Source organism: Arthrobacter sp. MYb213 (assembly GCF_002979915.1).
Classification (GTDB): domain Bacteria; phylum Actinomycetota; class Actinomycetes; order Actinomycetales; family Micrococcaceae; genus Glutamicibacter.
The window spans coordinates 1-115,343 of the sequence record NZ_PCQA01000001.1; the positions used below are offsets into that span (position 1 = coordinate 1).

100 protein-coding genes, 6 tRNA genes and 1 riboswitch (1 of these 107 running past the window's edge) are annotated in these 115,343 nt (G+C 55.8%); of the genes, 65 read left to right on the forward strand and 41 right to left on the reverse strand.

Annotated elements, in window-relative coordinates; genetic code table 11:
• Positions 1 to 276 precede the first annotated feature (276 nt).
• From mraZ to nrdR, 22 genes are all read left to right on the forward strand, one after another.
• Complete coding sequence (mraZ, locus tag CQ011_RS00005; RefSeq protein WP_105673483.1) at positions 277 to 690, forward strand: division/cell wall cluster transcriptional repressor MraZ; 414 nt, start codon at positions 277 to 279, stop codon at positions 688 to 690.
• Between the two features lie 179 nt (positions 691 to 869).
• Complete coding sequence (rsmH, locus tag CQ011_RS00010; RefSeq protein WP_105673485.1) at positions 870 to 1,862, forward strand: 16S rRNA (cytosine(1402)-N(4))-methyltransferase RsmH; 993 nt, start codon at positions 870 to 872, stop codon at positions 1,860 to 1,862.
• A 3-nt stretch (positions 1,863 to 1,865) separates the two neighbouring features.
• Positions 1,866 to 2,648 carry a cell division protein FtsL gene (gene ftsL / locus CQ011_RS00015; RefSeq protein ID WP_105673487.1) on the forward strand — a complete coding sequence of 261 codons (783 nt, stop codon included), beginning with the start codon at positions 1,866 to 1,868 and terminating at the stop codon, positions 2,646 to 2,648.
• Positions 2,649 to 2,724: 76 nt separating this feature from the next.
• The gene (locus tag CQ011_RS00020; protein WP_286161025.1) at positions 2,725 to 4,539 is read left to right on the forward strand and encodes a peptidoglycan D,D-transpeptidase FtsI family protein; all 1,815 of its coding nucleotides are present in this window, start codon (positions 2,725 to 2,727) and stop codon (positions 4,537 to 4,539) included.
• The gene (locus tag CQ011_RS00025; protein WP_105673489.1) at positions 4,533 to 6,116 is read left to right on the forward strand and encodes a UDP-N-acetylmuramoyl-L-alanyl-D-glutamate--2,6-diaminopimelate ligase; all 1,584 of its coding nucleotides are present in this window, start codon (positions 4,533 to 4,535) and stop codon (positions 6,114 to 6,116) included. Before CQ011_RS00020 ends, CQ011_RS00025 begins: the two co-directional genes overlap by 7 nt.
• A gap of 50 nt (positions 6,117 to 6,166) precedes the next feature.
• On the forward strand, positions 6,167 to 7,624 hold the full coding sequence (locus tag CQ011_RS00030) for a UDP-N-acetylmuramoyl-tripeptide--D-alanyl-D-alanine ligase (RefSeq protein WP_105673491.1): 1,458 nt from the start codon (positions 6,167 to 6,169) through the stop codon (positions 7,622 to 7,624).
• Positions 7,621 to 8,724 (forward strand): phospho-N-acetylmuramoyl-pentapeptide-transferase, encoded by a 1,104-nt coding sequence (gene mraY / locus CQ011_RS00035; RefSeq protein WP_105673493.1) that lies wholly within the window; start codon positions 7,621 to 7,623, stop codon positions 8,722 to 8,724. The genes CQ011_RS00030 and mraY overlap by 4 nt, the downstream gene beginning before the upstream one ends.
• The gene (gene murD, locus CQ011_RS00040) at positions 8,706 to 10,241 is read left to right on the forward strand and encodes a UDP-N-acetylmuramoyl-L-alanine--D-glutamate ligase (RefSeq protein ID WP_105673495.1); all 1,536 of its coding nucleotides are present in this window, start codon (positions 8,706 to 8,708) and stop codon (positions 10,239 to 10,241) included. The genes mraY and murD overlap by 19 nt, the downstream gene beginning before the upstream one ends.
• 26 nt (positions 10,242 to 10,267) lie before the next feature.
• Positions 10,268 to 11,509 (forward strand): FtsW/RodA/SpoVE family cell cycle protein, encoded by a 1,242-nt coding sequence (locus CQ011_RS00045; protein ID WP_286161026.1) that lies wholly within the window; start codon positions 10,268 to 10,270, stop codon positions 11,507 to 11,509.
• 55 nt (positions 11,510 to 11,564) lie between these two features.
• Positions 11,565 to 12,689, forward strand: a complete 1,125-nt coding sequence (murG, locus tag CQ011_RS00050) for an undecaprenyldiphospho-muramoylpentapeptide beta-N-acetylglucosaminyltransferase (RefSeq protein WP_105673499.1) — start codon at positions 11,565 to 11,567, stop codon at positions 12,687 to 12,689.
• Positions 12,690 to 12,692: 3 nt separating this feature from the next.
• Complete coding sequence (gene murC / locus CQ011_RS00055; protein WP_105673501.1) at positions 12,693 to 14,096, forward strand: UDP-N-acetylmuramate--L-alanine ligase; 1,404 nt, start codon at positions 12,693 to 12,695, stop codon at positions 14,094 to 14,096.
• A 17-nt stretch (positions 14,097 to 14,113) separates the two neighbouring features.
• The gene (locus tag CQ011_RS00060) at positions 14,114 to 14,845 is read left to right on the forward strand and encodes a cell division protein FtsQ/DivIB (protein WP_105673503.1); all 732 of its coding nucleotides are present in this window, start codon (positions 14,114 to 14,116) and stop codon (positions 14,843 to 14,845) included.
• Between the two features lie 218 nt (positions 14,846 to 15,063).
• A complete protein-coding gene (gene ftsZ, locus CQ011_RS00065) occupies positions 15,064 to 16,236 on the forward strand; it encodes a cell division protein FtsZ (protein ID WP_105673505.1) in 1,173 nt (390 codons plus the stop codon).
• A 19-nt stretch (positions 16,237 to 16,255) separates the two neighbouring features.
• Entirely contained in the window at positions 16,256 to 16,978 is a 723-nt protein-coding gene (locus CQ011_RS00070; protein WP_105673507.1) for a purine nucleoside phosphorylase YfiH/LACC1 family protein, read from the forward strand.
• A 125-nt stretch (positions 16,979 to 17,103) separates the two neighbouring features.
• Positions 17,104 to 17,655 carry a cell division protein SepF gene (locus tag CQ011_RS00075; protein WP_105673509.1) on the forward strand — a complete coding sequence of 184 codons (552 nt, stop codon included), beginning with the start codon at positions 17,104 to 17,106 and terminating at the stop codon, positions 17,653 to 17,655.
• Between the two features lie 24 nt (positions 17,656 to 17,679).
• Positions 17,680 to 17,976, forward strand: coding sequence for a YggT family protein (locus CQ011_RS00080; RefSeq protein ID WP_105673511.1), 297 nt, complete (start codon positions 17,680 to 17,682; stop codon positions 17,974 to 17,976).
• 225 nt (positions 17,977 to 18,201) lie between these two features.
• Positions 18,202 to 18,939, forward strand: coding sequence for a DivIVA domain-containing protein (locus CQ011_RS00085; RefSeq protein ID WP_096257123.1), 738 nt, complete (start codon positions 18,202 to 18,204; stop codon positions 18,937 to 18,939).
• A gap of 107 nt (positions 18,940 to 19,046) precedes the next feature.
• Entirely contained in the window at positions 19,047 to 19,619 is a 573-nt protein-coding gene (lspA, locus tag CQ011_RS00090; RefSeq protein WP_286161027.1) for a signal peptidase II, read from the forward strand.
• The gene (locus CQ011_RS00095; RefSeq protein WP_105673515.1) at positions 19,616 to 20,563 is read left to right on the forward strand and encodes an RluA family pseudouridine synthase; all 948 of its coding nucleotides are present in this window, start codon (positions 19,616 to 19,618) and stop codon (positions 20,561 to 20,563) included. The genes lspA and CQ011_RS00095 overlap by 4 nt, the downstream gene beginning before the upstream one ends.
• Before the next feature lie 83 nt (positions 20,564 to 20,646).
• The gene (dnaE, locus tag CQ011_RS00100; RefSeq protein WP_105673517.1) at positions 20,647 to 24,210 is read left to right on the forward strand and encodes a DNA polymerase III subunit alpha; all 3,564 of its coding nucleotides are present in this window, start codon (positions 20,647 to 20,649) and stop codon (positions 24,208 to 24,210) included.
• 73 nt (positions 24,211 to 24,283) lie between these two features.
• The gene (gene hisD, locus CQ011_RS00105; protein WP_286161028.1) at positions 24,284 to 25,636 is read left to right on the forward strand and encodes a histidinol dehydrogenase; all 1,353 of its coding nucleotides are present in this window, start codon (positions 24,284 to 24,286) and stop codon (positions 25,634 to 25,636) included.
• An 85-nt stretch (positions 25,637 to 25,721) separates the two neighbouring features.
• On the forward strand, positions 25,722 to 26,210 hold the full coding sequence (gene nrdR / locus CQ011_RS00110) for a transcriptional regulator NrdR (protein WP_105673519.1): 489 nt from the start codon (positions 25,722 to 25,724) through the stop codon (positions 26,208 to 26,210).
• A 104-nt stretch (positions 26,211 to 26,314) separates the two neighbouring features.
• Here nrdR and map read toward each other — a convergent pair whose 3' ends face one another.
• Positions 26,315 to 27,190, reverse strand: a complete 876-nt coding sequence (gene map, locus CQ011_RS00115; RefSeq protein ID WP_105673521.1) for a type I methionyl aminopeptidase — start codon at positions 27,188 to 27,190, stop codon at positions 26,315 to 26,317.
• Positions 27,191 to 27,302: 112 nt separating this feature from the next.
• Here map and CQ011_RS00120 point away from each other — a divergent pair, with 112 nt between their 5' ends.
• The gene (locus CQ011_RS00120) at positions 27,303 to 27,497 is read left to right on the forward strand and encodes an SPOR domain-containing protein (protein WP_286161029.1); all 195 of its coding nucleotides are present in this window, start codon (positions 27,303 to 27,305) and stop codon (positions 27,495 to 27,497) included.
• 64 nt (positions 27,498 to 27,561) lie between these two features.
• On the opposite strand, the gene panB is transcribed toward CQ011_RS00120, so the two are convergent.
• On the reverse strand, positions 27,562 to 28,398 hold the full coding sequence (panB, locus tag CQ011_RS00125; protein WP_105673523.1) for a 3-methyl-2-oxobutanoate hydroxymethyltransferase: 837 nt from the start codon (positions 28,396 to 28,398) through the stop codon (positions 27,562 to 27,564).
• A gap of 136 nt (positions 28,399 to 28,534) precedes the next feature.
• Here panB and glnA (CQ011_RS00130) point away from each other — a divergent pair, with 136 nt between their 5' ends.
• The 4 genes from glnA (CQ011_RS00130) (at position 28,535) to CQ011_RS00145 (ending at position 34,057) form a co-directional block, all read left to right on the forward strand.
• Entirely contained in the window at positions 28,535 to 29,875 is a 1,341-nt protein-coding gene (gene glnA / locus CQ011_RS00130) for a type I glutamate--ammonia ligase (protein ID WP_105673525.1), read from the forward strand.
• A gap of 51 nt (positions 29,876 to 29,926) precedes the next feature.
• Entirely contained in the window at positions 29,927 to 32,953 is a 3,027-nt protein-coding gene (locus tag CQ011_RS00135) for a bifunctional [glutamine synthetase] adenylyltransferase/[glutamine synthetase]-adenylyl-L-tyrosine phosphorylase (protein ID WP_105673527.1), read from the forward strand.
• An 8-nt stretch (positions 32,954 to 32,961) separates the two neighbouring features.
• Entirely contained in the window at positions 32,962 to 33,468 is a 507-nt protein-coding gene (locus CQ011_RS00140) for a DUF1990 domain-containing protein (protein WP_105673529.1), read from the forward strand.
• 121 nt (positions 33,469 to 33,589) lie between these two features.
• The gene (locus tag CQ011_RS00145; RefSeq protein WP_105673531.1) at positions 33,590 to 34,057 is read left to right on the forward strand and encodes a nucleoside deaminase; all 468 of its coding nucleotides are present in this window, start codon (positions 33,590 to 33,592) and stop codon (positions 34,055 to 34,057) included.
• Here the strand turns inward: CQ011_RS00145 and CQ011_RS00150 are convergent.
• A complete protein-coding gene (locus CQ011_RS00150; protein ID WP_105673533.1) occupies positions 34,054 to 34,422 on the reverse strand; it encodes a hypothetical protein in 369 nt (122 codons plus the stop codon). The genes CQ011_RS00145 and CQ011_RS00150 overlap by 4 nt on opposite strands.
• A 128-nt stretch (positions 34,423 to 34,550) precedes the next feature.
• Positions 34,551 to 35,975: a type I glutamate--ammonia ligase gene (glnA, locus tag CQ011_RS00155; protein ID WP_105673535.1), complete on the reverse strand. Its 1,425-nt coding sequence runs from the start codon at positions 35,973 to 35,975 to the stop codon at positions 34,551 to 34,553.
• 240 nt (positions 35,976 to 36,215) lie between these two features.
• Between glnA (CQ011_RS00155) and CQ011_RS00160 the strand changes: the two genes are divergently transcribed.
• Positions 36,216 to 36,653, forward strand: coding sequence for an RDD family protein (locus CQ011_RS00160; RefSeq protein WP_105673537.1), 438 nt, complete (start codon positions 36,216 to 36,218; stop codon positions 36,651 to 36,653).
• 71 nt (positions 36,654 to 36,724) lie between these two features.
• On the opposite strand, the gene CQ011_RS00165 is transcribed toward CQ011_RS00160, so the two are convergent.
• The 3 genes from CQ011_RS00165 to lipB all read right to left on the reverse strand — a co-directional run bounded on the left by CQ011_RS00165 (position 36,725) and on the right by lipB (position 39,347).
• On the reverse strand, positions 36,725 to 37,468 hold the full coding sequence (locus CQ011_RS00165; RefSeq protein ID WP_105673538.1) for a DUF4191 domain-containing protein: 744 nt from the start codon (positions 37,466 to 37,468) through the stop codon (positions 36,725 to 36,727).
• Between the two features lie 158 nt (positions 37,469 to 37,626).
• Positions 37,627 to 38,628 (reverse strand): lipoyl synthase, encoded by a 1,002-nt coding sequence (lipA, locus tag CQ011_RS00170; protein ID WP_105673540.1) that lies wholly within the window; start codon positions 38,626 to 38,628, stop codon positions 37,627 to 37,629.
• Positions 38,629 to 38,660: 32 nt separating this feature from the next.
• Complete coding sequence (gene lipB, locus CQ011_RS00175; RefSeq protein WP_286161085.1) at positions 38,661 to 39,347, reverse strand: lipoyl(octanoyl) transferase LipB; 687 nt, start codon at positions 39,345 to 39,347, stop codon at positions 38,661 to 38,663.
• Between the two features lie 162 nt (positions 39,348 to 39,509).
• Here lipB and CQ011_RS00180 point away from each other — a divergent pair, with 162 nt between their 5' ends.
• Entirely contained in the window at positions 39,510 to 40,925 is a 1,416-nt protein-coding gene (locus tag CQ011_RS00180; protein WP_181147941.1) for a serine/threonine protein kinase, read from the forward strand.
• A gap of 67 nt (positions 40,926 to 40,992) precedes the next feature.
• Here CQ011_RS00180 and CQ011_RS00185 read toward each other — a convergent pair whose 3' ends face one another.
• From CQ011_RS00185 to CQ011_RS00200, 4 genes are all read right to left on the reverse strand, one after another.
• Entirely contained in the window at positions 40,993 to 41,343 is a 351-nt protein-coding gene (locus tag CQ011_RS00185; RefSeq protein ID WP_105673546.1) for a hypothetical protein, read from the reverse strand.
• A gap of 109 nt (positions 41,344 to 41,452) precedes the next feature.
• The gene (gene sucB, locus CQ011_RS00190) at positions 41,453 to 43,207 is read right to left on the reverse strand and encodes a 2-oxoglutarate dehydrogenase, E2 component, dihydrolipoamide succinyltransferase (protein WP_105673548.1); all 1,755 of its coding nucleotides are present in this window, start codon (positions 43,205 to 43,207) and stop codon (positions 41,453 to 41,455) included.
• A 158-nt stretch (positions 43,208 to 43,365) separates the two neighbouring features.
• Positions 43,366 to 44,745: a dihydrolipoyl dehydrogenase gene (gene lpdA, locus CQ011_RS00195; protein WP_105673550.1), complete on the reverse strand. Its 1,380-nt coding sequence runs from the start codon at positions 44,743 to 44,745 to the stop codon at positions 43,366 to 43,368.
• A 252-nt stretch (positions 44,746 to 44,997) separates the two neighbouring features.
• Complete coding sequence (locus CQ011_RS00200; protein WP_105673553.1) at positions 44,998 to 46,512, reverse strand: leucyl aminopeptidase; 1,515 nt, start codon at positions 46,510 to 46,512, stop codon at positions 44,998 to 45,000.
• 230 nt (positions 46,513 to 46,742) lie between these two features.
• Between CQ011_RS00200 and CQ011_RS00205 the strand changes: the two genes are divergently transcribed.
• The 4 genes from CQ011_RS00205 to CQ011_RS00220 all read left to right on the forward strand — a co-directional run bounded on the left by CQ011_RS00205 (position 46,743) and on the right by CQ011_RS00220 (position 51,626).
• Positions 46,743 to 47,717 carry a proteasome assembly chaperone family protein gene (locus tag CQ011_RS00205; RefSeq protein WP_105673555.1) on the forward strand — a complete coding sequence of 325 codons (975 nt, stop codon included), beginning with the start codon at positions 46,743 to 46,745 and terminating at the stop codon, positions 47,715 to 47,717.
• A gap of 62 nt (positions 47,718 to 47,779) precedes the next feature.
• Positions 47,780 to 48,985 carry an MFS transporter gene (locus CQ011_RS00210; RefSeq protein ID WP_286161030.1) on the forward strand — a complete coding sequence of 402 codons (1,206 nt, stop codon included), beginning with the start codon at positions 47,780 to 47,782 and terminating at the stop codon, positions 48,983 to 48,985.
• Positions 48,986 to 49,049: 64 nt separating this feature from the next.
• Entirely contained in the window at positions 49,050 to 50,153 is a 1,104-nt protein-coding gene (locus tag CQ011_RS00215) for a DUF4192 domain-containing protein (protein ID WP_105673559.1), read from the forward strand.
• 282 nt (positions 50,154 to 50,435) lie between these two features.
• Complete coding sequence (locus tag CQ011_RS00220; protein ID WP_105673561.1) at positions 50,436 to 51,626, forward strand: RNA polymerase sigma factor; 1,191 nt, start codon at positions 50,436 to 50,438, stop codon at positions 51,624 to 51,626.
• A 156-nt stretch (positions 51,627 to 51,782) separates the two neighbouring features.
• Here CQ011_RS00220 and CQ011_RS00225 read toward each other — a convergent pair whose 3' ends face one another.
• On the reverse strand, positions 51,783 to 52,007 hold the full coding sequence (locus CQ011_RS00225) for a DUF7455 domain-containing protein (protein ID WP_105673563.1): 225 nt from the start codon (positions 52,005 to 52,007) through the stop codon (positions 51,783 to 51,785).
• A gap of 175 nt (positions 52,008 to 52,182) precedes the next feature.
• Between CQ011_RS00225 and CQ011_RS00230 the strand changes: the two genes are divergently transcribed.
• Positions 52,183 to 54,339 (forward strand): DNA gyrase/topoisomerase IV subunit B, encoded by a 2,157-nt coding sequence (locus tag CQ011_RS00230; RefSeq protein WP_502692866.1) that lies wholly within the window; start codon positions 52,183 to 52,185, stop codon positions 54,337 to 54,339.
• A 110-nt stretch (positions 54,340 to 54,449) separates the two neighbouring features.
• Here CQ011_RS00230 and CQ011_RS00235 read toward each other — a convergent pair whose 3' ends face one another.
• Complete coding sequence (locus CQ011_RS00235; RefSeq protein ID WP_105673568.1) at positions 54,450 to 55,415, reverse strand: M56 family metallopeptidase; 966 nt, start codon at positions 55,413 to 55,415, stop codon at positions 54,450 to 54,452.
• Positions 55,416 to 55,438: 23 nt separating this feature from the next.
• On the reverse strand, positions 55,439 to 55,810 hold the full coding sequence (locus CQ011_RS00240; RefSeq protein WP_105673571.1) for a BlaI/MecI/CopY family transcriptional regulator: 372 nt from the start codon (positions 55,808 to 55,810) through the stop codon (positions 55,439 to 55,441).
• A 393-nt stretch (positions 55,811 to 56,203) separates the two neighbouring features.
• On the opposite strand from CQ011_RS00240, the gene CQ011_RS00245 reads away from it, so the two are divergent.
• The 3 genes from CQ011_RS00245 to cydC are packed head-to-tail and all read left to right on the forward strand — an operon-like array spanning position 56,204 to position 62,196.
• The gene (locus tag CQ011_RS00245) at positions 56,204 to 57,793 is read left to right on the forward strand and encodes a cytochrome ubiquinol oxidase subunit I (protein WP_105673573.1); all 1,590 of its coding nucleotides are present in this window, start codon (positions 56,204 to 56,206) and stop codon (positions 57,791 to 57,793) included.
• 14 nt (positions 57,794 to 57,807) lie between these two features.
• Positions 57,808 to 58,833, forward strand: coding sequence for a cytochrome d ubiquinol oxidase subunit II (cydB, locus tag CQ011_RS00250; RefSeq protein WP_105673575.1), 1,026 nt, complete (start codon positions 57,808 to 57,810; stop codon positions 58,831 to 58,833).
• A gap of 27 nt (positions 58,834 to 58,860) precedes the next feature.
• Entirely contained in the window at positions 58,861 to 62,196 is a 3,336-nt protein-coding gene (gene cydC, locus CQ011_RS00255; protein WP_105673577.1) for a thiol reductant ABC exporter subunit CydC, read from the forward strand.
• Here cydC and CQ011_RS00260 read toward each other — a convergent pair.
• Complete coding sequence (locus tag CQ011_RS00260) at positions 62,193 to 64,823, reverse strand: DNA gyrase/topoisomerase IV subunit A (RefSeq protein WP_105673578.1); 2,631 nt, start codon at positions 64,821 to 64,823, stop codon at positions 62,193 to 62,195. The two genes, cydC and CQ011_RS00260, sit on opposite strands and share 4 nt — an antisense overlap.
• A 100-nt stretch (positions 64,824 to 64,923) precedes the next feature.
• Between CQ011_RS00260 and CQ011_RS00265 the strand changes: the two genes are divergently transcribed.
• The 3 genes from CQ011_RS00265 to CQ011_RS00275 are packed head-to-tail and all read left to right on the forward strand — an operon-like array spanning position 64,924 to position 69,412.
• Positions 64,924 to 67,584 (forward strand): bifunctional acetate--CoA ligase family protein/GNAT family N-acetyltransferase, encoded by a 2,661-nt coding sequence (locus CQ011_RS00265; RefSeq protein WP_105673579.1) that lies wholly within the window; start codon positions 64,924 to 64,926, stop codon positions 67,582 to 67,584.
• Between the two features lie 52 nt (positions 67,585 to 67,636).
• Positions 67,637 to 68,221, forward strand: coding sequence for a DUF5998 family protein (locus CQ011_RS00270; protein ID WP_096254273.1), 585 nt, complete (start codon positions 67,637 to 67,639; stop codon positions 68,219 to 68,221).
• 6 nt (positions 68,222 to 68,227) lie between these two features.
• A complete protein-coding gene (locus CQ011_RS00275; protein WP_105673581.1) occupies positions 68,228 to 69,412 on the forward strand; it encodes an alkaline phosphatase family protein in 1,185 nt (394 codons plus the stop codon).
• Between the two features lie 93 nt (positions 69,413 to 69,505).
• On the opposite strand, the gene sepH is transcribed toward CQ011_RS00275, so the two are convergent.
• The gene (gene sepH / locus CQ011_RS00280) at positions 69,506 to 70,558 is read right to left on the reverse strand and encodes a septation protein SepH (protein ID WP_105673582.1); all 1,053 of its coding nucleotides are present in this window, start codon (positions 70,556 to 70,558) and stop codon (positions 69,506 to 69,508) included.
• Positions 70,559 to 70,798: 240 nt separating this feature from the next.
• Here sepH and CQ011_RS00285 point away from each other — a divergent pair, with 240 nt between their 5' ends.
• On the forward strand, positions 70,799 to 71,101 hold the full coding sequence (locus CQ011_RS00285) for a DUF4193 family protein (RefSeq protein WP_105673584.1): 303 nt from the start codon (positions 70,799 to 70,801) through the stop codon (positions 71,099 to 71,101).
• 56 nt (positions 71,102 to 71,157) lie between these two features.
• Here the strand turns inward: CQ011_RS00285 and CQ011_RS00290 are convergent, their stop codons facing one another.
• Positions 71,158 to 71,688, reverse strand: a complete 531-nt coding sequence (locus tag CQ011_RS00290; RefSeq protein WP_105673588.1) for a DUF3093 domain-containing protein — start codon at positions 71,686 to 71,688, stop codon at positions 71,158 to 71,160.
• 132 nt (positions 71,689 to 71,820) lie between these two features.
• On the opposite strand from CQ011_RS00290, the gene dut reads away from it, so the two are divergent.
• From dut to CQ011_RS00310, 4 genes are all read left to right on the forward strand, one after another.
• Positions 71,821 to 72,279 (forward strand): dUTP diphosphatase, encoded by a 459-nt coding sequence (dut, locus tag CQ011_RS00295; RefSeq protein WP_105673590.1) that lies wholly within the window; start codon positions 71,821 to 71,823, stop codon positions 72,277 to 72,279.
• Positions 72,280 to 72,317: 38 nt separating this feature from the next.
• Positions 72,318 to 73,001 (forward strand): DUF3710 domain-containing protein, encoded by a 684-nt coding sequence (locus CQ011_RS00300; protein ID WP_105673592.1) that lies wholly within the window; start codon positions 72,318 to 72,320, stop codon positions 72,999 to 73,001.
• Between the two features lie 4 nt (positions 73,002 to 73,005).
• Positions 73,006 to 73,380, forward strand: coding sequence for a hypothetical protein (locus tag CQ011_RS00305; protein WP_105673594.1), 375 nt, complete (start codon positions 73,006 to 73,008; stop codon positions 73,378 to 73,380).
• 63 nt (positions 73,381 to 73,443) lie between these two features.
• Positions 73,444 to 74,133 carry a DUF3159 domain-containing protein gene (locus CQ011_RS00310; protein WP_105673596.1) on the forward strand — a complete coding sequence of 230 codons (690 nt, stop codon included), beginning with the start codon at positions 73,444 to 73,446 and terminating at the stop codon, positions 74,131 to 74,133.
• Here the strand turns inward: CQ011_RS00310 and CQ011_RS00315 are convergent.
• Together CQ011_RS00315 and CQ011_RS00320 are read right to left on the reverse strand one after the other, a co-directional pair.
• Positions 74,130 to 74,795, reverse strand: a complete 666-nt coding sequence (locus CQ011_RS00315) for a potassium channel family protein (RefSeq protein WP_105673598.1) — start codon at positions 74,793 to 74,795, stop codon at positions 74,130 to 74,132. The genes CQ011_RS00310 and CQ011_RS00315 overlap by 4 nt on opposite strands.
• 19 nt (positions 74,796 to 74,814) lie before the next feature.
• Complete coding sequence (locus tag CQ011_RS00320; protein WP_105673600.1) at positions 74,815 to 75,489, reverse strand: potassium channel family protein; 675 nt, start codon at positions 75,487 to 75,489, stop codon at positions 74,815 to 74,817.
• A gap of 145 nt (positions 75,490 to 75,634) precedes the next feature.
• On the opposite strand from CQ011_RS00320, the gene CQ011_RS00325 reads away from it, so the two are divergent.
• The 8 genes from CQ011_RS00325 to CQ011_RS00360 all read left to right on the forward strand — a co-directional run bounded on the left by CQ011_RS00325 (position 75,635) and on the right by CQ011_RS00360 (position 86,726).
• A complete protein-coding gene (locus tag CQ011_RS00325) occupies positions 75,635 to 77,650 on the forward strand; it encodes an APC family permease (protein WP_181147942.1) in 2,016 nt (671 codons plus the stop codon).
• Positions 77,651 to 77,655: 5 nt separating this feature from the next.
• The gene (locus CQ011_RS00330; protein WP_105673602.1) at positions 77,656 to 78,978 is read left to right on the forward strand and encodes a class I SAM-dependent RNA methyltransferase; all 1,323 of its coding nucleotides are present in this window, start codon (positions 77,656 to 77,658) and stop codon (positions 78,976 to 78,978) included.
• A gap of 190 nt (positions 78,979 to 79,168) precedes the next feature.
• A complete protein-coding gene (acnA, locus tag CQ011_RS00335; RefSeq protein ID WP_096254285.1) occupies positions 79,169 to 81,877 on the forward strand; it encodes an aconitate hydratase AcnA in 2,709 nt (902 codons plus the stop codon).
• 261 nt (positions 81,878 to 82,138) lie between these two features.
• A complete protein-coding gene (locus tag CQ011_RS00340; protein ID WP_105673604.1) occupies positions 82,139 to 82,993 on the forward strand; it encodes a phosphotransferase in 855 nt (284 codons plus the stop codon).
• 179 nt (positions 82,994 to 83,172) lie between these two features.
• Positions 83,173 to 85,140 carry a 1-deoxy-D-xylulose-5-phosphate synthase gene (gene dxs, locus CQ011_RS00345; protein WP_105674930.1) on the forward strand — a complete coding sequence of 656 codons (1,968 nt, stop codon included), beginning with the start codon at positions 83,173 to 83,175 and terminating at the stop codon, positions 85,138 to 85,140.
• Positions 85,137 to 85,724: a DUF402 domain-containing protein gene (locus CQ011_RS00350; RefSeq protein ID WP_286161031.1), complete on the forward strand. Its 588-nt coding sequence runs from the start codon at positions 85,137 to 85,139 to the stop codon at positions 85,722 to 85,724. Before dxs ends, CQ011_RS00350 begins: the two co-directional genes overlap by 4 nt.
• Positions 85,725 to 85,758: 34 nt before the next feature.
• The gene (locus CQ011_RS00355; RefSeq protein ID WP_105673606.1) at positions 85,759 to 86,328 is read left to right on the forward strand and encodes a hypothetical protein; all 570 of its coding nucleotides are present in this window, start codon (positions 85,759 to 85,761) and stop codon (positions 86,326 to 86,328) included.
• 62 nt (positions 86,329 to 86,390) lie between these two features.
• The gene (locus CQ011_RS00360) at positions 86,391 to 86,726 is read left to right on the forward strand and encodes a hypothetical protein (protein WP_105673608.1); all 336 of its coding nucleotides are present in this window, start codon (positions 86,391 to 86,393) and stop codon (positions 86,724 to 86,726) included.
• Between the two features lie 96 nt (positions 86,727 to 86,822).
• On the opposite strand, the gene argG is transcribed toward CQ011_RS00360, so the two are convergent.
• Complete coding sequence (gene argG / locus CQ011_RS00365) at positions 86,823 to 88,250, reverse strand: argininosuccinate synthase (protein WP_105673610.1); 1,428 nt, start codon at positions 88,248 to 88,250, stop codon at positions 86,823 to 86,825.
• A gap of 137 nt (positions 88,251 to 88,387) precedes the next feature.
• On the opposite strand from argG, the gene CQ011_RS00370 reads away from it, so the two are divergent.
• A complete protein-coding gene (locus CQ011_RS00370; RefSeq protein ID WP_105673612.1) occupies positions 88,388 to 89,362 on the forward strand; it encodes an aldo/keto reductase in 975 nt (324 codons plus the stop codon).
• An 84-nt stretch (positions 89,363 to 89,446) separates the two neighbouring features.
• On the opposite strand, the gene CQ011_RS00375 is transcribed toward CQ011_RS00370, so the two are convergent.
• From CQ011_RS00375 to msrB, 10 genes are all read right to left on the reverse strand, one after another.
• The gene (locus tag CQ011_RS00375; protein WP_105673614.1) at positions 89,447 to 89,923 is read right to left on the reverse strand and encodes a Rieske (2Fe-2S) protein; all 477 of its coding nucleotides are present in this window, start codon (positions 89,921 to 89,923) and stop codon (positions 89,447 to 89,449) included.
• Positions 89,924 to 89,995: 72 nt separating this feature from the next.
• Positions 89,996 to 90,463, reverse strand: coding sequence for a QcrA and Rieske domain-containing protein (locus CQ011_RS00380; RefSeq protein ID WP_105673616.1), 468 nt, complete (start codon positions 90,461 to 90,463; stop codon positions 89,996 to 89,998).
• Positions 90,464 to 90,617: 154 nt separating this feature from the next.
• On the reverse strand, positions 90,618 to 92,732 hold the full coding sequence (locus tag CQ011_RS00385; RefSeq protein ID WP_105673618.1) for a 3-hydroxyacyl-CoA dehydrogenase NAD-binding domain-containing protein: 2,115 nt from the start codon (positions 92,730 to 92,732) through the stop codon (positions 90,618 to 90,620).
• Positions 92,733 to 92,742: 10 nt separating this feature from the next.
• Positions 92,743 to 93,993 (reverse strand): thiolase family protein, encoded by a 1,251-nt coding sequence (locus CQ011_RS00390; protein ID WP_286161032.1) that lies wholly within the window; start codon positions 93,991 to 93,993, stop codon positions 92,743 to 92,745.
• Positions 93,994 to 94,143: 150 nt separating this feature from the next.
• The gene (locus tag CQ011_RS00395; RefSeq protein WP_105673620.1) at positions 94,144 to 95,361 is read right to left on the reverse strand and encodes a ribonuclease D; all 1,218 of its coding nucleotides are present in this window, start codon (positions 95,359 to 95,361) and stop codon (positions 94,144 to 94,146) included.
• 34 nt (positions 95,362 to 95,395) lie between these two features.
• Positions 95,396 to 96,037, reverse strand: coding sequence for a DUF3000 domain-containing protein (locus tag CQ011_RS00400; protein ID WP_105673622.1), 642 nt, complete (start codon positions 96,035 to 96,037; stop codon positions 95,396 to 95,398).
• A gap of 55 nt (positions 96,038 to 96,092) precedes the next feature.
• Complete coding sequence (locus tag CQ011_RS00405) at positions 96,093 to 97,154, reverse strand: threonine aldolase family protein (RefSeq protein WP_105673624.1); 1,062 nt, start codon at positions 97,152 to 97,154, stop codon at positions 96,093 to 96,095.
• An 82-nt stretch (positions 97,155 to 97,236) separates the two neighbouring features.
• On the reverse strand, positions 97,237 to 97,926 hold the full coding sequence (locus CQ011_RS00410; protein ID WP_105673626.1) for an SDR family NAD(P)-dependent oxidoreductase: 690 nt from the start codon (positions 97,924 to 97,926) through the stop codon (positions 97,237 to 97,239).
• Between the two features lie 10 nt (positions 97,927 to 97,936).
• A complete protein-coding gene (locus CQ011_RS00415) occupies positions 97,937 to 99,310 on the reverse strand; it encodes a DUF6421 family protein (protein WP_105673627.1) in 1,374 nt (457 codons plus the stop codon).
• A 146-nt stretch (positions 99,311 to 99,456) separates the two neighbouring features.
• On the reverse strand, positions 99,457 to 99,864 hold the full coding sequence (gene msrB / locus CQ011_RS00420) for a peptide-methionine (R)-S-oxide reductase MsrB (protein ID WP_105674936.1): 408 nt from the start codon (positions 99,862 to 99,864) through the stop codon (positions 99,457 to 99,459).
• A gap of 62 nt (positions 99,865 to 99,926) precedes the next feature.
• Between msrB and CQ011_RS00425 the strand changes: the two genes are divergently transcribed.
• Entirely contained in the window at positions 99,927 to 101,144 is a 1,218-nt protein-coding gene (locus tag CQ011_RS00425) for an alpha/beta hydrolase (protein ID WP_105673629.1), read from the forward strand.
• Here CQ011_RS00425 and ybaK read toward each other — a convergent pair.
• Genes ybaK through CQ011_RS00440 form a run of 3 tightly spaced genes read right to left on the reverse strand, consistent with a single transcriptional unit; the run spans position 101,135 to position 103,022 of the window.
• Positions 101,135 to 101,641: a Cys-tRNA(Pro) deacylase gene (ybaK, locus tag CQ011_RS00430; RefSeq protein ID WP_105673631.1), complete on the reverse strand. Its 507-nt coding sequence runs from the start codon at positions 101,639 to 101,641 to the stop codon at positions 101,135 to 101,137. The genes CQ011_RS00425 and ybaK overlap by 10 nt on opposite strands.
• Before the next feature lie 32 nt (positions 101,642 to 101,673).
• Entirely contained in the window at positions 101,674 to 102,111 is a 438-nt protein-coding gene (locus tag CQ011_RS00435; RefSeq protein ID WP_105673633.1) for a SufE family protein, read from the reverse strand.
• Positions 102,108 to 103,022: a sulfurtransferase gene (locus tag CQ011_RS00440; RefSeq protein WP_105673635.1), complete on the reverse strand. Its 915-nt coding sequence runs from the start codon at positions 103,020 to 103,022 to the stop codon at positions 102,108 to 102,110. The genes CQ011_RS00435 and CQ011_RS00440 overlap by 4 nt, the downstream gene beginning before the upstream one ends.
• A gap of 218 nt (positions 103,023 to 103,240) precedes the next feature.
• Here CQ011_RS00440 and zapE point away from each other — a divergent pair, with 218 nt between their 5' ends.
• Positions 103,241 to 104,281: a cell division protein ZapE gene (zapE, locus tag CQ011_RS00445; RefSeq protein ID WP_105673637.1), complete on the forward strand. Its 1,041-nt coding sequence runs from the start codon at positions 103,241 to 103,243 to the stop codon at positions 104,279 to 104,281.
• Between the two features lie 30 nt (positions 104,282 to 104,311).
• Here zapE and CQ011_RS00450 read toward each other — a convergent pair whose 3' ends face one another.
• The 8 genes from CQ011_RS00450 to CQ011_RS00485 form a co-directional block, all read right to left on the reverse strand.
• Positions 104,312 to 105,499, reverse strand: a complete 1,188-nt coding sequence (locus tag CQ011_RS00450; protein WP_105673639.1) for a benzoate/H(+) symporter BenE family transporter — start codon at positions 105,497 to 105,499, stop codon at positions 104,312 to 104,314.
• Positions 105,500 to 105,623: 124 nt separating this feature from the next.
• Positions 105,624 to 105,845, reverse strand: coding sequence for an antitoxin (locus CQ011_RS00455; protein ID WP_105673641.1), 222 nt, complete (start codon positions 105,843 to 105,845; stop codon positions 105,624 to 105,626).
• A 164-nt stretch (positions 105,846 to 106,009) separates the two neighbouring features.
• A tRNA-Gly gene (locus CQ011_RS00460) sits at positions 106,010 to 106,085 on the reverse strand.
• Between the two features lie 28 nt (positions 106,086 to 106,113).
• Positions 106,114 to 106,185, reverse strand: a tRNA-Val gene (locus tag CQ011_RS00465).
• Between the two features lie 53 nt (positions 106,186 to 106,238).
• Positions 106,239 to 106,311, reverse strand: a tRNA-Gly gene (locus CQ011_RS00470).
• A gap of 34 nt (positions 106,312 to 106,345) precedes the next feature.
• Positions 106,346 to 106,417, reverse strand: a tRNA-Val gene (locus CQ011_RS00475).
• Positions 106,418 to 106,442: 25 nt separating this feature from the next.
• Positions 106,443 to 106,513, reverse strand: a tRNA-Cys gene (locus tag CQ011_RS00480).
• Between the two features lie 55 nt (positions 106,514 to 106,568).
• Positions 106,569 to 106,641 (reverse strand) — tRNA-Gly (locus CQ011_RS00485).
• A gap of 194 nt (positions 106,642 to 106,835) precedes the next feature.
• Here CQ011_RS00485 and CQ011_RS00490 point away from each other — a divergent pair.
• The 9 genes from CQ011_RS00490 to ribB all read left to right on the forward strand — a co-directional run.
• Positions 106,836 to 107,699 carry a cytochrome gene (locus CQ011_RS00490; RefSeq protein ID WP_146112534.1) on the forward strand — a complete coding sequence of 288 codons (864 nt, stop codon included), beginning with the start codon at positions 106,836 to 106,838 and terminating at the stop codon, positions 107,697 to 107,699.
• Positions 107,700 to 107,771: 72 nt separating this feature from the next.
• A complete protein-coding gene (gene def, locus CQ011_RS00495; RefSeq protein WP_105673644.1) occupies positions 107,772 to 108,335 on the forward strand; it encodes a peptide deformylase in 564 nt (187 codons plus the stop codon).
• A gap of 2 nt (positions 108,336 to 108,337) precedes the next feature.
• A complete protein-coding gene (gene fmt / locus CQ011_RS00500) occupies positions 108,338 to 109,270 on the forward strand; it encodes a methionyl-tRNA formyltransferase (RefSeq protein WP_105673646.1) in 933 nt (310 codons plus the stop codon).
• On the forward strand, positions 109,267 to 110,781 hold the full coding sequence (locus tag CQ011_RS00505) for an RsmB/NOP family class I SAM-dependent RNA methyltransferase (RefSeq protein WP_105673648.1): 1,515 nt from the start codon (positions 109,267 to 109,269) through the stop codon (positions 110,779 to 110,781). Before fmt ends, CQ011_RS00505 begins: the two co-directional genes overlap by 4 nt.
• Before the next feature lie 40 nt (positions 110,782 to 110,821).
• Complete coding sequence (gene rpe, locus CQ011_RS00510; protein ID WP_105673650.1) at positions 110,822 to 111,484, forward strand: ribulose-phosphate 3-epimerase; 663 nt, start codon at positions 110,822 to 110,824, stop codon at positions 111,482 to 111,484.
• Positions 111,485 to 111,516: 32 nt separating this feature from the next.
• Positions 111,517 to 111,655: riboswitch (FMN riboswitch) on the forward strand.
• A gap of 112 nt (positions 111,656 to 111,767) precedes the next feature.
• A complete protein-coding gene (gene pnuC, locus CQ011_RS00515; protein WP_105674938.1) occupies positions 111,768 to 112,478 on the forward strand; it encodes a nicotinamide riboside transporter PnuC in 711 nt (236 codons plus the stop codon).
• Positions 112,475 to 113,533, forward strand: a complete 1,059-nt coding sequence (gene ribD, locus CQ011_RS00520; RefSeq protein ID WP_105673652.1) for a bifunctional diaminohydroxyphosphoribosylaminopyrimidine deaminase/5-amino-6-(5-phosphoribosylamino)uracil reductase RibD — start codon at positions 112,475 to 112,477, stop codon at positions 113,531 to 113,533. Before pnuC ends, ribD begins: the two co-directional genes overlap by 4 nt.
• Positions 113,534 to 113,547: 14 nt before the next feature.
• Complete coding sequence (locus tag CQ011_RS00525) at positions 113,548 to 114,171, forward strand: riboflavin synthase (RefSeq protein WP_105673654.1); 624 nt, start codon at positions 113,548 to 113,550, stop codon at positions 114,169 to 114,171.
• On the forward strand, positions 114,171 to 115,343 hold the 5' portion of the coding sequence (gene ribB / locus CQ011_RS00530; protein WP_105673656.1) for a 3,4-dihydroxy-2-butanone-4-phosphate synthase. The gene runs 51 nt beyond the window's last position; the window shows 1,173 of its 1,224 coding nt (coding positions 1–1,173); it begins with the start codon at positions 114,171 to 114,173; its stop codon lies off the right edge, out of view. The genes CQ011_RS00525 and ribB overlap by 1 nt, the downstream gene beginning before the upstream one ends.

The window sequence follows — 115,343 nt, forward strand, 5'->3', positions numbered from 1 at the left end:
CCCCGCCCCCCTCCATAGTGCTCCCCAAAATTAGATTCTGCCCATAAACAGCGGTTTCTCGGCCTTTTTGCGCCAGAACTCCTTAACTGTCGGTCCATTCTTCCTTAGACCCTCCACAACAGAAGCTGGGAAAAACCCGCGAAATCAAGGCCTTTTTTAATTCCAACTCCTCGCGAAAACGCGTTGTTTGCGTTGACAGTGGAGGGTTGTGGAGTAAAGTGGAGTGCAGTAGAGGGAATTGGGTAATTGGACCACTTTGCGGGAGAGGCGGTGTGCATGTTCCTTGGAACGTACACGCCCCGACTCGATGAAAAAGGTCGACTAATTCTGCCTGCTAAATATCGTGACGAGCTCTCATTTGGCCTAGTGCTTACCCGAGGGCAGGAACGTTGCATATATGTCTTTAGCCAGCGCGAGTTTGAGAAGCAACATGAGCAACTAGCTCAGGCATCGCTGACTTCGCGTAAAGCACGAGATTATGCGCGTGTGTTCTTGTCAGGTGCTTCTGACGAATTGCCAGACAAACAAGGACGAGTCACGATTCCGCAGGTATTGCGTAGCTACGGAGGCTTGGACCGTGAAGTGACGGTCATCGGTGCGGGAAACCGAATCGAAATTTGGGACTCCACTGCCTGGCAGCAGTACTTGCAAGAACAGGAAGAAGTATTTTCCGAAACGGACGAAGACTAGAACCCATTGCGGGTTCCGGTGTTTTCCACAGAAACAAGAACGCTGGGATGAGATCTCCAGCCACCTTGACGGTGACTTGCTCTGGCTCCACTTCCCCGGATCCAGATCAAAATTCATCGACACGAGGTTGGATGGGGATCTGATTCCAGCGGAGACAACAACAGCGAAAAGGGGGCGCAGTGCCGAATCAAGATTCTCAACGACCAGCTTCGGAGCGACATGTTCCGGTATTACTGGATCGATGCGTCAATCTTTTGGCACCGGGCATCGAGCGCGCCAATGCCGACGGACGTAGAGCCGTTGTTGTGGACTGCACCCTAGGAATGGGTGGACACTCCGAGGCGATCCTGCAACGCTTCGACAATCTCCACCTGATCGGTCTTGACCGTGACGAGCAGGCTCACCAGCTTGCCGGAGCTCGTCTAAAGCCTTTCGAAGATCGAGTAGACCTTGTGCATGCGGTCTACGACGAAATCTCGGACGTGGTGGAAGACCTGGGTTTCCCGGGAATCGACGGCGTACTTTTTGATCTTGGTGTTTCCTCATTGCAACTCGATGAGCGCGAACGAGGTTTTGCATATTCCTACAATGCGCCTCTAGATATGCGTATGGACACCTCGGTGGGTCCAACTGCCGAAGACTTGGTCAACGACCTGGACCGTGAGCGACTGCTCCGGATTATTCGTCAGTGGGGCGAAGAGAAATTTGCGGGTCGAATTTCTACAGCCATCGTGGAGGCGCGAGCCACAGAACGAATCACGACGACAGCTCAGCTGGTCGAGGTTATTCGCTCGGTAGTTCCTGCTGCTGCAGCACGCACCTCAGGGCACCCTGCAAAGCGAACTTTCCAAGCATTGCGTATTGCGGTGAATGAAGAGCTTGACGTTCTGGAACGAGCTATACCTGCGTCGATGTCCTCACTACATGTTGGCGGCCGGGTGGTCGTCATGAGTTACCACTCGCTCGAAGACAAAATCACCAAACGTCACTTCGTCAAGGGTTCTACCTCGTCGGCTCCTCCGGGTTTTCCAGTTGAGCTGGAAGAGCATAAGCCCGAATTCAAGGTACTCACCAAGGGCACCGAGAAGCCGACAGAAGCAGAAATCGCAGAAAATCCACGTGCTGCATCGGCCCGCTTGCGTGCGGTCGAAAGAGTTCTGAAAAGGAGCTAGCCCATGACCCAACGAGCCCAACGTCGAGTCACCAAGACCGCCGCAATGACCGCACAGACGGTTGTCGACGGTAGTGCTGCTCGCGCCGTTCGTCCGGAACCAGTGGCAGCAAGTGAACTTCCAGAGCTTGATTCGCGCCAGCGCGTTACGCTCTCACTCGTACCGCGTATTAACGAGACCAACAAGCGTTCGATGTTGGTCATGGTGATTGCTCTGGTCGTCGTGGCATTTTCAGTGATAGTTACGCTCGTGCTGATGAACACGTCGGTAGCCCAAAGACAATATGACATTGTGTCTTTGCGAAACCAAGAACGCGTGCTCTCGCAAGAAAACCAGGCGCTACTCAAGGAAGCTCAATCGCTGTCAGCTCCGCAGGCGCTGGCCAAAAAAGCGAAAGCGCTTGGCTTAGTAGCACCGGGGGCTCCTGGACTGGTGGATCTCAACGACAACTCCATCACGAAGTCTGCAGACAAGGCCGTGGAGGCGGAAGGTAATTCCGCCAACTACGCAACGTTGCCACTACCGGGGCAGAGCATCCGCGAGAAGGCAAAGGCCGACACGAAGAAGAGTGAGTCCAAGGCACCAGTGCCTACTGTGGGCAATGCCTCTAAAGATGATGCGAAGCCGGCTACCGATTCGGCGGACTCGAAGAATTCCACGAAGTCTGTAGTGAAAGACGAATCGGCAACTCGCAAGATTGCCGATGACGGACGACCGGTCTTCAAAGATAGCGAACTCAACGGCGGCACGATCCCAGCACCAATGATCAAATCCCCGACGAACTAGCTTTCGCTTTCTAAGCTAGAACCACGACGGTAATTCTCGCTGTCAAGAAACCACGTTGAGGGGACTGAGTATCACCGTGAGCTCGACCGCACTGGACACAGCAAAAAAGCGCATGCGTTTTTTGCTCATCTTATCTTTGGCAGCACTCCTAGCAATCGCGGGCCGATTGTTTTGGGTACAGGGAATTAACGCTTCGACCGTCGCCGATGCCGCGCAGGCAGACCGCCAGCGCGAAGAAGTCATCGCGCCGACCCGTGGTTCTATCGTTGATCGCAACGGTACGTTGTTGGCGGTCAGCGTTGACCGTTACGACCTGGTTATTGACCAGCGAGACCAGCGAGATCAATTCCGCCGCGCCAAGCGCGATGGCACCAACGGTAGCGAGTTCATCGGTTGGGATCAGGCGGTCAAGGAACTAGCCCAGATTCTTGACCAGGATCCAGCAGAGCTTGCCACTTCCGTTCAGCCGCAGGACGGTGCCAAACCCAAAGGCTACGTGGTCCTGGCCAAGGGAGTCACTCCAGAAGTTAAAAACGAAGTGATGGAAGTCGGCATCCCACGCCTTTCCCCATTGCTACGTAGCGAACGACAGTACCCACAAGGCGTGATCGCCGGACCGCTCCTAGGTTTTGTGCGAAACTCTGAGGATCAAACATCCGTGGTGGGTGCTGAAGGCTTAGAACTGAGCCAAGAGAAGCATCTTAAAGGAACCGAAGGCAGTCGCAAGATTGAGGTCAGTGCCGACGGCGTCCGCATTCCGGTCACCGAGGTTGAAGAGACCCCAGCGGTTAACGGCCAAGACGTCATGCTGACCATCGACTCCGATGTGAACTATGTGGCACAGCGTGAGGCCGAGAAGAAGCAGAAGCAGTTTAATGCCCAATGGGTATCGGTAGTCGTTCAGGAAGTAAAGACCGGCAAGATCCTTGCCATTGGTGACTCTGCTCAATTAGATCCCAATGACCCAGGTGCTACCGATCCAGAATTTCGTCGCTCCGTGTCCATTACCCGGGCTTTTGAGCCTGGATCCACCGGCAAAGCTGCAATTTTTGCTGCGGCAATTGATCAGGGAGCGGTGACGCCTAAGACCGAGTTCCGTGTTCCGAACAAGTACACAGTCACCAAGGAGACTATTAACGACTCCTTGCCACACGACACTTTCGATATGACTGCGGCTGGAATTTTTGCTCGTTCCTACAACACCGGTACCGTGATGGTCGGAAACAAGCTGACCAAAAAACAACGCTATGACTACATGCGAAAGTTTGGGCTAGGAAGCCCGATTTACCTTGGACTAAACGGTGCAAGCGCTGGACAGCTGGCGAAACCAGAAAATTGGGATCGCCGCCAGCAGTACACCACGATGTTTGGCCAAGGTTATTCGCAAACTGTCCTTCACACCGCCTCGATTTTCCAGACTCTAGCCAACGGCGGAGAGCGCATCGCACCGAGCCTCATTGAAGGCTATAAAAACGATGATGGAAGCGTAACCGAACCGGATCAGTCAAAAACGAGCCGCGTTGTGAAGAAAGAGACAGCAAAAGAGATGCTGAAGCTCATGGAAGGCGTCGTGGAATCGGGCACCGGTACTAAAATGAAGATACCGGGATACCGCGTAGGCGGTAAAACAGGTACCGGACAGGCCGCAAGTGATAAGGGCTATGACGGGTACAGCTATTCCTTCGCAGGCGTAGCACCACTGGATGACCCACAGTACGTTGTGGTGGCAACCATGTACCGTCCGCAAGGTAGCTGGAAAAACTTTTCGGTCGCCGACACGTTTACCGAAGTAATGAGTCACGTACTCAACACCTACAACGTGCCACCAAGCTCCACAAAATCAGAAGCGTATGACGTCTTCGTTGGTAAGGAACAAAAGAAACCTTGGTAGTTCAGGAATCAGGCACGCCACGCGAGCTGGAACATCATTTGCGACCTAGCACGGTCAAAGGCATCGACTTTGATCAGTTGCTAGAACCTCTCGCTGCAACCGCTCATGGAGCCGCTAATAAGCGACCTATTACCGGAGTGAGCCTGAACCCACAGATAGTTCAGCCCGGGGACGTATTCCTGGCCATCTCGGGCGCAAAACGTCACGGCGCAGAATTCCTAGACACCGCCATAGCCAATGGAGCCGTCGCGCTGATCACCGATGAGGCGGGCCTCAATCTGTTGGCGGAACCGGCATCGATTCCGGTGGCAGTAGTCAGTGACGTGCGTAAAATTGCAGCTCGTGCCGCCAGCATGGTCTACGGTACTGCCCGGAACTGCCCGGAACTGCTAGCGGTGACCGGTACCAATGGTAAAACCACCACCACCTTTATGATCCGGGCAATTACCGAGGCCCTTGGCTCACACGCAGGTCTTGTTGGCACCATTGAAATGTCTGCTCGCGGTCAAATTATCCCTAGCGTGCTCACCACCCCCGAGGCCACCCAGTTACATGGTGTCCTTGCACGGATGCATGAACAAGATATTTCCACGGTGGCAATGGAAGTTTCTAGCCATTCGCTGAGTTACGGTCGAGTCGACGGATTGCAGTTTGCCGTATCCGGATATACCAACCTCACCCAGGACCATCTCGATCTACATGGCTCCATGGAAGACTACTTCCAGACCAAGGCGCAACTGTTTACCTCGGAGCACAGCCAGCGTGCAGTGGTGATGGTCGATGACTCCTATGGACAGCGACTGGCACAGAATGCGTCAATTCCCACCGAGTCACTGAGCCTTGACTCAAAGACCGATGCCGACTGGCACGTAGCGAACATTGCGCCCAGCGTATTAGGACATGAGTTCTCCATCGTGCACCGCGATGGACGTGAAATTCATGCCCGCACCGGTTTGCCGGGACTGTTTAATGTCGCCAATGCGGCGCTGGCAACCGTGATGGTGCTGGCCAGCGGTGTCGCACTAGAACGGCTCCAGGAAGCACTGAAGCAAGCTGACCCACTGTCAGTATCGGTTCCAGGTCGTATGCAAGTCATTGGCGAGTCACCGGTGGCCGTGGTGGACTTCGCGCATAACTCCGATGCCATTGCCAAAGCCTTGGAATCGATGCGCGTCACCGAGCAAGGACGTCGAATTATCGTTTTCGGTGCCACCGGTGAACGTGACAAGACCAAGCGCCCAGATATGGGTGCCGTGGCGGCGCGTCATGCAGACATCGTTATTGTCACCGATGACGATCCACATGGGGAAGACCCGGAACCAATCCGCGAACAGGTTGCCGCCGGCGCGCAAGCGGTCATCGACGCTGAACGTACATCGGTTCAGCTATTTAACATCGCGCCACGCGCTAAAGCCGTAGAGTTCGCTGTGAGTTTGGCTGGAGTGCAAGACGCGATACTCGTTGCCGGTCGCGGACACGAAGTTAGCCAAGACGTAGCCGGTATTGACGTTGAGTTAGATGACCGCGTCGAACTGGCCAATGCGCTAAAGCTTCATGGATTTGTGACCATTTACTAGCTCACAGAAGTCCTCCTCAACCGCCGCTCAAGTGTAAAGTCCTAATTGCCATGATTGATTTGTCTCTCTCCGACCTGCTCGCGATCACCGGGGGTCGCGCGACAGCTACTGTCGCCCCATCCACCGTCATCTCATCGGTTACTACCGATTCGCGTGACGTGCTTCCCGGAGCCCTTTTTGTTGCTAAACCCGGCGAATTTTCTGACGGACACGCCTTTATTGACAAAGCCCTGTCCAGCGGAGCCACGTTGGCCCTCGCCGAACGTGTCACCCTCGACGAGCAAAGAGCCGAACATCCGGCAATTATTGTCGATGACGCGGTCGAAGCGATGGGCCAGATCGCTGCGCACATCGTTGAGTATCTGAAGAAGAAAAACGACGCCGTGGTCATCGGTATCACCGGCTCGGCCGGCAAAACAACCACCAAAGACCTCTTAGCAACCATTCTGTCCAAGGTTGCGCCTACGGTGTCGCCGATTGGCTCCTATAACGGAGAAGTCGGAGTACCCCTGACCGTCTTTAGTGCCACCGAAGACACCAAGTACTTGGTGATCGAGATGGGCGCTACCGGTATTGGCCACCTGACCTACCTCACCGATATGGTCCACCCTAAGATCGGGGTGGTGTTGTGTGTAGGCACCGCACATGCCGGTGAATTTGGCGGAGTGGAAAATATTGAAAAGGCCAAGGGCGAACTTGTTGAAGCCTTAGACGCTTCCGGGACCGCACTACTAAATTTTGATGACTCGCGAGTCGCACGGATGGCGCAGCGCTCCGGGGGAGCGGTACGTTACTTCGGTACCGTCAGCAACAAACCCGAGAACGCGAGCGTCTGGGCGCAAGATGTCGTGGTCAACTCCGATGGACAGCCTGAACTGACTCTAGAATTTTCCAATGGTTACAGCCAGCGCATCACCTCAGGACTGCTTGGACGCCATCATGTCTCGAATATCTTGGCCGCTGCAGGTGCAGCCGCTGAACTAGGTATCGACTCGGCCCTAATTGCGCAGACCCTTGACGGGCTGACTGCTGGCAGTCGCTGGCGCATGGAACGCATTGAGCGCGCCGATGGAGTGACCATCATTAACGATGCGTACAACGCGAATCCAGAGTCCATGCGTGCAGCACTTCGCACGCTGGCCGAACTAGGACTTCCTAACGAGCAAGGTGTTGCCCGGCGTACCTGGGCGGTATTAGGCGAAATGCTGGAGCTCGGCGACGAATCCCGACACGAGCATGATGTTTTGGGCCGCATCGCGGTACGAATGAACATCAAAAAGTTGTTGGTGATTGGCTGGGGCGCAAAGCTGGCATATAACTCGGCGGTGCTCGAAGGCAGTTGGGGTGACGAAGCCTACTTCGTGGAAACCATCGAAGAGGCACGTAGCCAGCTTGCCGAGCAGCTTTTGCCCGGCGATATAGTTTTGTTCAAATCTTCAAATGGCGCCGGGTTACGACACCTAGGTGATGACATTGCAGCACTGGTGAAAGAAGGCGAAGACGCATGATCGCATTGATTCTAGGCGCAGGCATTGCCTTAGTGCTGACCATGGTGGCCATGCCGCTGTATATCCGACTGCTGACCAAAAAGCAGTACGGACAAGTAGTGCGTGACGACGGACCGAACTCACATGCGGTGAAGTCCGGTACCCCCACCATGGGTGGTGTGGTCTTTATCCTTGCGGTCTTTGTTGCTTACTTCCTCACTCACGGCATCCTAGGGCTGATGGGGCGTACTTCCTCCGGGATTACCGCCAGCGGCTTGCTGGTATTGCTCTTGTTCGGCGGAATGGGACTTGTCGGCTTCCTCGATGACTTCATCAAGATCGCCAAGAAGCGTTCCTTGGGACTGCGCGCCTACCAGAAGATCGTCTTACAGGCGATTGTGGGCATCAGCTTCGCAGTTCTTGCCTTGCAGTTCCCTAACGCTCAAGGGCTGACGCCCGGGTCGACGGCGATTTCATTTTTGCGAGATCTGAAGATTGACCTAGCCTTCGCCGGACCATTGGTGGGTCTGATTCTCTTTGTGCTTTGGGCCAATCTGATCTCCACTGCGACCACCAACGGTGTGAACTTGGCTGACGGTCTTGACGGTCTTGCCACTGGTGCTTCGATTATGGTGTTCGGCGCTTACACGCTCATTGGTATCTGGCAACAAAACCAGGCCTGTGGCCGCGATAATGCGATGGAAGTTTGCTACACCGTGCGCGACCCGCAGGATCTAGCGCTGCTCGGTGCAACGATTTCCGGCGCCTTGATCGCCTTCCTCTGGTGGAACGCTAAGCCAGCGAAGATCTTCATGGGGGATACCGGCTCGCTAGCTATTGGTGGCGCCCTCGCAGCGATGGCGATCCTCTCACGTACCCAGCTGTTGCTGGTTGTCATTGCCGGCCTGTTCGTCATCATCGCCTTGTCGGTGATCATCCAGGTTGGTTACTTCAAACTTTCCGGTGGTAAGCGCGTCTTCAAGATGGCGCCTTTGCAACACCACTTTGAGCTCTCGGGCTGGCCCGAAGAGAATGTTGTTATTCGTTTCTGGATTCTGGCCGGTCTCTTTGTCGCAGCCGGGCTGGGTCTGTTCTACTCCGAATGGGTTGTCGCACTGTGAGTGAAAAACTGGCCAATCTGACCAGCTGGGATGCAAATTGGAAAGATCTGCGCGTTGTTGTTGCAGGTCTGGGGCTCTCCGGATTTTCGGCCGCCGACACACTGATTGAGCTTGGCGCCATAGTTACCGTCATTGACGGACGCGATGATGAGATCAACTCGCAGCGTGCCGAGACCCTGAAAATTGTCGGAGCACATCAGGTGTTGCTCGGTGCAGAACATATCGATTCGTTGCCGCAGGTTGACGGGGCCGCGCCGGATCTGGTCGTGGTTTCGCCAGGCTGGAATCCACGCCACCCAGTCTTGGCTGCTGCAGCCGAAGCCGGGATAGAAATCTGGGGCGATATTGAACTTGCCTGGCGAGTGCAGAACCGTGCAGGTCGCACCGCGCCGCAGTGGCTAGCGATCACCGGTACCAACGGTAAAACCACGACCGTAGGCATGACCGAAGCAATCTTGCAGGCCGCCGGCTTACGTGCGATCGCCGTGGGCAACGTGGGCACCCCCATCTTGGATGCGGTTCGTGAACCGGTGGACTACGACGTATTTGTTGTTGAACTCTCCAGCTTCCAGCTGCACTACACCCACAGCATCTCTCCATTGGCCTCCGTCGTCTTGAATATTGCCGAAGATCATGTGGACTGGCATGGTGGCTTTGAGGCCTACCAGGCCGATAAAGCCAAGATCTATGAGCGAACCCAAATCGCCGCGATCTTTAACGTCGCAGACGCCAAGACACTTCAAATGGTTGAGAACGCGGATGTCGTTGAAGGATGCCGCGCCATCGGCTTCTCTACCGACAGCCCAACGGTTTCCACCGTAGGGATAGTTGAAGGACTATTGGTGGACCGCGCATTTATCGAAGAGCGCCGAAGCAACGCCTTAGAACTGGTGGCGCTGAGCGACATCGGTGAAATCGTTCCGAAGCATACCGCAGCCAATGCCGCCGCGGCCGCTACTTTAGCCCGAGCATACGGGGTAGAAGCAGAGGCAATCGCTATGGGTTTGAGCAGTTTTGATTCTGGTGCTCACCGTATTCAAGCAGTGGCGCGACGCGATGACATCTTGTGGATCAATGATTCAAAGGCCACTAACCCGCACGCAGCTAATGCCTCGCTGGCAGCCTTTAGCTCGGTGGTGTGGATTGCCGGCGGACTGTCTAAAGGTGTGGACTACACCGAGCTGATCAAAACTCATGCTCAGCGTTTACGCGCCGTACTGCTCATTGGTACCGATAACGACTCACTGCGTGCGGCACTGGCCGAACATGCTAGTGACGTTCAGTTGGTAGATATCACCGCGCTAGGACAAGCTGCCACGGCAGTGCCTCCGACAGGCTCGCAGGTGATGACCCAAGCCGTGCGCAAGGCAGCAGAACTTGCTCAAGCGGGGGATACCGTATTGATGGCCCCGGCAGCTGCCTCGATGGACCAATTCAGTTCCTACGCCCAGCGTGGCAACGCATTTATCAGCGCTGTCAGTGATGTCATGGATGAGGGAACCGCAGGAACTAAGTAAGCAACTGGACCGGACGGGAGGCAATGATGGCAACAGCACGTGGCAAAAACACCAAGAATAGAAAGCCTAAGTTCTCCCCGGTAGGTCGGCTCATCGGCAACATCGAATCTGGCAGTGCACGCACCGCTTCGATCGATTACATGCTGGTGTTTGTCACCTCAATTGCCTTGGCAATATTTGGTGTGCTGATGGTGCAGTCCTCGGCGTCCGTTGAGGCAATTGCTCGCGGCAATGATGGTTTCACCGTGGCGTTATCCCAAGCGATGTTTGCCGGGTTAGGCATTGTTGCGATGATAGTGATGCAGTTTTTCAAACCTGCAACGCTGAAAAGACTGGCCTGGCCAGCCGCACTCGTGGCGGTACTACTGTTGTTCCTAGTGGCGTTCACTCCACTAGGCCATGAGGTCCTGGGTAACCGAAACTGGATTCGTATTACCAGCACCATCGGCCTGCAGCCCAGTGAGTTTGCGAAGTTAGCCTTGGCAGTTTTTGCTGCATTCATGCTTGAAAAAAAGCAAAACATGCTCCACGACTACAAGCACTTATTTGTACCTATCGTTCTTCCCATCGGCGGCGCCATTCTTTTACTGGTGTTGGCCGGTAAAGACGTAGGCACCGCGCTGGTATTGATCTTGATCATTGCCACGGCACTGTTTCTTGGCGGACTGAAGATGAAGTGGCTAGCGCTGGCGAGCATTGTAGGTTTTGCAATGCTCGCGGTGCTGGTATTCGCTTCTTCTAACCGTCGTGCACGTGTGTTGGCTTGGTTGAAAATTGACTGCGGTGTCGATGACAGAATCTGTTACCAGTCCAGCATGGGACTGCACGCATTCGCCTCCGGCGGTTGGTTCGGCGTCGGAGCAGGGCAATCACGACTCAAGTGGTCCTACGTTCCCGAAGCGCAAAACGACTTCATCTTCTCAATTCTTGGCGAAGAATTCGGATTTGTTGGTGTTCTCTTCGTCCTATGCATGTTTGCACTGCTGGCCTTGGCCATGTTCCGTATCGCGATGCGCGCCAGTGATTTGTACACCAAGGTATTGATGGGTTGCATTTCCACCTGGATCATCGGACAAACATTCATCAATCTTGGTACGGTCAGTGGATTGCTACCGGTCATTGGTGTGCCGCTACCTTTCATTTCTTCCGGTGGTTCGGCGATGCTTGCGGTAATGCTAGCTATGGGCTTCGTGCTTTGTTCGGCACGCGCTCAGAAACTTGCTGCCCTAGCGAACTTTGCTACGGACACCAAAAAGTCGCCAAAGTAAGTTTTACGTTGATTGTGCCTAATCGCTGGTCTTGGACCCGAGGAGTATAAAAGCCATGAGTGATCCGATCCGTCTGGTCGTTGCCGGAGGCGGAACCGCCGGCCATATTTCGCCAATGCTAGCCATCGCAGATGCAGTGCGTGAGCAAGATTCGCAGGCAAGCGTCGTTGCCCTGGGTTCTCCCGGTGGGCTTGAAACGAAGCTGGTTCCCGAAGCCGGTTATCGGTTAGCGCTGATCCCTAAGGCGCCGATGCCCAGAAGCATCAACCTCGATCTGCTCAAGTTTCCGTTTCGGTTCCTCAGCGCAATCAATGAAGCAAAGAAGATACTGCGAGAAACCAAAGCCGAAGCATTGCTCGGCGTCGGCGGATACGTCTGCACCCCGGCTTACCTAGCGGCTAAAAAGCTTGGCATCCCAACTTTTGTTCACGAAGCAAATTCGGTTGCAGGCATGGCCAATAAGCTGGGTGCAAAACACGCGGTCGGTGTCGGAACTACATTCGCTAACACCGGACTACCAAACGCACGTCAGGTTGGCATGCCGATGCGATCTAACGTCGCGCTGATGGATCGGTCCGCGATTCGTGACGAGGCTCGTGCGTACTTTGGCCTCACCGATCAGTCGCCGGTGCTGGTGGTCACCGGTGGGTCTTCCGGTGCGCAGAGCATTAACGAGACTATTGTTGCTTCGCTTGACCAGCTGCACGCTGCAGGAGTGCACGTAGTGCATATCACCGGTCGAGGGAAGCAAATTACCGATGCCCAAGGTAACCATCTGGAACACGCCGGTTATACGCAACGCGAGTACGTGGACCGAATGGAGTTCGCTTACGCCGCGGCAGACCTGATGATCTGCCGTTCCGGCGCGGGCACCGTGTGCGAGCTGGCGGTGGCTGGAACCGCTTCAGTTCTCGTTCCATTGCCAATTGGCAACGGTGAACAGAAACTAAATGCGAGCGAGCTGGTTGCAGCCGGAGGCGCATTATTGGTTTCGAACTCGGACTTTACTCCCGGCTATGTCACCGACACGGTCCTGAACTTGATCACCGATCAGCATAAACTTGAACAGATGTCGCAAGCTGCTGCTTCGCTGGGACAACGAGACGCTGCCGAACAGATGGCAGCAATGATTATCGACGAAGTTTCATCCCGGCGTTCCGCGTCGGGTCAGGAAGGCTAAATTATGGCACAGCAGCCAGGCAACCACATCGCCGAATTAGGCAAGGTACATCTGATGGGCGTTGGCGGCGTCGGCGTCTCAGCCGTAGCCCGACTGCTCCTGGACTACGGGGTAGCGGTCTCTGGTTCAGACGCCAAGGATTTGCCGGTCCTTGAAGGCCTTCGTGAACGTGGCGCTCGGATCCATATCGGCTACGACCCACAAAACTTGGGTGATGCGGACACCGTGGTGATCTCCTCGATCATCAAACCAGGCAACGCGGAATACGATGAAGCATTGCGCCGTGGACTGAAGATCATGCACCGTTCCGAGGGTCTCGAAGCGACTATGCGTGGACATCAGCAGGTGGTGACTATCGCCGGTACCCACGGAAAAACTACGACTACCTCGTTGACCGCCCACATGCTCAAAACCGCATCGGCTGCGCCATCCTTCGCCGTGGGAGCAAACATTCCAAGTCTTGGTACGAATGCGGAATTGGGCCGTGGAGAGATCTTCGTGGCGGAAGCAGACGAGTCTGATGCTTCGTTCTTAAACTACCGACCAAATGTCATCGTCGTCACCAATATTGAGGCGGATCATCTGGATCACTACGGCACCGCCGAAGCGGTCCACCAAGCTTTCGTAGAATTCGCTCGCTTGTTACCCGAAGACGGTCTGCTCATCTGTTGTGCCGATGACCAAGGTGCTAATGATCTTGCGCGGAAGATGCGTGCGGAACGACCCGAGTTGCGGATCCAGACCTACGGTTTTGCCGATCACGCGGATCGCCGACTTAGTAACGCCCGGGCCTTGGAAGATGGCCGATTTGAGGCCACCATCGAGTGGGGTAGCGGTCAGAGTCATATTCTGAATCTCGCGGTGCCCGGGGAGCACAATTTGCTCAACGCCGCAGCGGCGCTAGCCGTAGGCATGGACGCGGGACTGGAGATTGAAGAAGCGTTGGTGGCGCTGGGAAGTTTTGCTGGTGCCGCTCGTCGCTTTGAATTTAAAGGCTCGGGCAATGGCGTTCGAGTCTATGACGATTACGCTCACCACCCCACCGAGGTTGATGCCGCGTTGAAGGCCGGCCGAGCGGTGGCAGGCAACGGAAAGTTGCACGTCATCTTCCAGCCACACCTCTTTAGCCGGACCCAGGAATTCTACCGTCAGTTTGCCCAGGCCTTGTCTTTGGCAGATAGCGTGCGGGTGTTAGAAATTTACCCTGCCCGCGAAGAGCCGATCCTTGGGGTTACCAGCGAGCTCATTGCCCAGCGCATTGAAGTACCTAGCGAGGTTCTCACTCCGCTGGCTGCAGTAGCCCATGCGGTGGAGTACGCCGAGCCTGGTGACGTGGTGATGACCATCGGCGCCGGTGATGTAACCGAACTGGGCGAGCAAATTGTTGCTGCATTGTCCTTCGACTAAATCTGGAGGTTAATGTGATGGAAAATTCCAAGGTAGTCGAGCTTCCGGCAAGTCCGGAGAAAAAGCGTCGCAAGCTGCTACTCATTATTGCCGCGAGCATTGTGGCTTTGAGCGTTACCGCCGTGCTGGTGCTGAGTTTTTCTCCGTTGCTTGCGGCGAAAAAAATCGAAGTGACCGGCAGTAAATTGGTCAGCGAGAAAAAGCTACTTGAGGTGTTGGCCCCGTTGCAGGGGGTTCCACTGCCACGCATCTCAGAGTCGCGCGTAGCGGAACTCATCGGTGATGAACCGGCCGTGGATGAAATCGTTGTCCGAGCAAAGATGCCAGATACTCTCGTAGTTGAGGTCGTTGAAGCTGAACCTGTAGCGATCTTAGTGGACGGCAAGAACTCATTTATTGTTTCCTCCACCGGCGAGAAGCTGAAGAAGATTGGTGAGAAAGATAAAACCAAGCTTCCTCGCGTCAAAGCGTCAGATGAAACGAAAGATCCCGAGAAATTTCAACTGTTGACGGGAATTTTGAGTACCGTGGAGCCAAAGGTGCTTAAACAGGTGTCAACGGCGACCCTCACCCAGGCTGGCTTCATGGAGCTAGCCTTGCCGAACAAGCGAACTCTGATCTGGGGAGACGGAGATAAAGCCGCACTTAAAAACGAAGTGGCTAATATTTTCCTGAAACAGCTCAAAGAAAATAAGGCCAAGGCTAAAGTCATCGACGTAACCAATCCAGAAAACCCGGTGACGTATTAAGTCGTTCGCCACGGGCGAGGGATGAACATTCTCAAGGGAAATTCTGGAAAGATAGGTTTCAAGAGACGACACGCCCCAGCGGTCGTTGCAGAAAGCCAGCATGGCTCATAGCGTTCTTAATAGCGATAGCTTGACAGAATCTTAACCTTAAGGTTAAGAGTCAAGGTTCTACGCATGAATCGTGAAATATGTAGCACATCTAACAAGGGAAGCGGGACGTGGCAGCTCCACAGAATTACCTCGCGGTCATTAAAGTCGTCGGAATCGGCGGTGGCGGTGTAAACGCAGTCAATCGAATGATCGAAGTCGGTCTCAAGGGCGTTGAGTTCATCGCCATCAATACCGATGCGCAGGCTCTACTCATGAGTGATGCCGACGTAAAGCTAGACGTGGGACGCGAACTTACGCGTGGCCTCGGCGCTGGTGCTAACCCTGATGTGGGACGCCAGGCAGCCGAAGATCACGTAGAAGAAATCGAAGACGTCCTACGCGGCGCCGATATGGTCTTCGTGACCGCCGGCGAAGGTGGCGGCACCGGTACCGGTGGCGCACCTGTCGTGGCACGTATCGCCCGCGGACTGGGTGCACTGACCATCGGTGTTGTAACCCGTCCATTCACCTTCGAAGGTCGTCGTCGTGCGAACTCTGCCGAAAACGGCATTGAAGCATTGCGCGATGAGGTCGACACGCTGATCGTTATTCCTAACGATCGCCTGCTGTCCATCTCTGACCGTAACGTGTCGGTGCTCGACGCATTCCGTCAGGCAGACCAGGTCTTGCTTTCCGGTGTTCAGGGCATCACTGACCTGATCACCACCTCAGGGCTGATCAACCTCGACTTCGCGGACGTCAAGTCCGTGATGCAGGGTGCTGGTTCGGCACTGATGGGTATCGGCTCGGCCCGAGGCGAAGATCGTGCGGTTAAGGCCGCCGAACTAGCAATCGCTTCGCCACTGCTGGAAGCATCCATCGACGGCGCACACGGCGTGCTCCTTTCCATCCAGGGTGGTTCGGATCTCGGCTTGTTCGAGATCAACGAGGCTGCTCGACTGGTGCAGGAAGTCGCACACCCAGAGGCAAACATCATCTTCGGTGCCGTCATTGACGATGCCTTGGGCGACGAAGCGCGTGTCACGGTGATTGCAGCAGGCTTTGACGAGCCAGATGTCACCAGCAAGCCAATGGCTCCGTTGGTCTCTAAGCCAGCAACAAGCCGTCCAGCGCAAGAGCAACCTGTTCCACAGGCTGCACCGGCAGAAGCGGCGCCAGCGCCGGAAGCGAAGCCGGTTGCTGCAGAGCAGAACAACTCCTTCCAGGATCTTCCAGATGTTGTCGATTCGGACCTTAACGGTTCGAACGATGATCTGGACGTTCCTGACTTCCTGAAGTAAATCAGCGATTAGCTGAGCAGTGCTACATTTCGCGTCGAACCTCGATTCGAGTATCCACCTGGCGTTTACCACGCAAGCCGAGGGAAACCTTGCCTTGCATGTGAACGATGACCCCCACCTCGTGGGGGAACATCGGGCCAGATTGGAAGACTCGATCGGGGTTCGACGTTTTTCTTTGCACTTCATGAACCAGATTCATTCCACCGAGGTGGTGCACATAGCCTCGGAGCGGCGCACCTCGTGGACAGAGCCGGAAGCGCCAACCTGTGACGCGCTGGTGGACCCCACCGGACGCGAAGCGCTGGCGGTGATGGTTGCAGATTGTCTGCCGGTACTATTCGTCGCTAAAGACGCTGCCCGGAAGCAAACGTTCACTGCAGCGGCCCACGCGGGTCGGCGGGGGCTACTGGACGGAATATTGACCCGTACGGTGGGTGAACTTCAAGCATTGGGAGCCGTGCACATCGAGGCGGTTATTGGCCCGGCAATTTGTGGCCAGTGCTATGAGGTCCCCGAATCAATGGCCGTGGAATCAGAGCAGTCTCGCCCCGGAATACGAAGCAACACTAGCTGGGGCACTCCGGCGCTCGACTTGCCGGCCTCCGCGCACAAGGAATTGTCAGATCTCGGAGTAAATGTGCAGCAAAGTGGTGTCTGCACGCTAGAAGATGAGAGATTCTTCTCCTACCGAAGAAGTTCACGGTCGGGCCGACTAGCCGGGCTGATTTGGCCGAAAATATAGGCCTGCGCGACACACCGCCCAAAAATATCGAATGAGCAATGCCAGCCGTTTGGCGTGCGGTAGCGTCAGAGTAGCGGATTCATGCACCTGGGGTTGCATGGACGGGACAACTGAGGAGAAAAAACGTGGCTGACGGACTACGCAAGGCAATGGTCTATCTCGGCTTGGCGGATGCCGTTGAGCAGAGTGAGGTCGATACGGACAACTCAGAACCGAGGACCCAGGTACGGGCCGTCGAGGATGTTGCAACGCAACGTCCAGTCGAGGCCCCGCGCCCGCAGCCGGTTGTTAAATCGGTTGCACCGCATTCAGTAGCCAAAGAACCAGAGAACGAATACCGTGCTCCGGTCACACCCATTAAGCGTGCCCCTTCAGTACGGGATGAGGATTCCGAATTGCGTCAAATTACTACCGTGCACCCACGTTCTTACAACGATGCCAAAATCATCGGTGAGAACTTCCGTGACGGAATCCCGGTGATCATGAACGTCACCGACATGGGAGAAACCGATGCCAAGCGTTTAGTCGATTTTTCGGCTGGCCTGGTTTTCGCACTCCACGGCTCGATTGAACGAGTTACTAACAAGGTTTTCTTGCTGTCCCCAGCCACTGTTGAAGTACTGGGAGAAGACCGCAAGCAGTCCGAAGCCCAGGCGACCTTCTTTAACCAGAGCTAAGTTGCCAGGAGCGAGCGCGTAAAAATGGTGTTCGGGATAATTTATCTCTTGTTAGCTGTCCTACAAATTCTGTTGATAATGCGAATTGTGTTGGACATAACTGAAAGTTTCGCTCGACACTGGCATCCTAAAGGGATTGCTCTGATCGCTGCGACAACAATCGTCACGATAACGGACCCTCCACTACGGTGGCTGCGTAGCAAGATCAAACCTCTGGATATCGGTGGAATCCGGCTTGACTTGTCATTTTTGATCCTGTTTATCGTCGTAATGATTGTCAAATCGATCGTAAGTGGCGTAGGTTACAACATAGGGAACTGATTAGGGATTTCGTAGAAGAATACGAGGTTCTAAAGAGGTCCTGAAGAGCAAAAAACAATAAAATTGAGTTGAACCGGCAGTTCGGTTTCGTAATTAGTGTCCGAATCGTTATATCCTTTAGGAAATGGTGCTCCGACTTCACCGGTCGCGACACTGAATGAACGGTAAGTGTTTCGCAAGACAGCAACTGTCGGGCGGAAATGATCCCAGTATTGAGGTGACCCAATGGCTTTGACGCCAGAAGACGTAGTCAATAAGCGGTTTCAGCCGACCAAGTTCCGAGAAGGCTACGACCAAGACGAGGTAGATGACTTCCTCGACGAGATCGTTGTGGAATTACGTCGCCTGACCGGTGAGAACGAAGAGTTGCGCCGCCGCTTGGCAGGGCAGGGTGGAGACACAAACGTCTCGGCCAAGGAACAGTCAGTTCCTGCTCCAGTTGCCGCCGCTCCAGCTGCTAAGCCAGCTGAAGAAAAGAAGGTCGAAACCAAGACCGAAGAGCCTAAGAAGGTCGAGACTCCAGTTGCTGCTCCAGCCGCTGAGGTCAAGAAGACCGAAGCTCCGGTTGCTGCAGCTAAGGTCGAGGACAAGAAGGACGCGGCTCCTGGAGCCAACGCTGTTCCTGCTGCTGCCCCTCGCACCGAGTCCGCAGAATCCGCAGCTAACGTACTTGCCATGGCACAGCGCCTGCATGATGAATATGTCGCCTCCGGTGTTGAGCAGCGCGACAAGATCATCTCGGAAGCTAAGACCGAGGCAAACTCGCTGGTTACCACCGCAGAAGAGAAGAGCCGTAAGACTCTCTCTGCACTGGAGCAGCAGAAGTCAGTACTTGAGCGTAAGCTTGAGCAGCTTCGCGGCTTCGAGCGTGACTACCGTGCACGTCTGAAGACTTACATCGAAGGACAGCTCCGTGACCTTGAGTCGCAGGGATCCATTGATAACGCAGGGAAGACCAACTAATCCTTATCGGGTTGATGGCTTGAACTAAATATCAGTACAATTAACGGTGGTGCTCGGATTGATCCGGCACCACCGTTGTTGTTTAAAGGGAATTAATGGGTAACAGTGTGAGTGCTTCACCATCTAGGAGTGCTGCCTCGGCTAAGCGCTTCGCAGGTCTTGGCCTGATCATCGCCGTAGTAGCGCTAGTTCTTGATCAAGCCGTCAAGATTCTCGTTGAGAGAACAATGAAACTCGGTGAATCAATTGAAGTGATTCCGAATTTCTTGGATATCCACTACATTCTCAACCCTGGCGCAGCCTTTTCCATCGGCGAAGATTTCACCATCATCTTCGCCATTCTGCAGGCCGCGGTAGCCGTATACGTGATTTATCTGCTGTTACGCAAAGTAGGCACCCGCGGCTGGGCGATCGTTTTGGGTTCGTTACTTGGGGGAGTACTAGGTAACCTGACCGACCGGTTGTTCCGCGAACCAGCCTATGGCTTCGGCCACGTGGTCGACATGTTCTCAGTCCAACACTTCGCGATTTTCAACGTCGCAGACTCATTTATCGTTTGTTCGATGATCGTGGTGGCGTTGATGCTGATACGCGGACGCAACCTCGATGGAACCATCGGTGATCCGCCCAAAAACAACAAGACTGACGCTGACGACGAGAAGACGGAGCCCACGGCATGAGCACGACTGAGGGAACTGAGATCCATGATCTCCTCGTGGCTGAAGAGGATGCCGGCCAACGGCTGGACTCGTATCTTGCCAAGGCGTTGGAGATCCCGAGAATTTTAGCGAAGACGCTGTTCAAAGACTCCATGGTTGAGGTCAATGGACGTGTGGTGACGAAGCCGCTGAAGGTTCGAGCTGGCGACGCGTTGCACGTGAGTATTCCACCGCAGTCCGACCCACTAGAAATTAGAGTAATTGCCGTGGAAGATTTGAAGATCATTGCCGACGAAGACGACTACGTTGTCATCGATAAGCCGGTCGGAGTCGCCGCGCATCCGTCTCCTGGATGGGTCGGACCTACCGTCGTGGGTGCACTCATGGCCGAAGGCTACAATATTTCCACCTCTGGTGCCGCCGAGCGTCAGGGTATTGTTCACCGCCTCGATGTGGGAACCAGCGGTCTCATGGTGGTAGCCAAATCGGAACGTGCCTATACGGGGCTGAAGCGCGCCTTTAAGGAACGCACCCCCAAAAAGATTTACCACGCGGTAGTTCAAGGACTACCTGATCCTCTTGAAGGAACCATCGATGCACCGATCGGCAGGCACCCAGGCCATGACTGGAAGTTCGCTGTCCTCGAAGGTGGACGCGACTCAGTCACGCACTACGAGATGCTCGAAGCCTTCGGCCGAGCAAGCCTGGTAGAAGTGCATCTAGAAACCGGACGCACCCATCAGATTCGTGTGCATTTCTCCGCCTTTGGACACCCTTGCGTCGGTGACCAGACCTATGGGGCAGACCCGAACCTCGGTGCTGCATTAGGGTTGACGCGCCAGTGGCTGCATGCCAAACGGTTGGGATTTAATCACCCGGTCACTGGGGATTGGGTTGAATATGAAAGTGAATACCCGCATGACCTCGCCGGTGCACTAGAACTGTTGCGCGAAGGTAGCTACTAGTCCTGTAGCCCACCGGCTATGAGAGCTCCCACAGCCGGTGGCAGGTGGACGATATTCGTGGCGTAAATCGTTAGACTGGTTCAGTGAGCGCGACACGTGACGGATTTGTCCATCTGCATACCCATACCGAATACTCCATGTTGGACGGGGCGGCCCGGCTTTCGGAGCTTTTTGAAGAAGCTAACCGACAAGGCATGGAAGCCATGGCGATTACCGACCATGGATACCTTTTTGGTGCCTTCGACTTCTGGAAGAGGGCTACCGACGCCGGAGTAAAACCAATCATCGGCGTAGAAGCCTATGTAACTCCTGGCACGGCGAGAAACGATAAGACTCGTGTGAAATGGCGCACCGACGAATCCCAAAAGGGTGACGACGTCTCCGGTGGTGGTCTGTATAACCATATGACCTTGCTGTCTTACAACAACAAGGGCATGGACAACCTCTTCAAGGGATCCTCGCGGGCGTCCCTAGACTCAGTCTTTGGCAAATACCCACGCTGGGACCGCGAACTGCTCAACGAGCATTCCGAGGGCCTGATCGCCACCACAGGTTGCCCCTCAGGTGAAGTCCAGACCAAACTGCGTCTGGGCCAGTATGACGCCGCCAAGGCTGCAGCCGCCGAGCTTCAAGACTTGTTCGGAAAAGAAAATTATTTCTGCGAGATCATGGACCACGGTCTAGAGATTGAACGTAGAATCACCAAGGATCTGCTGCGTCTGGCCCGCGAACTAGACATTCCGCTCGTTGCCACCAACGATCTTCACTACACCCACGAAGCCGACTCGAAGGCCCACGAGGCGCTACTGGCCATCAACTCCGGTTCCACTCTCGACGAACCGACCTATGACCAGGGCGGCAGCCGATTCGCATTCTCTGGGTCCGGCTATTACCTCAAGAGTGCACGCGAAATGCGTGAGTTGTTCAAGGAACACCCGGAAGCGTGTGACAACACCCTTGAAATCGCTGACCGTGTTGATCTTTCTTTCGACACCAACGCGAACTACATGCCTAAATTCCCTTGCCCGCCGGGAGAAGACGAAACCAGCTGGCTGATTAAGGAAGTAGACAAGGGACTGCACTATAGGTACCCCAATGGCATCCCTGAAGACTCACGTAGACAGGCCGACTACGAGCTTGACGTCATCATCAAGATGGGATTCCCCGGCTACTTCCTAGTCGTCGCCGACTTTATTAACTGGTCAAAAAGCAATGGCATCCGCGTGGGTCCAGGCCGTGGTTCCGGTGCCGGTTCCATGGTTGCCTACGCGATGCGTATTACTGACCTGGATCCTTTGGTACACGGGTTGATCTTTGAGCGTTTCCTGAACCCGGAACGTGTTTCCATGCCCGACTTCGACGTGGACTTCGATGATAGGCGCCGCTCGGAAGTCATCAAGTATGTGACCGAAAAGTATGGCGACGAACGTGTTTCAATGATTGTCACCTATGGTTCCATCAAGACCAAGCAGGCCTTGAAGGACTCCTCTCGTGTGCTGGGCTACCCATTTAGCATGGGTGAGACCTTGACCAAAGCCCTGCCACCGGCGGTGATGGCCAAAGATATCCCGCTGAACGATATTGATAACCCAGATTCAAAGCGTTATTCAGAGGCCGGAGATTTCCGTAATCTGGTGGCCAACGACCCAGAAGCCGCGCGCGTTTTCGAAACGGCCAAGGGCATTGAAGGGCTGAAGCGTCAGTGGGGAGTTCACGCCGCCGGCGTGATCATGAGCTCGGATCCGATCATCGACGTCATTCCGATCATGCGCCGTATCCAAGACGGCCAGGTTATTACCCAGTTCGATTACCCGACCTGTGAAGGTTTGGGCTTGATCAAGATGGACTTCTTGGGGTTGCGTAACCTCACCATCATTTCCGATGCGTTAGAAAACATCACGTACAACACCGGTGATGAGCTAGACCTCGAGGTACTGACGCTCGAAGACACTGAAGCCTATAACCTGCTAGCACGTGGTGACACCCTTGGCGTGTTCCAGCTCGATGGTGGGCCAATGCGCTCACTGTTGAAAATGATGCGCCCGGATAACTTCGAAGATATCTCCGCTGTGATCGCCTTGTACCGACCAGGTCCTATGGGCGCTAACTCGCATACAAACTATGCGTTGCGTAAAACCGGGTTGCAGGATGTCACCCCGATTCACCCGGAACTTGCTGAACCACTAGCCGATATTCTTGGCGGAACCTACGGCCTGATTGTGTATCAGGAGCAGGTTATGGCGATCGCGCAGAAGCTTGCCGGGTACTCGCTGGGCCAAGCAGATATTCTGCGCCGTGCCATGGGTAAAAAGAAGAAGTCAGAACTGGATAAGCAGTTCGCCGGCTTCAAGCAGGGTATGAATGACAATGGATATTCAGACGCAGCGGTGAAAACCCTGTGGGATATTTTGCTGCCGTTCTCCGACTACGCGTTCAACAAAGCCCACTCAGCTGCTTATGGTGTGGTGTCTTACTGGACCGCATACCTCAAGGCGCACTACCCGGCCGAATATATGGCCGCATTGCTCACCTCGGTGGGCGATGACAAGGACAAGCTTGCGCTGTACCTGAACGAATGCCGGCACATCGGCATCACCGTGCTTCCCCCAGATGTTAATGAATCAGCACTGAACTTCACCCCTGTGGGTAAAGACATCCGCTTCGGCATGGGCGCAATCCGTAACGTCGGTGCTAACGCGGTGGCCGGCATGGTTGAGGCGCGCACTGAAAAGGGCGCGTACCGAGACTTCAGCGACTTCTTGAGCAAGGTCCCTGCAGTGGTCTGCAACAAACGCACCATTGAGTCCTTGATTAAGGCCGGTGCTTTCGACTCGATGAAGCACCCGCGTCGTGCTCTGGTGGCCATTCACGAAGAAGCCGTCGACTCGGTCATTCAGCTCAAGCGCAACGAAGCAGCGAACCAGTTTGATCTGTTTAGCGCGCTGGACACCTCCGAAGTTTCAGATGCGATGACGGTAGCAATTCCTGATCTTCCCGACTGGGAGAAGAAGGAAAAGCTTGCCTACGAACGAGATATGCTCGGTCTTTACGTCTCGGATCATCCGCTCCAAGGTTTGGGCTCCGCCCTTGATCAGTACGCGGATATGCCGGTGACGAGCGTGTTATCCGATGAAGGGCCAGCGGACGGGCATGTCATTTCCATAGCCGGCATGATCAGTGGGCTGCAGCGACGTATTGCCAAAAAATCTGGCAACCCTTACGCACGCAGTGAAATTGAGGACCTTTCCGGTTCCATGGAAGTGATGTTCTTCGGTCAGGCCTACCAGCCAATCGCCGAGATTCTCGCCGATGACTTGATTGTGGTGATCAAGGGACGTGTACAGCGCCGCGACGATGGATCGATCACACTTAACGCCCAAGAAATGATGATCCCCGAGCTTTCTGATACCTCAGGAACCGGACCGGTGGTTATTGGTATACCTACGCATAAAGCCACCGAGACGCTGATTCAGAAACTTGGAGATGTGCTTCGCACCCATAGTGGAAACACCGAAGTGCGGGTAAAGCTCAGCGGTAGCCGTGGCACCTCGTTGATGCGGCTGGGTATGAATTTCAGGGTCAATCCGAACCCAGCACTCTTCGGAGATTTGAAGGTGCTGCTCGGCCCGGCCTGCCTGGACGTGTAGCAACCGCACGACGTATGACCGGATGGGGTAACTTATGGGAACCCAATCCGGTCTTACACGTTAAACTGGGGTGGTGACCTTAAACCCAGATACCGATTTTTCCGAACTCGCGACCATCGATTGGCGTGGAGCGAAACTCAACCGTGCTCAGCTCAAAGCCAAGATGCCTCGACCTGAAATGAATTCGCAGACGGCCGCCGAGGTCGTCCAGCAAATCATCAACGACGTGCGTGAACATGGCATGGAGACGCTCAAGGACCTCGCCAAGCGGTTCGATAAGGTTGAACTGGAACATACCCGGGTCCCACAAGCTGAACTAGACCGAGCCTTGAACGAGCTTGATCCGCAGGTTCGCTTGGCTTTAGAAGAGTCCATCAAGCGCGCACGCGTCTTTGCTCAGGCCCAGTTGCCGCAGGACGCCACCGTTGAATATGGCCACGGTGGAACCGTGACGCAACGCTGGGTTCCGGTGCGACGCGTCGGACTCTATGTCCCAGGTGGATTGGCTGTGTACCCTTCCTCGGTCATCATGAACACTATTCCGGCACAGGCTGCAGGGGTCACCTCGCTCGCGCTGGCAAGCCCACCACAGGCGGATTTTGGCGGACTGCCACACCCTACGATCTTGGCTGCAGCGAAGCTGTTGGGAATTACCGAGGTACACGCAATGGGCGGGGCCCAAGCCGTGGCGGCATTCGCCTACGGGGTGCAGGTGCCCAATGATCAGCGTGGAGATATTGAACCGGTAGACGTTATTTCAGGTCCGGGCAATGTTTTTGTGGCCACCGCGAAGCGCTTGGTAAAAGGCGTCGTCGGTATCGACGCGGAGGCCGGACCCACTGAAATTGCGATTTTGGCCGATGAAACTGCCAACGCATCATTTGTTGCCGCGGATATGATCTCGCAAGCCGAACACGACGCTAATGCGGCGGCCGTGCTGGTGACCGATTCACCGGCTCTCGCCACCGCGGTGCGCGCCGAACTTGCCACGCAAGTCGCAGCCACAAAACACACAGAACGCGTCCAGCAAGCACTGTCTGGTGCACAGTCCGCAATCATCTTGGTTGATGACCTGGTCCAGGGCGTTGAAGTGTGTAATGCCTACGCGGCTGAGCACTTGGAAGTACTGACCAGAAACGCCGCCGAGGTGGCAACGCAGATCAATGCTGCCGGGGCGATTTTTGTCGGAGAATTTGCTCCGGTTTCCCTCGGGGACTATTGCGCAGGCTCAAATCACGTGTTGCCAACCAGTGGCACCGCATTGCACGCGTCGGGGCTGAACGTGAATACGTTCCTCAAAGCCATCCAGGTGATCAACTACGACAAGAGTGCGCTTGCAGAGGTGGCCAATCACGTGATCAATCTTGCCAATGCGGAGGACCTCCCAGCACACGGTGACGCGGTCGCGGTGCGTCAAGCCCATTAGACGCTAAACTGTTAGGTGACGTGTGTGAATTTCTATACGCCGACGGCGTTGGTTAGCACCACGATCGCAAAAAGTTGGAGGTGTCATGAATTGCCCTTATTGTCGCAACGCTGATTCGCGTGTGGTCGATAGTCGAGTCGCCGATGATGGCGTATCCATTCGACGTCGTCGTCAGTGCACCGAATGCTCGCGTCGTTTTACCACCACTGAAACTGCTGCGTTGAACGTGTTGAAGCAGTCTGGCGCGGTTGAACCTTTCTCGCGCCACAAGGTCATCAACGGCGTGCGTAAGGCATGCCAAGGACGCCCAGTCACTGATCACGATTTGGCCATCCTTGCCCAAGAGGTTGAGGAAACGGTCCGCACTTCAGGTGCAGCGGAAATTCCCGCGCATCAGGTCGGGCTGGCCATCCTTGAGCCGTTGTCACGTCTGGACGAGGTTGCATACCTGAGATTTGCCAGCGTTTATCACAATTTCCAGTCGCTGACCGATTTTGAGACTGCGATGGCGAAGTTGCGTGATCGCCGTTCCAGCACGCCACAGGGCAACCAACGCCCACTGACAGCAAACTAACTTGGCACGCCAGTGATGGCGACAGATATAGCGCAGGCCGGGTCCCACCCCTAGGGTGTGGAGACCCGGCCTGCGCTGTTTCACGATGTTGCGGTGCTAGGTGTTTATGGGAGTGTGAGGATCTCAGCACCCTCGTTGGTCACCAATAGCGTGTGTTCAAATTGTGCGGTGCGCTTTTTATCGCGGGTGGTTACCGTCCAGTCGTCTTCCCACATATCCCATTCGGTGGTGCCCAAGGTGAGCATCGGTTCGATTGTGAACACCATGCCAGGTTCGATGATGGTGTTATAGGCCGGCGCCGCATCATAATGCGGAATGATCAGGCCGGTATGGAAGGCCTCACCGACACCATGCCCGGTGAAATCGCGGACCACGCCGTAGCCGAAACGCTTGGCATAGCTTTCGATAATGCGACCGATGACATTAATTTCTCGGCCGGGCATGACCGATTTAATGGCACGCTTCAGCGAAATTTCGGTACGTTCAACGAGTAACCGAGACTCTTCATCAACGTCCCCGACAAGGAATGTTGCGTTGTTATCCCCATGCACTCCACCAATGTAGGCGGTGATGTCAATATTGATAATGTCGCCATCTTGGACCACGGTGCTGTCTGGGATGCCGTGGCAGATAACTTCATTCAGTGATGAGCACAGAGACTTTGGGAAACCGCGGTATCCCAGGGTGGAAGGATAAGCTTTGTGGTCCATTAGGAACTCGTGTCCTAGTCGGTCAAGCTCATCGGTGGTTATCCCTGGTTGGCAGGCTTTACCTACTTCGGCCAATGCCTGAGCGGCAATGCGCGAAGCAATACGTATTCTCTCAATAACTTCAGGGCTTTTCACCTCTGAAGCAGTATTTTCTGCCGGGGCCTTCTTGCCCACATATTCGGGGCGTTCAATATCGGCCGGGACACTAAGTTCGGGAAAGATTGTGCCGGGAGTCAAGGTTCCAAGAGGTGCAGTTGCGACAGTAGCCATATAAACATTCTAACTACGCAATGAGCACAACATACGCTTTGAAGATCAACCGAACTGCGTGAGATTGAGCTAGCGTTGAGTCATCAAGATCCAACGACCCGAGGAGCTTACGGTGAGCGAGACTTCCATTTCAGATGAAGGCAAGTATTGGTACAACGTATCAACGGGAAGTATTGAGAAGGGCCCACAGTCCGATTGGACGAAACTTTTAGGCCCCTACGATACTGAAGAGGCAGCACGCAACGCGATGAGCAAGGTTCAGGCTCGTAACGAAGCATGGGATGCCGAGGACGAAGAAGAAGCCTAAATATGCAGAACCCGCGTAGGGGAGTATTCCCATACGCGGGTTCTTCATTTAAGCGCCAAGCGACTTATTCTTTGAATTCGTAGTCGGCAGATGGGAAGGAACCGCTGACGACTTCCTGATGATATTGGCTTACCGCTGAGGAAATCACCGAACGAAGATCAGCATATTTTTTGACAAATCGTGGCGTGCGGTTCGCTCCTAAGCCCAACATATCCTGCCATACCAGAACCTGGCCGGTGGTCGCGTTGCCCGCACCAATGCCGATGGTTGGTACCGTCAACGCTTCATCAACCTTCGCCGCGACAGGGCTCGGAACCATTTCCATAAGGATGGTGAAGGCGCCTGCGCGCTCTAGGGCTTTGGCGTCGGCGATCATGCTTTCGGCCGCATCTCCACGACCTTGGATCCGGTACCCGCCCAAGGCATGTTCGGACTGCGGGGTGAAGCCGATATGTCCGATCACGGGCACTCCAGCTAGCACCATGGCACGGACGTGTTCAGCGAACTCTTGGCCACCTTCAACCTTCACCGCCTGCGCGCCACCTTCTTTCATCAGCCGCACAGCAGTGGCCACAGCCTGTTGGGCTGATTGCTCATACGAGCCAAAAGGAAGATCTGCAACAACCAACGCACGCTTGGTACCGTTTGAAACTGCCTTGGTGAAGACGATCATCTCGTCCACGGTAATTGGCAGGGTCGAATCGTAACCGATCACGGTATTCGCCGCTGAATCGCCGACAAGCAGGACTTCGATCCCGGCTTGGTCGAAAATTTCCGCCATCATGACGTCATATGCGGTTAACATGGCAAACTTTTCGCCGCGTTCTTTAGCCTGCTGTAAATGGTGAACCCGAATGCGTGAAGGGCCTTTGTCGGGGTCAGAAAGATATGGTTGTGGCATAGAAAAACCTTATCGCACTTACCCCCTGCGATGCGGGGGCGAGATTGGGGCTTAAAACGTATAGTCTTGCAACAAGTTGTTTAACTCCCCGCCGTGATCAGTGCGGGAATAAAAGATTTTTATGAGGCGGTGAATTATGGATCGTCAGCAAGAATTCGTGCTGCGCACCATTGAAGAACGAGACGTTCGATTTGTGCGTATGTGGTTTACCGACGTGGTCGGTTCCTTGAAGTCTGTTGCGCTAGCTCCGGCGGAAGTCGAAGACGCTTTTGAAGAGGGACTGGGCTTTGACGGCTCTTCGATCGACGGGCTGTCGCGCATCTCCGAATCGGACATGCTGCTGCAACCGGACCCTGCGACCTTCCAGATCTTGCCGTGGCGCGGTGAAGTAGAACCCACCAGTCGTATGTTCTGCGACATTCTCACCCCCGAAGGTCAGCCTTCTAACGCAGATCCACGTCAAGTGCTCAAGCGTCAGCTGACCGAAGCCGCTGATATGGGATTCACTTGCTACACGCATCCAGAGATCGAGTTTTACCTGCTAGAAAGCAGCAAACTCGACGCCCAGGGACGCCCGCAGCCAATTGATAACGGCGGCTATTTTGATCATGTACCCGACGGAGTTGGTCAAGATTTCCGTCGCGCGTCGGTCACGACCCTGGAGGCTCTGGGAATCTCGGTGGAGTTCTCCCACCATGAGACCGGTCCTGGCCAGAACGAAATTGATTTGCGCTATGCGGACGCGTTACAGACCGCGGATAACATCATGACCTTCCGTACGGTGATCAAAGAGATGGCGATGCAGAAGGGTATTCATGCAACCTTCATGCCCAAGCCGTTTTCGGATCAGCCAGGCAGTGGCATGCACACTCATTTCTCGCTCTTCGAAGGCGACTCAAATGCGTTCTTTGAAGCCGGCCGTGAGTATCAATTATCTGATGTCGCCCGATCGTTTATCGCAGGGATTTTGCACCATGCGCCGGAAATGACGGCAATCACGAATCAGTTCGTGAACTCCTATAAACGGCTTTGGGGCGGCGGCGAAGCCCCAAGTTACCGTTCTTGGGGACATAACAACCGTTCAGCTTTGGTCCGTGTGCCACTGTATAAGCCGGGTAAAGGCCAAAGCGCACGAGTGGAGTACCGCGGTATCGACTCGGCAGCGAACCCATACCTGGCGTATGCAACACTGCTTGGCGCTGGGCTGAAGGGGATCCGCGAGAACTACGAGCTAGAGGAACCAACGGAAGATGACGTGTGGGCATTGTCCACTGCCGAAAGACGAGCTTCGGGCCACGTTCCGCTACCTGGTACCTTGCATGACGCGCTGAAGGCAATGGAAGAATCCGAATTCATGGCCGAGGTGCTTGGCGAACAAGTCTTCAACTCATTCTTAGCGAATAAGCGAGCCGAGTGGGAAGAATATCGTCAGGTAATCACCCCTTATGAGCTCAACAAGTATTTGGGAATCCTCTAAGACGCACGTCACGCTCACCTTTGTGGCGGCAGCAGGAGACAAACGAAAAACATGGCAGAAGTATCCTCACGTGCACTGATTAACGCTGGCTTCAGCGATACCGAACGCGCAAAGAAATTCCTTGGATCAGAGGAACTAGCGCAAATTGACCCGGTGCTTATTGTGAGGATGATGGCGCACGCTCCGGACCCAGACCAAGCATTGTTACTGGCCTTGCGTTTGGTGGACCGGCATCCCGAAGCCGCAAGAATTTTTCGCGAGCCTGAGACTTGCCTGGCATTGGTCCGCTTGCTAGGTGGGTCTTCGGCTTTGGGAGAGTTTCTTATCCGGTGTCCTGAAGCATTGGACATTGTGCGTGAGGCTCCGAGCAAAACCTTTAAACCGGTCAGCTTGGAAACTATGCGTAGCGCGATGCTGGAGTCTGTCGGGGCAACCCGAACAGCCAATAATCATTGGATTTCCTCCAGCATCGGTGCTGATGCGCGGCAAAAACTCCGTGCAAGTTATCGTAAAGCGCTGCTGTCCTTGGCTCACCGTGATCTTGGAGCTGCGGACCCGCAAGAAATTCTTCCGCTGGTTGCCGCAGAACTGGCAGATATGGCTGGCGCAGTGCTTGAAGGCGCATTGGCGATCGCCCGCGCCGAAGCCTCCGAACAATACAGTCCGGAGGACGTTGACTGCGTCAAGCTTTCCATTATTGGCATGGGTAAATGTGGCGCCCGAGAACTGAACTATATTTCAGATGTTGATGTCATTTACGTGCATGGAAGCACTCCTAACGTAGACGAGGATCTGGCAGCGGCCATTGCCACGGTTCTTTGTGGCAATACGGCACGAGCCATTATGACTCCGGGGCCGGAACCGATGCTTTGGGAAGTTGACGCAAATCTTCGTCCGGAGGGTAAAGACGGTGCGCTGACGCGGACCTTGTCGTCGCACGAGGCGTACTACAAACGCTGGGCACATTCTTGGGAGTTCCAAGCCTTGCTCAAAGCGCGTAGCATCGCCGGAGATACCGAGCTGGGCCGCTCTTATGAGCGCATGGTCTCACCCATGGTTTGGTCAAGTTCGGGACGCGAAGGTTTTGTGGAATCCGTTCAAGCGATGCGCCGCCGGGTGACGGATCATATCGACAAGGAAGAAGTTCCTTGGCAGATTAAGCTCGGTCCAGGTGGGTTACGCGATGTGGAATTCACCGTGCAGTTACTGCAGTTGGTCCACGGGCGAGTTGAACCGTCCATTCAGGTACCAACGACCACGCTTGCGATTCGCGCCATGAGTGAAACCGGCTATATCAGTCGTGAAGACGCCAAAAACTTTGACGAGTCCTACCGGTATTTGCGTCTGCTAGAGCACCGTATCCAGTTGAGCCAGCTTCGCCGAACCCATCTGATGCCACGCGTCGAGGGCGCCCAGCGCGTTCTGGCCCGTGCGGTGCGTGGGGTTGGCGACTTGCAAGCCACCAATCCCGAGCGGTTGCTACGCCGCTGGAATGAGACTAAACGTTTGGTCCGTTCCCTTCATGAGCGTATTTTCTACCGGCCACTGCTGGTCACTAGCTCAAACCTCTCGGCAGATCACGTCCGGTTGACTCCAGAGTCGGCGCAGGCACGTTTGCGAGCGTTGGGCTATTTGGATCCGAAGGCTGCAATGCGCCATATCGAAGCGCTCACCGGGGGAGTCTCGCGCCGTTCTTCCCTGCAACGACAGTTGTTGCCAGTGCTGCTAGATTGGTTCGCTCACGGTGTAGATCCAGATGCCGGGCTACTGGGGTTTCGCCGATTGAGTGAGGCTCTGGGCAAATCTCCTTGGTTCTTAGGGATGCTACGTGATACCAACGCGGCCGCCGAACGACTGAGCCACCTGCTGTCCAACACTCGCTTCCTCACCGACCTATTGGCTAATGAGCCAGCTGCGGCCGCATGGCTGGGTTCAAACGCAGCCTTGATACCGCAGTCCTATCAGAGCCTGCAACAGCAGAACGCCTCCATCATTCATCGGACCAAGCAGTCAGAAGCGGCTATCCGACAAATTCGGCTAGTACGCCGACGCGAATTCTTGCGGGTAGCCCTTGCCGACGGAGCTGGACTGTTGAATGTCTCGCAAGTTGGAGAAGCACTTTCGAATATCGACGGAAATATGATCGATGGTGTGCTGAAAGTATTGCTCAACGCTGACCAACAAAAACATGGCGAGCATGCGGTGATTACGGTGATTGCCATGGGGCGCCAAGGCGGCGCAGAAATCGGTTATGGTTCGGACGCTGACGTACTCTTTGTCCAGCGACCTATGCCCGACGCGAGTGCACAAGAATCACAGGAGCAGGCGCTACGAGTAGTCACAGAGCTGATTTCTTGGTGCGCGAAACCGCTAAAGCCAGCGATCCCCGCCGAGGTAAAGCTCAAAGTCGATTCGGATCTACGCCCCGAAGGTCGAGCCGGGATGCTTGTTCGTTCCCTTGATGGGTACGCAAAGTACTACGAGCGTTGGGTGGAAATTTGGGAACGGCAGGCGTTACAGCGTGCCCGTCCTTTTGCCGGTGACGCACAGCTCGCCGAAGACTTCATTAAACTTATTGAGCCGGTACGTTACGGTAAGGGACTTGACGAGTCTGAGATGAAAGATATCCGTAAGATCAAGGCACGTGTGGAATCCGAAAGGCTGCCACGCGGTGCAGATCCTAACCGGCATCTTAAACTTGGTCGCGGATCGCTATCAGACATCGAGTGGTTGGTGCAGTTTTACCAGCTTCAGTACGCCTGGAAACATGCCTCCTTGCGCACACCAGCAACACGCAAAGCACTTGATGCGATGGCTGGGCTCGAACTGATCAGTGAAGAAGATGCCGAACTGTTGGACTACACCTGGTCAATGGCTACCCGTATTCGCAGTGCAGAGATCATCACTTCGGGACGCTCTAGTGATGTGCTTCCACGGTCCGCCCGTGATATGGAAGCAGTAGCGCGTTGGTGTGGCTACGAAGCAAATCAGGGATCAGCTCTGGAAGAAGATTATCTGCGAGCTACCAGACATTCCCGTGCGATTTTTGAACAACTCTTCTACGGTTTCGAAGACTAGGTCAGCCCTTGAAACAGCAAAACGAAACGACGTTGACCGACCCGTCCAACAAGAGCTGGTCACCAAGCACGGATGATTATGTGTGTTGGGAAAAGAGTAGCTACATTGGCCAGGGTGCTGTGCAATGGCGGTGGGCCTGTGCTCAATTGTTGAGCTGGGGAATCAAAACGCGCAGTGGTTTTCGGGTCACCCCCGCCGTGCCAGTGGTACCCGGACAAGAACCAACGATCAGCGTGCACGTCTTAGGGCTGACGGTACTTGAACCGGTTCGGGTGGTCGCCGTAGTGAACACCGAATATCGTGTGGGTTTCGCCTATCAAACGCTTCCCGGGCATCCGGTCTGCGGGGAAGAAGCATTCATCCTAGAGCGCCGTGATGAAAATATTTTCCTCACCATCAGGTCATTGACCAAACCTTCTTCGGTTATGCCGTGGCGAGTGCTGTTTCCGTTGTTACGCGTCGCGCAAGTCGTGGCTCGGTTGCGGTACTTTCGTGCGTTGAAGCTCAAAAGCTAGTAAATAACTCATCAACGAGACTCCCCGTTTATCGGAGATTTTACCTAGACTAGCGTCAGGCATCAGGGACAGCTGAGCGCCGAATATTATTCCTACAACAGAGTATGGAACGGTAGAAGAAATGGACGAGCGATTTATGCGTGAGGCCGTGGCGATGTCACGTCGCGGGATGCAAGCAAATCAGGGCGGCCCTTTCGGCGCAGTGGTTGTCAGGGCAGGCGAAGTCATCGCTACGGGAACCAACCAGGTTACTGGAACCAATGATCCTACCGCTCATGCCGAGATTGTCGCGATACGTAATGCCGGCACCAAACTGGCTACCTTTGATCTTTCAGATTGCGAACTCTACACAAGTTGTGAGCCTTGCCCGATGTGTCTGGGCGCAATTTATTGGTCTCGTTTTCGGCACGTCTACTACGCCAATACGCGGGTTGACGCCGCGGGCATCGGCTTTGATGATGAGCTGATTTATACAGAGCTCGACAAACCAATGGGGGAGCGGCTTATCCCCTTCACTCATCTGCCTCTTGAGGAGGCCGCGGAGGTCTTCGCCGAATGGACCATCAAGGAAGAAAAAACCCGCTATTAGGCATCCCGGTATGGGGTAAGCCTCGGCTCGACATCCGGCCAGGGCACGATAATTCGCGCGGTGGGCGCCAGCGCTTTGGTTAGTAATGCGTCGGCGACCACGATGCCCTGAGCTGAGACCTCAAGTATGGCCAATGGCATCTGCTCACGGGGGTCCGTGGCCTGCAATGCCCAGTGGTTGGCAAGCTCGCCGATTCCTCGCTCTAAAAGTAGTTCTTCGCCGTCCATATAGCCGCATGCATCGATTACCGGGTGGCCAAGGACTGAGCGCGGGCACACCTTGTCGTAGGCTGCGTCCAGCGGCTCCAGGTAGCCCACGATTTCGTTGTCGTCGCGTTTGACCGCTAGCCATGTACTGATGTCCATGACTCCACGCTATGTCAGAAAAGCTTCACCTGCTTAGTCTTACGGTTTATTTGATGCGTTAACGCTGAAAGGTCTGTCCCACTAGGGACAGACCTTTCAGTTAGCGGTTAGCTAGCAGATGTGAAGAATTAGCAACCGTAGTAGAGCTCGAACTCGTATGGGTTCGGGCGCAGGCTCAGTGGCTTGATTTCGTTTTCACGCTTGTACTCGATCCAGGTACGGACCAGATCCTCGGTGAATACGCCGCCTTCGAGCAAGAACTCGTAGTCGGCTTCTAGAGCCTTCAACGCATCTTCTAGGCTCTCAGGAGCGCGCTGGATGTCCTTGGCTTCCTCGGCAGGAAGCTCGTAGAGATCCTTGTCGATTGGATCCGAAGGCTCGATGCGGTTCTTGATGCCGTCCAAGCCAGCCATGAGCTGTGCTGCGAAGGCCAAGTATGGGTTCGAGGATGCATCTGGTGCACGGAACTCAATACGCTTTGCCTTAGGGTTTGACCCGGTCACTGGGATACGGATACCTGCGGAGCGGTTGCCCTGCGAGTAAACCATATTCACCGGTGCTTCGTAGCCCTTGACCAAGCGACGGTAGGAGTTCACCGTTGGGTTGGTGAAAGCCAACACGGCCGAAGCGTGCTTCAGCAGGCCACCGATGTACCAGCGAGCGGTATCGGAGAGTCCAGCGTAGCCCTTTTCGTCGTAGAACAGTGGCTCGCCGTTGGCCCACAGCGACTGGTGCACGTGCATGCCCGAGCCGTTGTCACCAAAGACAGGCTTTGGCATGAAGGTAGCGGACTTGCCCCATGCGTCGGCAACGTTCTTCACGACATACTTGAAGAGCATCAGTTCGTCGGCTGCGTGAACCATGGTGTTGAACTTGTAGTTGATCTCGGCCTGGCCAGCAGCGCCGACCTCGTGGTGGCTACGCTCAACTTCGAGTCCGACATTGTCCAGCTCAACGCAAATCGCGTCGCGCAGGTCTGCCTGCTTGTCGGTTGGCGAGACTGGGAAGTAGCCGCCCTTGTAAGGGGTCTTGTAACCCTGGTTGCCGCCCTCTTCCTTACGACCGGTGTTCCACGGAGCTTCGTCCGAGTCGATCTTGTAGAAGGCACCCTGTGGGGTGGATTCGTAGCGGACATCTTCGAAGATGAAGAATTCAGCTTCTGGTGCGAAGACCGCGGTGTCAGCGATACCAGTTGACTCTAGGTACGCTTCGGCACGCTCTGCAACGCCACGTGGGTCACGGTGGTAAGGCTCACCGGTGTGTGGGTTGATGATCGAGAAGTTGAATGCAAGAGTCTTCTCGATGCGGAACGGATCAATAAAGCCCGTGGTGACATCTGGGATCAGCTGCATGTCGGAATCAGAGACGCCAGCGAATCCACGGATGGAAGAACCATCGAAGAGCTGACCGTTGACGAAGAAGTCTGCATCTACGGACTTTGCAGGGACGTTGAAGTGCTGCTGAACGCCCGGTAGATCGGTGAAGCGGACGTCGAGGAACTTGACTTCTTCCTCGGCAATATATGCCAAGACTTCTTCTGGACTGGTAAACATGTGCAGGTTGCTCCCTGTTGAGATATTGGTTTGGTAAACGGAACGATCACACGAGTTCGTCTGACCGGTTCTCTTGCTTACCTAGTAATCTTACCTAGAATCCGTTTCACAATGGTGTCTCGATTGTTTCGGACACGTTACATAGGAAAAGTTTGGGCGCGTCATGCCCCGTCAGAGGGTGCAATGTGACTCGTAACAAACTGATGAGATTCACACAGTTGCCCCCGATACACTGGGTATGTGGAACGTAAAGACTTTAGCTCGTGGCTTGAAGGCCCCCCGCAATTAAACTCCCAAGAATGGCCGGGGCAACGATTAGGCCGTCCTGAAAAGGGCGCCGGATCGATTGGACGCTTCCCCCGTAGAGTCGGTGCGCTCTGCCTAGACTGGGGACTGTGCATGCTGCTCAGCTGGTGGCTATTTGATTTTAGAGACTTGGCGACCTTGTTACTATTCCTCGTCGGGCAAATGATTGCCGTAGGTTTCACCGGTCACAGTATCGGGCATCGTACCTTCGGGCTTCAGGTGCAGTCGATGGACGGAACCGCGGTGAAACCGCTGGCCGGAGTGATTCGATCGGTCCTGCTGTGTCTGGTTATTCCAGTGTTCTTCACAGACGCAGACCAGCGAGGATTCCACGATCGGGCCGCCAAGAGCGTTCTGGTGAATATCCGCTAAAGAATTTGATGTAGTTCAGACACAGAAAAACCGCACTAGAAATTCTAGTGCGGTTTTTCTTTTGACCGAGATTAGCGAGCGCGACGGTTAGGTCGTGCACGATTCGGGTCGATGCCCTTAGGGATCGGCAAGCGGTTTGCGGTCAAGGTAGTCAGTCGCTTATCAACGGCGCTGATTTCCAGTTTGGTAATTGATTTAGGAAGCTTCTTCATCTTCTTGCTCACGTCAACCAGATCAGTCTGGTCTTCGCTCTGGCCGGAGTTGATCACATGGATCGGAACGTTTGGCAGCACGCGAGAAATACGCTTACGTTCGGAAGTCACCAAATCGCGAACTCGGTTGGTTGGGCCTTCGGTAACAAGTACGATGCCTGGGCGTCCAACTGCCAGGAACACTAGGTCCTGGTGACGGTTAAACGCTACTGGCTCATCCTTCAGAATCCAGCCTCGACGCAGCACGCTCATTGCTGCTCCGGCGGCGCCTGGACGACCTATGAGCTGTGAGAACGCAGCTTTCTCGGCCCGTCGGGACAAAATGAACAGGGCTGCAAGTAAGCCGAGCGGGATCGCGATAATCAGCAAGGTGATCCAGTTCTGGATCAGAATGCCGATGATCAGACCTACAACAATGACACCAAGGAATGCCAGAAGCATCCACCAAACGACCATCGGGTCATTACGGCGGGTCATCTGGAAGACCTGGCCCATTTGCTTTAGGCGACCGGGCTCTTTATTTTGTTTTTCAGCTTTGGGTTTACGCGAAAACAAACCACGCTTCTGCTGCGCGGCCGCATCGTTATCGGAGTTTTTGGCCATAGTGCTTCAATTCTACGCGATCTAACTGGCTTATTTTTCTGCAGGACTCTTTACAAGAGAATTTACTTGGTTTTTGGCACTGTACGCGACAAAGCGTCGGACCCAACGGCCGATTTTTACGACTGTTGGGCCCGACGAAAATAAAATTCTCGTGCTACTTAGCGACTAAGTATCGAAGCGGCTTCCTGCCGGGTCGTACCCGAGGACTCAATGTTGGACAAGGCTTCAGGGATCTCGCGACCCTTCTTGCGCATTGCGCCGGCCCAGAGTCGGCCAGCGCGGTACGAAGAACGTACCAATGGGCCAGACATAACACCGGAGAAGCCGAGTTCTTCTGCTTCTTGTTGCAGTTCGAGGAATTCTTGTGGCTTCACCCAGCGGTCCACCGGCAGGTGGCGCTCGGTAGGGCGCAGGTACTGGGTAATGGTCAGTAGATCGCAACCGGCCTCGTGCAGGTCACGCATGGCCTCGGAGATTTCTTCACGAGTTTCGCCCATACCCAGAATGAGGTTTGACTTAGTAATCAAGCCACGCTTGCGGCCATGGGTGATGACATCCATGGACCGGTCGTAGCGGAAGGCCGGACGGATACGCTTAAAAATACGTGGAACGGTCTCGACGTTGTGGGCGTAAACCTCAGGTTCGGAATCGCAGATGGCATCCAAATTATCTGGTTTACCCGAGAAGTCTGGGATCAACAATTCCACACCGGTGGTGGGATTCATCTTGTGTACCTGGCGTACGGTTTCGGCGTAGAGCCAGACACCCTCATCTTCGAGATCATCGCGAGCTACGCCGGTGATCGAGGCGTAACGAAGGTCCATTTTCTTGACGCTCATGGCCACCTTGAATGGCTCTGAACGATCAAGTGCGGCGGGCTTGCCGGTGTCAATCTGGCAGAAGTCACAGCGACGGGTGCATTCTGAGCCACCGATAAGGAAGGACGCCTCGCGGTCTTCCCAGCACTCGAAAATATTTGGGCAACCGGCTTCTTCACACACCGTGTGTAGACCCTCGGACTGCACGAGGTTTTTTAGCCCAACATATTCGGGGCCAATTTTCAGTTCTGCGCGAATCCACTCTGGTTTGCGCTCTACAGGAGTCTGGGCGTTGCGTTTTTCGACGCGCAGCAGTCGACGGCCTTCAGGTTCAATGCTCATTAAAGGGTCCTTCTACGTTTGAATTCTTGTGCTTAGACGACTTGGGGAGTGAGCAAACGCTCGAGTTCCTCTTGTACCCGTTCAACGACGTCGTTGGGGGAAACCGTCTGACCTAGTTCTTGGGAAATCGTGGTGACGCCAGCATCGGTGATGCCGCAGGGGATGATCTGGTCGTATGCAGTGAGGTCATTCGAACAGTTGAGCGCAAACCCGTGCATCGTGACTCCACGGTTGATGCGGATACCGATAGCGGCGATCTTTCGGTCTTGCTCGCCGTTAACTCCCGGTACCCAAACGCCTGAGCGACCTTTGACCTGTACGGTAGGGATTCCCATTTCATCGATAACGTTAATTAACGCCTCTTCTAAGGTCTCAACGTACAGACGAATCGCGCTGATTTTCTTGAGTTTCACGATCGGATACCCGATGAGCTGGCCCGGGCCATGCCATGTTAGCTTTCCTCCACGATCAACGTCGACAACGGGGGTGCCATCAAGTGGTAAATCTTCAGGTTCGGTCCTCTTGCCGGCGGTATACACCGCCTCGTGCTCAAGAAATAGGACTCTTGGGGTCTGTTCATCGGCTGCTACAGCATCGTGCAAATCTTGCTGATAATCCCATGCTTGCTTATATGGAATTAGTTCCGTGCCGAGTCCGACTCGTTCGAATTCGATCGCCATATTGGCAACCCTACGCCTTTTAGAACATTGCCTGCTAATTGGTTGTCAATGGCTTAGCTGTGGATAACTTCAACGCCTTTTTCGATTTTGCGTTAGAACTGAATCATGAGTGATTCAAACAATTTACTGGCGTGGCCGACCTGTCCGGGGTACGTGACGGTGCGGCCACTAAATGCCAAGTCACCATGCAAAGTTTGGTTAATGCGTCGTGACTCAGATCAGAGTTACATGGTGTTGAAGATTTCTTCTGAGGCAGAACGTATTTGTTCCTTGCGACAGAAGCAGGTTGAAACAGCAAGGAAATATGTCGTCGATTTTTACGGCACCCTCACGACACAATTAGGCGACGGTATTCTCATGGAGTATTGCCCGGGCGGTAGCCTGGCTCAGCTTCTTGAACAGCGAAGCCAGTTTTCGTTAGGGGAGTGCGTCACGGCCTTGGCCCCGATTGCCCAAACCCTCTCCGCACTACATGTTAGTGGACAGGTTCATGGCGATGTTTCGGCGAGCAATGTGTTGCTCACCGCCGAGGGAATGCCTAAGCTGGGGGACTTCCAAGAGGCTCGAATTGGTAGCGACCAGAGCGTAGGTTCGGGCACACCGGGATTTATGGCACCAGAAGTAGCCTCATGCCAAATAGAATTTCGCGTAGGTGAGCAGGATGTTTACTCACTTGGAGCTTGCCTCTGGTATCTACTCGAAGGTACCGCGCCTCCAGAGCCAGGCCAACGTCCACCCATTACGGTGATCTTCCCCCAAGTACCGACACTCATACATGAATTGATGCTGGATTCTTTACATCTAGATCCTCGTCAGCGCCCCACAGCCGAACAGTTTGCGCGAACCTTGTTTGCAGCGGTACAGGCCGAACCCATTGATTGGCAACATTGCACGCCAACGGACTCGACTCATTTGATGGCAACCATTCACCCCGAAGTGACATCGAAACATGCGCGGGGCAAGGTACAAAAGACGAAAGGTCCCAAGAGATCATCCCTAGCTGCGCAGCCCCACTGGCAAGAGCACGAGCTACATCAAACCCCAGGACGCAGCAAGGTGTATTTGACTGTCGTCGGAGGAATCTCGCTTATTGCCGTCAGTATCTTCGGCGTGAATATTTTGGGGGACCAATGGAGTGGCATCAAAACAGAGAATACAGAACCGGCGGTTCCGGTTGAAGATTGCCGGATCCAAGACGCTGCGGTGGTACCGGCCTGTGCATTTTCAGCCGATGTCGTCATTGCCAACTTCCTTAAACTCTCCGGCGAGCGTGATGCAGCTTTGGAAGCGAAAAATGTGAAGGCGTTAGCAACGATCTACCTGCCTGCCTCGGAACAGCTGGAACGCGATAAGCAAATGCTCGACAGCTTGGCTGAGTTGGAGCTAGGGCTCAGTGGTTTGAATACAACACTGGAAGACATTTCGGTCATGGCTCGTGCACAGCCGGACACCGTGATACTTAGCGCAACCTCGACCCAAGAAGCCTATGACTACGTGAATACAAAGAACCAAGTGGTTCATCGTGCGGCGAGCGGAGCTCATGAGCGTATTCAGGTGGAGCTCAAACTCGTTGAAGGGCAATGGAAAATCGGTAAATTACTTGGCCGTGGGGCATGACAAAGGCGAGGCATCCGAGAAATCTCGGAATACCTCGCCTTTGACTAATACCGGGTGTGCGGTGGGACTAGACCCAGAGCACAGCGATCGCGATATTGATCAGAGCCATACCGCCTGTTGCGTGGGCAAGTCCGGTAGGAACTTCCTGACCGGCCTTGATCTTCTTGCGACCCAAGAATGCGGCAACCACGATGATGATCGCGATGACGACCTTGACGCCGATCTTGATGTGGTTCACGTCCCCACCATTAGCCTCGGCCATACCCACCAGTGCTAGACCGGTGACCAGCTGGGCGATGGCGCCGTACCACTGCCACACGTTGACGGTTGGGGTCTTGAAGTTAGCCAGCCAGCCGCCAAAGATCGCTGCTGCGCCGAGAATATGTAGGAAAACTAGAAAGAGAGTTAAGAAGGTCATAGCTCTAGCCTAATTGATTTTCGACGAATTGTAGAAACGACGATCGCCCCTCCCGAACTAACGGAAGGGGCGATCATTGAGCTAGCTATGCGAAGCCGATTTGGGGACTTTACAGACCCAAGTCGCCCTCGAATGCGCCACCCTCAAGGCGAGCCTTGAGAGTCTGCAGGAAGCGACCTGCATCGGCGCCGTCAACTAGACGGTGATCGTAGGTCAGGCACAGGTACATCATGTGACGGATGGCAATCGAATCGTTGCCGTCCGCGTCGGTGATGACCATTGGACGCTTCACGATCGCACCGGTGCCCAGGATTGCGACCTGTGGCTGGTTGATGATCGGGGTGTCGAATAGTGCGCCAACCGAACCAATGTTGGTGATCGAGAAGGTGCCACCGGAAAGCTCATCCGGACCAATCTTGTTGGTACGGGTGCGTTCTGCGACGTCGGCAATGCGTGAAGCCATGCCAGCGAGGTTCAGATCGCCTGCGTTCGAAACGACAGGAACCAGCAGGCCCTTGTCGGTGTCGACAGCAAATGCCAGGTGCTCGGCATTGTGGTAAGTGATCTGCTGAGTCTCTTCGTCGTACTCGGCATTCAGCTTCGGGTGTGCCTTCAATGCTTCGGCAACAGCCTTTGCGATGAATGGCAGGTAGGTGAGGTTGACGCCGTTGACTGCCTTGAAATTGTTCTTGGCAGAAGCACGCAGCTTGACCACGCGGGTCATATCAATCTCGTGAACCTGAGTTAGCTGAGTGGAGACCTCGAGGGACTCGCGCATACGACGGGCGATAACCTGACGGATACGTGGGGCCTTCGCGGAGGTACCGCGCAACGATGAAGCTTCGACAGCCGGTGCGGCTGCTGGCTTGGCTGCTGCTGGAGCTGACGCAGCTGGTGCTGCAGCTTCCTTGGCGGCCACGGCGTCGAGAACGTCCTGCTTACGGATGCGTCCACCCACGCCGGTGCCCTTGACCGAGGTGATGTCGATGCTGTGCTGGTTAGCCAAGCGACGTACCAACGGAGTTACATAGCCAGCGTCGGAGTTGTTCTCGGCTGCTGGTGCTGCAGGTGCTTCGGCCTTAGCGGCTGGAGCTGGTGCAGCAGGAGCGGCTGGAGCCTCTGCCTTTGCTGGTGCTTCTTCCTTGGCAGCTGGTGCTGGAGCGGCCGGAGCCTCTTCCTTAGCAGCCGGTGCTGGAGCAGCTGGTGCTTCTTCCTTCGCTGCCGGAGCAGCGCCGGCGGCACCGATGATTGCAAGGACGGCACCAATTTCGGCGGTGTCATCTTCTGCTACGCGGATTTCCAGCAAGGTGCCGGCAACTGGCGATGGAACTTCGGTGTCAACCTTGTCGGTGGAAACCTCAAGCAGTGGCTCGTCGACGGCTACTTCTTCGCCAACTTCCTTCAACCAGCGGGTCACGGTACCTTCGGTAACCGATTCGCCCAAAGCTGGGAGGGTGACTTCGGTGCCGGAACCGGAAGCTGCTGGAGCCTCTTCCTTAGCAACCGGAGCAGCCGGAGCTTCCTCTTCTTCCTTGGCAGCTGGTGCTTCTGCTTCTGCAGGAGCTTCCTCAGCAGCGGGTGCCTCTTCTGCGGCAGGAGCCGCAGGAGCTGCTTCGCCGGAGCCAGAGCCATCGCCAATACGAACTAGAGGTGCGCCAACTTCGGCTTCCTCATCTTCGGCGACAAAAATTTCTTCGATAACGCCAGCAACAGGTGATGGAACCTCGGTGTCGACCTTGTCGGTGGAAACTTCCACCAATGGCTCGTCAACCTCTACGCGGTCGCCGACCTGCTTCAGCCAGCGGGTTACCGTACCTTCGGTAACGCTTTCACCCAGTGCGGGTAGGTTTACGGTCTCAGACATCTTCCCGTATCTCCTCTTAAATAAAGCTTGAAGTGTGGTTTGGGTGAGCAACTAACTACTAGTGCACACCCATAAACCGATGAATGGAGGCGTTGCCTCCGAGCTTAGTACACCGGGTAGCGCGTGTGAACGTGCTACCCGGTGAACTATCAGCGAAATTAGCCGTGAAGTGGCTTGCCAGCCAGAGCCATTGCGGCTTCGCCTAGCGATTCGTTCTGAGTTGGGTGTGCGTGGATGAGCTGCGCAACGTCTTCTGGGTATGCTTCCCAGTTCACGATCAGCTGTGCTTCACCGATCTGCTCACCAATGCGACCGCCAATGCCGTGAACGCCCACAATTGGACCATTCTTGACGCGGACCATCTTGATCAGGCCGGAGGTGCCCAGGATCGAGGACTTACCGTTACCAGCCAAGTTGTACTCGGTGGTCTCGATCTGATCCTCGCCGAACTTCTCTTTAGCAGCAGGTTCGGAGTAACCAACGGAAGCGATCTCTGGCTCGCAGAAAGTCACCTTCGGGATGTTGATGTCTTCAACGATGGTTGGGTTCTGACCGGCGATTTCTTCGGCTACGAAGATACCGTGCTGGTAACCGCGGTGTGCCAACTGAACGCCTGGGACGATGTCGCCAACGGCGTAGATGTTGCCTACGCCGGTGTGCAGACGCTCGTTTGGAATAACAAAACCACGATCCAGGGTGATGCCCTGCTCTTCGAAGCCCATGTTCTCGGTGACCGGGCCGCGACCCACTGCAACCAGAACGATTTCTGCTTCGAGAACCTTGCCGTCAGCCAGCGAGACCTTTACACCGTTTTCATCCTGGTCGACCTTCTCGAAGAAGACGCCGGTGTTGAACTTGATGCCGCGCTTCTTGAACGAACGCTCAAGGGTCTTGATGATGGCTGGGTCTTCGTTTGGTACCAGCGAAGGCAGGCCTTCAACGATGGTGACGTCGACGCCGAAGGACTTCCAAACAGAAGCGAACTCGACACCGATGACGCCGCCACCGAGCACGATTGCGCTCTTTGGCATGTCAACCATGTTCAGCGCTTCGGTGCTGGTCAGTACGCGGCCACCGATTTCCAGACCAAAGGTCTTGGAAGTCGAGCCGGTAGCAAGAACGATGTTCTTGCCCTTGTATGCGACACCATCTACATCAATGGTGTCCTTGGAGACTAGGCGTCCGTTACCTTCGATAACGTTGACCTTCTTCATCTTCAGGAGACCCTGAAGACCCTTGTGCTTGCCGGCGACGATGCCGTCCTTGTACTTGCGTACGCCACCGAGGTCAATTGACTCAAGCGACGAGTTGATGCCGTATTTGGCACCTTCGCGAGCATTCTCGGCGAGTTCTGCTGCGTGCAGGTACGCCTTAGTCGGGATACAGCCGGTGTGCAAGCAAGTGCCACCGACCTTTTCCTTCTCAATCAATCCGACGGTGAAGCCCAACTGGATGGCGCGCAATGCGACTGAGTATCCAGCGGAACCGCCGCCGAGGATGAGGACATCAAATTCTTGCGTTGCTGCCGAATCGGCCACGTGAACGCTCCCTCGTAATAGCTAAGTGAGGTCGGCCATGGCCGACCAGGGGATCGGGTGGTGAACTTATTCACCCACGTCCGAGGGCGCGAGGAAAAATTCACCGGTGATGTTTCAAAACTTACTTTAGTACCGTCAATGCACCAGAGTCATCTTGAGTTGGCTAAAAGTCGGCCATATCTCGTATTTTGGCACACATTCCGGTGCGGGCTATGACATCGCCCGCACCGGAATGTGTTCTAAAAGGCATTTTTAGCGGGTGCCGGACATCTTCTCGGCAAATGCCACGAGAGTGCGCACCTGCGATCCGGTGCCATTTTTCGGGGTATAGCCCCATGCGGAGCCCTCGTTGAAGGCTGGACCTGCGAAGTCAATGTGCGCCCAAGGGATCTTCTGACCGTTGTTTTCGCCCACAAATTCTTCCAAGAACACCGCAGCGGTCATCATGCCGCCCATCCGCTCGCCAATATTTGCCAAGTCGGCAACCTGCGACTCGATGGTCGGACGAAGTTCTTCTGGTAGAGGCATGCCCCAAGCGAGTTCACCGACGGCGTCCGAAGCGGCTACCAAGTCGTCACGAACCTGCTCATTGCCCATGATGCCCGCGGTGCGCAAGCCTAGGGCAAGCATCTGCGCTCCGGTCAGCGTTGCAATGTCAATGAGTACGTCTGGGTTCTCGAGACTTGCTGCAGCAAGACCGTCGGCCATCACCAAACGACCTTCGGCATCCGTATTGAGTACCTCTACGGTCTTGCCACCAAACATGGTCAACACGTCACCGGGACGGGTTGACGCGCCACCTGGCATGTTTTCGGCCAAGCAAAGCCACGCGGTAACCTTCAGGTCTAAGCCGAGTTCTGCCACAGCCGCGATGGTGTTGTATACGGCGGCGGCACCGGACATATCGGACTTCATTGCGTGCATTCCGGCGGCTGGTTTGATCGAGATACCACCGGTATCAAAGGTGATGCCCTTACCAATCAGAGCTAAATGCTTGGCGGCCTTGGAAGGCGAGTACTCAACCTTGACCATGCGAGGCTGACGGACCGAACCGCCACCGACGCCCATCAGACCGCCGAAGCCTTCCTTGGTCAATCGCTTCTCATCAAAGATCGTGACCTTCAATGGCAAAGACTTGGAATGATCCTTCACCGCGCTGGCGAATGACTCTGGGTACAGGATGTTTGCGGGTGCGTTGATCAGGTCTCGGGTCCCACGCACGGCGCGGCCGATGATCGCAGCACGCTTGAGCAAGCTCGGCAGGTCCTTGGAGGTAGCCACCGCGGTAGCGATGAATGCCTCGGTGAGCACTGGCTTGTCGTTCTTCTTCGAACGGAAATTCTCGTAACGGTACGAGCCCAAGGCCACGCCCTCGGCCACGGCGGCGACCTGTTCAGTGCTGTCGGCTGGCAAAGCAAAGATTGCGGTCTTGGCGTTCGAGAGCTGTCGCGCTGCCGAACCGGCTGCGCGACGTAGCTTCTCATCGGTCAGTTCGCTCAGTTCCTTCACGCCCAGTCCGATGAACAAGATGGTCTTGACCTTGGTACCTTCAACGGCTGGAAGCAGAGTCACCTCGTCGGCTGAGCCTGCCACGTTGAGTGTGAGTAGCGACTGTTCCAAAGCTGCGGTGGTCTCGGCAGCAAGTGGCGAAGCGGCAATGGATACCTTGTCGTCCTTTTTTAGGACGCCCAAGATGAGCGTGTCGGCGTTTTTCCGTTTGATGTCTGCACCAATGGCGGTCAACGTGAGATCACTGGAGTTGATCACAAAATCATTCCTTCTATGCCTTTGTAGGGTCTAAGGATGGTTCAGCCTGTGAGGATAACCGGTAGGTGGAGCCGGTGAGCTGAGTATTTCCTACACACGATGTTAGCCGAAGGTTGCACCTCGGCGTGCCTCACTTCACAGCGAGCGAAAGGGCAAACAGTTAGGATAGTTCCTTGGGCTACATGATTTTGTGGCCGTAGAGGCAGTAACCGGAAACAAATGAGGTGTGAATGTCCAAGGAACCGTTGATGACTCTGGTCAGCACCAACCTGGACGATCCCAGCTTGCAGGGCCTGGGCATGTATGTTTCCTTGCGGGGTGCCTCCGATGCTGGGCACGCCCATGATTTGGTCTGCAACGAGCTTTTTGCGCACCTCAAATCCGAGCTTTATGCGCGCTTCGACGCTGATGAGCTGGTGGTTTACAGTACTCAACGTCCACGCGTGACGTTTGTTGGTGACCACTTCGCTGGCTACCAAGAGCCGCGTTTGGAAATTTATCTGATGACCGATGAACTGGACCGTAAGTTCTGGTTTTTTGCCGGCGTTGAACCGGATCTGCGCTGGGAGCGAACCATCGCAGAACTACTGAACTTTATTCAAGCGTTCAACGTGAATCTAGTGATTGGTACCGCTTCCTTACCGATGCCTGTGCCACATACCCGTCCTGTCGGGGTGACCGCCCACGGCAATCGCAAAGATCTCATCGAAAATATTTCTACCTGGAGTCCGACGGCTGAAACTCCCTCCGGTCTGACCTCACTATTGGAAATTCGACTCAATGATGCTGGCCGTGACGTAGTTGGCTATTCGCTCCACACTCCGCATTATCTGGCCGAAGCCGAGTATCCTGCCGCGGCAGTAGCGGCCTTAGAGCACGTCGGGGCGGCACTGAAATTGGCGCTACCGACCGAAAAACTACGTGAAGCTGGCCGACTGATCGAGTCTCAACTGGCGGAACAACTCGAAGGCAGCAACGACGTTAAGCAAATGGTTCTTGGTTTCGAGAAGCGATTTGACGCGCACGCTGAAGAGCACGACCGGCGTTCGCTGTTGTTGGACGAAGACGAAAGAATCCCAGACGCCGATGAGCTTGGTGCAAGTGTTGAAAATTTCCTTGCCACCATCGAAGACAACGCACAATGGCTAGATGCCAACCGAGGCACCGGGGATAACGACTCCACATCGGGTGACCCTGACCAGTGATTCAGTCGCATCTAAATTCGACTCGCTCATGGATAGTTTTCTGTGCCGGAATTTTTGCCTATATGGCAGCGGTTTCTCAGCGCACAAGCTTCGGTGTGGCTGGTTTGCAGGCTACCGAACGATTTGATGCAACCGCACAGATTTTGGCTTCGTTTTCGGTAGTCCAACTTGTCGTTTATGCCGGCGCTCAGGTGCCCATCGGGCTACTGCTGGACAAGGTGGGCCCTCGAATCTTGATCATCAGCGGGTCGGTGTTGATGGCGCTGGGGCAGGCGTTCCTAGCTATTTCTACCAACGTACCGATGGGACTCGTTGGGAGAATTCTTGTTGGCTCGGGCGACGCGATGGTGTTTGTCTCCGTACTGAAGCTGCTACCCCTATGGTTTTCAGGCTCTAGAATTCCGGTACTGACCCAGCTTGTTGGAACCTTTGGCCAAATGGGCCAGCTTGTCAGTCTTTTTCCGTTTCACTTGCTTCTTGTCCAGTTCGGATGGACACCTGCTTTTTCGGTGATGTCAGGCTTAGCCCTAGCAAGCTTGCTCATTGCCGTGTCGTTGATAAGCAACGGTCCTGGATGGGCACACCTGAGCACCAGCGCGCCGATGCGTACTCGGGATCGGCTGAGCGCTGCTTGGAAACAACCCGGCACACGCTTGGGTTTTTGGACTCACTTCACCACCTCATTCATGCTCAACGTCTTTCTTCTTTCCTGGGGATACCCGTTCCTTGTCCAGGGCCAAGGGCTCGATGGTGACTTCGCCTCGGCTCTGATGTCGATTTTTGTAGTTGTCGCCATTTTGTATGGGCCATTTCTTGGCGCGCTGACCGCTAGATACCCGGACAAGCGTTCCAACTTCGCTCTGGGTGTGATTGCAGCGATGATCTTCATGTGGGCCGTCGTTCTGTTCTGGCCCGGTGCCGCACCGTTATGGGTGCTAATTGTATTACTTGTTGCTGTCGCAGCAGGCGGACCGTCCTCAGTCATCGCTTTCGACTTCGCCCGAACCTTTAACCCGCCTCATCTCATGGGTACGGCCGTGGGATTAGTAAACACCGGCGGTTTCTTTGGCGGCTTCGTCACGATCTACTTGGTCGGTGCGATCATGGACTGGCAGTATGTCGCGAGCGGATCAAACGGTGAATTGTATAATTTGCCAGCATTCCGTATCGCCCTCTCGGTGCAGTTTGTCATGGCATTTATTGGCATCACCTTCATGCTGATTGAACGCGGCAAAGCACGCCGCCAAAGCGCAAGAATCCCCGAGTAAAGAGTTCTCCACAGCGCGTAGCGAACTCATGATGCGCCGGCGCCTCTAGGCGCATCGTGGGGATATGACTACAACACCAGAACGCCAGCCCCTCTCGCTCTCTGATTGCGATGACGTGTTGGCTTACATACCCCACGCACTTGGATTTCATCCACAAAAATCATTAGTGCTCCTGCTCATTGTTGGGCAACGACTGGAAGCGACGCTTCGTGTCGATTTGCCGGGCGAAATCCATCACGACGATCGTGAGGCGTGGCTGGGACAAGTGCTCAATTTGCTACATCGTTTGCCGCAAGTGCGCAGCCTTGTGGCCGTTGTGTATGCGCCGGAAGGTTCCCGTAATCCACGTAATGTTCCATACCGCCAAGTCATCGGCGAACTTGATGAAGCCCTCGAATTCACCGACATTGATCTGCGTCAGGCATGGTGCCTGTCTGGCGACCAGGTCTGGGACTACGCCGATGACGACGTAAAAATAACCTTTCCTCGTCCAAATGTTTCCTTAGGAAACACGAACCTTTCGCTGGTGCTTGCAGGATCGGCACCATTAGAGCGTCCGTGGGACGGAACCGGGATCGAAGAATGGGACAACGCCGAAGAGGTTCGACTACTCGCGAGGACTCTCGCTTTAGACGTACTGGAAAGCCTGGAGCAGTGGGCTGATGTCTTAGATATGGATGAAATGCGAGCAAAAGCATTTCTGCATTCATCGAAGTCGGGAGCAGCCAGAATGCTTGCAGGCCTCCAAAAAAGAATCGTTCGCGACGTTCTGCCCTATCTTGCTGGCATCGGTGCCCAACAAACCATCATCATGGCAGAGGAACTATGCCTCAATTCTGGAAAAGACCAAGCTAAACCATTGGCAGATTTTCTTTTGGGACGAGGATGGCAGGGACCGGACTGGCGACGCATAGAAAGGCTCTGGTCTATTTCTCGAGATTTATTGGGAGTCGCCCGTGCTGAAGAACGTTACGCCTTGTTATGTATCTTGGCGTGGATCGAATGGGCGCGTGGACGTGGCTCGATGGCCATCACGTTATTAGACAGAGTTCTTGATGAGCAAGGAGACTATCGACTGGCTCAGCTGCTTCGTGAATTGATGAATAGGGGAGCCATGCCCGAATGGGCAACGGATGAGCTTCGTGCCTGGAGAGCCAAAATGGGGTAGCAGACGCGCGGGAAACTTGCCCAAGTGGTGTCTGTGGGCGAATTAGTGGATAATGAAAAAACAGACCCGGTTAGGTTCGAGATGTCTAAGTTCGGAAAACATAGTTTTGGGAACATTAGACGTGGTTGGTGCGTTGATAACAATGTACCCACCGTCGCGTTGAGTCACTGATTTCAACGCATTCGGACTTGACAGGGTCATAGTGGTGTTACCGGCAGGTGCATCCGGAACGCATCGTTAGAAAGGTTATTCGTGTCATCTTCTGAGACGAACGCTAATCGTATGGCAACTGAGGCAGAGACCGAGGAATCGGCAACGACCCCTGTCGCGAAAAAGCGCGCTACCCGTGCGAAGGCTACGCCTCGCACCAAGAAGACTGCAGCTACCGAAGAACCGGTAGAGAATGAGCAGGGTTCTGAAGAGTCCGAAGACGATTCTGAGTCGGGTGCTTCTGACGCAGCTGGTGCCAAGGAAGGCTCGGCAAAGGAAGAAGAATCCAAGGGATTCACTTTGTCTTCAGCCGATGACGATGCTCCTCAGCAGCAGGTCATGGTGGCCGGCGCAACCGCCGACCCGGTCAAGGACTACCTCAAGCAGATCGGTAAAGTTGCTCTGCTAAACGCCGAGCAGGAAGTTGATTTGGCTCTGCGTATTGAAGCGGGCCTTTTTGCTACCGACAAGATCAAAACGGATGATGGTTCGATGGATCAGCGCTTGCGCTGGGACTACGAGCAGATCATCCACGACGGCAAGATTGCCAAGAACCACCTTCTAGAAGCTAACCTTCGACTGGTAGTTTCGCTTGCGAAGCGTTACACCGGCCGTGGCATGCTTTTCTTGGACTTGATCCAGGAAGGTAACTTGGGTCTGATCCGTGCGGTGGAGAAGTTCGACTACACCAAGGGCTTTAAGTTCTCGACTTACGCCACCTGGTGGATCCGTCAGGCGATCACCCGCGCCATGGCCGACCAAGCACGTACGATTCGTATCCCTGTGCACATGGTTGAAGTCATCAACAAGCTGGCTCGCGTCCAGCGTCAAATGCTTCAGGATCTCGGTCGCGAACCGACTCCAGAAGAATTGGCTAAGGAACTGGACATGACTCCTGAAAAGGTTGTCGAAGTTCAGAAGTATGGTCGTGAACCAATTTCCTTGCACACCCCACTGGGTGAAGATGGAGACTCCGAGTTCGGCGACTTGATCGAAGACTCTGAAGCGGTCGTCCCAGCTGACGCGGTGTCCTTCACGTTGCTGCAGGAACAGTTGCATTCAGTGTTGGATACGCTGTCCGAACGTGAAGCCGGCGTTGTCGCCATGCGTTTCGGACTGACCGATGGCCAGCCGAAGACCTTAGACGAGATTGGCAAGGTTTACGGTGTGACCCGTGAGCGTATTCGTCAGATCGAATCGAAGACCATGTCGAAGTTGCGTCACCCATCGCGTTCACAGGTTCTGCGCGATTACCTAGACTAAACATCTTGAAGTAAAGCGGTCTCCCAGCCTTTCTAAGGTTGGGAGACCGCTTTATTTTTAACTAGTCGAGCTAAACAGTGAATCATTAAAACAATAAAGGGTGACCCAGCTCGTAGCTGGATCACCCTTCTGCTCATCGGATGAGTACCCGATCAGTTAGTCGTTTATGTCGACCTTTGGCTTTTCATACAGTCGTGAGGACTCGTCCTGCCAGACCGAAGTGATTGGGCGTAGCTTGGATTCCACGGAGCGTGCATGGTGAGCACAGAAGAGTAGTTCCCCGCTGGTTGAAGCCAGCACTGCCCGGACGTAGGCCTGTGCGCCGCATCGGTCGCACCGGTCCAGGGCGTTTAGTTCACGACTAGTGGTAGTAGTAGTCATTGCCAGCCTCCTTAAATCGATGTTCACTCTATACAACCAGCTATGAGCCTGACTTTATGCCCAAAACGGCTTGCTTTCGCTCACCGCGTAGCAAGTGTGGATAAGTTTGGTTGAATTTTTGGCGAATTACCGGCGAGTCCTAGTAGCACCAAGTTCGAACACATAAACGAGTAGAATGGAACAAGTTCATTATTTTCCCGCGTCAGTAGGAGATTGCAGCCCCGTGGCCTCAACCGATAATTACAATGCCCGTCATCTCTCCGTTCTTGAGGGTCTCGAAGCGGTACGCAAGCGACCCGGCATGTATATCGGTTCTACCGATTCCCGCGGTCTTATGCACTGTCTTTGGGAGATTATTGATAACTCGGTTGACGAAGCTCTCGGTGGTTTCGGCCAGGCCATAAACGTCATCCTGCACTCAGATGGATCCGTCGAAGTGCATGACGATGGTCGAGGTATTCCCGTGGACGTGGAACCGAAGACAGGCTTAAGCGGCTTGGAAGTTGTATTCACTAAGTTGCACGCAGGTGGCAAATTTGGTGGCGGTTCTTACAGCGCATCTGGTGGTCTGCACGGTGTAGGAGCCTCCGTGGTGAATGCTCTATCAGCGCGTTTGGACGTCGAAGTTGATCGTGGCGGAAAAACGTATTCTTTGCAGTTCCGCCGTGGTGAGCCAGGAAAATTTAGCGACCGTGGCAAGCCAAAGGCGGACGCGCCATTTACGGCCCACGAAAAAGCTACCACTCCGGAAGTCATTGGTAAGGCAAAGCGGGGGGTTACCGGTACTCGGATTCGCTATTGGGCCGATGACCACATCTTCACCCCTGACGCGAAGTTTTCCTACGAGGAACTTCAAAATCGTGCGCGTCAAACCTCATTCCTGGTTCCGGGCCTACGTATTACGCTGCGTGATGATCGTGGCCTGCCCGGAACAGAAGGCGCCGAAGGCTCCTACGAGGAGGTATTTCAGCATGACGGCGGAATCAGCGAGTTCGTTGAATACCTCAGCAGTGATTCTTCGGTCACCGATGTCTGGCGGGTGCACGGGAGCGGTTCCTTCCATGAGAAGGTTCCAGTAATCGATGAAAATGGCCGCAGCCATATGCAGGACGTCCAGCGAGTGTGCGAAGTCGACGTAGCGTTGCGGTGGGGGATCGGCTACGACACCACGATGCGTAGCTTTGTAAACATCATCGCCACTCCCAAGGGGGGAACGCACATTGCAGGGTTGGAACAGGCATTACTGAAATCTTTCCGTAAGAACATCGAATCCAATGCTCGCAAGCTTAAGTTCGGCCAAAAAGACAAAATCGAAAAAGACGACATCATGGCCGGCCTGACCGCGGTATTAACCGTGCGCCTTGCCGAACCACAATTTGAGGGACAGACCAAGGAAATCCTTGGAACGTCGCAAGTACGCCAGATCGTGACAAAGGTTGTCGAGAAGGCGCTCAACGAACGTCTTTCATCGACTAAACGCGGTGAAAAGGCCGAGGCAGCCACGTTGCTTGAGAAGGTTGTCAACGAGATGAAGTCTCGTATTTCAGCCCGTATGCATAAGGAAACGCAGCGTCGTAAAACTGCGCTTGAATCCTCCTCGCTTCCTACTAAGCTACTTGATTGTCGTAGCAAGGAAGTTGGACGCTCGGAATTATTTATCGTTGAGGGCGATAGCGCGTTGGGTACCGCACGTGTAGCGCGTTCAAGTGAATTCCAAGCCCTACTTCCTATCCGAGGCAAGATCCTCAACGTGCAGAAGGCGTCCATCTCGGACATGCTCTCCAACGTTGAGTGCGCGGCGATGATTCAGGTCATCGGCGCCGGATCAGGTCGTAGCTTCGATATTGAACAGGCGCGATACGGCAAGATCATCCTGATGACAGATGCTGACGTGGACGGCGCGCATATTCGAACGTTGCTCCTGACACTGTTCTATCGATACATGCGTCCCATGATTGAGCATGGACGGGTATACGCTGCTGTGCCTCCACTTCACCGGATTGAAGTGATCAACGCCGGCTCTAAGGCCAACGAGGTCATTTACACCTACTCTGAGGCCGAGATGACTCGTCTGCTGGCGAAGCTGGAAACCGAAGGCAAGAAATATAAAGAGCCAATTCAGCGGTACAAGGGATTGGGCGAGATGGACGCAGATCAGTTGGCAGAGACCACAATGGATCCACGTCATCGTATGCTTCGCCGTGTAGGGATCGAGCATGCCCAGGCAGCAGAGGAAGTCTTCGACCTGCTCATGGGATCAGACGTCGCGCCACGAAAGAACTTCATTATCGCTGGCGCCGAGAATCTTGAAAGAGACCGTATCGACGTCTAACCAGACCTTGTGCTGAGAACTATAGCCCTGTCATTGATCGCCTTAAACGATCAACGACAGGGCTATACATTTTAATGATGTTTAGCTTGTCGGCCGGAGCGTCAGGTGGATTACCAGGACAGTAGGCGCGGGGCGATAAGAAGAATTGTCGGGCACACAAGTAACAGAACCGTACAGGAGAGAACCACAAAGTTTTGGAACCCACTCAGCGGTGCCACAGGCGACAGGAGACGCTGCAATCGGCGGGAGGAGACTTCTCCACCGGGCATGCCTACAATTTCTCCTGCTAATCCCATAGCGCTGTCCTGGCTGGTCTTCGCCGGTGCAATAGAGGAGGCCACCCCGACGATAGCTCTAAGAAGTACCGGGCGGGTAACGACCTCTAGTGCCTTGTCATCAGCGAGCATTTCGATTAATTGACGAACTGCTTCCAAGGACAAGCGAGAAGTAGGCAACCACGGTAATGCCTCATGCCACGCCGTGAACGCCAAGATAAGAAAATCATGACGTTGATCTAGATGTGAGCTTTCGTGGGCAATGACGCCGCGCTGCTCATCGGCAGAAAGCTGGGTTAGCAGTCCACGTGATAGCACCGTAACGGATCCATTAAACCCAGGTACACAATAAGCCACGGGCAAATCATGGTCGAGGACCAATGTGTTAGGTCGTGTCTGAGAGGGGTTGCTCAATAGCCGTAACAGATGGCGGTGTTTAGCGCGTTGTCTCGTGGTGCGCCATGAAGCCCGCACTAGGGTCAACACTAGGTGCATAGCAAATAAGAAGGCAGTGCTCAGCGCAAAGAGGTGGATCACCCCGGGGAAGTTTACGCTAGGATCCCCGGTGGCTAAGAGCCAGCCGGCGTGGAGAGCGGAAATGAGGTCATTGCCTAGGGGTGTTAGCCCCCAAACCAGCATTGACCCGATCATGGATAAGCCACCGCCCAAGGCGATAGCTTGCCACAGTAGGACGGCAGCGACGGGAGCGCGTGCGGTCCATTTTGCTTTCGACAAAGCCAACGGCGTCGGCCACGCCAAGACGATAGCCAACGCCGCTAGGAAATATGAGGTGAGAAGCACCCAGTCCCCGAAATTCGTGTTACTTAGACAGTCTTTACAGAATCCAAGATAGCACGTAGGGACACGGCTTCATCAGCCGAGATTCCTCCGATGAATCGGGCAAGGACGGCTTCACGATCTTGGGCGGTGCCCAAAGCATCATTTAGCAGTCCAACAGTATGGTCCTCACGGGAAGAGGACGCGGTGTAACGATGTGGACGAGTAGAGCGTTCCCGCGCTACGAGTCCCTTCTTTTCCAGTCGCGCCAACACGGTTAGTACCGTGGTTACTGCGAGTTCCTTCGCATCAGTACCGCGTGCAGCTAGGGCATCACGAAGATCATTAGCGGTAAGCGGTTCTGCGGAATCCCACAGTAGGTCCATGACGGAGCGTTCCAGATCGCCAAGGCTGGCCACCAGGTCTTACCTCACTTGCTTTAGTGCTGATGCAGTGTTGTCGCACTTCATAAGGAGTGAAAACATTCTGCTTGGAGATTCCATTGTATAGGCGTTCGTCCGATATTTCTACATGACGTAAAAGTATTGGGTGATTTGCGGGTTTGTCGGTAACTGGATTTAGTCACTCAGAAGTTGGGGTTGCGTTGTGCTGACTTGGGTTTTTTTGTTTCAGAAACTCTAGCCTGTGTCAATGCTGGGAATTTTGATTGTTTGAGCGTGGCGCTCGATGGTGAATAGCTCGATTTGAGCCGATTTCTACAAGCTGTCGAAATTGGTCTATTGTGGCCGTAAGAGCTTTTCTACGCAACGTAGAAGTAGATGTGCTGCGGACTCGTGACAAATGAGGAATCCATGGATGTATTAGAGATTGCTCGGTGGCAATTTGGGATCACCACCGTGTATCACTTCTTGATGGTGCCACTAACCATTGGGCTAGGACTGACCGTAGCGGTGATGCAAACCGTTTGGCACCGCACGGGCAACGAGCAGTGGTTAAGAATGACCAAGTTCTGGGGGAAGCTGTTCCTCATCAACTTCATTATGGGAGTGGCCACCGGCATTGTCCAAGAGTTCCAATTTGGCATGGCGTGGAGTGAATATAGTCGATACGTAGGCGATGTCTTCGGAGCGCCCTTAGCCATGGAGGCACTCCTAGCGTTCTTCGTAGAATCCACTTTCCTTGGCTTATGGATCTTCGGGTGGAAAAAGCTGCCTCGACGTATTCACTTGGCTACCATCTGGTGCGCATCGCTGGCAGCTATCCTCTCGGCCTACTTCATCTTGGTTGCCAACTCGTGGATGCAGCACCCGGTAGGTACCGAACTGATTAATGGTCGTGCGGTGATGACGGACGCCTGGGCCGTATTTACGAACAACACCGCCCTAGTCACCTTCCCGCATACAATCTTCGGTGCCTTCGCCGTGGCCGGAGGGTTTCTCCTCGGGATTTCCTGGTTCCACTTATATCGACGCCGTAAAGAAGGCATCGACACGGTCGATGCGAATGGGCGTGTGGTGGTCGGCGAAGACTTATCCAAGGGCCGCGTCCGTGACCGCACCGACCACAAGGTCTGGCTTACCTCATTGCGTATAGGTGCGCTCATCGCCACAATCTCTTTCTTCGGCGTCGCCTTGTCGGGTCATGAGCAGGCCAAGCTGATGTTTGAACAGCAACCGATGAAAATGGCTGCCGCCGAAGCAGCCTGTCACGACGGCACCGGCTTCTCGGTCCTAACCTTAGGAAATGTGGGTACTCAAGGAGCCACCACCTGCGACGACGTCGTGGCAGTATTTGAATTACCGGGTCTGCTTTCCTTCTTAGCCAATGGCGACTTTGAGACGCCGGTCAAAGGCGTAAACACGCTCATCCCTGAGTATCAGGAAAAATACGGAAGTCATTATCCAGACGACCCAGCATTCGGGCAATACGCGGGAGAAGAAATCAGCTACCTGCCGGTGATGGAGGTGACCTACTGGGGATTCCGTCTGATGATTACCCTCGGTGGGTTGTCCGCAGTGGCTGCTGCACTGGCCTTGTGGGTCACCCGAAAGGGTACCGTTCCGCAAAGTAAGTGGCTATCGCGTCTGGTACTTCTTGGCATTGCCGCACCATTTGGAGCGAACTCCGCGGGCTGGATCTTCACCGAAATGGGACGGCAGCCATTTACCGTGGCCCCAAACCCACAAATGGGTGGGGTGGACCAAGTGTTCATGTATACCGCGGCGTCGGTGTCACCAACGGTGAGTGCCGGGGAGATGCTCTTCTCCCTAATTACCTTGACCTTGGTATACGGGGTACTGCTCGTAGTTGAACTGGTACTACTTACCCGGTATATCCGCGGTGGAACCGGATCAGCCATGCCCGAACTCCTAGAACCCGAGCAAACCTCTGGCAAGGACCCCAGCGACGACGACGGCGACGTACTCGCCTTCGCATATTAGACAGGCGGAAAGTAATGGAATGGCTTCCAACTCTCTGGTTTATTCTCATCGCAGTACTGTGGACCGGTTATCTCTTCCTTGAAGGCTTTGACCTGGGCATCGGCATGCAAATCGGGCTGGGGCGGGCAGGAGAGAAACGCAAACGCGTACTGCTCAACACGATCGGTCCAGTCTGGGACGGAAATGAAGTCTGGTTGCTGACCGCAGGCGGGGCCACCTTCGCAGCCTTCCCCTACTGGTACGCCTCGCTGTTCTCCGCACTCTACATCCCACTGACCTTGGTGTTGGTGGCGCTAATCTTCCGTGCGGTAGCCATCGAATACCGTGGCAAGGCACAAAATGCTACGACACGTGGTCTTTGGGATTTGGCCTTGGGCTGGGGATCGTTGATCGCTGCGTTCGGGGTAGGCACGATGCTGGCCTTGACCACCTTAGGGCTGCCCCTAAACGAAAACGGTGACCGGGTAGGTGGCCCGTTCGCATGGTTCACTTGGCATGCCGTACTCGGTGGTGTCGCGGTCGTGGCATTTAGCTGGATACACTCCGTGGCTTTCCTACGATTGAAAACCGAAGGCCCGATTCGCGAACGCGCCGGGCAGCAGTTTGTTCGATGGATGCCATGGTGCGTTCTGCCATTGATGCTGTGGTCCGCAGTCGTGGTGCTAGCAGATACATCGCTAGCCGCCTGGACGCTGCTCGCACTGGCATTGGTTGCCGCGTTCTTCGCATGGTTTAGCGCCCGTGCAGGCCACGAGGGTCGCTCGTTTATTGCTTTGGGTATCATGCTCGTCGGAGCTGTCGCAGCGATTTTCGTCGCGGCCTTCCCGGTAGTAATTCCTTCAACCATCAACTCAGCATTTGATCTGACCGTATATAACGCGTCGAGTTCCCCGTACACGCTGAAACTGATGAGCATCGTCGCTGCATTCGGCGTTCCACTGGTCCTGGCCTACCAGTCATGGAGCTACTGGGTCTTTCGTAAACGCATCAGCGAGAAACATATCCCCGAAGACCATCTCGTGACCTCAGTCGTGAAGTAGTTCTAGTCAGTCCGAAAGGTACAACAGATGTCTGCGCCACGCTTTTTGCCACGTGCACTTCTCAAACGCCGACAAATCGCTTTCCTAGCGCTTTTTTCGGCACTCAAATCCATCGGGTTAATTCTTGTCGCCTATGCACTAGCTACATGGATTACCCAGATGTCGGTAGGCCAAGAGCACTCGTCGACGTTACTGTGGATGGCATTGGCTGGGGCAGTGCTTCGCACTGTCGGGGTCTGGGCACTAAATGCTGGGGCTCGACGTGTAGGTGCGGGCGCCAAAGAAAAGATGCGCTCTGAGCTCATCGCCACCGTTGCTGCCCGCCCCGGAATCATCGGACATCCGAACCATGACCAAACGGTGGCGCAGACAGCAACACTTGCCAGCCATGGCGTGGAAAAGCTAGACGACTACTTCACCAAATTCATCCCTGCGCTCATTGGCGCCGCGCTAATCCCATTGCTCTTAGGCGTTTATGTTCTGAGCCTTGATTGGCTCAGCGCGCTGATCTTGCTGTTGACGATTCCCCTAATACCGATATTCATGGCACTCATTGGGATGCACACACAAGACACCATTGCACAGTCCCAGAACAAACTTGATGCGCTGGCCAACCAGCTCTTCGAACTTGCCCAAGGACTACCCGCGTTACTGGGGCTAGGCCGAGCACAATCGCAGGGGCATGCCATCAGGCAGGTCAGCGAACGCTACCGGGTGGCCACCATGACCAACCTGAAAACAGTATTCATGTCCAGCTTCTGGCTCGAATTGATTTCTACGTTGTCCGTCGCGGTGCTCGCGGTCGTCATCGGCGTGCGACTAGTCGGCGGAAATATGGATTTGGCCGCCGGACTGACTATCTTGATTCTCGCCCCGGAACTATTCGTAGCGCTGCGCGAGGTGGGCTCGGCCTACCATGCGGCGGACGATGGATTAGCAGCCTTTGCCCGGTATGAAAAGCAGATCCAAGCAACACCGACCAAGCAGTTACAGAAAGCAGCCTGCCCGGCCCCTGCTGGGCATGTCCTAGAAATTGAAAACCTGACCCTGCAATATCAGCACACAAACTATATTTATCAGGATTTCAACCTCAGCTTGCAGGCCGGCGAACGAAAAATTTTGAGCAATGCCAGTGGTACCGGAAAAACGAGCCTTCTCAAACTTATTGCCGAAACCCACACGAGTAACAACGAATTTGCCAGCGAGCTGGTGAGCGGAACAATACACGTCTGCGCAGAACTCGCAGTGATCAGTCAGCATCCCCGCTTCAACGAGGCAACCGGTACCGCGCAACTCGCACAAGATGTTCCTCAGGCACCTGCCCAGTTCATGCAGTCCATGGCGGCTGAACTAAACCTCATTGAGATGTTGCCACGGTCCATCGGGGAGTATTCTCCCGGTGAGCTGCGCAGGTTAGAAGTACTACGTGCGCTTCTACGGGTCCACACCGTTCCCGAATGTAACCTCTTACTGGCAGATGAACCCACCGCACATCTAGACGAAGACAATGCCGAGTGCGTTCGACGGCTGCTAACGCAAGTGCCAGCACGTTGCGCAATACTCATTGCCAGCCATGATCCGCTCATCGACCACAGCAATCCGCGACAGACTGTGCGCGACCTTAGCTCCACAGGGGACACCGCTAGCCAACAATTTGTCGCTCCCACCGACGATGATTTGCACGCTGACGCACCCAATCCAAGTGATTGGAACCCACGCCGAGAGGTTGTTAGACGCTACGCCTCGGCCCGCAAGGCCCTTTGCTACGGGGTGCTGGCCATACTCTGCGCGGTGGCGCTCGCCGGATTGAGTGGATGGTTGATCGTCGAGTCCAGCTACCAGCCTGCCATCTTGCACCTGACCGTTGCCTTCGTGATGGTTCGAACTCTAGGTATCGGCCGAGCAGTCTTTAGATATCTGGAACAACTGGCCATCCACGACGCAGTACTCAGTTACTCCGCAGCCCTGCGCGAAAAATTGTGGAATGCCATGGTTGCCAACCCCGCGCAATGGGGAGTGATGAGCCGGTCCTCACTGGTTCTGCGCTACCTGCTGGCCGAAGTCGACGAGCTACGAGACGGCATCGCCCGGGTACTCTTTCCACCCCTGCAAGCAACACTGGTCTGGGTTACCGCTACCGGGGTGCTGTATCTCATTCAGGCAGAATTCGGATACCTCGCCTTCAGCGCTGGGCTACTCTTGCTTTTCCCTGTCCGGTGGTTGGTGAAGACCGTAGAGGGACGCCACCTGGCTATGCAACTGCAACACCGCTTACAGGTGAACCAACTGGTTCTCTCGATCTTGCGACATAAGGAATCACTACGCGCCTTCGGAGCGTTGGACAGGATGCTACGCAAACTCGCCGACGCCGAGCAACACAACACCGAACAAACCCGTCGCCACGCCTATGGACAGGGCACCGCGCCGGCACTAGCAACATTGATCACCGTGCTGCTGTCGGTGGCCCTAGTTCTCGCCTCAGAGGTAAATGCGTCCAACACGGCTCTGGCGGTCTTACTGGCTCTGTCCCTAGGGGAACCGGCGTCCAATGCCCTGAATGCGGTTCAACAAGGGCGGGCTCTGAGCGAGCTGAGTGGACAACTTGCCCGTAGGGGGATTGACCAACCCGACAAACTTACCGAAGCCGCTCACCTTGACGAGCCAAATTTGACCGTCCATGGGTATCGGCTTAAGGGTTTAGAACTGGGCTACGTACCGGGTGTCGCGGTGCTCTCCGGATTGGATGCCGAGATCCTGCCCGGTCAATGGACCGCACTGACCGGAGCCTCTGGGTCGGGTAAATCTACACTCATGACCGCGCTGCTTGGCGCGCTACCTGCCAGCGCCGGAAGCATGGAAGTCATCGATGAGCAGGGGAGCTACCGGCCGATGCGCCAAGGTTCCATGGACTCGGTTGCCTGGTGTCCACAAGAGGCGCACCTCTTTGACTCGACCTTGCGTCGAAACCTCAACCTTGCGGCGGCTACCGACCTGACAGCCTCTGATAATCAGCTCATCGACGTGTTGCACCGGGTAGGGCTTGGTCGCTGGTATGCCGATGAACCTCAAGGACTAGATACCCGCATCGGTAGCGGCGGACACCGACTGTCCGGAGGGCAGCGCTGCAAACTGGCGGTGGCTCGTGCCCTCATTGGGGGACATCAAATGATCCTGCTCGATGAACCCACCGCACACCTGGGCGAGGATGAAAGCGCAGAACTAATCCACACGCTCCGGGTAGCGCTCGCCGGTCGGACGGTTGTACTGATCACTCATGATAAGAGACTTGCACAAATGTGTGAGGGTTCGATCAACTTGACCGAACCCTCACACCAGCTGACTAACTTATTGCCAAGGAGTTAGAGCAGTACACCGCCGTCTGAGAATGGCAAGGTGTCCTCACCCGGGTGTAGCTCAGGCTTCGCGCGCGGCTTAGTCACTGGTGCGACACTAGGGGCCGATGGGGTTGGCTCATCAGGTAGGGCTTGGGCCGCGCCGGCGATTGGTGTCTGGCCAACAAGGGTGCCGCCAAGAATGTTGATCGTTTGCGCCAACGGGGCGCCGGTGCCGTCGCGCTTGGCGAACTCGGTGGGCAAAGCACGAACCACCCCGGCGGTTGAACTTGCGCGGGCTGGACCATGGCCGGCGTAACCCAACGCCAGGTAGTCTTCACCCTTGGCGAAGCGGTGTGCCCTGACACCTGCGGTAGCACGCCCCTTAGCAGGGAACTCGCTAAAGAGGCTGATCTTCACCGACTGGCCAGAAGTACCAGGTAAGGTTTGTGAGCCGGCCGCGATGGTGGCCACCACGGCGTCATCATTTGCCTCGCCCACCACACCGAAGTGAATGACCTGATCCTCGCCGGAGAGTTTGATACCTGACATACCCCCAGCGGTGCGTCCCTGCGGGCGTACCGCGCTGGCAGCAAATCGGAGAAGTTGTGCCTGCCGGGTGACAAATACCAGCTCATCATTGTCACCGGATGGTGCAGCGGCAACGACCGAATCGCCATCCTTCAGCGTGATGACCTCAAATTCATCGCGGTTCAGCGGATAGTCCGGGGTAACTCGCTTGACCACACCGTTCTTGGTGCCTAAGGCGAAGACTTGATTTAGTGGCAGCAAGGCCACCACTCGTTCACGCTTTTCGAGTTTGAGGAACTCATCGACCGGAACACCATTGGCCAGCTGCGGGAAGCCATGAATTTCGGGCAGCACGGGGACATCGATCAGGGAGATTCGAATCATTCGTCCGTGACTCGTCAACGCACCAATTTCACCGCGTGCGGTGGAAGGCACTTGCGATAAAAGCACGTCATGTTTGATTCGGGCGGAGGAAAAGTCAAGGGTTGCTCGGTCATGGGTGCGGGCGATTTGCCCGGTAGCCGAGAGCAAAACGAAGCAAGGAGAATCTGAGACTTCCAAAGCGAGCTTCGCAGTTTTCCCGGTGCCTACCGCATCTGGAAGGGCGGTTCCCTTCAACGGTTCCAAGGCCGAAGACTTATTTAGCTTGGTACGTCGCGGGGTGCCGAAGGTTTCTGCTATCTGGCCGAGTTCCTCGGAGACAAGCGCACGCAGGATCTTGTCGTCGCCCAGAATTTTACGCAGTTCTTCGATTTCGGCGCGTAGCTGTTCGGCTTCGGCCTCCAACTCAATGCGTGAGTATTTAGTTAGTTGACGCAGACGCAGTTCAAGGATGTGGCTTGCTTGGGGCTCGCTGAGGTCAAAGACCGTCATCAGTCGTTCACGGGCTTCGGCGGTTTGCTCTGAGGAGCGGATAATGGCGATGACGTCGTCAATATCGACAATCGCAACCAGCAAACCTTCAACCAGGTGCAAACGATCTTCGCGTTTAGCCAGACGGTGAGCGGTACGTCGGCGCACCACGTCGATGCGGTGATCTACATATACGCTCAACAATTCGCGCAGACCCAAGGTGCGTGGCTGGCCCTCAACCAACGTCACATTGTTGATACCGAAGGAGTCTTCCAAGGGCGTGTATTTGTACAAAGCGGCCAACACCGCGTTCGGATTAAAACCGTTCTTCAACTCAATAACGAGTTTTAGTCCGTGATGACGATCGGTGAGGTCAACAACGTCGGAGACACCGACAATTTTCTTGTTGTTGACGCCGTCTTTGATCTTTTCAATGACCTTCTCCGGGCCCACCGTGTAGGGCAGTTCGGTGAAGACCAATGCTGACTTGCGTGCGGAAATCTGTTCCAAGGCAACGGTGGCACGGGTACGGAACGCGCCGCGACCGGTACGGTAGGCATCTTTCACTCCGTCGAGTCCCACAATCGTTCCGCCGGAGGGCAGATCCGGACCCGGAACGATTTTCATGAGATCTTCGACCGTAGCATCAGGATTTGCAATCAAATGCTGAGTTGCCGCAATCACTTCACCCAGATTATGTGGTGCCATATTTGTGGCCATGCCCACCGCGATACCGGTAGTGCCGTTGACCAAAAGGTTCGGGAATGCAGCGGGAAGAACCTCGGGCTGCATGAACTGATTGTCATAGTTCGGGACGAAGTTCACCACGTCTTCGTCGAGGTTCGCGGTCATGGCTACCGCGGAAGCAGCTAGTCGGGCCTCGGTATAACGTGCTGCTGCCGGGCCATCATCAAGGGAGCCGAAGTTGCCGTGCCCGTCAATCAGTGGCAAACGCAGTGAAAAGTCCTGGGACAGTCTGACCATGGCGTCATAGATCGCAGTGTCGCCGTGTGGGTGTAATTTACCCATCACTTCACCGACCACGCGGGCGGACTTTACATGGCCCTTTTCTGGGCGCAAACCCATTTGAGACATTTGGAAAAGTATCCGTCGTTGCACCGGCTTCAAACCATCGCGGGCATCAGGCAGCGCGCGTGAGTAGATCACCGAGTAGGCGTACTCCAAGAAGGAGGATTCCATTTCGCTGGTGACATCAATATCGACGATGTTTTCGACGAAATCCTCTGGGATCTCAGGGGTTTTTTTGCGAGCCATTACTCTGTCTACGCCCTTCATCTGCTGCTTCACGGCCTAAAATGTTCTACTTTCGTGTTGCGTCTGAGCGCAAACACGAAAGCGCGACTATTCTAAGCCTATGGTGGATCGTAAACTTTCAGCGGCATATCCAGCCCACTGGGAAGCAGATGTTGTTCTTCGCGATGGCACGACCGCGCATCTAAGGCCAATTACGCCCAAAGATGCTCAGGCCTTGCAAGATATGCATAAACAGCAATCTGAAACTTCGGTTTACCTACGCTATTTTACGTACAAGTCATCGCTGACTCCTAAAGAACTCGACCGCTTCACCAATGTAGATCATCACAACCGGGTGGCGTTTACCGTGGTTCGCGGTTCAAAAATCATCGGGGTTGGTCGCTATGACCGTTTGGATGACCCCACCGAAGCCGAAGTGGCGTTTAACGTGTCTGACGAATATCAAGGCACTGGTATTGGATCCATCCTGCTCGAACACCTCGCCGCTGCAGGGCGTGAAAACGGTATCGAGAAATTTACTGCTGAGATTTTGCCGGAAAATCGGAAGATGCTCACTGTTTTCTCCGATGCAGGTTACGCGGTGGCACGCCACTTTGAAGATGGCGTGATCATGCTTGAATTCCCCATCAACCCCACCGATAAATCTCGTGAAGTTACCGAAGCCCGCGAACACCGCGCCGAAGCAAGTAGTGTGGCGGCAATTCTGGCTCCCTCTTCGGTCGCTGTCATTGGCGCTAGCCGCTCTTGGGGGAGTATTGGGCACGATGTGCTTGATCGACTGGTCGAAGGCCGCTTCTCTGGAACTGTCTATGCGGTAAATGAGCAGGCCTTCGAAGTGGGTGGGTTGACCAGCTACGGAAAAATCACCGAGGTGCCCGGCTCCGTAGATCTGGCTATTATTTGTGTGCCGCGCGAACGTGTACTGGAAACCATTACGGAATGCGGCGCTCACGGAGTTAAAAGCCTGATTATTATGACTGCCGGCTACGAATCGGTGGACGGACTCCTCGCGCAACGCGAACTTGTGGCTTTGGCTCGCGCCAATGGCATGCGTGTGGTCGGCCCTGCCTCATTAGGGGTATTGAACACAGACCCGGCGATCCGGCTGAACGCTTCACTAGCTAGGGAGTTACCCATTGCTGGCAAGGTGGGCCTGTTTAGTCAGTCGGCAGCTATGGGCATCGTCCTGCAGGGCGCGGCAATGCAACGAGACGTGGGCCAGAGCAGCGCCATCTCGGCCGGCCTGCGCGCAGATGTATCTGGCAATGATGCGATGCAGTATTTTGAAGATGATGAACGAACCGCGGTACTCGCCATGCATCTTGAGTCTTTCGGTAATCCACGTAAATTCTCGCGCATTGCTCGTCGTCTGGCGCGCAGTAAGCCAGTGATCGTAGCAAAATCAGATTTGCTCGGACGCAGGCTTCCCCCAGGACATTCGGTACGTTTAGGCGAAGCTCCGCCTGAAGCATTGAACGCGATGCTCCGCCAATCGGGGGTCATCCGGGTCAGGTCTATCGAAGAGTTGATGGACGTCGCGTCGTTGCTCTCCATTTTCCCTGCTCCGGCCGGGCCGCAAGTCGCGGTGCTTTCCAACTCCTTAACGTTGGCTGAAGTCGTTTGTGATGTTAGCGAAGGACGGAATTTGTTCGCTACCGTGCAACGCGAAGAGCTTGATTATTCGAAGGGGCAATCGCGCTCCACGGGAATTCTTCGAGCCCGAGTCAGAGATCTGGTTCAAGACCCGCAGGTGCACGCTGTGGTGGTGGCCCATTTGCCGGATATGGGCATGGACGCCAAATCGGTTATCAAAGTGCTTTCCGAATTCAGTGGTCAAGACAAACCAGTTATAGCATTGCTGACCGGATTGACCGATACGAAGATCCGCGAGGGGATACATCATTCAATTCCCGTGTTTACCTCGCCAACCGAAACGATTGGTGCTCTTGCTAAGGCCTACGGTTACAGCCAGTGGATGAATGTCCCCTACGAGGCCCTACCTGAATTTTCGGACGTTGATGCGTCCGGAGCCCACGAATACTTGGACGAGCTAGTCAACGGCATTTCGGGGACCGAACTTCAAGAGCTTACTCACGAACAGTCAGTGAAACTCCTCGGATTTTATGGGATCAAGGTTTTCGACTCGAAGGTAGTCAACAACGCGCAAGAGGCGGTGGCGGCGGCAAATCGACTTGGCTGGCCGGTAGCGCTCAAAGCCAATGACCCGGACCTGCGCCAGCGGCTAGACCTTGGGGGAGTGCGTCTGAATATTCCTGACGCACAGAGCTTAGAAGCTAACTTCAAACATATGAGTGCGTTGATGGCCGCATACAACGTGAACTCCCTCGAAGTGCAAACTATGGCCCCGGCTGGACAAGCATGCGTAATCAAGGCGGTGGAAGATCCACTCCTTGGACCTGTAATTTCCTTTGGGCTGAGTGGAGATCCAGTCAATCTGCTCAATGACTGGTCCCATGCTGTGGCGCCGCTGACCATCGAAGATCTTGATACCTTAATCCGCCGGCCGCGTAGTAGCGTCCGTCTGTTCGGATATCAGGGCCTGCCCGCAGTGGACCTGGTGTCTTTGAAGGACTTCATCGCCCGTGTCTCGTTACTCAAAGATCACCATCCGGCGATCACCATTATGAACTTCACTCCGGTGAGCGTGGCCCAGGAATCATCGAGTGTGTTGGGCGTCAGCATAAAAATAGGTGATGCCGAACAGCGTACAGATAGTGTCAGGCGAGCGCTGCGAAGTTGAGCTGAGGGCTGGCTTGGATGATTTGGGCGGTAGTACTCGGTAGAATTGGGTTATGAACTCACCAACGTATTCCACTACCGCTGGTGCTGAATTGCAGCACGATCTGGTCAGGGCAGGTTTTTACCCGCAGATGGTGCAGGATGTCTTAGCCGAAGCGATGATGTCCCAACCGGTACTTGACCACTATGTCCATCTAGAGACACACTTTGATCACAACGAAGTGCATCGCCATATTACGGTGATGGTGCTCAGTGAAAAAGTCCTGTACATCATCCACGTTGACGATCAGCAACTTGATGATCACGGTAAAGACGTCATGGCTCAGGTTTCGACCGAAATGATCGCATTGCACCGTATTGCGTCAGTGGCTACCAACTATGTGTATCACCAGCCACAGCACTACCGCACCGGTGATGAAGTGCGAGAATTGACGTTTGGAATGTCTTGGAATGGCACTCGTCGTATCGATTTGGAACCTGCCTCTTGCGCAGATCCGCAATGCGACGCGGACCACGGGCTGAGCGGGACCGCGCAGCCAGAGGATCTGGTAATTCGTGTGAGCGCTGAAGCCGACGGACAACGTGCAGTGAATAAAGCGCGTGAGTTCGCGGTTCGTCTTCGCCACGAAACTATCTGATTAGCTATGAGCCAAGAAATCAGCAATTCGACGTTGCCTACGCCGCCGCAGGCGCTGCCGGTTGCTCCCGCTTACGGGCAGTCAACGTTATCGGAGATTCTTCCGTCGGCTGCTACGGCACTGGGCGTTCCCGGCTATCTGAACCCGTTAGGGCTACAACCCACTAAACGGGTTGCCCTGATCATGGTTGATGGCTTGGGCTGGAATCAATTCAAATCTCATGTCGCACATGCGCCATATTTACGCTCACTCTTTGAGCGAGCACAGAAATTAGGTACTGGTTTTCCTTCGACCACTGCCACAAGTTTGAGTAGCTTGGCGATCGGTGTGACACCGGGAGAGCATGGCATGCTTGGCTACGATGTCATCGATCCTGAGCGCCGCCGCGTGGTCAACCAGTTGGGTGGGTGGCCTGCAGATTTGCGCCCCGATAGTTGGCAAACTCTTCCCACGATCTTTGAGGCAACGCGTGACCACGGAATTCATGTGGCCTCCGTATCCTTACCATTGTTCGAAAAATCGGCATTAACGCGTGCCTCGTTGCGTGGCCCAAAATTTGTCGCCGCTAGGCAAACCAGTGCGCGGGCCAGAGCGACCCACGAGATTTTTGCGAAGAATCGTAATGCTCTGGTGTACACGTATTTCAACGAGCTGGACAAGGCGGGCCATAAGTTTGGCGTGGACTCTAGTCAGTGGAGAGATTCCCTCGAAGAAATTGACTACGTCATTAAGACGTTAGTTTCCCGTTTACCCGAGGAAACCACGGTACTCATCACCGGAGACCATGGAATGGTGGATGTGCCCAGTTCGCAGCGCATTGACTATAGTCTGGAGCCGGAACTTATTGATGGTGTAGAACTGACCAGCGGTGAACCACGCGGTGTCCAACTGAGCTTTGCAGCTGAGACTAGCCCGACCCAGCGCCAGCACGTGCGTGAGGCGTGGCAGCGTGCGTATGGCACTAAAGCCTGGGTACTCAGTCGCGAGGAAGCTATCGACCTGGGCTACTTCGGCAAAATTTCAGCAGAGCACGCAGCACGTCTGGGTGACTTGATGATTCTGGCTGCCGAGCCAATTGCATTTTATGATGGCCGCAGAGTCTCTCCCACAGCTTTTGAGATGGTCGGCCAACATGGTTCGTTGACAGCAGGGGAACGATTTGTTCCGCTCTTTACGCTCCGCACCAAATAATTTATTGCGTGCTAATGCGCACACATTAAAAGTGAGAGGCACCGTGCAAAGAATATTTGCACGGTGCCTCTCACTATTCGCGGATCCGACTATTTAAGAATCGGTGTCCTTTTTACGCTTTCCAAACATGATGTCATCCCAGCTGGGAACAGAAGACCGCTTTGGTTTACGCGGAGCGTTATCTTCAGCTGAACCGCCATCGTCCTGGGTGGTATCTTCAGAATCATCCTTATCGGTGACTACTACCAGCTGCGACGTCCTTGAAGACACACCCTGAGATAAATGAGGGAATGAATCTTCCTCATCCTTGTCATACTTACTCATGCTGCGTTCAATGATTTCGTTCAACCGGTCATCCTTTGCAGGATCTCCGGGAGCTCGCTGACCGCGGCGGGCGTTGAGCAGGCTGACTAGTTCCTCGGAATCATTGTTCTCCGAGGCCGGAGCCGGAGCAGATGGAGCCTCGGTTTGTCCTACGGCTGCGATCGGGCGAAAGTACTCAGGAGCCTGCTGCTCACTTAAGGTCTGCGCCCAACGGTTCAGGTTCTTCAAAGATTTACGCGACGGAGTGAAAACCCACTTTGCGATATTTTCTTTGTCCTCATTCGAACCATTGTCTAATGACTCAACATTTTCAGAGTGCAACGGTGAATCAAACTGGACCGTGACAATCCACTGTCCTTCAGGATCTTTCCAGGAGTTCCAGCGAGCGTGCTCGGCATCAATATTCAACTGGTGCAGACGATGCACCACCATTGATCCAAGATCCGCTGGCTCTTCGCCGAAGACCTCGCGGTATTCGGCGTCGGTTTGTGGTCCTGAGACCTCAACGCGACGAGCTAACTCTGCGATGTGCTCGCGTTCTGCGAGAACAGGGCCCTCATACTTGATGATTTGCTCTACCGGAACATCCCACTCAAGTGAAAGATCATAGGCAGATGCACCGGCGCGTACCCGCGCCTGAATCTCACGTGGCGAATGAACCGAAGACTCATCTCGGTTCCGTGGCGCCCGCGCGCGGGCGATTTCGGCCATTGCACTGCGCAGCGCATCGTCGACAGGAAGTTCAAAACTCATCCCATCGTCACTGCTGACCTGCAGGCTGGAACCATTTTCATGAATTCCTACCAGTCTCAGCTGACGCATTACTACCCTCCACACGGTCTATTTCCTGAGTAAAACTCTGCCACTGATGGGCCCAATTTCCTACCACCGCCCCGGGTGTGGCGCAAGATTCGTCTCAAGTTCATATCACTTTGGGTCCTCCGTGTCACCGGAGGGAATGTTGTGCCCTGTTAAACGTTATACTTTTAGGCCGGTACCGTTGTTTGCCAACAGGCTCCCGGTAGCGAGCATTTCGCCAGAAGAAAAGAGTTAGAAACGATTATGGTCAACAAAAACCTTGCTTCACGCGAGACCAGTCAAGACCGGTCCCGTGCCGAGCAGTTGGCCGCGGCAAAAAAATTAGGCACCGTTGCAAGCGCGAACCTGATCGATGAGAATGAAGCCGAACTTGCCGAAGCTTTCATCCTGCCAGGTGGAGAAGCCGGTCAGGATGAAGCCAATGTTGACATCGTTCCGGAGCAAGCCGACGAATTCACTTGTGCCTCATGCTTCATGGTGCGTCACCGTTCGCAGCTGGCGCGTGAAGAGCAGGAACAAAAATATTGCACCGAGTGCGAAGGGTAACCTCGCAAGACTCGATGCAATATGTCTGTCACAAGAACGTCTGAATTACTTAGGCGCTAATCGTCTGTTGGTTTTTCGGCGTGGTGAGATTCAGACTCACGCTGGCCTTCTTCGGTGTATTCATACATCACACCGTTGAGGGCCGCGGTCAGCTCTTCTGGACGACGTGTAGAGGTGATCCAGTAAGGTGTCTCGTCGCGTGGATCAGTCACCTCGATGCAAACAACCGCATCTAGCCATCCGCGCAGGTTCATAAAGGCTAAACCGTGTAGCTTCTGACCACGTTGTTTGAAAGCTTCTTCGCCACGGTAGCCGACCGCTTCGCCGACAAATTTACGCTCGATGGTCGCGCGACCTACGGTGAGGTTTTCGCCGGTGACTTCCAGGGTGGGAACCTTCAGCAAGAAGATGACTACGATGGCGACTAAGACAATCAGCCCGGTGGCGTAACCCCACGGGACACTGATCGGTGCGATAGCAACACCCGCGGTGATGGCAATCAATAAAGGCCAAATCCATGTGCCGGCCGACGGCCATAGCTTTTCACGGAATAAAACATTTGAAGCCTCTGGGCTGGGAGTACTCATACCCTCCAGTTTAGGCACTATTTCGCTGGCTATGAACCGCCGCAAAAACTGGCGGTCGGGTTGAACTGCTCACGATAGAGTTGGGCAGGTAGAAAATGACCACACAATTCCTCGGGGGAATAAGCAAAACTCATGAACGAGCCGACGATTTCAGTAAAGATCAAGATGCTGGACCCAGACTTGCCGGTACCAGGCTACGCGCACCCCTCAGACGCCGGAGCTGACCTGCATGCTCGCGAGTCCGCAGTGCTCCAACCAGGTGAGCGGGCATTGATCCGCACCGGTCTGGCGATCGCGCTTCCGCACGGTTACGTGGGCCTAGTTCATCCACGAAGTGGCTTGGCAGCCAAGCATGGAATTACAGTGGTCAATGCACCGGGTACCGTAGATGCAGGCTACCGTGGCGAGATCATGGTCACACTATTAAATACGGATAACAGCAACGCATTTGAAGTGCAGCGCGGGGATCGAATCGCACAGCTCGTCATCCAGAAAGTCGAACTTGCTCAATTCGAGCAAGTCGAGACGCTAGATGACACTGCTCGCGGAACCGGCGGCTTCGGTTCAACCGGCGGATTTACCGCGAACTAAGTACTCTTGATGTAGAGAGCGCAAAATTTAAGGACATCATGATTTTCAAGCGTAAGAAGTCGGAAGCAAATCCGGTCGAAGAGCCAACCACTGCCTCAAGCTCCACGGAGCCTGAGACGAGTGCCGGTCCCTTCGACATAAGTGACGTGCCAGATACCGACAGCTACCTCGATTTCGGTTCGATTCTTGTTAAACCGATTCCAGGTATGAAGGTACGCATGGATATCGAGCAGGCGAATCAGCGAGTTGTTGCTGTTTCTCTAGAAATCGCCGAATCACGCGTGCAGTTGATGGCCTTTGCCTCGTCAAAGTCGGAGTCGCTATGGCCCGGAATCCGCGAGAAAATCACCGGTGACATTCGCGAACAGAATGGAGAAATTTTCTCCCGCGAAGGCGAACATGGTGAAGAGCTGCTAGCTAAGGTTCCACAGCAGCTTCCAGATGGCCGTGCCGGACATGTAGCCCTGCGTTTCGTTGGTGTTGATGGTCCGCGCTGGTTCCTGCGCGCCGTGGTGGGCGGGGCAGCCATCGGGGACGAGAGTGCCACCGAGGTCATCGATAACCTTCTGCGCAGCGTCGTGGTCAACCGTGGGGACAAGCCACTGCCTCCGGCCGAGCTTCTTCCATTGAACGTGCCAAGTAACGCCAATACACGTGTTGAGACTCCTTCGCCGGAAATTACTCGTCCGGAACGTGGCCCCGAAATAACTCAGATCGGCTAAGGACATGTCCTGCGAGCCTGCACTCTTATCGGCACAGCTTGGTGGCAGAGAATCAAGACCAGCTCATCGGCATCTTGACTCGTTGTCCGAGCTGCCCGACAAGGGGCGTATCGAGCACATCGGGTATATCCAATCGGTTAGCTACTCGGCCCCGAATACTCCACCGCGGCTCACTGCCGTGGTAGTTGACCAGTTAGCCGCTGCTACCGGTCGACAGCGCACCGTAGCGCATGTGAAGTTACTCTTCATGGGACAAAAACAGGTACCTGGAATCAAGCCTGGAGTGAAAATCAAATATGCGGGCATGGTGGCCCCAGTTGATCAGGTCCCCAGTATCTTTAATCCCCGATATCTGATCGTTCCGGTAAGCCACGGGTAGTGGCGACGTCCAAAATAGTCGGGTACCAGGTATTGAGGACCGACCGAGGCAGAAGTGAGAACAATGAATAACGAAGAACAGCCAAGTGAGTCGCAAGCTCCCAAGGAGCACTCGCTAGCTTCCAGCCTCGGCCAGAACGCAAAGCTATCGCAGAACGCGGACGGCGGGATCGACGTGATCGCCAGCGTCGGTGGCATGCGCGGAATTCTTGAGACGGTAATTCCAGGCTTCGTGTTCGTGATGGTCTTTGCGTTAAGCCGCGAATTGTCCTGGGCGCTGATCGCATCGATCGGGCTTGGCGTGATCTTCATGATTGTGCGGCTGATCAATAAAACGACATTGGTGCAGGCGGCCAGTGGGCTGATCGGCATCCTGATCTGTGCCTTTGCTGCCCGGTCCAGTGGGGAAGCTAGAGACTATTACGTTCCAGGCTTCTTCATCGGTGCCGGATACTTGGTAGCTCTTGTCATCTCGATTGTCATCAAATGGCCGCTAGCAGGAGTGCTCTTCGGTTTCATTCGCAACGAGGGAACCGAATGGCGGCAGCAACCGGGCAGGTTACGCCGCTACACCATCGCCACTTGGATCATCATCGCGGTCTTTATCGCGCGATTGGCAGTGCAACTGCCGATGTACTTTGCCGACAACGTAGTGGCCTTGGGCCTGGCTCGCGCACTGATGGGCGTGCCACTGTACGCTGCCGGACTGTGGTTCGCATGGCTGGTCTCACGCCCGGCCCCGGAGAAGTCCTAACGCTTTTTCCCGCGCAACGTGGTCCGCAAGGACGCTTCGGCTTCGGGAGTGGTGATGAAGAAGATTTCATCCCCGCCCTCGATAACATCATCATCGCTAGGTGGGAAAGGTGCCTTGTCTCGCACAATCGCCACAATTGTGGTGTCGTGTGGCCAAGTCACGCGCCCTAGGGTGCGGCCGATCAGCTCGGAGTCGTGGGGCACGGTGAACTCCGCCATATGAACCTCGCCGCTTTTGAGCGTCAGTAGCCGAACCAGGTCGCCTACCTCCACGGCCTCCTCGACCAATGCAGTCATCAATCGCGGGGTGCTGACAGCGACATCGACACCCCACGCATCATCAAACATCCACTCATTTTTTGGATGGTTCACTCGTCCCACGGTACGGCGGACACCAAACTCACTCTTCGCCAACAGCGAGACAACCAAGTTGACCTTGTCATCACCCGTGGCAGAGACAACCACATCAAATTCTTCGAGTTTGGCGCGTTGTAATACCGCCAGCTCGCAAGCATCTCCAATGAGCCATTGGACATTGTCCAGGTCAGCGCGTTCGGCCATTTCGGCTTTCTGATCAACGACCAGTACCTCATGAGAATTCAAAACCAGCTCGCGGGCAATCGAGGTGCCTACCGACCCGGCGCCGGCAATCATAACTTTCACGTGGATTAGCTCTCTAGTCTTAGTCGCTGGCGGCGACCGGTGCGTTGGCAAGGATTTTTTCGACGTCTTTACTTTGGTCCAAATTCATCATCACGTGCACCAAATCGCCGCCCTGCAGTCGCGTGCGGCTTTGTGGAATGGTTCCTTCGCCGAAACGAGTCAGGTAGGCCACCCGAACCCCGGCAGCTTCCTCGACTTCTTTGACGAGGTGGCCATACCAGTCGCGATGCAAGGCGACCTCGGTCAGCATCAACCGTCCCGATGGTTCGCGGTAATCTCCGCGCATCGAGTAGTCCGGCAAGATGCGTCGCAGCACTTGGTCGGTACTCCAACGCACCGCTGCGACCGTAGGAATTCCTAGGCGCTGATAAATTTCTGCTCGTCCCGGATCGTAAATACGTGCCACAACATGGGGTACGTGGTAACTTTCACGGGCTACGCGGGTGGCAAGAATGTTGGAATTATCACCGCTGGAAACTGCTGCAAAGGCATAAGCTTCCTCTATTTTTGCTTCGACTAAGGTGTCTCGGTCAAAGCCGAGGCCAATAACTTTGCTGCCGGAGAACTCTTGTCCTAGCCGGCGAAAAGCCTCGGGGTCTTGATCGATGACGGCCACCGAATGCCCGGCTCCGTCTAGCGTATGAGCCAGCGCAACGCCTACGCGTCCACAGCCCATGATCACAAAGTGCGCCACCGCCAACTCCTTGCTTTCTTACCACCAGTAAAACTTTCTTGTGCTGCTCAATGTACAGCTCCGAAAGCAACAATAGCCTTTGGTGCGAAGCACATCATTGACCCAACGCTACTGTCTAGGCCGTGCCCTGAGATAACGTTATCTCGTGCCTGCTTTATTTGATGGTCTCAAAAGGATCCTCGTGGGCCGACCGTTTAGCACTGAACAGCTTAAACGTAAACCGGTCCCACCTAAGATCGCCTTGCCGATCTTCTCCTCCAGCGCGCTGTCATCCTTGGCATACGCGCCTGATGAAATTTTGTTGACCCTTGCCATGGCCGGAATCGCCGCCACGATGCTTTCACCAGCTGTGGGCGTTGCGGTACTCGTGGTGCTTCTGGTGCTGGTGCTCTCTTACCGTCAGTCGGTAGAGGCCTACCCATCAGGTGGGGGAGACTATGAGATTGTCCGGAAGAACTTAGGTCCCCGCTCGGGAACCACCGTGGCTTCGGCGCTCCTGGTCGACTTCGTGTTGACTGTTGCTGTGTCCAGTTCTTCTGCGGCGCAGTACCTGTCGGGTGTTTTCCCGGCCTTAGAGGATCACCGTGCCGCGGTCGCCTCAGCCATTGTTGCCTTCCTCGTCGTTGCAAACTTGCGAGGACGAGGCCAAGGACGTTGGTCCTTGGCAATTCCGGTGTATCTATTTGTCGGCGGCATGCTGGTGATGATTGCCGTCGGTGCCGTGCTGGCTTTCACCGGAAACTTAGGGTTGGCCCCTAGCGCCGAATTTACAATCATCCCGGAACAAGAATTTGCCACCGGTATGCATGGAGTCGTTGGGGCGTTACTGATTCTGCGCGCTTTTTCCACAGGTTCGGCGGCGCTAACCGGAATCGAAGTACCGATTTCCAACGTTCACTACCTCAGCAAACCGCGCGCCAAAAATGCGGGTCGCATTCTGTTGGCCATGGGGCTATTGTCCGGCGTGCTCACCCTGGGCACGTTGATGCTGGCGCGAGCTACAGGCATCAAGGTAGTCGCCGATCCGCAGACCGCACTGATGCTAGACGGGGAACCTATCTCCGAGGCCTATGTGCAAATACCGGTGCTGGGCCAGCTGGCCCAGGCCGTATTTGGAAACTTTTTCCTCGGCACCGTGGTGGTTTCGATTCTGACCATCGCGGTACTGTTACTGGCCGGAAACCAAGCTTTTAACTCTTTCCCAAACCTCGCCAGCCACTTAGCCTCCGATGGCTTTCTGCCGCGCCAACTACGCACCCGAGGGGATCGCCTAGGATTTTCCAACGGCATCTTATCTTTGGGTCTTGCTGCCATTGTTCTGATTCTGTTGTTCAACGGCGACGTAACAATCCTGGTGCAGCTGTATGTGGTCGGAGTGTTTGTTTCCTTCACACTTAGCCAACTGGGCATGCTCAAACATTGGTCCCGGGTGCTCGTGACAGTGACCGACCGGAAGATCCGTGCGGCGAAGCGTCGCAAGCGTCTGTTGAACCTGATCGGTTTGATTTTGTCGCTGCTGGTTTTGGTGGTTGTGCTTGCCACGCGGTTTGTTCATGGAGCCTGGATTGCGGTGCTGGGCATCGTAGCGCTGACGTTGATTATGGAATCTTTGCAACGTCATTACCAGCAGGTCGACAGCGAATTGTCGATTGATGATGAGCATTCGGCCACCGCGCTACCGGCAAGAGTTCACGCCTTGGTACTGGTGTCCACGGTACGTAAACCGGTGCTACGCGCCCTAGCTTTCGCTCGGGCCTCGCGTCCATCAAAGCTGGAAGCGATCATCGTGGATATCGAAGCGGAGAAAACCGCGCGTACCTTAGCCACCTGGGATCGACTGCAGATCCCGGTTCCGATCACCGCGCTGGCCTCTCCATACCGCGATATAGCCGGACCCTTGATCGAACATATTCGGTCGATTAGGCGGGAATCGCCAAGGGATCTCATCGTGGTTTACATTCCCGAATACGTGGTCGGCCACTGGTGGGAGCAACTGGTGCACAACCAGACCGCCCAACGGGTCAAAAACCGACTTCACTACGAACCTGGAGTGCTCATCGCCTCGGTGCCTTGGCGCCTGCTGAGCTCTTCCGACGCACTACTCGGTGCCCCGACCGAGGAATCCTCGGCACACCGAAATACCTCACCTCACGAAGGATGATACTTATGAACGCTCCCGAAACCTTAGAACTACGCCTGGGCTCCATTGCCCACGGTGGACACACCGTGGCACGCCATGAAGGTCGAGTAATCTTTGTCCGCCATGGGATTCCCGGCGAACTGGTCAACGTGGTGTTGACCGATGCCGGGGAAGCCGCCAAGTTTTGGCGCGCCGATGTTGTTGAGGTACTCGAAGCCAGCGAACATCGAGTGCCTCATGTCTGGGATCAGGCCGATGCGCTGACTCACCGCGATCCGGTGGGCGGAGCAGAATTTGGCCATATTAGCCTGGATTACCAGCGTGTGCTCAAAGCGCAGGTGGCCGCGGAACAGCTGACTCGTCTGGGTGGGCTAAAGGCCGAAGATTACAATTTCCCAGAGGTGCAGGCAGTACCCGGAAATTCGGACGGTCTTGGCTGGCGTACCCGGATGTCCTACTCGGTGACCGAGAACGGCCGCTTGGCCATGAGCGGTTTTCGCAGCAATGAATTGACCGAGATTACCCAGATGCCTTTGGCGCATCCTGGGATCGAGGCCATAGGGCTGTACACCGTGGACTTTAGCGGAATCGATCGGGTGGAAGTCGCGGTTTCAAGCCAGGACGATTCCACGGTGCTCGTGCTGCTTTCAGAAGTTCGCCCAGGCGCTGCATTGCGTGTGGCGAAGCAACTTCCAGAAGGCGTCAACCTTGCCGTCTTTAGCCAGATGGGTGGTTCTGCGGCTGACGGTAAAGGCGAGCTCGAAGTTATCACCGGCAACGGTTGGCTCACAGAGCAGGTATTGGGCAATTCCTTCCGCATTACCGGTGAAGGTTTCTGGCAGGTGCACCGCAGTGCCGCAACGCTGTTGACCGAGCGCGTCATGGACCTTACGGCCCCGGAATCTGGCGAAGTCATCGCCGACCTTTACGCCGGCGCGGGACTTTTCTCCTTGCCGCTAGCCGAAGCAGTGGGACCCCAAGGCCGGGTCTTTAGCATCGAAGGTGCACCGGGAACTCACGCGGATGCGAAGAAGAATCTAGCGCAGACCCCACAGGTTACCGTGACACGCGGCCGGGTAGAACGCTTGATGCGCCAGCTGGCTCGCGAGGCTCAGCTAGACGCGGTGGTCTTGGATCCACCACGCACCGGTTTGGATAAGCAGTCAGCAGCGGAATTGGCTACTAGCGGTGTTCCACGCATTTGTTACGTCTCGTGTGACCCGGCAGCTTTTGCCCGCGATACTGCCCGTTTGATGGCTCGTGGCTACGAATTAGATCACATGGAGATTCACGATTTATACCCGCATACTCACCATATGGAGTCGATTGGTCTGTTCGTCCGCCGTTAGACGATGATTTTAAGCGCTTGAACCACAAATTAAGCGTAAAATTTCTGCGGATCCGGCATTTTCTCCCAGTTGCGGATAGACTGGTGTTAGCTCTGCAGCAATACAAATATGACATTCTCAGTTAGGAGCGCCTAACTGGAATTATGTTTGAGCATGCATAAAGAATGAGTGTCTGGCGAGAGGAGTCCCAATGAGTAAAGTGGACAGTTTCGGTGCCAAGGGCGTACTTGACGTCAAGGGAACCGAATATGAAATTTACCGACTGAATAAGGTCGAAGGCTCGGAAAGCCTTCCCTACAGCTTGAAGGTTCTACTTGAGAACCTGCTTCGCACTGAAGATGGTGCGAACATCACCGCAGACCACGTAAAGGCCGTAGGCCAGTGGGATGCATCGGCTCAGCCGAACACTGAAATCCAGTTCACGCCAGCCCGCGTGCTGATGCAGGACTTCACCGGTGTGCCTTGCATCGTTGACCTTGCAACCATGCGCGAGGCAGTTCAGGAACTGGGTGGCGATCCTACCCGCGTGAACCCACTGGCACCTGCCGAAATGGTCATCGACCACTCCGTGCAGATCGATACCTTTGGTTTCGCAGGCGCCGTTGAGCGCAACATGGAAATCGAATACCAGCGCAATGGTGAGCGTTACCAGTTCCTGCGTTGGGGTCAGACCGCATTTGACGACTTCAAGGTCGTCCCACCAGGCACCGGCATTGTGCACCAGGTCAACATCGAGTTCCTGGCTCGCACCGTGATGACCCGCGAAGTTGACGGCGTGCTGCGCGCATACCCAGATACTTGTGTCGGCACCGACTCACACACCACCATGGTTAACGGTATGGGCGTGCTGGGCTGGGGCGTTGGTGGCATTGAGGCCGAGGCAGCAATGCTCGGCCAGCCTGTCTCCATGCTGATCCCACGCGTTGTTGGCTTCAAGCTTGCTGGCTCCATCCCAGCCGGCGCGACCGCAACCGACGTGGTGCTGACCATCACCGAAATGCTGCGTAAGCACGGCGTTGTTGGCAAGTTCGTTGAGTTCTACGGTGAAGGCGTGGCAGCAGTGCCACTGGCTAACCGTGCAACTATCGGCAACATGTCCCCAGAATTCGGCTCCACCGCCGCAATGTTCCCAATTGACGACGTCACCTTGGATTACCTGCGCCTCACCGGCCGTAGCCAGGAGAACGTGGACCTCGTTGAGGCTTACGCCAAGGAACAGGGCATGTGGCACGATCCAAGCCGCGAGATCCGTTTCTCGGAATACCTCGAGCTGGATCTTTCCACCGTCGTTCCATCGATCGCCGGCCCGAAGCGTCCACAGGACCGCATCGAGCTGTCCTCGTCGAAGGAACAGTTCCGCAAGGACATCCACAACTACGTTTCGAACACCGAAGACACCCAGGGTGTTGGACGTCCATCGACCGCAGTTGAGGTCACCAAGGAAGATGGTCAGAAGTTCACCATCGACCACGGTTTGGTTTCGATCGCTTCGATCACCTCGTGCACCAACACCTCCAACCCATCGGTCATGCTTGCCGCTGCAGTTCTTGCACGCAACGCTGCCGACAAGGGTCTGGCCTCCAAGCCATGGGTCAAGACTTCGGTCGCCCCGGGCTCGAAAGTTGTTACCGAGTACTACGAGAAGTCCGGCCTGATGCCATACCTAGAGAAGCTTGGCTTCTTCGTGGTTGGTTACGGTTGTGCAACCTGTATCGGTAACTCCGGTCCATTGGATGCCGAGATCTCCGAGGCAATCAACACCAACGACCTCGCAGCCACCGCAGTTCTTTCGGGTAACCGTAACTTCGAAGGCCGCATCAACCCAGACGTAAAGATGAACTACCTGGCTTCCCCGCCACTAGTTATCGCTTACGCACTGGCCGGCACCATGGACTTCGACTTCGAAACCGATTCCCTGGGCAAGGACAACGAGGGCAACGACGTCTTCCTGAAGGACATCTGGCCATCGCCTGTTGAGGTTCAGGAAATCATTGATTCCTCGATCGACGAAGGCATGTTCGCCAAGGGTTATGAAGGCGTCTTCGAAGGTGACGACCGCTGGAAGGCCCTTGACACCCCAGAAGGCTCGACCTTCAAGTGGGACGAGAAGTCGACCTACGCACGTAAGGCACCTTACTTCGACGGCATGACCGCCGAACCAGCACCGGTTGAGGATATCTCCGCTGCTCGTGTTCTGCTAAAGCTTGGCGATTCGGTCACCACCGACCACATCTCACCTGCAGGTTCGTTCAAGTCGGAAACCCCGGCTGGTCAGTACCTGATTGCAAACGGTGTGGATCGCAAGGACTTCAACTCCTACGGCTCACGCCGTGGTAACCACGAAGTGATGATCCGCGGTACCTTCGCGAACATCCGCATCAAGAACCAGCTGTTGGACGGCGTCGAGGGTGGCTTCACCCGCGACTTCACCCAGGATGGCGCTCCACAGTCGTACGTGTACGACGCTGCGGAGAACTACAAGGCAGCCGGCACCCCGCTGGTCGTTCTTGGTGGTAAGGAATACGGTTCGGGCTCCTCGCGTGACTGGGCTGCCAAGGGCACCGCACTATTGGGTGTCAAGGCCGTCATCACCGAGTCCTTCGAGCGTATCCACCGCTCGAACCTGATCGGTATGGGCGTTCTGCCACTGCAGTTCCCACAGGGCGAGTCCGCCGATTCGCTGGGTCTAACCGGTACCGAGAGCTTCTCGATCTCCGGCGTGACCGAGCTGAACAACGGCACCACCCCGAAGACCCTGAAGGTGACCGCTACCGCCGAAGACGGCAAGGTCACCGAGTTCGATGCGGATCTGCGTATCGACACCCCAGGCGAAGCAGACTACTACCGTAACGGTGGCATCCTGCAGTACGTCCTGCGTCAGATCGCAGCTTCTAACTAAGGTCTTGACCACTAGTTAGTTTCAGCTTCTGGAACAACCCGAAGGCCTCAAAGCGCAAGCATTGAGGCCTTCGGTCGCTTAACTAGAACTCATTCGCAGACTCACGCCAAGCCTACTTAAGGCAGCTGCACCGGCAGTATTCAGCGTCCGAAAGCCGCGGTCAGCGACGATATTTGCTTCTAGCAAGAGTCACTGCGAAAGCCTATAAAAGGTGAAAATTCTCCTTAGTATGGAATGTGAACCGCACAAGGAGCTTGGAACATGAGTCATAGCTGGCACCAAGAACTGCTCAACGAAGACCAAGCCGCACGAATAGAAGAATGGCTCACCGCACCACAACTTGTCGCAGATCTCTCGTGGGGTCTAACTGACACCAAGGTTCTGCAGCTTCGTTCGAGTGGACGCCAATATATCCTCAAAACGGCTGGACCGCGCAATCATCACCTGCAACGCGAATTTGTAGCTCACGCGAGGTTTACAAGACCACTGGTTGAGCGAGGAATAACTGCCCAGGCACGCTTTGTCGATGAATCCTTACGACTTTTGGTGTTGGACTATTTGCCAGGGTACTTATGTGATCATTCGCCGGCCGCATTGGATCCAGAAATCCATGTGCAAGCCGGACTTGCGTTGCGGCTTATCCATGAGCAATCTTCGTACAACGACGGGAACTACGAGGAGAATTTCATTCGCAAATGCCTTAGCTGGCTTGCCGATGACCATCGAATCGATTCGCACCTCGTAGCGCGTGCGAGTACTGCACTGCATGAATATCGCACCGAGCCTGCCCTGTTGGTACCAACCCATGGTGACTGGCAACCACGCAACTGGATCATTAATGGGGACAGTCTTCACATCATTGATTTTGGGCGTTTCGACTTTCGTCCTGCGTCGAGCGATCTGAACCGGTTAGCCGTCCAGCAGTTCAAAGATGCACCAGAATTGGAATCCGCGTTCCTTGAAGGATACGGAGATGATCCACGAGATTCGCGAACTTGGCCCATCATCTCGTTACGCGAAGCAATCGGCACCGCGGTCTGGGCCTATGAAGTAGGAGACAACAACTTTGAAGCGCAGGGGCACCAGATGCTGTCAGATGCGCTAGAACTGTTCTGAGAAACCCAAAAACACCCGACCCGGCGCGAAATTACAGTGACAGTAGCCAAGGTCATTGTCAGGAAATTCGCACCATACCCAAACGTGACGGATAATGGAAAGAGTCCTGCGAAAGCTATAATAAGTGTTTCGCATGGATTGACCGGTCCGTAATGGGCGAACATGTAAAGGGGATGACAGTGTCTTTATTGGAGACCATCAATAAGCCTAGCGATCTGCGGGCTCTCACCCTGGACCAGTTGGAAGATCTCGCAGGAGAAATCCGCGCCTTCCTCATCGCCAACGTTGCGCGTACCGGCGGCCATCTCGGCCCAAACCTGGGTGTTGTTGAACTGACGCTAGGCATCCACCGAGTCTTTGATTCACCGACCGACTCCATCGTTTTTGACACCGGACATCAGTCCTACGTCCACAAATTACTTACCGGACGCAAAGACTTCACCACCTTGCGCCAGCAAGGCGGGTTAGCCGGATACCCCGACCGCAACGAGTCCGAGCATGACATCGTCGAGTCCTCACACGCTTCCGCCTCCCTGTCCTGGGTTGATGGCATTTCGCGAGCCAACAAACTTCGTAAGCAGACCGAGCGTTACGCCATCGCGCTAGTCGGCGACGGTGCGCTGACCGGTGGCATGGCTTGGGAAGCGGTCAACAATATTGCCGCTGACAAAGACCGCAAGGCAATTATTGTCGTCAACGACAACGGGCGTTCCTACGCGCCAACCATCGGCGGCCTCGCCAACCAGCTCTCCGGGCTGCGTCAGCAACTAGATAAGTTCCGCACTCACCCTTCCTACGAAGATGCCATGAGCAAGCTCAAGGGCAAGCTCAAAGATTCGGGTGCCGTAGGAACTTTCACCTACAAGTCGTTGCACGCCACCAAAAAGGGAATTAAAGACTGGTGGGCCCCACAGGGATTGTTTGAGGACCTTGGGCTGAAATATATTGGCCCGATCGACGGTCATAACCAGCGCGCCGTTGAAGAAGCATTACTCCAGGCCAAGCAATTCGGTGGCCCCGTACTCGTGCACGCGTTGACCGAAAAGGGTCATGGTTATGCTCCGGCCATCGCAGACGTGGCAGACCAGTTCCATGCGGTCGGCGTCATTGACCCAGAAACAGGCGTCCCAATATCCAGCGGGGGAGCCAAAAGCTGGACCAGCGTCTTCGGCGATGAAATTGCTTTAGTTGCCGACGAACGTGATGACATTGTGGCAATCACCGGGGCCATGTTGCAGCCGGTGGGCCTGAAGAAAATGGCAGACAAATACCCAGAGCGCGTCATCGACGTTGGTATTGCCGAGCAGCACGCGATGACAGCCGCCGCTGGCTTAGCCTTCGGTGGTCTTCACCCAGTGGTCTGCGTCTACGCGACCTTCCTAAATCGTGCCTTTGATCAGCTCCTAATGGACGTTGCCCTGCACAAGGCCGGCGTGACCATCGTATTGGACCGCGCCGGAGTCACCGGTCCAGATGGCCCCAGCCACCACGGCATGTGGGATATGGCTTTGACCCAGATCGTGCCAAATCTTCATCTGGCCGCGCCTCGCGATGCTTCACGCTTACGTGAAGAACTGCGCGAAGCACTGGCTATCGATGACGCACCAAGCGTGGTGCGATTCTCTAAAGGCTCGGTCGGTGAAGAAGTTGAGGCGATTGATCGGTTGCCTGACGGGGTTGACGTGCTCGCTCGCCTCGGAGATCGGGCCGCCCCAGACGTGCTGATCGTTTCGGTAGGTGCCATGAGCGAATTATCGCTGGACGTGGCACAAAGGCTGAACAGCCAAGGCATCTCGGTGAGCGTCGTTGACCCACGCTGGGTGCTGCCCGTTCCAGCTTCGGTCGTCTCGCTCGCCGCTCGCCACCGTATCGTGGTCTGCATCGAAGATGGCGTGCGCGCCGGAGGCGTCGGTTCCCGCTTGCGCACCGAGATGCGGGCAGCCGGAGTAGACACGGCACTGAACGAAGTCGGTCTACCTACAGAATTCTTAGCCCACGGAACCCGCGCACAGGTACTTGAACGGGTGGGACTCACCGCTCAGCAGGTGGCCCGGGACACCTTAGCTCAGGTGCTTGGAACCAAGGTGCCGTTCGCGCGGCCGCTGCCTGGACAAGATTTACCAACTGGTCAGATCCCCAAGCTGTGAGCGCACCAATGCCGTTTCCCACCGGACTGACGCGCACCCCGGAACCGGTGCGTTTCGGCTCGCTCATTGTCAGCCGCGCCTGGAAATACGATGGCACGCCGCATTGGGTGGTCCCCGGATTTTATCTTGGCTCCGATGAGCACGGTCATTGGCTGCACCAACCGGCTGGTTCCCTGGTAGCACGTCCAGGCACCGCACATTTGGCGCTGACCGATGCGCTTTGCCTCATCCCGCACCATGGTTTCTGGGTTGCTACCCTCTACTCGGATCCAGCCGACGATTTTGACGTCTATATCGATCTGGCCACCTCGATTGGGTGGCATCAGCTACGCCGTGGGGGATGGGAAGTAAATTCCGTCGATATGGATCTCGACGTCATTCGCTCACGTACTCGTGGCACCTTTTTAGACGATGAAGATGAGTTTGAAGAGCACTCGTTGAAGATGAACTACCCCGAAGAACTACAGCGTCAGATGCGCGAGACCAGCGCGTCACTCATAGCCAAGGTAGCGGAAAACCTACCACCTTTCACTGACTCACACCGACAGATTTGGCTGGCAAAGGTCGCGGAACTTCCACGTTGAGCCCAGCATTATCACCACTACTAAGGACAAAAAGATGGCGATTATTCGCACCTACCGCCTGGACGAGAAGAACGAACTACAGTTCCGCGAAGCGTGGTACCAGCAGTTTGATGAAGAAGAGCTGGGCCAGTTCGTGATTAATCACGGAACCGTGGGGCACATGTCAAAGACCAGCGATGTTCAAGACGTCAAGGTAGAACGAGCCGACGAGCTTTTCGCCGGCTTCCTCGCTACCTGCGAAGAAGATGGCTATGAGCAGATCCCAGCCGAAGAGCAGAGCTGGGTCATTGTGCAGTATGCGCTCAAAACCAAAGAAGGTACCGAGCGTGACCGCTACATGGAGAAAAAAGCCAAGGAAGCGCTCACCGGACATCTGGCCTGGCGTGGACTAGGGACCGTGGAATCAAGTGATTTCGCACCCAACAAGCTCAACATTCGGATCCTTTCGCCGGCTCCTAAACTCGCCGTAGCCTCGGTGAAGGTGTGCGTCCGTGACGCCAAATTGGATACCACCAAGATGAGTGTCGGAGTTGCCCCATACGACAATATCGAAGCGGTCAAGATGGCGCACCCAATGCCTGCCAAGCCGTTTTCGCTGAGCTAAAAACCATGGGGCCGGGACTCCGGCCCACACTAGGTTCTTCATGAACTAAGGACAAAGGATAGATGATTCCTCAAGAGGACCGGGACGAAACCCCGGGGGCCAAGCGTAAGACATCGCAATTTGGTGCTACACGCACACCTCTACACTTGGTGTTTCAGGCTTGCCTCGGCGTAATTGTTGGTATTGGTATCACCTCGCTACTGAGCGAGGTCTCGCACGTACAGGTGGCCCTAGCTGGGGTGTTCGTGGTGCTTGCCGCGTGGATCGTGGAGCAGGGATTCCGTTTGCCGGCACCGAATACAAAAACCGGTGCGCGTATCCGGCTGATCTTGCGCCTGGTCGCGCTGGTTGGTTTCACGATCGCCGTGAGCTCACTGCTGACATTGATCGAAGCCTAACTGCAGCTAAGAATTTTCGAATCTTGGTGGTTAAAATAAGCCGGCCAGAACATCTTTTGATGTTCTGGCCGGCTTATTGTTATTGACTAAAAATCCTTAGTCGGTGCCGGAGTCAAATGCTGCGGACTCGATGGCACGGTCCGTTGCTAGACCCGATTCGTCGACCGGTGAGGCGTCGACGATGTCGTTTGCTCCACCATTTTCCAGTGCACCAACCAGCTTCGCGGTGGATCCACCAACCAAGCCCATGCCTGCATACTGTTCCAGTCGACCGCGTGAATCGGCGATATCTAGGTTACGCATGGTTAGCTGACCGATACGATCCAGTGGACCGAAGGCTGCGTCACCTACGCGTTCCATGGACAGCTTGTCCGGGTGGTAGCTAAGGTTTTCACCTTCGGTGTTCAAGATCGTGTAGTCATCGCCGCGACGCAAACGTACGGTTACGGTACCGGAGATGGCCGAACCGACCCAACGCTGCAGCGACTCGCGCAGCATTAGAGCCTGTGGATCCAACCAGCGACCCTCGTACATCAGGCGGCCCAGACGGCGACCTTCGTTGTGGTAGCTGGCTACGGTGTCCTCATTGTGGATCGCGTTGACCAAGCGCTCGTAAGCGATGTGCAACAGCGCCATAGCAGGTGCTTCGTAGATGCCGCGCGACTTCGCTTCGATGATACGGTTCTCGATCTGGTCGCTCATGCCCAGACCGTGACGGCCACCGATGATGTTCGCCTCGTTGACCAGGGCCACCGGATCGGTGAACTCCTTGCCATTGATGGCTACCGGACGGCCGGCGGAGAAGGTGACCGAAACATCTTCGGACTTAACCTCAACCGATTCGTCCCAGTACTTCACACCCATAATTGGCTCGACTGCCTCAAGTGAGGTGTCCAGCAACTCTAGGGTCTTCGCCTCGTGGGTTGCACCCCAGATGTTGGCGTCGGTGGAGTAAGCCTTTTCTGCCGAGTCACGGTATGGGAAACCGTGCTCCTGCAACCATTCACTCATCTCCGAGCGTCCGCCGAGCTGAGCGACGAATGCTGGGTCAAGCCATGGCTTGTAGATACGCAGCTTCGGGTTGGCCATGAGGCCGTAACGGTAGAAGCGCTCGATGTCGTTACCCTTGTAGGTCGACCCGTCGCCCCAGACATCCACGCCGTCTTCGCGCATTGCGCGAACGAGCAGGGTGCCGGTGACGGCACGGCCCAGTGGGGTGGTGTTGAAGTAGGCTTTTCCGCCGGAGCGAATATGGAAGGCGCCACAAGCAAGTGCTGCGAGGCCTTCTTCAACCAAGGCTGGTTTGCAATCGACCAGGCGCGAGGCTTCGGCACCGTATTCCAGAGCGCGGTCTGGAACTGCATCGATGTCTGGCTCGTCGTACTGGCCCAGATCGCCGGTGTAGGTGTAAGGGATGGCGCCCTTGTCGCGCATCCAGGCAACTGCGACCGAAGTATCAAGGCCGCCGGAGAACGCGATACCGACGCGTTCGCCTACAGGGAGAGAGGTGAGGACTTTTGACATGTTTCCATCCTAATGGATAAATATGCAACACAGTGAATCGAGGTGTGAAATGTTCAGCACACCGTCCTACCCGATAGCCTATGGGTAAGTCGCCGCCTAAGTGAAGCGGCACCGCGCAAATTATCAAAGAGGTGCTCATGGAATTTCGTCAGCTTGGCCGCAGTGGTCTGAGTGTTTCGGTTGTTGGACTCGGTTGTAACAACTTGGGGCGCCCAGGAACGGCCACGGAATCACAAGCCGGAACCGACGCGGTGATCCACGCCGCTCTCGATGCAGGAATCACCCTCTTTGATGTCGCCGACAGCTATGGGCGTGAGCCTGGACTATCCGAAGAACGCCTTGGCAAGGCGCTGGGCAATGCACGTAAAGACATCGTGCTGGCCACCAAATTTGGCATGGATATGAAGGGAGTGAATGGTCCAGACTTTGACGCTCGCGGATCTCGGCGATACATCGTGAATGCGGTAGAAGCTTCATTGCGTCGATTGGGAACCGACCACATTGACCTCTACCAATTTCATACCCCTGATGCGAACACCCCCATTGAGGAGACGCTGAAAGCCCTCGATGATCTGGTGAGCAGCGGAAAGGTGCGTTATCTTGGGCACTCAAATCGCGCTGGCTGGCAAATTGCGCAGGCCGAGTATGTGGCTCGTGAGTTGGGCACCGAACGCTTTATTTCGGCGCAGAATCATTACAACCTTATTGATCGCCGAGCCGAGCTGGAGGTCTTGCCCGCAGCAAAGGAATTCGGGCTTGGCGTGTTGCCTTACTTCCCGCTGGCAAATGGTTTGCTGACTGGAAAGTATTCCAAGGGGCAGGCTCCGGAAGGAAGCCGACTGACACACGCTCGTCAGGGCTTGCTCGAAACCAGTGACTTCGAGCAGCTGGAAAAGTTTGCTGCATTCGCTGCGCACAGAGATCTCACCCCAGCGCAGCTCGCATTCTGCTGGCTCGCGGCCCAAGAGCCAGTATCCTCGGTCATTGCCGGGTCGACGCGTCCGGAGCAGGTCACGGCCAATGCAGAGGCTATTAGCTGGGTCCCCACCGATACCGAGCGCGAAGAAATCAACCAGATCTTCTCTAGCCCACAGAAGGTGGCCTTGTTCTAAGCTGAATCTTCACTCACCACGAACGCAGGGAATCTCATCAAGGCTGGTGAGATTCCCTGCGTGAGGTACTTATTGAGCTCTTGCTTAGGCGTCTAGCGGTGGATAAACCACGATGTCTTTTCCTTTGATGCTCGCGGCGTAGCGAGTAAGTCCTCGCGGCGCAGGTCCTGCGAGCACACTGCCGTCTTCATAGTTATAACGTGAGCCGTGGCAAGCACAATAAAAATTCGCTTCGGGAGTTTCTGTGCCCACTGCGCATCCCTGATGGCTACAGATATTCGAGTAAGCCAAAACAGTGCTTGCATCTGGTCGATAGAGCAATACGCCAAGGTCCTTGCCGCTGGCAGGCCCTCGTACGGTGACCTCGGCCTTTCCCAACTCCGCTAGCTGATCGCTAGGCATCACCTGTTGACCGTCCCCGTCGGGACTGGGTGCTGCACTGGCTGGTTCCGTTGAATCGGGCGAGGAGCTAGGGCTGCAAGCGGTGAGTGCCACCCCAAGACCTGTGGCGCCGGCAGCACCTAGAAGGGTGCGACGAGTGGGCTTCGAAGGAGAATTCATGGGCTAAGTGTGGCAGAGTCCGAGGCAAAAAACACTAGAACGCGAACTATTTATTTCTCTTCCTCGCCAGACCTAGCCCAGGTATACGACGATGTCCTTACCCTTGATTTCGCAAGCATAGCGAGGCAGGGCTTCGATAGCTGGTCCAGCGGTCGCCGAACCGTCTGCGGGACTGAAGCGTGAACCGTGGCAGGCGCAGTAAAAATCGTTTTTGGAAGACTTCGGGGTCACTGCACATCCTTGGTGAGTGCAGATACTCGAATAGGCCAGCACGGTTTTTGCGTCCTTGCGGAAGAGCAATACGCCGATCTCTTCGCCCGTAGCTGGGTCTTTGGCAACAACCTGTGCCCGTGCCTTCTCTGGAAGGTCGGCTAAGGGTAGTACTGTCTGCGCTTCGCCGGCGGCTTGGGGTACCTGTCCCGGTGTGGGGTTAGGAGCGGCGGATTCTCCGCTGCCACAGGCGGTCAGTAATGCGCTGGAGCCTAGAAGTGCGGAAGCGCACATTACGGTACGGCGGGCGGGGCGAGCAATATCGGTCATAGCTAGAGTCTCTCAGATTAACCTGTGGCAAAGCTAAGCCGTAGCCCCTCTGCGTAGCAAGTCACAGGCTAATGAGCGCGAAATCCAAATACCCCGTGTGGTTGTCATTCACTAAAGGAATAACAGCCACACGGGGTATTTGTAGAACGGGAAATTAGGAGTTGAACTTCTTCCCATTGACTCGGTCCGAGGCTCCAACCTGATCGAGGTATGGGGTGATCCCGCCTAGATGCATTGGCCAACCGGCGCCGGTGATCATACACAGATCAACGTCGGCAGCTTCGGCCACAACACCTTCGGCAAGCAACAAGCCGATTTCTTCGGCCAAGGCGTCCTGCACACGGGTCAGGATCTGTTCCTTAGTAGAAGGCTTATCGCCAAAGCTCAGCAATCCCTCCAGCGCGGGGTTGAGCACCTGGGCACCCGCTTCATCCTTCGCCCACAAGGTGGTGATCTTTGCATCGATCAACTTGCCCAGATTCTCTGAGACCGCAAAACGCTCCCCGAAGGACGCATTGAGCGACTCGTTGACGTGTTGTGCCACGGGCAGACCAACCATGGCCAGCAAGGTGAACGGAGTCATCGGCAGTCCCATTGGACGCAGCGCAGTATCTGCAGTGAGCGCGTCGGTGCCCTCATCGAATGCTGCCTGAACTTCACTCATCAAACGTAGTAGCACGCGGTTGACCACAAATGCCGTGGCGTCCTTGGTGCGCACGGTAGTTTTGCGGAGGTTTTTACCCAAGGCAAAGGCGGTGGCCACCGTTGATTCGTTAGTCCACTGGGTTGCTGCGATTTCCAACAACGGCATCACGGCGACGGGGTTGAAGAAGTGGAACCCGACCAGGCGCTCAGGGTGGGCCAGATCCTTGCCCATCTCAGTGACGGATAGTGAGGAGGTATTGGTGGCCAAGATGCATTCGGCAGATACCACCGCTTCAACCTCGGCAAACACCTGCTTCTTGACATTGAGCTCTTCAAAGACGGCCTCGATGACAAAGTCTGCGTCCGCGAACGCTTCCTTGGTCACCGAACCACTCACTAAAGCCTTAGCGCGGTTGACCGCGTCCTGGCTCATCCGACCCTTGGCGTGGAGTTTGTCGATTTCACCGTGAATGTAGGCAAGACCCTTGTCTACGCGAGACTGATCAAGGTCGGTGATGATCACCGGAACGTTCAGTCGGCGCACGAAGAGCAAGGCCAGCTGGCTTGCCATCAAGCCGGCACCAACCACGCCCACCTTTGTAACCGGTCGAGCAAGTTTGGCACTAGGCGCCCCGGCGGGACGTTTGCCACGCTTTTGCACTAGGTCAAGGAACGCGTACACGGTGTTCTTGAACTCGTGGGTGGCCATCAGCTCGGTCAGCGCAGCGATTTCTAGGTCTGCGGACTGCGCCTGGGTGAGCGTCATGCCCTTGCGGAACACCTCGAGCACCTTGTATGGGGCGGGGGTTGCGCCGGAAAGCTTCGCATCAACGAACTTTTCTGCCCGATCTGCGGCCTCCAACCAGCGGCGTGCCACCTCTGGGTCGCTAGGATCCACCGAATTTTCGCGCTGTACTTCACGTTCACCGCTCAGAACCGAGCCGGCAAACTTGACCGAATTTTCGATGAAGTCCGCTGGCTCGAACAAGGCATCGGCGACGCCAAGCTTGTGAGCTGCCGGACCGGAGAGCGTGCGGTTGTTGTTTAGTGGGTTCTCCACCATGACCTTCAACGCATTTTCCGGACCGATAAGTCGCGGCAAGCGGTAGACGCCGGCCCAACCTGGGATGAGTCCAAGGAAGGCCTCTGGTAGTCCCAGTGCACCGGCGGTGGTGCTGACCGTACGGTAGTTACAGGCCAACGCGATCTCTAGTCCACCGCCCAGGGAGAGTCCGTTGATAAAGGCAAATGTAGGGACGCCCAGGTCTGCTAGCAGGTCGTAGGCACGGTGACCCAGCGTAGCCATAGCGGTCGCATGCTCAGGCGCGGAGAGGCGGGTGACCGCGGACAGATCCGCACCGGCGATCAAGAAGTACGGCTTACCGGTGATCGCGAGACCGTGAATTTCTCCCGCTTTGGCGCGCGCAGCCTGCTTTTCAAGTTCCGCACGCAGTTCGATCAGTCCGCTTGGGCCCAGGGTGGTGGGTTTTTTATGATCCAGCCCGTTATCCAAGGTCAGTAGCACCAAGGTTTTGCCATCTGGCAGCTGCACATCCTTGGTGAAGGAGTGAGTCACGGTTTCGTCGTGCATGAGGTCGGTGACTGCCGAATAATCTTGTGTCATGTTCTCTTCCCTAAGCCTTCGTGCCGAAATCTGCGTGGTTTGGGTTCTCCCAAATTACGGTGCCACCCATGCCCAAGCCGATGCACATGGTGGTGATTCCGTACCTGACCGAATGATCTTCTTCGAATTGGCGAGCCAACTGGGTCATCAGTCGCACCCCGGAGGAGGCCAATGGGTGACCGACGGCGATCGCGCCACCATAACGGTTGACTCGCTCATCGTTCTGGTCAATACCGTAGAAGTCGAGGAAGGAGAGCACCTGCACGGCGAAGGCCTCGTTGATTTCAAACAATCCGATATCTGAAATCTTCAGTCCGGCCTTGGCCAATGCTTTTTCAGTGGCGGGGACCGGTCCGTAGCCCATCACATCGGGGGAGACCCCGGCGAAGGCAAAGGAGACCATGCGCATTTTTGGGGTTAATCCAAGCTCACGTACGGCCGCCCCGCTAGCGAGCATCGCTGCGGTGGCACCGTCGTTGAGGCCCGCAGCATTACCCGCGGTGACTCGGCCGTGGGCGCGAAAAGGGGTGCGCAAATCGGCGAGGGATTCCATGGTGGTATTTGGCCGTGGTGGTTCGTCGACGGTGTTGACCGCCCACCCTTCACCAGGTCGTTGCGCGGCAACCTGCACCAGATCCGGCTGGATCTGGTTGTGCTCGTAGGCCTTGGCTAGCTTCTGCTGAGAGGCGACCGCGTAGCTGTCTGCGCGTTCCTTGGTGATTGCGGGGAACCGGTCATGTAAGTTTTCGGCGGTATTGCCCATGTTTAGTGCTTGCGGGTCCACGATCTTTTCGCTCAGAAAGCGTGGGTTTGGATCTGCCCCAGCACCCATAGGGTGATTGCCCATATGCTCGACGCCACCGGCGATCACTACGTCGTAGGAGCCGAAGGCGATGCCGCCAGCTAGCGAGGTAACCGCGGTCATAGCGCCGGCGCACATGCGGTCGATGGCGAATCCGGGTACCGACTCTGGAATCCCCGAGAGCAATCCAACGGTGCGCCCAATGGTTAGGCCTTGGTCACCGGTCTGCGTCGTGGCAGCCATGGCGATTTCATCAATTTTCTCGGCCGGAACTTCGGGGTTGCGGCTCAGCAGGCCACGAACGGCTTTGACCGCAAGGTCATCGGCGCGTGTTCCGTGATAGATGCCCTTCTCGCCTGCTCGTCCGAATGGGGTGCGTACCCCATCGACGAAAACGACATCGCGGTCCTCTAGTGAGGTGTGCGCGGGTGCGGACACGGAAGTAGTGTTGACGCTCACCGTCGGGCTCCTTGGGATAGGTTTAGGCTGCCCAGAGATCAGGGGCAGTGGTCAGTATCACAGTGACCTAAACCATACGTTACTCATGAGTAACTTGAAGTGCAAGTGCTGACCGAGTGTCTCAGCAATTTCCCGAAGATCTGCGGTGATTTAGTCGCGCAATGCGTCGGCAAGTTTTGCGCTTAAGAGCTCTCGCTGCCAAGGCCTGGCGCCAAGTTCTTCCAAGGCGCTATCTACGGTTCCAACGCTCAAACTCGCTGGCGGATTCCAGCACAGGGCACGCAGGAATTTCGGAGTCAGTAGGTTTTCTCCGGGAATGTTCCAGTGCTCGCTAATCTCTGCGAGGACTTCGCGCGCCGCGGTGAGCCGCAGGGCTGCCTGCGGATTCTTCTCGCCCCAGATGCGGGCGTTGGGTAGGTCCTGTACTCCGGAACGTAATTCTGGAAGCTCGGGGTTATTTCTTCCGCGTTGCATCGCGTCCAGCCAGCGTGGAGCATCTCGTTTTGCGCTACGCCCGTGGAAACCTGGAATCTGAAGCAGTGTAGGAACACTGTTTGGTCGGTGGTTGACTGCTGCCATGATGGCAGAATCTGGCAGCAAGCGTCCGGGGGCCACGTCGCGGCTTTCTGCGAGAGACTCCCGGGACTGCCAAAGTTCACGAGCTACCGAGAGGTTGCGGCGGTTTTTGATTTTATGGATACCAGAGAGCTTGCGCCAAGCTTCGGGTGGGGCCACTGGATCTGGAAGATGGCGTACGTACTCAAATTCTTGGGCAGCAAATTCTAGCTTGCCCTGTTCTTCAAGAAGTTTGGAGATCTCTTCGCGCAGCTCGAACAGGACTTCCACGTCCAATGCCGCATAGTTCAGCCAGGATTCTGGCAATGGGCGGGTAGCCCAATCCACTGCTGAATGTTCTTTAGCAAGCTGTAGCCCCAATAGCTCACCGACCATCGTTCCCAGTGCGACCCGGGGGAAACCTGCTAAACGGCCAGCAAGTTCGGTATCAAATAATCCGGTCGGGGCTAAACCCTCATCGTGTAAGCACGGCAAATCCTGGGTAGCAGCATGCAAGATCCATGGCAATTCATTCATGAAGTCGACCAGTGGATCAAGCGACTCGATGGCTTCGGGATCAATGAGCCAGGTGCTGGCGCCTTCGCGACGTATTTGGATGAGGAAGGCGCGGCGTCCATAACGAAATCCGCTGGAGCGTTCGGTATCAACTGCGAGATCTCCGGTGCCAGCGCGTAGCGCGCGAATCGCCCGATTCAGTGCCGCAGGGGTGTTGATGACTTCCGGGATACCGTCTCGTGGAGCGGTCAGTGGAGTCAAGGTTTGCTGGTCTGCGGCTGGATCTGAAGTAGTCATGGTCCTTCTATTCTAGGACCGATGACCCAAAGTGTTAGCTCATCCGATGGTGTGGCAGTTGTTGGACACCTTCGGGTAGCGGTGGCATGCCCGCAAAGGTACACACCATATCGGCCCAGGCGCTCAGATGTGAGCCGAGCGCCTCACCATCCTCTGGAGTCCACGAGGCGCGCAATTCGATGTCGATATGGTCGTGTTCGCCCTGTAGCTCACCGAAGGATTCGGAGATGACCCGTGTGGCGGTGCCACCGGCGGAATGATGTGCGGCCTGACGCTCAGCCAATGCCTCTTCCAACCAGCTCCAAGCTACGGATGCCAACATCGAGTCCTGGCCCATCTCATGATCTAACCGGGCGCGAATGTAGGTGACGACGCGGAATTTTCCGCCCCATAATTCTTGGCCAGCAGGATCAAATAGCAGGATAAAACGCCCCGTGGCTAAGGGAGTTCCCGGTAACAAAAATGGGGTACGTGAAAATTCCTGACCATGTTGTCCGTGACTAGGCAACGAATTTTCCAGCACATCACCGCTCAGCGCCAAGGCGAAGGGTGCCAGCCGGGCGGGTGCAGGAATCTCGGTAATCTTTAGTTCTTTGCGAACATCTGCGCGCGAGAGCTCGCCCAGCGCCTCAGAAAAGGCGGTGGGAATTCGCGAAGCAGCAGGTTCATTGGACACAATCTGAGTCTAAAACGCGCCGTACCGCTGGTGCGGTACGGCGCGCCGAATTAGCCTAAGCTGCGCGGTGTGCGGCCATCAATTCACGCAGTTTTGCGGTAAATGCGCGCACGTCCTCCTCGGTGGTGTCAAAGGAGCACATCCAGCGAACGTGGCCCGCTGCGCGGTCCCAGTCATAGAAGCGGAAGAGTTCACGCAACTGGTCGGAGACCTCGGTAGGCAACTGTGCAAAAACACCATTGGCTTGTGCCGGGTAGACCAGCTGAACTCCGTCGATCTCGGTGACCGCAGCGGCCAACTGTGCAGCCATCGCGTTAGAGTGACCGGCAAGCTCGCGCCACAGTCCGGTTCCGTAGAGCTCAAGCAACTGTGCGGAGATGAAACGCATCTTGCTGCCCAGCTGCATATTCATCTTGCGCAGGTATTTCAAATCCTGAGCTAATGCAGGATCTAGCGTCAGAATTCCCTCGCCGAGCAGCAAGCCATTTTTGGTGCCGCCCAAAGAGACAATATCAACGCCAACATCCGTGGTCAGCTCGCGTAGTTCCACGCCAAGCGCGGCCGCCGCATTGGACAGGCGCGAGCCGTCCAAATGAACCTTCATACCCAGTTTGTGGGCGTGGTCGGTAATCGCGCGAATCTCCGCCGGAGTGTAGAGCGTCCCCAACTCCGTACCCTGGGTAATGGACACGGCCAAAGGTTGGGCACGATGCTCATCGCCCCAGCCCCAGGCTTCCTGGTCGATCAGTTCCGGGGTCAGCTTGCCATCAGCCGAGTTCACTTGCAGAAGTTTAAAGCCACCGATGCGTTCGGGAGCACCATTTTCATCCACGTTGATGTGCGCAGTATTCGCACAAATCACCGCTCCCCAGCGAGGAAGCAATGACTGCAACGCGGTCACATTGGCACCGGTTCCGTTAAACACCGGAAAAATCGCGGCGTTCTCGCCAAATAGTTTCTGCGCCATCTGATCCAGAGCCGCGGTGTAGTCGTCATCACCGTAGGCGCTTTGATGTCCGCCGTTTGCGCGAGTGATCGCCTCGAGGATGCGTGGGTGCACGCCGGAGTAATTATCGGAAGCGAATCCGCGCACCGCAGGGTCGTGGCTAATGGTCATAGGTATTGAGTCCTTTTGATGGTGGTACGTAGGTGGTGGTGTGCTCACTTAAAAACGCTACACCACCACCGTTGTATCCTGCTTAGGCGGTAGCCAATGGCAGGCGTTGGCCGTTGACTTCCGCTGGGTCCGTGCTCAGTAGTTCAACGGCTGCCGTGGCCAGAATCGACACGGGAGTGTGGCCAGTTGGCGCCTCAGTAGCCGACTTGTCGCTCAATGCTTTGACAACCCAACTGAGCGCTGCTGCCTGCGGAGCCTGCTTGCTGAAAAGTCTTGCAATGGCGTTTACCCAGTGCTCGGCTGCGGCCTTAACCGCACCATAATTGGCGTTGGAAGGAGTCGGATTCGTGACCGCCTGCGCGCTAACAATTGCTAGGCGACCGGCGTTTGAAGCTACCAGATCATCAACGAACACCCGGGTCGTATTACGCAACGTAGTCATCACGCTGGTATGGAGAAAATCCCAGTCAGCGTCGGACTGCCCGGTGATTGACTTACCGCCGCGCCAACCGCCCACCAGATGCAATAACACGTCGATTTTTCCATGCTCCGCGTGTATGTGCTGCCCGAGGTCGGTTACCGCCTGCAGATCCGTGAGATCACAGACGTAGCGTGAGCTGACAAACCCGAGGCGCTCTTCCAAACGTTCGGCATTACTGCCGACCGCCAAAACGCGCGCCCCGGCATCGGAAAGTTCGCGGGCCACTGCGACTCCTGCAGCCGAGGTAGCCCCGGCGATGAGTACCAGTGGGTTATTTTCTACTTTGCTCATAAAACCGATCCTAGATGCTTGTTGCGCCGGTCATGCCACGAGTCGAGTCGATCACCGCGGCCATCTTCTTGTTGAGCGCTTCGTAGAACATCGACAGTGGGAACTCATCGTCCATGACCTGGTCGGTGATTTCGCGTAGCGGGGCAGTGAGTGGCAGCGCGTCAGGGCCCTTAGCCCACACAGAGGCGGGGTTCGGGGTCACCGTGGAAGAGACCAATTCATAGGCGGCCAGCCAGTGCGCAAGCTTCGGGCGGTCGATCGATTTCCAGTACAGTTCATCGATCGCATCCCCCAAGGCCGCAACGATTTCTGGTACCTGATCCCAATCGATGCTCAACTTGGTGTCGGTCCAGTGTAAAACATGGTGCTGGTGCATCCAGGCGAACAATAGCTGGCCACCGAGTCCGTCGTAGTTACGCACTCGCGATCCGGTGATGGCAAAACGGAAGATCCGGTCGAAGATCACCGCGTACTGCACAAGCTTGGCGGTCTTAGCGGCCTGAGGGTCACTTTTCGGATCACTGGCGATCTTCATGGATTCGCGGAAAGCGGTCAGGTCGCAACGCAACTCTTCGAGCGAGTAGAGGAAGAATGGCATGCGCTGTTTGATCATGAATGGGTCAAATGGCAGGTCCCCGCGCATGTGGGTGCGATCGTGGATCAGATCCCACATGATAAAGGTTTCTTCGGTTAGCTGCTGGTCGCTCAGGAGTTCTGCAGCGTCTTCAGGTAGCTGCAGGTTGGTGATCGCGGCGGCTTCCTTGAGCACCTTGCGAAAACGTGCGGCCTCGCGGTCCTGGAAGATGGCACCCCAAGTAAATGACGGGGTTTCGCGAATGGCTACGGACTCCGGAAAGAGCACCGCGGAGTTGGTGTCGTATCCAGCGGTGAAGTCCAAGAAACGCAGTGGTACGAACAGCGCGTTAGTGTAGCTGTTGGCTTCGAGCTCGGAGATAAAGTCAGGCCACATGACCTGCACCAGTACCGCTTCGAGATAGCGGTTGGTCGAGCCATTCTGCGTGTACATCGGGAAGAGCACCAGGTGTAGCAATCCGTCTTCACGCTGGGTTTGCGGCTGGAATTGAAGCAGCGCATCCAAAAAGTCAGGGACCCCGAAGTCGGCGCTTTCCCACTTGTTGAGGTCTGCGATGAGCGCGCGGAGGTAGGCCTCATCATGCGCGAAGTATGGCAGGAGTTCTTCCAGTGCGGCCACGATGCGGGCGATTAGTTCGCGCGCTTCGCCGTGAGTTGCCGGGTCGGCGAGCGAGCCGTCCTTGGACTGCAGGCTCTGGAATTGCGTGGCAGAGGCCTTCAAGGTCAGCCATGCATCATGGGAAGCGAGCTGGTCCGCGGTGGCGCGTGGGGAGTGCTGGAGCTGAGTCATCGTGGGGCACCTCTTGAGATTCTTTGGTCGGTTCGTTGCTTAGCTATCACGCTACGCCCAAAGAACAGCATTAGTAATGCTCGATCAGCTATGAATAAGCATCTCTAATGCTAAGAGTGAGGTGCACCCCACGACGGTCAGAGGCTTTAGCCCTGTGTTTCGCGCAAGGTCAAGCTCAGCGAGTTCATGCAGTACCGCAGATCGGTGGGCGTTTTAAAACCCTCACCCTCAAAGACGTGACCCATATGCGAATCACAGTTCGCACAGCGCACCTCGACACGTTTCATGCCCATCGTCTCGTCGGTAATGTAACGCACCCGATCCTCCGCTAGCGGTGCGTAAAACGAGGGCCAACCGCAGCTCGCGTCAAACTTTGTGTCACTAGCAAACAACTCCGCGCCACATGCCCGACAGGAGTACACCCCCTGTGTGGTGGTGTCCCAATATTCACCGGTAAAAGGACGTTCCGTGCCTGCCTGGCGCAGGACGTTAAACTCCTGCGGAGAGAGAACTTGCTGCCAGTCGATTTCTGTCTTCTTTGAATCTTCGCTCATGTAAGGCATAACGATTTGCACGGCGAGATGATTCCCGAGCGTTCATTTGAGAGTATGGGCACATGGCTCGAAACATCGTCGACACCCTAGAACCGCGCAAAACCCTGCCCGCCACGCTATTGGGCGTCTCCCTAGGACTTGCCGCGGGCTCGGTATTTGCTGCCAGCGTCTCGGCGTTGGCCGGATATTTTGCCCGTCGTATGGTCACCCCGGAGGAACGACGTACGGGCAACGCGCTCATTCGCGCCATCGTCACCGACGATGAAGGGCAAATCTGGTTGCATTTCACCCGCGACGCAGACACCGCCGATCCTGGCGTCTGCATGCTCATCGCCGAGGATGAAGCCTGCGTGGCCCGGCTATCGGCGCCGCGCCCGGTAGTCGACAAACCCCGGCTGGTAGCCCGCAAACTTGAACAGATTTATCGCGGAAGCCTGGATGGAGTGCGCCGCGGATATCTTTCCGGGGCCATCTACGAACACCCTAAAGATGCGGGATTTGACGCCCAAGACATCACCCTTGACCTGAGTGTGGGACCCGGACCGGCCTGGCTGATTCCAGGCACTACCGCGCCCAATCTCTGGGTGATCGGGGTGCACGGACGCGGTGCCAAACGTACCGAATCTATCCGCGCGCTACCGGTGCTCACCGAACTGGGAGCCACCGTGGTGCTGATGAGTTACCGCAATGACGGACTTGCCCCCAACGCCATCGACGGGCGTTACGGACTGGGGGATACCGAATGGCAGGATGTGGAAACGGCAGTGCGCTACGCTCGGGATCACGGGGCCACACAGATTGTGCTCTTGGGCTGGTCCATGGGTGGGGCGATAGCCCTGCAAACCGCGGATCGCTCGGCTCTGGCTGCCGAAATAGATTCGCTGATGCTCGTGGGACCGGTGATCAACTGGGTTGATGTCATCTCGCACCAGGCAAGACTGAATAAAATTCCGCAAACTGTGGGGCGTTTTGCGGGGTGGCTGCTGACAAATAGGGCAGGGCGTTGGGCCACCGGGCTTGCCGCACCGGTAAATCTTAAAAGGCTCAACTGGGTGGACCGGGCCGCCGAGTTACAGCATCCGACCTTACTTATGCACAGTAAAGATGACCAGTTTGTGCCCTACGGTCCGAGCCTGAAACTTGCTGCCCTACGCCCAGACCTGGTCACCCTACGAGTCTTTTCCGGTGCCGGACATACCCGAGAACCAAATAGCGACCCGCAGGGTTTTGCCGCCGCGATCCGCGAGTTCCTCACCCAACGGATGGAAACTCAGCGGTAGCTGGCGATCGGAGCCACCAGTGCGTTCAATATTTTTACCGCATCGTCGGCGGCTATTTGTAGGCTGAACCCGCGCCGTCCACCGGAAATAAAAATGGTCTCGAACTGCATTGCACTGGCATCGAGCACGGCCGGGGATATTTGACGCTGGCCAAAGGGCGAGATCCCGCCCAGCACATAACCGCTGCGCCGTTGCGCGGCGTCCTTGTCTGCCATCTGCGCCTTTTTCGCACCCAAAACCGCGGCCACGGATTTCAGGTCCAACGTCGAATCCACCGGGACAATCGCCACAGCCAAATCTTCACTGGCCCGCGCACCGGTGGACACCATCAGCGTCTTAAACACCCGCGCAGCCTCAACGCCCAATTGCGCAGCGGCTTCCGCGCCGTAACTTTGCGCCGAATCACTATGCGTATAACTATGCGCAACATAAGTAATGCCGGCCGCTTCCAAGGCGGCGGTTGCCGGAGTGGAAGCGGCCTTTGATTTTTTCGCCACGAACTATTTTCGTTTCATTTCTCTGCCCACCGCTATGCGGTGGCTAGCTGTTCGGTGACCTGACGCTTAATCCGGCCAAGCATCGCGCTCATTCCACGCATCCGCAGCGGGGATAACGCACGGGACAGGCCCAAGCGTGCAGGCATGTCCTCAGGAACCGCTAAAATTTCCTCGGCTGAAGACCCGTCAAGGCCGGCGGCGAGCACCGAGGCAAAGCCGCGAGTAGTCGGCGCCTCCGGGGGAGCAGAGAAGAACAAGCGCACCACTTGATCCGCGCCCACCTCGACGATCAAAAACAACGGCGATTGGCACTCCACTACCTGTTCCAAAAGTTCTGGATGCTCGGCTAAATGCGGCGGCAACTCGGGTAACTCGCGGGAGTAATCCAACAACAGTTCCAGTCTGTCGGCTTCCGGAACCTCACTGAATTCCTCGACGATTTCTGCCAGCGCCGGGTTTAGCGCGCTCATGCGCGGGCTCCACGCTTAACAGGAAGTTCGCCGTTGGCCTCGCCGCGCACGATAGGCACACCCACCGCATTGCCCCACTCGGTCCATGAACCGTCATAGTTACGTACGGATTCGAAACCCAACAGGTGCTTGAGCACAAACCAGGTGTGGCTGGAACGCTCGCCAATACGGCAATAGGCCACCACATCGTCGCCCGGCTTCAACCCGGCTTCTTCGAAGTAGATCGCTTCCAACTCGGCGCGTGACTTAAACGTGCCATCGGCTGCGGCAGCCTTACCCCACGGCACCGAGGCGGCGGTCGGAATATGCCCGCCGCGCATTGCTCCCTCTTCGGGGTAATTTGGCATGTGGGTTCGTTCACCGGTGTATTCCTCAAGCGAACGTACGTCGATGAGTGGGTTGCCCAGGTGTTCGAGCACCTGTGGCAGGTAGGCGCGGATCACGCTGTCGTCGCGTTCGATCACCGGGTATTCGGTGGCGGTGACCGCAGGCTTTTCGGTGGAAGTCTCTCGCCCCTCGGCGATCCACTTGTCACGTCCGCCATCAAGCAAACGCACATCTTCGTGGCCAAAGAGGGTGAATACCCACAGTGCATAGGCAGCCCACCAGTTGGACTTGTCCCCATAAATCACCACGGTCGAGTCACGGCTAATGCCCTTGGAAGCCATCAGTTCGGCAAAGGCCGCACCCTCCACATAATCGCGGGTGACCTCATCGTTCAGCTCGGTGAACCAGTCGATCTTCAGCGCGCCGGGAATGTGCCCGGTGGAGTAGAGCAAAATGTCTTCGTTGGATTCGAGCACGACCAGGTTCTTGGCGCCCAGATTTGTTGCCAACCAGTCGGTGGATACCAGACGTTCGGGGTGGGCATACTGCGCGTAGTTTGGGTTGTTCTCCAGCGGTAATGACATGCGTGATCACATTCCTTGTCTTGCGGTTTTTATCCGCTGGCGCGCGGGCGCCAGCCACATTCTCACCTTCTAGCCTAGTACCGAAGTGCAAACAATCGTGTGGGGTGCGACATTCTTCTCCATCTTCGAGCCTTAGCCAAGGTAAACTGGCCGATGGGCCGCAGGTAGTAGACCCAATTCATCACCCGCACGTCGAACTGAAGGACACCACCGAACGTATGGCCAAGATCATTCACCTGACACAGACCACACCGAACCTCTCGGTCGATGAACTGTTGGCCGGCTTCCACCCGTCCTACCGTTTTGGTGAGGTGTCCTTTAACACCTACCGTCCCGACCCTAACCAGCCTTCTCAGGCCGAAGCGGTCAGCAAGCTAAGCAACTTCGCGCAAACAGTGGGTAAAAACAACGGTGGCGGGCTGTTCTCCAAGCTCTTCGGTAAAAAAACCACTGCCAAAAACGGTATGTACCTTGACGGCGGATTTGGTGTGGGCAAAACCCACCTGCTCGCCTCGCTATGGCACGCTAGCCCAGGGCCCAAAGCCTTCGGCACCTTTGTGGAATACACCAACCTGGTCGGTGCACTGTCTTTCCGTCGCACCGTAGAGGTACTCAGCGAATACAAACTGGTCTGCATCGACGAGTTTGAGCTCGACGATCCGGGGGACACCGTGCTGATGTCTCGGCTGATGCGCGAGCTCTCCGACGCCGGAGTGAAACTGGCTGCGACCTCCAATACGCTTCCGGGCGCCCTCGGTGAGGGCCGTTTCGCCGCGGTGGATTTCCAACGTGAAATCAAAACCCTCTCAGAACAGTTTGACGTGCACCGCGTAGACGGTGTCGACTTCCGCCACCGTGGCCTGCCCGATGCACCGCAGCCGTTGGATGATTCGGCCATCGAGGACTTCGCCACCGAACGTTACCCAGAGGCAACTCTGGCGGTGGATGACTTCGCCGAACTCGTGGCTCACCTGCATAAGGTCCACCCATCGCGCTACCGCCAGCTGCTGTCGGAAACAGATGCACTGGTCTTACACAACGTGGACACCATCACCGATCAGTCGATCGCCTTGCGCTTTGTGGTCCTAGCTGACCGGTTATATGACAAAGATGTGCCGATCGTTGCCTCCGGCAAGCCATTTAGCGAGTTGTTCACCGCAGAGATGATGGCCGGCGGTTACCAGAAGAAGTATTATCGCGCAGTCTCGCGTTTGACCGCTCTTGCCCGCGAGGGGCAGGTCGGCGAGCCCGCACTCTAAGCACCGCTTAGTTTTATGAGTTTTCCTACTTCATCGTCGAGCGCCACGCTCGACGATGAAGTGCGTTAACAGCCCTGCCAGCAGCGCCCAGAACGCACCGCCAATCCCCAGTAGTGTGACATTACCGGCGGCTACCAGCACCGTCACCAACGCACTCAAACGCCATTGCACATCGTGCATCGAACCAAGTAATGACTGCGTGAGGGTGGCTAGCAGAGCCAAACCTGCCGCTGCCTGAAACAACCCTGCCGGCGATGCGCTGGCCACCGAAACAATCAGCGCACTAAACGCCGCGAAGAAAATATAGAAGCCTCCAGAGCTTACCGCCGCGCGCCAGCGCTTAGCCGGATCCGCTCCCGCTTCGGGCCCGGAGGCCAAGGCCGCGGTAATCGCCGCCAAGTTGATTGCATGCCCACCAAAAAACGCGCTCACACCAGTTCCAACACCGGTGAGCAACATCGACGAACGCCACGGCACGGTGTACCCGAAGGATTTGGCCACCGCCACCCCGGGGATATTTTGCGAAGCCATGGTCACGATAACTAGCGGCACGCTAATGCTCATAATCGCGGCCCAAGAAAATTCCGGAGTTACCCATTGAAGGCTCGGAAGTATCTCCAATTTTGACCACGCATTAGTCCCGGCAATATGCCACAGACCAAAGCCCACCGCCGCCAGCATGCAAAGGACCACCGCAAATTTTGGCAAAAACCTGAGTCCGAGCAGAAACACCAACAGGATGCCTAAGGCTGGAACCGGAATCGTACCTAGCGCGGTGAACGGTTTCAGGCATAGCGGAAGCAATACGCCCGCGAGCATTCCCTGAGCGATCGGCACCGGAATATGAGTCAGTAATCGCTGTAAAAAGGGGAGTAGCCCGGTCGCCATGATCAGCACCCCGCCCACGATGAATGCGCCGACCGCCTGCTCGAAGCTAAACGCGCCAGGAGCCAGCGCCGCGAGCATGGCAGCGCCAGGCGTAGACCAAGAAATAGTTAACGGTATGCGGTGTCGTAATGACAGCACGATGCTACACAGCCCCACGCCTAGGGAGAGGATCAGCAATCCGGAGGCGGCCTGACTCTCGGTCGCACCGACCTGGAATAGCCCTGCAAGCACCACGGCAAAGGATGCAATGAATCCAACCATGGTGGTCACTAGGCCAGCGATGATCGCTTGGGCCAAGCCATTGACGTGAGTATCTGTGCGTTCGGTCATAGGGACATTCTGTCAGGTCAAGCGCAAGATGAAGCTATTGATTGTTAAAGCAAGAAAGGTACCGACAACATGTCGGTACCTTTCCAGGATGCTTGGTCAAGGCCGAAGCACGAACAATAGGGGATTAGCCCTCGTTGTTCTGTCCTTCGTTTTGCTCAGCGTTGCCGCCAAGTCCACCAAGGAAGTCGTTAGCACCCTGCTGGGCACCGTCGACCTGTCCTTCGAACTTGCCGCCGGTCTTCTCGTCGACAAAATTGCCAACGTTCTCAATACCTTCTGAGACCTGATCCGGGTTCTGCTTTGCGAATTCCTCTGCCTTGCCACGCAGATCATCAAATCCTGCCATGCTGCACCTCCATTCGACTGTGGGAACCCTTTTAGCTCCACAATTGGTATCCACCCTAAAACGAATTCCGTCTGCATGGAAGAGTCTGGGAATTCCCGGGCGTGTTGGTGCTGTGACCTTAAACAAAAAAGGGAATCACTTGGAGTGATTCCCTTTTTCATTTTTGGAGCGGTCAACGAGGTTCGAACTCGCGACCTCAACCTTGGCAAGGTTGCGCTCTACCAGCTGAGCTATGACCGCATGAATACTAGTTCTCACTAATATTCAGTGCGCGATACTGGGATCGAACCAGTGACCTCTTCCGTGTCAGGGAAGCGCGCTACCGCTGCGCCAATCGCGCCGAAGGATTCCGAAGAATCTCGACAGAAAACAAAGTAAACTCTGATTTCTCAGAGCGGACAACGAGGTTCGAACTCGCGACCTCAACCTTGGCAAGGTTGCGCTCTACCAGCTGAGCTATGTCCGCATTTGTGAATCTTGATCCGAAAATCAAAAATCCGTGCGCGATACTGGGATCGAACCAGTGACCTCTTCCGTGTCAGGGAAGCGCGCTACCGCTGCGCCAATCGCGCAAAAAGAATAACTAACCTCTTTGCGAGGTGGGGACGGGATTCGAACCCGCGTAAACGGCTTTGCAGGCCGCTGCCTCGCCTCTCGGCCACCCCACCATACTCGGCCGAAGCCGAGCTGACTAATTTTACTTAGTCGATGTTTCTTTCTGCGAGCGGACAACGAGGTTCGAACTCGCGACCTCAACCTTGGCAAGGTTGCGCTCTACCAGCTGAGCTATGTCCGCAAAAAGTGCTTGTTTTCGCGCCGTTTCCGTTCGCTCCAACGAGTAAAAACTCTATACGAGTTTCCGCAGGCTTCCAAATCGAGAGCGTGAGATCTGGTTCACAAAGCCCAAAACCCGCGGAACTACGCGGAATATTCATGAATCTCGTTCGGACTAGGAGCAAAGCGTCCACAGGCCATGTCATGATCGTGTGCATGACGTCACCAAAACTTGCTATTCAAACCGAATTGGGTCGAATGTACAGCCGTCAAGTGGGAGGGGAAGCGACCGTCCCCTCGATCACCACGGTCATCGGTATGGACAAAATGGACCTCTCCGGGTGGGCTGGCTATCTGGCAGCCAAGACCCTGTCTGAAGATCAACGTTTGTCCGAGGCGTTGTCGCAACCGAGCAAAATGCGGTCCTTAGTGCGTGATTCTGCCGCGGCCGCCGAACGCTTTCGGGACTCGGCGGCAGCCCGCGGGGATCGGGTTCACAACTACGCCGAACATTACGCGCTGCGTGCCTTAGGAGAACCCGAGCAACTTCATAAGGCGCACGCCGAGCTGGAAGCCAATAATGAACTGGGCTTTGCCACACACTTTGAAAAGTGGTGGGAACAGTATCAGGTGCAACCACTAGCCACCGAGGTGACGGTGTGGAATCACAGTGTTGGCTACGCGGGAACCATTGACCTGGTCGCCCGCATAGGCGGCAAGGTGTGCCTAGTGGACTACAAAACCAAGGCCATGGATCGCGAGGGGTTCGTGAAAACCCCGGATGACAAAGTCATCATGCAGCTCGCGGCGGCCGCCAAAGCCGAAGAGCAGGTGCTCGACGCAGAAGCCGGCATCTGGCAGGACTGGCCGCATGGCACAGATTCGATGCTGCTGGCAGTCGCGCTAGGGGAGGGCGGGAGTCGAACTTTTATGGCGCCGGTTCAAGCGCTGCCAGATTACTGGTCAAAGTTTTACGCACTGCGCCGCAACTGGGACGCGCAGTTCAAGATTGCCCAAGCGCGTGCCTCACTGGTGGAAATCACGCCGCCGCCTCAGGACCAGTCGCCTGCGGCACCGTAGACTGGTGTAGTTAGTGTCGGCACGCCCGGCACTGACACTTCGCACAGCACTACTAAGGGAGCCACACGTACTATGGCGATTTTGGGAATTCGGATCATCGGTGATCCCGTTCTACGCACACCAGCGCAGGAGGTGACCGAGTTTGGGCCGGAAATCCAGAAGCTGGTCGACGATATGGATCAAACCATGGAAAACGTTGACGGTGCGGGCTTGGCGGCCCCTCAGGTAGGCGTGTCACTGCGCGTTTTTACGTACCAAATTGGGGCCGAACGTGGCCACATCATCAACCCGGTACTCGAACTGAGCGAAGACTTCCAGACGGACGAGAACGAAGGTTGCCTGTCCATTCCCGGGATCTCCGCCCCAGTTGCCCGCCGGCGCCACGTGGTCGCTACCGGCTTCGACAAGTTCGGAAAAGCGGTTCGTATCGAGGGTGAAGGTATGCTTTCTCGCTGTGTGCAGCATGAAACCGATCACCTCGACGGGGTGCTGTTCTTGGATCGGCTGGCCCCGGATGAGAAGAAAGCCGCTTGGCGCACGCTACGTGCCAGCAACTATGAACAAATGACTACCGCGACGATGGCACAGCGCGCAGGATTCCTCGGATCCAGCTTCGGCGCAGGACTGGGGAACTAACTATGCGCATCCTTTTTGCTGGAACCCCGCAGGTCGCGGTCACCTCACTGAACTATCTAAATGACGCGGGTTTTGAGATTGCCGCGGTACTCACCCGCCCGGATGCCCCGCTGGGACGCAAGCGCGTAATGACTCCCTCGCCGGTGGCCGCGCGCGCCGCGGAACTCGGGCTGGAAACCATCAAGTCGAACAAAATTGATGCCGAGGTGACGGCCCAATTAGCGGCGCTGAACCTCGACGCGGCAGCCATTGTCGCCTTCGGCGGGTTAGTCCCACAAGCCGCGCTGGGCGTTCCTACCCACGGCTGGATCAATCTGCACTTTTCCCTCTTGCCGCAATGGCGTGGCGCCGCACCGGTGCAGCACTCGATCATTCACGGTGATGACATCACCGGAGCGGTCACCTTCCAGTTGGAAGCTGGGTTAGATACCGGTCCAGTCTTCGGGCAGGTCACCGAACGTATTGGCGAGCTAGATACCGCTGGAATCATGCTGGAAAAACTCAGCGAATCCGGCTCAATGTTATTGGTACAAACCCTGCAGGCAATCGATTCGGGCCAGGCGCGAGCAATCGCCCAAAGCGGGTCGCACACCTACGCACCAAAAATTCTCGATGGCGACGCGCAACTAGATTTCACCCGCACCGCCACCGAAATCCGCCGCCGCGCCCACGGCACAAGCCCCTTCCCGGGTCCTTGGGCCACCGCCGAGGGGTCCAGATATAAGTTTGGGCCGCTCAGTGAACGCCGCGAACGCACCGATTTGGCACCGGGCGTTGTACATATTGAGCCGGGCAAGCACCCCCAAGTCTTTATCGGCACCGCCACCTGGGCGTTGGAACTTTCAACTATCCAGCCTCCAGGTAAAAAAATGATGAACGCCTCCGACTGGGCTCGCGGAATCTTGACCCAGGGAACGAAAGTGAGCTTCGCATGAGCGAACACGATCCACATAACGAACCTCGACGCAACGAAGCCGGGCGTACCCGCAACCGCGGGCAGGGGGACCGCCCCCGCCAGTACAGCCAGTCAGCCCCCGGGCAGCGTAAACGTGCCGCCGATCCGGCTCGACTAGTCGCTTTTAAGGTGCTGCGCGAGGTTTCCGGCAAGGACGCCTACGCCAACCTGGTCTTGCCCAAGATGATTCGCGAACATCAACTTGAAAAGCGCGACGCAGGTTTTGCCACCGAGCTGGCTTATGGTGCACTGCGCTCACAGGGTTTCTACGACGCGATCCTCTCCACCTTGGTTGACCGGCCCTTGTCCGAGCTTGATCCGGCGATTCTTGACGCACTGCGTTTGGGTGCCCACCAGTTGCTGGTGATGCGCGTGCCAAAGCATGCGGCGTTGGATGAAACCGTTTCCTTGGCACGCGCGCAGATTGGCGCCGGACCCTCGGGACTGATCAACGCGGTCTTGCGCAAGGTCAGCCTGCAGGAGCCCGAACAGTGGGTCGCGCAGCTGACCGCGGCTACCACCAGCGAGTCGGAAAAACTATCCATCGAGCACTCGCACCCGGACTGGATCGTGCGTGCACTGCGTGGCGCATTGATCGCGCACGGCCGCGAGGCCACCGAACTTCCTGCGTTGCTTGAAGCGGACAACCTCGCCCCGGTAGTCAACTTGGTCGCCCTGCCAGGTCTAGGCACCGTGGACGCGGCGCTGGAAGCAGGCGCGGAGCCGGGCACCCTAGTGGTCGATTCGGCCACCTATAAGCATGGTGATGTGGCCCGCGTGCCTGGTGTGCGTGAGGGAACCATCCGTGTGCAGGATGCCGGCAGTCAACTGGTAGCCCGCGCGCTGGCCAACATTGAGTTGCCGGTGCCAGGCGAAGACACCTATTGGCTCGATCTTTGCGCAGGTCCCGGCGGCAAGGCGGCATTACTCGGCGCACTAGCGGTTCAGCGCGACGCCCGACTGACCGCAAATGAACCTACCGAACACCGTGCCCGACTGGTTGAACAGTCCATGTCAGCGGTGCCCGGCGACTTCTGGATGGTCACCACCAAGGACGGCCGCGACTTCGGCACCGAAGAATTTGCCGGGGACTATGACCGCATCATGGTCGACGCGCCCTGCTCCGGACTCGGCTCGCTACGCCGCCGACCAGAATCTCGCTGGCGCAAACAACCACGTGATATCCCGGAGCTGACCAGCTTGCAGGGTGAACTACTGGCCGCCGCGTTCAGCGCGGTGCGCGTGGGCGGGGTCATCGGTTTTGTCACCTGCTCGCCACATATGGCAGAAACGCGTCTGGTGGTCGAAGATTTCCTCAAGTCCCACCCGAACGCCACACTGCTAGATACCGGGGCCGCGATCAACGCCGTAGCCCTGGAAGGTTTCCCAGCCAGCGGACACGAACTTGCCGGTGGTAGCACCGCGCAGCTGTGGCCGCATGTGCACGGAACCGATGCCATGTTCATGGCGATCATTACCAAAACCGCCTAGTTCGCGACCTAATTTCCAGCGCCCCACCCAAGGAGCACCGATGAGTCACCCGCGCATTAATCCGTCGATCCTATCCGCTGACTTTGCTCGGCTTGCCAGCGAGTTGGAACGTATCCACACCGCAGACGCGGTCCACGTGGACGTGATGGACAACCATTTTGTGCCGAACCTGACCCTCGGGCTTCCGGTGGTGGACGCGCTACAAAAGACCAGCAAGCTGCCGATCGACGTGCACCTGATGATCGAAAACGCCGATCGTTGGGCTCCGGAATATGCGCAGCTCGGTGTGGACTCGGTGACTTTTCACGCTGAGGCCTCCGCCGCGCCGATCCGACTGGCCCGCGAATTGCGTGCCGCCGGATCCAAAGCGGCCATGGCCTTGCGCCCAGCCACCCCAATCGAACCGTACTTGGACATGCTCGGTGAGTTGGACATGATCTTGTTGATGACCGTTGAACCGGGTTTTGGCGGACAGAAGTTCCTGGATTTGGTGTTGCCGAAGATCAAACGTACCGCGCAGGCTATCGCCGGCACCGGCAAGCCGATTGCCCTGCAGGTTGATGGTGGCATCTCTCGGGATACGATCCTGCGCGCCGCCGAGGCCGGGGCTGACGTGTTTGTGGCGGGATCCGCGGTGTATTCTGCGCCCGAACCGGCCGCAGAAATTGACGCATTAAGAAACCTTGCGCGCATCACCCACTAAAATGTGTCAGACTAGGTGTTAATAAACACGAATACGTGCTCCGGGGTCGGTGTAAGTCCGAACCGGCGGTGATAGTCCGCGACCCGCTTCCAAGGCCACAAGCTAAGGTAAGCGGTTGAGCCGGTGAAATTCCGGTACCGACAGTTAAAGTCTGGATGGGAGAAGCACGGGTTTGATTTGCCGTTGGCGTTGCTGACCGGACCGCTCTAGGGAGCCCTCCGCGCACTACGTCTAGGCCATCAAATGCACACCCCCGGAGCCGCCGCTTCGAGAAGGGTGAATGATGGATATTCTGCGGTGGCTCATTGAAGCTTTTAACTCACAAATTGCGATCGGTACCTCGGCACTATTAGTGCGCGAGGTCGTCGGCAATATTTTTGGTCTAGCCAGCGCGCTAGGCGGCATGCGCCGTAAAATCTGGGCTTGGCCCGTAGGCATAATCGGCAACCTCTTACTGCTCACCGTCTTTTTGGGCAGCATTTTCGACACCGGTTATAGCGCCAACCTCTGGGGTCAGGCCGGTCGACAAATTATGTTCATCGCCGTGTCCTTCTACGGATGGGTGCGTTGGAAACAGGCCCGAGATGAAAACGGTGCAAGCCACGCGGTCACCCCACAATGGGCGTCAAACAGGGCCCGAGTGTCTCTGGTTGCGATCCTCATCGTTGGCACCGTGGCGCTGACCCCACTGTTTAGGGCACTAGGCTCTTACGACCCGGTTTGGGCTGACGCCTGGACCTTCGTCGGTTCGCTGCTGGCCACCTATGGCATGGCCAAGGGCTGGGTCGAATTTTGGCTGATCTGGGTGGCGGTGGACGCGGTCGGCGTGCCGTTACTCTTCTCCGCGGGCTACTACGCCAGCGCCTTCATGTATCTGTTCTACGGCGGCTTCACCATCGTCGGCTTCTTCGTCTGGATGAAGGCTAAAAGGAACGAAAAACCGGCGATCGAAACCGAAATGCTCGATCCGACGATCAGGGGGAACAAGTCATGATCGAAACCACAGATCTGGACCAGGCACTGCGCACCGCACTGGAAGCTGCGACGCGTGGGGCGCGCGGGGCCAACCCATTAGTTGGCGCGTGCGTGCTGGACGGGGCGGGACGAGTGATCGCCACCGGTTTCCACCTCGGAGCCGGCAACCCCCACGCGGAAATCGACGCGCTGCGCCGTTTAGGCCGCATGGATCGCGCCCAAGCGGCCGAGCTGACCATGGTGGTCACCTTAGAGCCGTGCAACCACACCGGACGCACCGGCCCCTGCGCGCAGGCGATCGCTAACGCCGGCATCGGACATGTGCACTATGCGATGAGCGATGACACCAGCGCAGCTAGCGGCGGGGCGCAGTTCCTACGTTCGCGCGGCGTAAAGGTAACCCAGAGCGAAAATAATCAGGCTGCCTGGGAACTAAATCACCGCTGGTTCCGTGCCAAGGCAGAAAATCGTCCATTCATCACGGTGAAGACCGCGCAATCCTTGGACGGGCGGATCAATGCGCCCGACGGCAGTAGTCAATGGATTACCTCTGATGCCTCGCGCAATCACTCACACGGGCTGCGCGCCCGCGTAGACGCGATCGTGGTCGGTACCAATACGGTGATCGCCGACGATCCGCGGTTGACCGCACGCACCGCCGCCGGGGGACTGCACGAGCACCAGCCTTACCGCTTTGTGATGGGGCACCGCGAACTGCCAGAAAACCTGGCTCTGGCCTATGACAACAACTGGGAACAGCTGCGCACACACGAGGTCTCCGAGCTCATTGAACGCGCCACCGAGTTGGGCTTTAATCACCTGCTCATCGAGGGCGGTTCGATCATCGCCTCGGCCTTCATCGAAGCCGACCTAGCAGATGAAATCTACTGCTACCAGGCCCCGGTAATTATCGGCGCCGGCAGTACCTCGGTGAATATCGCCTCGGTGACCACCCTGTCCCAGGCTCGACATTTTAGGCTCGACGCCCACCAGTCTGACGCACTCACCCGGCTGGACGCCGACGTGATGATGCATCTTGAACCGCTGCCCGAGCGCGTAGCCAAAACTTTTTAGAAGGAAATCACAGCATGTTTACCGGAATTATCACCGGCACCGGAACGGTACTGGCAATCACCAACCACCCCGAGCAAGACCTCGCCGTGCTCACGCTCAAGGCTCCCGGGCACGCCGAAGACCTCGGACTCGGTGGCTCCCTGGCGGTCAACGGCGTATGCCTGACCGCCACCGAATTAGACGGCGACACCGTCAGTGTAGACGTGATGGGTGAAACCTTGCGGCGCACCAGCACCGGAGCGTTGCATCCGGAGTCGGTCGTCAACCTAGAGCGTTGCACCCCTGCCGGTGCCAGGCTCGACGGGCATGTTGTACAGGGCCACGTCGACGCGGTCGGCACCGTACTGGCCCGCGAGAATCACGGACAGTGGACGACCTTCCGCATCTCGGTACCCGATGACTACGCACCGCTCACCGCGGAAAAAGGCTCCATCGCACTAGATGGCATCTCGCTAACGATCACCGCGGTGTCCCCGGCAAGCGCCACCGGCGCGCACTGGGTGGAGGTCGGCATCATTCCGATCACCTTGCAAGAAACCACCATGGGCACCCGCCAAGTCGGCGACGCTATCAACATCGAGGTAGACGTGCTGGCCAAATACGTGGCACGACTGAACGCGTTTGGAGGCCGAAACTAATGGCCGGCAAGGAACTTGATTCGATCCCTACCGCCTTAGCCGCGCTAGCCGGCGGTGGAGCGGTCGTAGTTGTGGACGACGAAGACCGCGAAAACGAAGGTGACATCATCTTCGCCGCGCAATTTGCCACCCCAGAGCTGATGGGCTTCACCATTCGTTACACCTCCGGGGTAATCTGTGTGCCATTGGAAGCTGTCCGCGCCGATCAGCTGGGCCTGGCACCGATGGTCGGCATCAACCAGGATTCTAAAGGCACCGCCTTCACCGTGTCCTGCGATGCTGCTAGCGGGATCAGCACCGGAATTTCAGCCGCTGACCGGGCGCTGACTTCACGCCTCTTGGCCGATCCTGACACAGTGGCGGCCCAGCTATCGAGGCCCGGGCATATCTTCCCGCTGCGCGCGGCAGCCAACGGCGTGCTTGAACGCCGCGGTCACACCGAAGCGGCCGTGGACCTTTGCCGCGGTGCGGGACTTGAACCGGTGGGTGTGATCGGAGAAATCGTCAACGACGATGGATCGATGATGCGACTCGATGAGCTACGCGTCTTCGCCGAAGAGCACCAATTACCGCTGATCAGCATCGACGATTTAGCTCGCTGGCGCCGGGTTAACGACGAAATTGCGTTGACCGAAGCGGTCAAACTGCCCACCCCCTTTGGCATCTTCAGCGCCCGGGCCGCCTCGGTGGAAGGCCACGAACATATTGTGCTCAGCCACCCGGCCCCCACCGTGGATGGGCCGACGAACCTGGTGCGCATTCACTCTGAATGCCTCACCGGCGACGTCTTCGGGTCCTACCGTTGTGATTGCGGCGAGCAGCTTCACGCGGCACTGGAGCAGATTGCCGCCGAGGGCGGACACCTGGTGTACGTTCGCGGACACGAGGGTCGCGGCATCGGGTTATTCAACAAGTTGCGCACCTACGCGCTACAAGAAACGGGTGTGGATACGCTCGACGCAAACCTGCACCTGGGCTTCCCGGCGGATGCGCGCGAATACTTCGCGGTCGCCGCGATCCTCAAACACCTGGGTATTGACGAGATCCGCTTGCTGACTAACAATCCAGATAAGCAGGCACAGCTCATTCAAGCCGGCGTGCACGTCACCGAGCTGGTCCCTAGCCGCATCGCCCCGCGCAGCGAAAACGAAAGCTACCTGCGCACCAAACAG

Bases quoted from the DNA above. Each gene is read 5' to 3' on its own strand.
- mraZ (WP_105673483.1), top strand. From the start codon at position 277: ATGTTCCTTGGAACGTACACGCCCCGACTCGATGAAAAAGGTCGACTA.
- ftsL (WP_105673487.1), top strand. From the start codon at position 1,866: ATGACCCAACGAGCCCAACGTCGAGTCACCAAGACCGCCGCAATGACC.
- CQ011_RS00030 (WP_105673491.1), top strand. From the start codon at position 6,167: ATGATTGATTTGTCTCTCTCCGACCTGCTCGCGATCACCGGGGGTCGC.
- mraY (WP_105673493.1), top strand. From the start codon at position 7,621: ATGATCGCATTGATTCTAGGCGCAGGCATTGCCTTAGTGCTGACCATG.
- murD (WP_105673495.1), top strand. From the start codon at position 8,706: ATGGGTTGTCGCACTGTGAGTGAAAAACTGGCCAATCTGACCAGCTGG.
- CQ011_RS00045 (WP_286161026.1), top strand. From the start codon at position 10,268: ATGGCAACAGCACGTGGCAAAAACACCAAGAATAGAAAGCCTAAGTTC.
- murG (WP_105673499.1), top strand. From the start codon at position 11,565: ATGAGTGATCCGATCCGTCTGGTCGTTGCCGGAGGCGGAACCGCCGGC.
- murC (WP_105673501.1), top strand. From the start codon at position 12,693: ATGGCACAGCAGCCAGGCAACCACATCGCCGAATTAGGCAAGGTACAT.
- CQ011_RS00060 (WP_105673503.1), top strand. From the start codon at position 14,114: ATGGAAAATTCCAAGGTAGTCGAGCTTCCGGCAAGTCCGGAGAAAAAG.
- CQ011_RS00080 (WP_105673511.1), top strand. From the start codon at position 17,680: ATGGTGTTCGGGATAATTTATCTCTTGTTAGCTGTCCTACAAATTCTG.
- CQ011_RS00085 (WP_096257123.1), top strand. From the start codon at position 18,202: ATGGCTTTGACGCCAGAAGACGTAGTCAATAAGCGGTTTCAGCCGACC.
- CQ011_RS00095 (WP_105673515.1), top strand. From the start codon at position 19,616: ATGAGCACGACTGAGGGAACTGAGATCCATGATCTCCTCGTGGCTGAA.
- nrdR (WP_105673519.1), top strand. From the start codon at position 25,722: ATGAATTGCCCTTATTGTCGCAACGCTGATTCGCGTGTGGTCGATAGT.
- map (WP_105673521.1), bottom strand. From the start codon at position 27,190: ATGGCTACTGTCGCAACTGCACCTCTTGGAACCTTGACTCCCGGCACA.
- panB (WP_105673523.1), bottom strand. From the start codon at position 28,398: ATGCCACAACCATATCTTTCTGACCCCGACAAAGGCCCTTCACGCATT.
- glnA (WP_105673525.1), top strand. From the start codon at position 28,535: ATGGATCGTCAGCAAGAATTCGTGCTGCGCACCATTGAAGAACGAGAC.
- CQ011_RS00135 (WP_105673527.1), top strand. From the start codon at position 29,927: ATGGCAGAAGTATCCTCACGTGCACTGATTAACGCTGGCTTCAGCGAT.
- CQ011_RS00145 (WP_105673531.1), top strand. From the start codon at position 33,590: ATGGACGAGCGATTTATGCGTGAGGCCGTGGCGATGTCACGTCGCGGG.
- CQ011_RS00150 (WP_105673533.1), bottom strand. From the start codon at position 34,422: ATGGACATCAGTACATGGCTAGCGGTCAAACGCGACGACAACGAAATC.
- glnA (WP_105673535.1), bottom strand. From the start codon at position 35,975: ATGTTTACCAGTCCAGAAGAAGTCTTGGCATATATTGCCGAGGAAGAA.
- CQ011_RS00165 (WP_105673538.1), bottom strand. From the start codon at position 37,468: ATGGCCAAAAACTCCGATAACGATGCGGCCGCGCAGCAGAAGCGTGGT.
- lipA (WP_105673540.1), bottom strand. From the start codon at position 38,628: ATGAGCATTGAACCTGAAGGCCGTCGACTGCTGCGCGTCGAAAAACGC.
- CQ011_RS00180 (WP_181147941.1), top strand. From the start codon at position 39,510: ATGCGTCGTGACTCAGATCAGAGTTACATGGTGTTGAAGATTTCTTCT.
- CQ011_RS00185 (WP_105673546.1), bottom strand. From the start codon at position 41,343: ATGACCTTCTTAACTCTCTTTCTAGTTTTCCTACATATTCTCGGCGCA.
- sucB (WP_105673548.1), bottom strand. From the start codon at position 43,207: ATGTCTGAGACCGTAAACCTACCCGCACTGGGTGAAAGCGTTACCGAA.
- CQ011_RS00205 (WP_105673555.1), top strand. From the start codon at position 46,743: ATGTCCAAGGAACCGTTGATGACTCTGGTCAGCACCAACCTGGACGAT.
- CQ011_RS00210 (WP_286161030.1), top strand. From the start codon at position 47,780: ATGGCAGCGGTTTCTCAGCGCACAAGCTTCGGTGTGGCTGGTTTGCAG.
- CQ011_RS00215 (WP_105673559.1), top strand. From the start codon at position 49,050: ATGACTACAACACCAGAACGCCAGCCCCTCTCGCTCTCTGATTGCGAT.
- CQ011_RS00220 (WP_105673561.1), top strand. From the start codon at position 50,436: ATGGCAACTGAGGCAGAGACCGAGGAATCGGCAACGACCCCTGTCGCG.
- CQ011_RS00225 (WP_105673563.1), bottom strand. From the start codon at position 52,007: ATGACTACTACTACCACTAGTCGTGAACTAAACGCCCTGGACCGGTGC.
- CQ011_RS00230 (WP_502692866.1), top strand. From the start codon at position 52,183: ATGGAACAAGTTCATTATTTTCCCGCGTCAGTAGGAGATTGCAGCCCC.
- CQ011_RS00245 (WP_105673573.1), top strand. From the start codon at position 56,204: ATGGATGTATTAGAGATTGCTCGGTGGCAATTTGGGATCACCACCGTG.
- cydB (WP_105673575.1), top strand. From the start codon at position 57,808: ATGGAATGGCTTCCAACTCTCTGGTTTATTCTCATCGCAGTACTGTGG.
- cydC (WP_105673577.1), top strand. From the start codon at position 58,861: ATGTCTGCGCCACGCTTTTTGCCACGTGCACTTCTCAAACGCCGACAA.
- CQ011_RS00260 (WP_105673578.1), bottom strand. From the start codon at position 64,823: ATGGCTCGCAAAAAAACCCCTGAGATCCCAGAGGATTTCGTCGAAAAC.
- CQ011_RS00265 (WP_105673579.1), top strand. From the start codon at position 64,924: ATGGTGGATCGTAAACTTTCAGCGGCATATCCAGCCCACTGGGAAGCA.
- CQ011_RS00270 (WP_096254273.1), top strand. From the start codon at position 67,637: ATGAACTCACCAACGTATTCCACTACCGCTGGTGCTGAATTGCAGCAC.
- CQ011_RS00275 (WP_105673581.1), top strand. From the start codon at position 68,228: ATGAGCCAAGAAATCAGCAATTCGACGTTGCCTACGCCGCCGCAGGCG.
- sepH (WP_105673582.1), bottom strand. From the start codon at position 70,558: ATGCGTCAGCTGAGACTGGTAGGAATTCATGAAAATGGTTCCAGCCTG.
- CQ011_RS00285 (WP_105673584.1), top strand. From the start codon at position 70,799: ATGGTCAACAAAAACCTTGCTTCACGCGAGACCAGTCAAGACCGGTCC.
- CQ011_RS00290 (WP_105673588.1), bottom strand. From the start codon at position 71,688: ATGAGTACTCCCAGCCCAGAGGCTTCAAATGTTTTATTCCGTGAAAAG.
- dut (WP_105673590.1), top strand. From the start codon at position 71,821: ATGAACGAGCCGACGATTTCAGTAAAGATCAAGATGCTGGACCCAGAC.
- CQ011_RS00300 (WP_105673592.1), top strand. From the start codon at position 72,318: ATGATTTTCAAGCGTAAGAAGTCGGAAGCAAATCCGGTCGAAGAGCCA.
- CQ011_RS00305 (WP_105673594.1), top strand. From the start codon at position 73,006: ATGTCCTGCGAGCCTGCACTCTTATCGGCACAGCTTGGTGGCAGAGAA.
- CQ011_RS00310 (WP_105673596.1), top strand. From the start codon at position 73,444: ATGAATAACGAAGAACAGCCAAGTGAGTCGCAAGCTCCCAAGGAGCAC.
- CQ011_RS00330 (WP_105673602.1), top strand. From the start codon at position 77,656: ATGAACGCTCCCGAAACCTTAGAACTACGCCTGGGCTCCATTGCCCAC.
- acnA (WP_096254285.1), top strand. From the start codon at position 79,169: ATGAGTAAAGTGGACAGTTTCGGTGCCAAGGGCGTACTTGACGTCAAG.
- CQ011_RS00340 (WP_105673604.1), top strand. From the start codon at position 82,139: ATGAGTCATAGCTGGCACCAAGAACTGCTCAACGAAGACCAAGCCGCA.
- CQ011_RS00355 (WP_105673606.1), top strand. From the start codon at position 85,759: ATGGCGATTATTCGCACCTACCGCCTGGACGAGAAGAACGAACTACAG.
- CQ011_RS00360 (WP_105673608.1), top strand. From the start codon at position 86,391: ATGATTCCTCAAGAGGACCGGGACGAAACCCCGGGGGCCAAGCGTAAG.
- argG (WP_105673610.1), bottom strand. From the start codon at position 88,250: ATGTCAAAAGTCCTCACCTCTCTCCCTGTAGGCGAACGCGTCGGTATC.
- CQ011_RS00370 (WP_105673612.1), top strand. From the start codon at position 88,388: ATGGAATTTCGTCAGCTTGGCCGCAGTGGTCTGAGTGTTTCGGTTGTT.
- CQ011_RS00375 (WP_105673614.1), bottom strand. From the start codon at position 89,923: ATGAATTCTCCTTCGAAGCCCACTCGTCGCACCCTTCTAGGTGCTGCC.
- CQ011_RS00380 (WP_105673616.1), bottom strand. From the start codon at position 90,463: ATGACCGATATTGCTCGCCCCGCCCGCCGTACCGTAATGTGCGCTTCC.
- CQ011_RS00385 (WP_105673618.1), bottom strand. From the start codon at position 92,732: ATGACACAAGATTATTCGGCAGTCACCGACCTCATGCACGACGAAACC.
- CQ011_RS00395 (WP_105673620.1), bottom strand. From the start codon at position 95,361: ATGACTACTTCAGATCCAGCCGCAGACCAGCAAACCTTGACTCCACTG.
- CQ011_RS00405 (WP_105673624.1), bottom strand. From the start codon at position 97,154: ATGACCATTAGCCACGACCCTGCGGTGCGCGGATTCGCTTCCGATAAT.
- CQ011_RS00410 (WP_105673626.1), bottom strand. From the start codon at position 97,926: ATGAGCAAAGTAGAAAATAACCCACTGGTACTCATCGCCGGGGCTACC.
- CQ011_RS00415 (WP_105673627.1), bottom strand. From the start codon at position 99,310: ATGACTCAGCTCCAGCACTCCCCACGCGCCACCGCGGACCAGCTCGCT.
- msrB (WP_105674936.1), bottom strand. From the start codon at position 99,864: ATGAGCGAAGATTCAAAGAAGACAGAAATCGACTGGCAGCAAGTTCTC.
- CQ011_RS00425 (WP_105673629.1), top strand. From the start codon at position 99,927: ATGGCTCGAAACATCGTCGACACCCTAGAACCGCGCAAAACCCTGCCC.
- CQ011_RS00435 (WP_105673633.1), bottom strand. From the start codon at position 102,111: ATGAGCGCGCTAAACCCGGCGCTGGCAGAAATCGTCGAGGAATTCAGT.
- CQ011_RS00440 (WP_105673635.1), bottom strand. From the start codon at position 103,022: ATGTCATTACCGCTGGAGAACAACCCAAACTACGCGCAGTATGCCCAC.
- zapE (WP_105673637.1), top strand. From the start codon at position 103,241: ATGGCCAAGATCATTCACCTGACACAGACCACACCGAACCTCTCGGTC.
- CQ011_RS00450 (WP_105673639.1), bottom strand. From the start codon at position 105,499: ATGACCGAACGCACAGATACTCACGTCAATGGCTTGGCCCAAGCGATC.
- CQ011_RS00455 (WP_105673641.1), bottom strand. From the start codon at position 105,845: ATGGCAGGATTTGATGATCTGCGTGGCAAGGCAGAGGAATTCGCAAAG.
- CQ011_RS00490 (WP_146112534.1), top strand. From the start codon at position 106,836: ATGACGTCACCAAAACTTGCTATTCAAACCGAATTGGGTCGAATGTAC.
- def (WP_105673644.1), top strand. From the start codon at position 107,772: ATGGCGATTTTGGGAATTCGGATCATCGGTGATCCCGTTCTACGCACA.
- fmt (WP_105673646.1), top strand. From the start codon at position 108,338: ATGCGCATCCTTTTTGCTGGAACCCCGCAGGTCGCGGTCACCTCACTG.
- CQ011_RS00505 (WP_105673648.1), top strand. From the start codon at position 109,267: ATGAGCGAACACGATCCACATAACGAACCTCGACGCAACGAAGCCGGG.
- rpe (WP_105673650.1), top strand. From the start codon at position 110,822: ATGAGTCACCCGCGCATTAATCCGTCGATCCTATCCGCTGACTTTGCT.
- pnuC (WP_105674938.1), top strand. From the start codon at position 111,768: ATGGATATTCTGCGGTGGCTCATTGAAGCTTTTAACTCACAAATTGCG.
- ribD (WP_105673652.1), top strand. From the start codon at position 112,475: ATGATCGAAACCACAGATCTGGACCAGGCACTGCGCACCGCACTGGAA.
- CQ011_RS00525 (WP_105673654.1), top strand. From the start codon at position 113,548: ATGTTTACCGGAATTATCACCGGCACCGGAACGGTACTGGCAATCACC.